Raw genomic sequence first — 115,343 nt, forward strand, 5'->3', positions numbered from 1 at the left:
TTTTATTAAGCATATTCAATTTCTCTATCAAAAAGGCTTCAATCGCATTATTCCTATTTATCCGACTCTTGATGGAAGATATGCGGTGATTCATGGGAAAAACTTGTACTATTTAATGCCTTGGCTTCCCAATGAAATAAAAGAGGATCGCAATGAGCTCCATCAGCAAATGTTTCGAGAGCTTGCGCGGCTTCATACATTATCAGTTCGCGAGGTCACGATTGATAAAGAAGAGAAAAACGTGCATTATGAGAATACGGTTCGTGAGTGGGATAAAGAGAATGAATTTCTTGACGGGTTTTTAGCGCAATGTGAGGGAAAGTGGTATATGTCGCCGTTTGAGCTCCTGTTTTGTCTCTATTATCATGATATCAGTCAAGCATTGCGCTTTTCCACAAATAAATTTAAGGAATGGTATGAAAAAACAAAAGATGACAATAAGGCAAGAGTTGTTTTAGCGCATGGCAAGCTTTCAACTGAGCATTTCCTTTATGACGACAAAGGCTATGGTTATTTTACAAACTTTGAAAACAGCAAGCAAAGTTCACCGATGCATGACCTTTTGCCATTTTTATCAAGAACGTTAAAAACGTACCCGAAGTCACATGAAGATTGTGTTGATTGGATTTACACTTATTTCAAATATTTTCCTTTAAGGGATGACGAATTAAATCTCTTTTTAAGTTATTTTTCCCATCCCCATGGATTTTTAGCTGTTGTGGAAGAATATTATAAATCGCGAAATAGGGATGAGCGAAAATATGTTCAAAAATTACAAAGACATTATTGGCATCTTAAAAACACAGAATATATCGTTATGCGTATTGATGAGATTGAAAGACAAAAACGGCTTGAAAAGGAAGCTCAAGCCGAAGCGCAATCTCAAGGTAATACTTAAAGACTATAGTATTTTCGCACTCTTATAAATCGCTCCGAGGAACAATCTTTATGAAAGGTTGTTCCGCTGTTATAATAACTCAATTTTAAGGGCTACTGTTATTAGGACAAGAGCAATTAAAAACAGTACATCGAAAGCAGTTGGAAATAAAATCGTACGTATCCCTTGAAATATGCAAAATGGAATGGCAAATTGATGCAGGACGTCTCGAGATTTTTTCAACCACGGTGGAAGCGCATATGGATTATATTTTCTCCTCACAATCTCTTCCCCCTTTTCCCCAATGGGTATTTTCCTTATTACTTAATCTATGTCCCTTGCTTTGGGATTGTGCGAAAAACGTTGTTGAGGCTCTGTTAGTCCGATAGGAGTCGAGTTCCGGAATTATTGGTGGAATTTCCGGAATTACGTCATGAATTTCCGGAATTACCCCAAAAAATTCCGGAAATTCATCTGACATAGTCGATTTTTCACGTACAATTCCTCTCAATGAAGTTTCATTTTCTGAAAAACTGTATATACTAAAAAAAAATCAGTTATCCTTATTGACGTCAGTCTTTGTTTTTATGTAGTATATTGATTATACAAATAGAGTTATATTGCTATGATAGGGAAGAGTACGGTGGTTCCTTGCTTTAAGAGAGGAAAACCATGAGCTGAAAGGTTTTCTAAGCAACACCAGTGGAAGTCGCCCTTGAGCATCTTTTGCGAACGAACGACTTTCAAGTAGTAAAAGACGGGGAATCCGTTATCTAGTTAAGTGCCAATCGATATGGGAAATATGGATTGGAAAAAAGGTGGTACCGCGAAGCAAACTCCATTCGTCCTTTTGATGACGAATGGAGTTTTTTCATTAGGAAATTAAAGTTTTCGCAATGGTAGATAACTTTTATATTAAGTGTATCTACGACTAGCTCCAGCGCTTATCGCTTAGCAAACTTCAGTCGATAAGTCAATTGAAGGTGCTTGCGCCGCAAATTTGTTATGCACGGCGAAGAGCAAGGCGCCCCGCGCTTTTGATTTTGGAATGAAAGAGGAAGAAGAAAGGAAGAGTGAAATGGAAACAAATGAGCTATCGATGCCAACGAAATATGATCCGAATACAATTGAAAAGGGTCGTTATGATTGGTGGGTGAAAGGAAAGTTTTTTGAAGCACAAAATGATGAGAAAAAAGAACCGTATACAATCGTTATTCCTCCACCAAATGTTACAGGAAAGCTTCATTTAGGACATGCATGGGATACGACATTGCAAGATATATTAACGCGTATGAAAAGAATGCAAGGCTATGACGTATTGTGGCTGCCAGGAATGGACCATGCGGGAATAGCGACACAAGCAAAGGTTGAGGAGAAGCTCCGTCAAGAAGGAGTAAGCCGGTATGATTTAGGCAGAGATAAATTTGTTGAAGAAACATGGAAGTGGAAGGAAGAGTATGCAGCTCATATTCGAGCACAATGGGCGAAGCTAGGGCTCGGTTTAGACTATAGCCGAGAGCGTTTTACTCTTGATGAAGGGCTGTCGAAAGCGGTCCGCGAAGTGTTTGTCTCCTTATATAAAAAGGGACTTATTTATCGCGGTGAATACATTATTAACTGGGACCCGTCCACCAAAACAGCATTATCTGATATCGAGGTTATTTATAAGGATGTTCAAGGTGCTTTTTATCATATGAACTATCCTCTTGCAGATGGCTCAGGTTCGATTGAAGTAGCGACTACTCGTCCCGAAACAATGCTTGGTGATACGGCGGTTGCTGTTCATCCAGAAGATGAGCGCTACAAGCATTTAATCGGCAAAAAAGTGATTCTTCCAATTGTTGGCCGTGAAATTCCAATTGTAGCTGATGACTATGTAGATATGGAGTTTGGTTCAGGCGCAGTAAAAATAACACCAGCCCATGATCCGAATGACTTTGAATTAGGAAATCGCCATAATCTTGAACGGGTTCTTGTGATGAATGAAGACGGTACAATGAATGAAAAAGCAGGGAAGTATAAAGGGATGGATCGCTTTGAGTGCCGCAAGCAAATTGTGAAAGATTTGCAAGAACAAGGAGTTCTTTTCAAAATTGAGGAGCATATGCACTCTGTTGGCCATTCAGAACGTAGTGGCGCTGTTGTCGAGCCATATTTATCAACGCAATGGTTTGTCAAAATGCAGCCGCTCGCTGATGAGGCGATTGCCCTTCAACAGAAGGAAGAAAAAGTGCATTTTGTTCCAGACCGTTTTGAAAAGACATATTTGCACTGGATGGAAAATATTCGCGATTGGTGTATTTCTCGCCAGCTTTGGTGGGGGCATCGCATTCCTGCCTGGTATCACAAGGAAACGGGTGAGGTTTATGTCGAGCATGAACCACCTGCTGATATTGAAAACTGGGAGCAGGATAACGACGTTTTAGACACGTGGTTCAGTTCCGCATTATGGCCGTTTTCGACGATGGGCTGGCCGGATACAGAATCTGCTGATTATAAGCGTTACTATTCAACGGCAGCACTTGTAACAGGTTATGATATCATTTTCTTCTGGGTATCAAGAATGATTTTCCAAGGACTCGAATTTACAGGAGAACGTCCATTCAAAGATGTTCTTATACATGGTTTGGTTCGGGATGCACAAGGTCGAAAAATGAGCAAATCATTAGGCAATGGTGTCGATCCAATGGATGTTATTGCACAATATGGCGCTGACTCTTTACGCTACTTCCTTTCAACTGGAAGTTCACCTGGTCAAGATTTACGTTTTAGCATGGAAAAGGTCGAAGCGACTTGGAATTTTGCTAATAAAATTTGGAACGCATCACGCTTCGCTTTAATGAATATGAATGGATTGAAGTATGATGAAATTGATCTAAGCGGTGAGAAGTCGGTAGCAGACAAATGGATTCTCACCCGTTTAAATGAGACCATTGATACAGTAACAAGACTATCTGAACGTTATGAATTTGGTGAGGTTGGCCGAATTCTTTATAATTTCATTTGGGATGATTTTTGTGATTGGTATATTGAAATGGCAAAGTTGCCGTTATACGGGGATGATGAAGCTGCGAAAAAGACGACGCGCTCAATTTTAGCATATGTGCTGGATAATACAATGCGTCTGCTTCATCCGTTCATGCCGTTCATTACTGAAGAAATTTGGCAAAATCTCCCGCATGAAGGTGAGTCGATTACAACTGCGAAATGGCCTGAAGTGAACGAAGAACTTTCTGACAGTGAAGCATCTGCGGAAATGAAATTGTTGGTGGAAATCATTCGTTCAGTCCGAAATATTCGTGCTGAAGTAAACACACCGATGAGCAAGAAAATCAACATCCTTGTCAAAGTAAAGGATGACCATATTCTGCAAGTATTGGATAAAAATCGTTCCTATTTAGAACGGTTCTGTAATCCAGAGGAGCTTGAAATTGGCAAGAATATTCTGATTCCTGATAAAGCGATGACGGCAGTGGTTACTGGGGCAGAAATTATTTTACCACTTGAAGGTTTAATTAACATAGCTGAAGAAATTGCTCGTCTTGAAAAAGAGCTTGATAAATGGAATAAAGAAGTGGAAAGAGTTCAAAAGAAACTAAGGAATGAAGGCTTTGTGAAGAAAGCTCCAGAAAAAGTGATTGCCGAGGAAAGAGTGAAGGAAGCGGATTACCTAGAGAAAAGAGCAGCTGTGGAGCTCCGTATTAAAGAGTTAAAGGGTCAATGAGCAGTTGTGAAGACGAATCCGTTTGGCGGATTCGTCTTCACTGTCTGAAAGGATATTGGTTAATATCATATGTTCTAGCATAATGGAAAAAGGTGAAAATGATATGTTTCAGTCTTATGAAGAAGCGTTGAATTGGATTCATTCACGCTTGAGATTAGGGGTTAAGCCAGGATTAAAAAGAATGGAATGGATGATGGACAAGCTAGATCATCCTGAGAAAAAAATTCCGACCATACATATTGGAGGAACGAATGGAAAAGGCTCAACGGTGACGTATTTAGGCTCGATTTTGCAAGCGTCAGGTTTAAAGGTTGGAACGTTCACCTCTCCTTATTTCGAACATTTTAATGAGCGAATTTCCATTAATGGCCATTCGATTAGTGAGGAAGATTTGGTCAAGATTACAAATGTGATTAAACCACTAAGTGATGAACTAGAGCAGACGGAGCTTGGCTCCCCTACTGAATTTGAAGTGATTACCGCCATGAGTTTTTACTATTTTGCTGAGGTCGCTCCTGTCGATCTTGCCATTTATGAGGTTGGACTTGGTGGCAGGTTTGACTCCACCAATATCATCACGCCGCAAATATCAATTATAACAAGCATCGGCCTTGATCACATCAATATTTTAGGGAATAGCTATGAGCAAATCGCCTTTGAAAAAGCGGGAATTATAAAGCCAGGCATCCCAATTTTAACAGCCGTTAAGCAGCCTGAAGCATTTAATGTCATTAGAGAAAAAGCAGCGCAAATGGATGCGGCTATACATCGTCTTGGCGAGCATTTTTTTATTGATCATCATGTTTCACTCGAGAATGGTGAACGTTTCTCCCTGCAAACGTCAAAAAGTTATTTAGAGAATTTAGAAATTAGAATGCTCGGACAGCATCAAACGGAAAATGCCGCTTTGGCAGTTGAAGCAGCCATCCTTTTAGCAGCTTCTTACAAAATTGCAGAAGAGGATATTCGCCAAGGGTTGAAAAAAGCATACTGGCCTGGAAGATTTGAAATCGTTTCTTCTTCCCCATTAATCGTCCTGGATGGGGCCCATAATGAAGAGGGGATTGAAACGCTAGTTGTGGAATTAAAACGCCGTTTTCCTGGGCGAAAAAAAAGGTTGATTTTTGCTGCGCTCGGCGATAAAAAAGTAGATAACATGATCAAAAAGCTAGACTCGGTCTCCCAGATGATTACATTCGTGAGCTTTGACTTTCCTCGAGCGGCAAATGCAGAGGAGCTCTATCAGTTTAGTAGCCTGGCCCATAAACGAGCGGAAAGCGATTGGCAAAAAGCAATTTCAGAAGAGTTGCGAGCGCTGGAAAGCAATGAAATGCTAATTATTACGGGTTCTCTCTATTTTTTATCTGAAGTAAAACCATATATAAATACATTCATTTAGTACGTTATAATACGTAAAATGTATGACAAAAGTTAGAAAATTTGTTAAACTAATGAGTGCAATTGTGAAAAAATTCCTAAAAATTGTTAATGAAATATTTTTAATAGTGTAAAAAGAATCAAGTGAAATAAATTTGCGTCAAAAATGGGAAGAGAGGGGGATAATGTTGCTCAGGCCACATGTAAAGAGGATTATATGGATTTTATGGCTTCTTATTGTACCCGCTGGTAGCTGGCTCGTATATTATTTTTTCCCTCCTCTCGTATCTTCAATAAGTTTCGAACTTTTAGGGTTTTTGTTATTAACATGCTTTGTTGCTGGTACACCAATGATTATCAACAACACGCCAATTTTTTATATTCAATGGGTCTCGCTTACAGTCTTTCTCATATTCGGCCTCTTCGTTGAAGTTATCTTTATGCAGATCGCCATTGTTGTCCTCCTCTTAAGAATACGGGCTCCGAGGGAACAGCTGCACCGCTATCCATTAAATTGGTTAATGTTTTTTATGACTTCTGTCGGCAGTGGGGTTGTGTATTATGCTCTCGGTGGAACCCATGGGATAGATATTTTGAGCAGCCCGCACAATCTCTTATTAGCCTTTGCATACGCCTGCACCTATTTTCTTTTAAATCATTTTCTTCTAATGTTTATCGCTTATATTGTTCAGGGGAAAAAAAGAGCTCTATTTGATAAAGATTTCATTTGGGAGGCGTTATCGACCGCTATTACATTGCCAATCGGAATGATTTTATATATTTTATATCAAGAAGTAGGAGCAATCGCTGTTATTTTTGTCGGTATTCCATTTGCAAGTCTATCGATCATATTAAATTTGTACTATTCTAGTGACAAGGTGAACCAAAATTTACAGAAAGCCACTGAAATTGGACATGAGTTAGCTGAGAGATTACATGTAGAAGAAGTACTTGATTTGTTTATCCAAAGATTAACTGAAATGTTTCCGGTTGATTATGCTTATATTTTGGATATCGTTGACGATGAATTAAAATTGCTGAAAAGCGTTGAAAAAAATGTGAAGCAATCATTGAAAATTCCTTCACAATTTAAAAGTCAAGGAATAAGTGGGCATGTTTGGTCGACTGGAAAGGCTGTTTTATACAATTCAAAAAGAGAGTGGAAAGACATTGTGCATGGATATATGCCTGCGTCTGCAGAAAGCATTATATGTGTGCCAATTGTCCGCAGCAATGAGGTAGTCGGCATCCTTCTTCTAGCATCGGAACAAAAAAGAGCCTATGAAAAAGCACAGCTTATGATCGTTGATATTCTTAGTTCGTATTTCGCTGTTGCGATTGAAAATGCCAAGCACTATGAAAGAACAAAAGAAGATAGTGAGCGTTGTGCACTCACAAAGCTTTATAATTATCGATATATGGAGCGTGCTTTAGAAGCGGAGTATCTTCTATTAACAAAGGGCAAAAGAGACCATCTTTCTGTTATTTTATTGGATATCGATCATTTTAAAAATGTCAACGATCGCTATGGTCATCAGAGTGGTAATGAAATTCTCTACCAGCTTGCGCAACGGCTTTCTGCGCTGATTGATATGAAAACAGGAATTGTAGCCAGGTTTGGCGGCGAGGAATTTGTTATTATTCTTCCTGATGTTGATAAGAAAGCAGCGTTGAATATTGCTGAATTTGTGAGGCAGACGATTGCCAATCGTCCATTTATCCTCTCTCAACATATTGAAGATATAAAAACTGAGATTTCTGTTCACCTGACAGCGTCCATTGGAGTGGCTTCAGCTCCGGATGATGCGGATGATGCCATGTCCATAATTCGCCATGCAGATAGAGCCCTTTATGTAGGAGCGAAGCGGAATGGACGGAATAAGGTAGCAGAATATGTAAAATAAGAGTAAAAAACCAGAAAAAGGGGATTGACTCTTATTTTTTTTGCCGCTCTTCGAGAGCTTAAAGGGTTCCTTTAAGTAAGTTTCATTTATATGAAATTAGAAGAATTTAGAGAGCTCTCTACAAATATTTAACAATTCCCCTATTGATTATAACTAATAATTGGTATAATAGTAGTAATAAAGACTCAGAACGTATGACGTAATCAAGGGAGGGGAATTTATGAGAAATAGGTTCAAGAGCGTTTCGATTGGTATTATTATTCTATTTTTACTTTCATCTGTGTTTTTACAGCCTCTACCCATAGAAGCAGCAAGTCAACCAGATGTTCATTTTTCTGTATCGCCGTCATCAGCAAAGCTTACTTTAAATGCCGATAGCATGGCTGAGGGGGCGCTTAATATTGATTTAGTTCCTACTGGGACTGTTGATCAGAAGCAGAGAGAGCCAATTGACGTCGCATTTGTATATGATACATCAGGATCGATGGATGACTTTTTTGAGAATAAGAGGAAATCTACGAGTGCAAAGAATGCTCTAGCGAGTGCCCTTACATATTTTGGCGCTAAAGATAATCAAGTATCTGGAGATCGCTTTTTCTTTATTCCGTTCAACGATAATGTCCGTACGAGTGGACAGGTAAAAGTAGTAGAAGGCTTAAAAAATATCGAAGGCTTGCTCGGCAAGCTTGAATCGAATAACATAGGCGGTACCAATTATACACAAACTCTTGAGTACGCAAGGAACAAGTTAATGCAAAGCAGTAATAAAAATAAATATATTGTCTTTCTTACAGATGGGGAACCGACCGTTTTAAATTACGGAAATTACAAGTACATATTATATACAAACGGAACAGCTTTATACAATGGAGTAACTTCAAGAGGAAACTATTCAAAAACAAGAGAATTGATTCATCGCATTGCTAAGGAAACGAGCAGACAGTTAGCAGCAGATAATATTACGATGTATAGCATCGGTTTTGCTAGAGAGGATGAGATCGATTTTCAATTATTGGAAAGCATGTCATCGATTACCGGTGCTGCAGCGGTCCGAGCAACCCCTACCAATTTGACCAATATATTTCAAGAGATTTCCAAGAAAATCGATAATTATACAATTAGTGGTGAAGTGTCGGTCGATTTACGGAAATTTAACGGAGACGTTACTGTTGCTCCTGATGCGGACGCGATAGTAGATAATAATCAAGTGGCGCATATCCCGTTTAGGTTTACGTTTCCAGTTGGCGCTGAGCCAGATCCTAGTAATATAGCAACATCGTTGCCACTAATCTTTCATAAAGCAGGCACCTATTCTTTCGAGCATATCGAACTACATTATGATGGACTGACGACGGCAAAGAGGCATGCTCCTGTTATCATAAAAGTAAATCAGGATATGAATTCAATTCCAGGGGCAAGCTTTACCGTAAAACCATCTTCGGAGGAATTTGTCAAACCGCCTCATGACAATGCAAAAGGAAACATCGATATTACGATTACCGGGAAGGGAATGGCACCTAAGGACGAAAGATTGCCGATTGATGTCGTTTTTGTACATGACACATCGGGCTCGATGGCTGAACCATTTGATGGTGCACGACGGGATACAACGGCCAAACATGCTTTGCAATCAGCCATTCATTATTTCGAAATGAATTCAAAAGCCGAAGATAAGTTTTACTTTGTTCCCTTTGACAGCGAAGTCAGTAGAAAAACAAAAGCAGCCACCAATTGTTTTCTCGGACACTGTTGGGGTGAGAAAAGAATCAATATCGTCTCGCTTGAAGGTTTACATAATATTAAAAATGCGATTGGTGATTTAGATTCAGGTGGTGTTTCAACCGGGGGCACAAACTACAATGCTGCATTGACTGAAGCAATGAGGAAATTTATCCAAGGAAGCAATAGAAGCAAATATATTATCTTTTTAACAGATGGGGAGCCAACTGTCCTTACGCACCATAATGATCGTTATGAAATATTTACGAATCAAACAGCGAGGAAAAATGGTGTCAACGCTCCATTGGCAGAAGTAAAAAAAATTATAAGAGAACAGGCGCTAAATATTTCTGATACTCTTGGAAGTAATGGAATCACAATGTACAGCATTGGCTTCGCCCAGGAAGGTGAAGTGGATTTCGAACTATTAAGAAATATGTCCGTTAAGACGGGAGGATATGCTGTACAAGGAAAGTCTAATAATTTAACAGCGATATTTGATGATATTTCAAGAAAAGTAAATTCTTCTAATATTTCAGGAAGTGTCATGATCGATTTAAGCCCTTTTAATGGAGACGTTATCGTTGATTCAAGTTCTAATTTCAAGGCAAACGATGAACAGATTGTGCAAATCCCTTTTAACATCACATTTCCGGCAGGAGAAAAGCCAGATCCACATGTGATTCAACAATCTTTGCCGTTGCAATTTCAGAAGGCAGGGAGCTATGAATTCCGCAATAATGTGACGCTGACTTACACGGATATTAACGGTACACGGCAGACTTTTGAACACGAACCGTTTACAGTTATCGTCAATGAAGAGAGGGCCCCATATTTTTTAAATGAAGTGAATATTTTAGGAAATCAATTTTATTCTCCTGATAACTTAATAAAGATTGGCAATCATGATTCAGAAAGAAATGAATTTTTCGTTGAGTACAAGCTTAGACCTGAAACAGTATTCACTGAAATTACGAGAGGAATAATCAATGATATAAAAATTACGCAACCGCTATTTGAGGGAATCTCTTTAGCGACGCACGAGCAAATTTCACTATTAAAAGATGGTAAACCTGTGGAAGGGATCACGGTTCAACCAATAGATAATGGACGAGCGCTCGAAATTCATCTGCAAAATAATGATATCATTTATGAATCTGGAGATTTTTCTGTTGCAGAATATGTGATTAAAGTAAGGTTAAAGGCAGACTGGGCATTACCATATAGACAAATGCCGCAAGCACAGTTATATTTTCATGATTCCCGTTTCAAGGAGCAAACTCAGTCTTTAAATATTGATGAACAGCGAATTTCCATGAGGGTTCAATTAAATGAAACGAACTATAATTACTCTGGGGATTACAAAGGATTAATTGAAAAAATCAGTCGTCAAGATGGGGCGACGATAGCAGATACCATCCTGACTCAAGACAATATATTGATCGAAAAAGCTGTAAAAGGAATGGGGTTAATCAATCAGGGAACGGCTATTGAAATCACGTATTATGACGATACGAAAGCGATTCTCTACTTAAAAACAAATTTTCAGCTTAAGAACGTATCCTTAAGCAAAAATCTTCAATCTGGAGATACAACAAAGGGACGCGTTGCTTTCAAAATCACGGACTTTGTCGCAGGTGACGGGGCAATCTATGAATATCAATTAAATGTAGACGGTGCTGATACGGAGTGGCATGAGTTTGATCCAATGGCAATGATTGAATTGCCTAAAGACTTAGAGGGGTACATTGAGATTCGCGTGAGAACAAAAGGCGGTTTTAGTGTTAATGATAATCCAATTGTTAAAACGTTAACGATTGTAAAGGAAGGTTTGTCTGTTGAACCGAATCCAATTGAGATTGATGTCGGCGAATCACTCGCTGTTGAGATTAAAATAACACCGGATGATGAAACGGATAGAGACTTTGACGTTACCATTTTGGAACCAACGATTGCTATGTTTGAAAATGGAAAAGTAACAGGCTTAGAACCAGGTGAGACCCATCTCCAAGTCATCACGACTGATATTGCTGGAAATGAAATTAAAGAGTTAATCCCGTTGAAGGTTAATTCAATCTTAATTGAGAAAATTACTGTTACACCAAATCCGCTCCATATTGGAAAGCTGCTTGAATATCATGATTTTCATGTTGAGATAGAGCCGAAAAATGCTTCTAATCAAAAGCTAGCTTGGAAATCCTTACATCCTTCTATTGTTGAAATTATAGAGTCAGGTCGGATCTATGGGAAGATGACGGGAACTGCTGAAATCGAAATTAAGGCTGAGGATGGCAGCAATGTTGCCACTACGATTATTGTTCATGTCGGTTCTCCATTAACAGGCATAGAGGTCGATAATGAGCTTGTAATTGAAAAAGGGGCAACAGATAAAAATGTTCATCAACATTTTAGATATTTACCTTCGGATGCCACTAATATTAAAGGGAAGCCTTCCTTTGCTTCAACCAATGAAAAGATATTGGAGGTTGAGCCGAATGGGGAGCTTATTCCGAAGAGGATTGGTGATGCAGGTGTGAAAATCACCGTCCGAGATGAGGATGACAATACATTTACAGCAGAGTTAAAAGTGAAAGTGGTTGAAAAAGGTTCAAATGGTAGGGATAACGGGGATAAATATTAACTTAAGGAAGAAATGCCGATTGAGCATATGCTCAATCGGCATTTCTTATTCTTTTCTCATTAAATCGGTCATTACTTCTAATCGATCAATTTTAGGCAATCCCTGTGCTTGATTTAAAAAAAGTCTTTTATCATTTTTGATAACAAGTCTTGATTCGGCAGGTTTATTTTCTAATCCCTTCCCGAATTCAATTGCATGGCCATTTTCTTTTGCCTTGCCGCGGTACGCGTTAATTTCGAGGTTTCCGTGTGCAAAGATTCCTCCTTCAACACGCAGATAGGAACCTACCGCATACAATTCTGCATCCTCGTGCGTATATAAATAAGCATGAATGGTGTTGACTTGATCGAGAAATTTATTGATCCGCGCGATTTCCAGTTGCCCCTTTGTCATCAAGATCAGTTCACTTTTATTGAAGCCTCTAATGTCCACATTGTTGATTGTCGTATTACCGAGAACATAAATGGTAGAATCGAAGGCGATATCTCCTCTTATCGTTAGATCACCTGTGATGAGAATATTTGCTGAAATTTCCATCACATCATTGCCAACACTTTCGATTATTCCGCTGCCGTCAATGACAATCCATTTCGATTTATCATCGATAACGAGACGATTTGTGTCGATATAGACCTCTTTCTCATCCTCGCCAAGGTGTAAATAGCTTTTGATCGTTGGTGATTGATTGAGATTTTCAAAAGACGAAACGACTTCAACGGCTGGAGAATTTAGACCTTCCGCAATAATCTCATTAATTTCCAATGGGAATGGATCAATATGATTGCTCAAAAATCCTGCTGTTTTGAGCTTTTCTTTAAACGTTTTTTCAATATCGACACCTACATATTCACTCTCTTCTTTGGAAACAGTGGGAGCAGTAGGATAAAATGCTCTTTCTATTTGTTCCCCAGGAAGAGGATGGAAGGAACTTGTAATGGTTTCTTCAGCACTGTAGCAGTTATTTGGGCAGTATTCAATGTCATTCCCTTCAATAAACAATTGATGCTCATTTTCTTCATTAACTGATGGAAACGTTGTCGGTTCAATGCCATGAACCCCCTTATAAATGTATTTAGCTTGATTGCTTATCACGAGTTTTTCCTTTGCGTATATATTCCCTTTTTCAACATAAGTAGAGCCATTTAAAGTTAGGATTTCTCTTGAACCGATTGCGTATTTTAAGAAGCTTGGCATTCCTGTTATGTAAACGATTTGCTCATATTTTCCGCTCGAGACCTTCAAAACTCTTGTGTAGTCTTCATCTTCTTTAATGTTGTACTCACGATCGTCACTAATATTTTCTATTCGATAACCGTATGGGTTATGAATGAGTTTGGCCTCAATAATATTGTGATGATAAGTACTGACCGACATATCAGGGTTGCCGAAAGGGAGGTTAAACTCTGTATCAATTGTTTTCTTTATGTAGGCAACAGCCTCGCCTAGGGCACGAATTGAATCCAAATCGTCCGTTACTTGATCCTCTCTTATTTCGGTTCTTTTCGCACCACCGATACTCGTAGAAAGAATGGATAAGCCTAACACTGTAAATACTAAAATCATGAGCATCACGACAACAAGGGTAGAGCCACGTTCATTCTTGACCAATATGTTCACCTCATTAAAAACCAAAAGTACTTTCCAAAATTAACGGCTCAATTTTGAATAAATTTGAAAACCGCTCTTTATCTTCGCCAATGATAAGATTCAAATGAATAATGCCATGTGGACAACGCTCACTTAATTCTGGATTGCTGCAAGAAAACGTGATCTCAGAGCTTTGCTCATCGATGGAGGTGAACCTTGAGCTGTCGGTGGAAATTTGCGCAATCGTCGCACTGTTTTCATTGGCATCGTCCGTTACCGTCTCAATGAAGAATCGCTCATCTTTGAAATAAATGAATAAACGGCGCTCAATTTCAATATCTCCTTCTTCGTTATATCGATGATCGACGATATAACGTTCTACTTCTTTTGCGGCATACCTTACAAGTTCTATCCCCTGTGCCCCGTCCTGTTCATATTTCTTAATGTAGTCTGGCGGCGCCTCATACATTTTATTAAGAATCATGGTTGCAACATAGTCGGCGTCATCCCGTAATTGGGCTTCAATCCCGATTTTTTGATACAGCTTCAAACCTGTTGTGAAAACACTATAAATGATTCCAGATACAATTGCCATAATGACGAGTGTCACCAAAACTTCAACTAATGTAAACCCGTTTTCTGTTCTGATTAGCTTCTTCATTTTTGGATCAAACCCCTTACGGAAGCGGTTTGGCTATTCCACATAACCGTCACTTCCACACCTATTAATTGCTCTTGCAAATCGGGCTTATCCTCTTCTGGAATTTCATCATTCTCGATTCCCCTTGTAAATATTACTTTCGATTCGTAATCAACATTATTAATTTTCGTTGAAAAAAAACTTTTACAAACACTTGGATCATCAAAAACGATTTCGGTCTTCTCACCAATTAAGACGTCATTGCAATTTACAGGATTAATTTCTTTTTCTGTGATTTCATCATTTTCTTTAAAATAAGCCTGATAAATTTTCTCGAAATCCTGCTGTTCGAAATAATAAAGGATGTTACGCGCAACATTGATCCCTACGGTTTTATTTTCGTTTTTTTTCGTGTACGAGTAGGCATGATTAAAGAAGGACAGAAAAGTAGTCATAATAATGCCCAATATTGTTATAGAAACAAGGATTTCAACTAATGTAAGTCCCTTTGCATTATGTACTAATTTCAAACGCTTCACCTTCCTTTGTCCTATTTTTTGTGAACTAGTTGTGAGAAAAGGATTTTCTCTATCATATTTACTACTCGGCTTCTTTTAAAATAGTTAACTTTATTATACAATATTTAAGAGTCTATAATTGTAGAAAATATGCGAAAAACGTTGAGATTTCAATTGTTTTTGCAAGCAAGTGCTTTTCATTAATACGGGTATGTTATAAAAAATAATGTTGATCGAAATATTAAAATAGAACTAAAACTTTTATACTAAAAAGAGGTGAACAAATGGGAGAGCTGGTCGTCTCTGTCATATCCTTAATTATTCTCGTACCCATTATTTATTTTCTGCCATTGGGATTAACCAATAAGGGAAAAGGGCTGCTGATCATGATTGCTTTTATCTTTGCCAATGTAGGAATACTGGCAAAAGGTAATTTTCCAATTTGGCAAACGGCTCTTATCCTGTTATTATTAACGGTTCTTACGGTTTACATATTGGATAAAAGATTCCATCACCTATTATTTTTAAAGAAAAATGAAAAGCATTCTGAGCCTTTACTATATAATGAAGAGTTCATTACATATGAAGAAGAAAATAAAGAATCTGAGCAACCTTTTCTCGAACAATTTGAACAGCATAGTCTTTCATTCGTGCAGGAAGAGGAGCAAGCTAGTGAGGAACGTTTGTTGGAAATCGAGCAAATAGAAGATTTGGGGGAGGAAACGAACGAAGCAGATATGATAGAAAAAGATGTTGAAGAGATAGTTGAACCCCCATTTCTTACTGAAAAAAATGATGAAATCAGCAGGATCGAGAAATCGACATATATGACAGAAATCGAGATGCTGCTAGAAAGTGAGGAACTGGAAAACTTCCCAAATGACGCCGAGACTATCGACATAGTAGACAAGAATACCTTTTCCCCTCAAAGCGAGGTGGTGAATTTAGAAGAAAGTGATATAAAGGAGGAAGATGCGATTAGTGAATCGGGAAGAGAAGGGGCGAAAGAAACCTCTGTTTTAGAGTCAATCTTTCTAGAAGAAGAAGAAGCATCCTACCAGCTTGAACTTGCTCAAAAGGAAATTGCTGCAGGAAATGAAGGGGCTCTGAGTCTTTTACAAATTGAAAATTTTGATCACAATTCTCTGCACAAGATAGCAGAAGCAACTTCGCTCGCTGCGTTAGAAGAAAGTCCATACATAGGTAGTGATAGAGATGATGAGGATGAGAATTTACAGTTTGATATAAAAAATCAATCAACAATCGCTAAAGGTGAGCAAAGAACTAACCTTCAACAGCAAATGGTGCAAACGATGGTATCACAAATTGAGCATGCTAGAAAACAAATGACTCCTCCTGAGTTTGAGAAGTACGTGAAGGAGCATTTACATCCCAAAATATCGGCACAAGACTATTATATTTTTGCCAGTATATTGATAGAGCATTATATCAGGCAGAAAGAATTGAGTAAATTGCAGGGATTGTTGGCTGATTTAAGGGAAAAATTTACAGATTACCCTGTTTTGGATATGGAGATTCAATATTTGTTTAAACAATATTGTGAAAAAATAAGCTGATTTACCTAAATACATGTTAAAATAATGTAATATATGGATGAATTTTATACATACATGTCGAATGGCGTATGGATGAGATTGATTCGAAATAGTTTCGTGAACTTATAGATTAGGTGTGGTGAAAATTTTATGAAAACAAGTACTCAAATTAACAGTTTACCCATTATTAGCATCTTAGATGGCAATCAAGTAGGAAAGGTAAAATCTTTAGTGATCAATCCAGATAAAGGTTCAGTTGACTTTTTAATGATTGATCATGAAGAATTTCAAGTAAGTGTCAAGGCAATCCCGTTTAAAAAAGTAGTCGGAATAGGAGAGTATGCAGTAACGATTGATAGTGAGAATGCTGTCATTGATTTAAATGAGATTCCTATTGCCAATCAGCTTGTAAATAAGAAAATAAAAATTACAGGCACAAAGGTAATGACAAGAAAAGGTGAGTTAATAGGTGAAGCAATTGAGTACTTTATCGATCAAGAAACGGGTCATATTCTTGGCATGCAATTGAAGCTAACGGATAAAGAAGTGGCACTCCCGTCTGAATCCGTTGTTACATTTGGAAAGGATATCATTATTGTTAAAGAAGATGCGGCTTCTTATTTCCTAAATTCTGTTGAGGAACTAGAAGGAAAAAATGTGACAGATGAACTGGCGGAAGCATATTCGGACTCTAGTGCTGTGACAGTAGCAGAAGATGAGGAAATAACTTCTTTAAAGGAAAAGCAAATTGAACTTTTAATTGGTAAAAAACTTACGAAAGATATTTATGATAAAGAAGGAGTTCTTTTATTTAGTGAAGGGACTTATTTAACAGCAGAACAAATTCAAAAGGCACAAGCAGAAGGACCAAGTATTGTTGTTGAGCTGTCCATGAATGTGGAAGCGTAACGGAGGAGGCCGATTTTTGTGAGGAACCAGCACGGGATAAAGCTGTTTCTAGTCTTAATGATTTCTGTTGCCTATATTTTTAGTTTCTCACATTTCGGTACATTAGCTTACGGGGCCATTGTCAAAAACCATGATTTTTTTGCAGAAGGTACGAAAATTGGCTCCCTATCTGTAGCTGGCAAAACCGCGAATGAAGCACTTCAACTAACAGATGAAGAGCTAACAAAATGGCTGAATGAAACAACGATCACTTTAAAATACAAGGAAAATAATGAACAGCTAGATTTGCGTTATTTTACCTTTGATCTGACAGAGACGGTTCAAAAAGCGAAGAATGGCCAGAGTAATCCTGTTTCTGTTCAATTCAATTCGTTGGATGAAACGCTCTATTCTTTGTCTTCACGGCTTAATAAAGAGGATATTGCTCTTGAAGAACTAGAAGCCGAGATTATGCGCGCTGCCCAACTGCTAGAGATTGGCTCATATCAGATCCGCATCGAAGATTACTTATTGGATGGACAAAGCAACGAACCCCAGGTGATTTCTGAGTTTCAACTTGATTCAGCATTTGTCGAAAACGAGCTTGATCTATTTATAGGCAAGACAATTGAATTGAAGGCAACATCACAATTTTCATTGCTGGACTATGTTAAAGATGAAATTGGTACAGTTTCCGCTCTGACTTTAAGTAAAATTTCTACTTCCATTTATGAGGTGATCCTGCCAACCAATTTCGAAATGATTGAAAGGCATATTAGCTCCGAACTACCAGAGTATGCCGCTTTAGGATTTGAGGCAAAAGTTGATCCAGAGCTGAACTATGATTTAATCTTCGCTAATGGAAATGAATGGAGCTATTTCATAGAGTTTGAGAAAGTGGATGATGTTTTTATCACCTATTTAAAAGGGCCGACATTATTAAATCGATATATTCTTTTACAAGAGGATGAGGAAAGCTTTAAGCCAAAAACGATTCTTCAATTCAATTCAGAGCTTTCTCCAACTGAATCTCGAGTAAAGGTTGCAGGCAAAGATGGGCAGTTTATAAAAATTTATCGGGAGCATCGAGATGAAAATGGGGCAGTGCTGAAAAAGGAATTGATTTCTGAAGATTTCTATCCACCTATTCATCAAATCGAAATTACCGGTTTGATTGTCTCAACAGGTGATTCGACCGTAACTCCCGGGACAGAAAATGCTGAAGCAGATGGAGATCCTGAATCGCAAACTGGCGAATCTACTTCGATAGATGAGAATGGTGAGCAGGCACCGCCATCTGATCGCGATCATTTGGATAGTCCAAAGAACGATGAAAATTCCCTCTGGGGAAAAGAAAATGAAATACCAAAATAATCACCAAAAAGCGGGGAACTTAATATGAAACAGCAAACCCGAAAACGACTTGGAGATTTACTTGTTGAAGCTGGTCTTATTTCTGAGGATCAGCTTCAATCTACATTAAAGGAGAAAAGTTCCGGTCAAAAACTGGGCGATGCTCTTTTGCAAAGGGGTTATATTACAGAACAGCAGCTTATTGAAGTGTTGGAGTTCCAGCTGGGCATTCCACATATAAGCTTATATCGCTATCCGTTCGATACCACCCTTTTCAGCCTGATTTCGAAGGAGACAGCAAAAAGAAATCGCCTCATTCCATTGAAAAAGGATGGAGATAAGCTTTTTGTTGCAATGGCTGATCCTATGGATTACTTTGCTATTGACGATTTGCGACTTTCGACTGGTTTTCAAATTGAAACGGCTATTGCTACGAAGGACGACATTTTAAGAGCGATCAATAAATATTATGAAATTGATGAAGGCTTTGATGAATTAATAGGCGATCTGTCTGAGCATGAAGCGGGGCAAGAGGAGGAAATCAGCTCAGACGATTCCCCTGTCGTGCGCCTTGTCAATCAGCTAATGTCGAATGCCGTTGCGATGAAGGCAAGCGATATTCATATTGATCCTCAAGAAACAAAGGTACTTATCCGCTACCGAATTGACGGGATTTTAAGAACGGAAAGAGTATTGCCGAAGCATATGCAAAGCTTGCTGACAGCGAGAATTAAGATTATGGCGAACCTAGATATTACAGAACATCGAGTACCGCAAGATGGAAGAATTAAGGTGAATTTAGATTTTCATCCCATTGATCTTCGTGTATCAACATTGCCGACTGTGTTTGGAGAAAAAATTGTTTTGCGCATCCTTGACCTTAGTAGTTCTTTAAATGATGTTACTAAATTAGGCTTTAATAAGTTAAATTTGAAGCGGTTTATCGACATGATTGAAAAGCCAACGGGGATTGTGTTAATTACCGGACCAACGGGATCAGGAAAATCCTCGACTTTATATGCTGCCCTCAATCGACTCAATAGTGAGGAAGTGAATATTATTACGGTCGAGGATCCCGTCGAATATCAATTAGAAGGAGTTAATCAGATTCAAGTGAATGGGAATGTTGGGATGACCTTCGCCAAAGGGCTGCGCTCTATTTTACGTCAAGACCCAAATATCATTATGGTTGGGGAAATTCGCGATAAAGAGACTGTTGAAGTTGCTATTAGAGCTTCGTTAACAGGTCATCTTGTACTGAGTACGATCCATACGAATGACTCGCTTGGCACTGTTACTCGCCTTCTTGATATGGGAGTTGAGCCGTTTTTAGTGGCCTCCTCACTAAGCGGAATTGTTGCCCAGCGTCTAGTTCGTCGTGTATGCCGTGACTGCGCAGAAGAACAAGCTCCTTCAAAAAGAGAGTTGGAGATTTTTGCTAAACGCGGTATCAAAATTGAACGAATTGTACGCGGCAGAGGATGTTCATCATGTAATATGACTGGGTACAAGGGGCGCCTTGCGATCCATGAGGTCCTTGTTATAAATGATGAGATGAGAAGGGTTATTATGGATGGTGATTCTTTTACAAGATTAAGAGAATTGGCGATTAAAAGTAAAACTATTTTTCTCATTGACGATGGTTTACTCAAGGTTAAGCAAGGTGTGACGACAACGGAAGAAATTTTAAGAGTAGCAATTCCTGAATAGGGGTGCAAAATGTGAAAGAAATGATTGAGCATATTTTAAGAGCCGGTTTTGAATTAAAAGCATCTGATCTCCATTTAACAGTTGGAGTCCCCCCTATTATGAGACTGAACGGGGAATTAAAAAGATATGGAAAAGAGGCGTTAAAGCCGATTGATACAGAAGGAATGGCGAAGGCGATCATTCCTCCCCACATGTGGGAGCAGTTCAAGGAAAAGGGAGAACTTGATTTTTCTTACGGGATACCAGGTGTCTCCCGTTTTCGTGTTAACACTTATTTTCAGCGTTCCTGTGTAGCGATGGCCATACGAATTGTGCCGACGAAAGTTCCAACGATTGAGGATTTGCAATTGCCTTCCGTTTTGACGAAAATTGCCGGGCGCCCACAAGGTCTGATCCTCGTAACAGGTCCTACCGGAAGTGGAAAATCGACAACATTAGCTGCGCTTATACAATATATGAATCAACATATGCGCAAGCACATCATCACACTGGAAGATCCGATTGAGTATTTGCATAAGCATGGCAATTCGATTATTGACCAACGGGAAGTCGGCTTCGATACAAATAATTTTGCAAATGGATTACGTGCAGCATTAAGACAGGACCCAGATGTCATCCTCGTTGGGGAAATGCGTGATTTAGAAACGATTCAAACGGCGATAACGGCTGCAGAAACAGGACATCTTGTGCTAGGAACGTTACATACGTCAAGTGCGCCGGCAACCATTAACCGTATTATTGATGTTTTTCCACCATCCCAGCAGCCGCAAGTAAGAATTCAACTTGCCTCAGTTCTCGTGGCTGTTATTTCCCAGCGCTTGTTTCCAACAGCGGATCAAAAAAGACGAAGAGCTGCTACGGAAATTCTTATTAATAATGCAGCCGTGGCTAATTTGATTCGCAATGAGAAAATATACCAAATTGTCAATATTATTCAAACGTCACGTGCCTATGGCATGCATACGCTGGAATCAAGCATTAAAGAGCTTGTCCAATCCGGAATCGTTTCAAGGGACGCTGCTGAACCATTTTTACAGGAGAATCTAAAATAAGATGGCTAGATTTAAGTATGTTGGTAGAGATCGTAAAGGAAATAAACAGGGGTTTGTCAATGCTACTTCAAGAAGAGAAGCAATGCAAAAGCTAAAAATGGATGGGATACGCGTTTTGGAAATGACGGAAATATCAGAGTCAATATTGACGAAGGATATTTCAATCGGTTCACCGGTAAAGCTAGAGCATCTCGTTATTTATTTGCGACAGTTTTCAACACTTTTGAAGGCTGGGGTATCAGTTGTAGAATCAACCAATATTTTAGCTCACCAAACTGAAAGTAAGGCTTTAAAAAAAGCGCTCTTCGATATTGAGCAAGAACTGCGCGAAGGAAAACCGCTCTCAGATGCCACCGCCAAGCATAAAAAGATTTTTACTCCGATGTTTGTTAATATGATTCGTGCTGGTGAAGCAAGTGGAAGCATGGATGAAACTTTGGAGCGTTTAGCTGTTCATTTTGAAAAGCAGCACAATACAAGAGCAAAAATAAAATCAGCGCTTGCCTATCCGATGGTCGTCGGAATTTTAGCGATTGCAGTAGTTATATTTTTACTCGTTTCCGTTGTCCCGACGTTTGTGGACATGTTTGCTGATTTTGGCGGGGAGCTTCCAGCAATTACGCAATTTGTCTTAAACGCTAGTAAATTCATGCAGGCATTTTGGTGGCTGGTCGTATTGCTTATTCTTTTATTCGTTGGAGTGATTGCCCTTATTAGGCGCAATAAAAATACGAAGTATTATTTGGATTATTTTTTATTAAGATTACCGATTTTTGGCAAGATGTTTCAAAAAGCAGTGCTTGCACGGATGACGAGGACATTGAGTTCTTTGTTTACAAGTTCTGTTCCGATTCTGCAAGCTCTTTCGATTGTTGAAAATGTGGTTGAAAATGAAGTAATTGCTAAAGTTGTTCGTCAGTCAAGGGATGCTCTTGAACGCGGCCAATCATTGACAGGTCCGATGAAAAAACATTGGGCATTTCCACCGCTTGTCACGCAGATGATAGCCATCGGGGAAGAGACTGGATCATTAGATGCGATGCTGGGAAAAGTGGCAGACTTCTATGAAAAAGAAGTAGAAAACAGCACGGATAGAATTAAAGCATTAATTGAACCTCTTATGATTGTCATATTGGCGGGACTCGTCGGCACGATCGTTACGTCGATCATGGTTCCGATGTTTGAAATCTTCAATCAGGTCAGCTAATAAATAGATTAACAAATTTTTGCAAAATAATTACTCGATTAGCGTTTACAAGTTTACTATGTTGAAACTATAATAGTATTTAGTACTTATATACTAGAAAAAAGGGAGAGATTTACATGATAAAAAATGTAAAAAAACAAGTAAACAATCAACGCGGTTTAACGTTAGTCGAGTTATTGGCGGTTATCGTTATTTTAGGGATTATTGCGGCGATCGCGATTCCAAGTATTGGAAAAATCATCGAAAATACGAAAATTGATTCAGTTAAAGCAGATGCGATCCAAATTATTAATTCGGCAAAGATTTATTATTCGGAAACTGGAGATGATGCGATAACCTTGAAGGAATTAGAGAATCATATTGAGTTAAATTCTAAATTTTCAGATGATACAAATGTAAGTGTTAAAGAAGGTGAATTTAGAATTACAGGTAAAGGTGAAAAAGATAATATAGAAGTCGAATTTTCTAATGTAAGTATTAGTGATATAAACAATGCAAAAAAAGGTGATAAAGAAATAAAGAAAAGTCAGTAGGCTAAATATGAAGTGAAGGAAATAAGTACTTATGATAATTCTCGTGATATTCATTTATGGACTCATCTTAGGTTCTTTCTTTAATGTAGTGGGACTCCGAGTTCCAGTAAAAAAATCAATTATAGCACCGCGTTCAGCATGCCCGAACTGCAGCCATCAACTGCGGGCCTTTGAGTTAATTCCCGTGTTGTCTTACATAATACAAGGGGGAAAATGTCGTCAATGTCAGACGAGGATTTCCCCGCTTTACCCAATAGTGGAGCTTATGACAGGGCTGTTATTTGTCTCTGCTCCGCTTCTGTTAGGCTGGACGTTAGAACTTATCGTGGCTTGGACATTGATTTCTCTTTTCATGATTATTTTTGTTTCCGATATTACGTATATGCTAATCCCTGATAAGGTTTTACTCGTGTTTGCGGGGATTTTTTTGTTGGAGCGGCTCATACTTCCTCTCAGTCCGTGGTGGGACTCTCTTCTCGGCGGAGTGATTGCCTTCTTCCTTTTATTTCTCATCGCAATTGTGAGCAGAGGCGGCATGGGTGGTGGAGATATTAAACTGTTTGCTTTAGTTGGTTTCGTTGTAGGAACAAAGGTATTTTTACTCTCCTTCTTTTTAGCAACTTTATTTGGGGCATTCGTTGGTGGAATCGGGATTTTGTTTAAATTGACAGAACGGAAGAAGCCGATCCCGTTTGGACCTTTCATTGCAGTTGGTACATTAACGGCTTATTATTTTTACGAGCCGATTCTCTCATTTTATCTCTCATTTTTAGCAGGTGTTTAAGGGGTCGTTTCATATGCAATTCACATTATTTTCAAGAAAAAAGCGCGTTGTTAATCTCGTTATTAATGATCACTCCATTCGCTATGTAGAGCTGAAGCAGATCAATCCGCCAATTCCACTGCACTGGGAAGAACGCTTGCTGCCAACAGGAATCATTGCCAATGGAAAAATTGTTGACTATGAAACACTCAGTAATATATTGGAAGAATGTATAACCGATTGGAAGTTGAAAAATCGCCAAGTTCGCTTTCTTATTCCTGAATCTTTCGTCATTATTCGGAAAGTGTCTATTCCTGCCGAAGTAAAGGATGATGAAATGAAAGGATATCTTTACTTAGAATTGGGTTCCACTATCCATCTCCCCTTTGAAGAGCCGGTATTTGATGCAGTCGTTCTTTCAAGGGGTGAAGAGAAACAAGAAATTTTGCTTTTTGCTGCACCGGAAGAAAACGTTCAGGAATATATGGAGCTTTTAATGGAAGCAAAGCTTGATCCGGTTGCCGCTGAAGTTTCTCCATTGGCCATATACCGTCTCTATGCCCATCTGCAAAAGGAGCAAAAACAAGAAGCGTTGCTTGTCGTGCAATTCGGTTTAAGCGATGTAAATATATGTATTTTTGAAAATACGATTCCGTTTTTTATGCATCATCTTCCGCTTGAATTTAATGGTGAGGATTGGGATAAGAAACTTAATCGCTTTGGAGAATACGAATTAGCTTTTGTGGGAGAAAAAGAGCAGTTTTCTTTTCAAATGGAGGATTCTTATAAAGAGCTTAACCGCTTGATGGACTTTTATCGCTACTCATTGCATCAAGGGAAAAAGCAGGTATCTAAAATCTTGCTTAGTGGGGATCACCCGTTGCTTGAGCAAATAAAAGCTGAACTTGACAATCGCTTTGATGTTCCTGTGCAAATGATTGTTTTTGAACAAGGAGAAACAAAGCTGCCCCAAGCATTTCATTTAGCATTAGGGCTTGCTTTAAAAGGGGTGTAATCAATGCTAGTCGATATCAATCTATTACCTCAAAAAGAGGCGAAAAATAAATCCCTTTTAACGCTCATAGTCATTTCCTGTCTTCTTCTTTTAATTGGTGGAGCATTCGCTTTTTGGATGAATGCCACCTATACGAATAAATTAGAAAACATAGAGCAACAAATAGCCACAGCGGAACAGTTGGTTGCAAGTGAGCAACAAAAAATAATAGCCTATGAATCTTCGAACTCGATTACTGATTTGGAAAATGCGGTTAAATGGGTAAAAAGCTACCCAATCAAAACGGTCCCTATTTTAAAGAATTTAACGGCTCTGCTCCCTGAAAGAGGATTTATTCAGTCGATTAACTATGAAGAAACTGGATTTTTACAATTAACGATACAGTTTGAAATGAGCCGCGAAGCTGCTTATTACTTAAATTCTCTTTTAGAGTCGGACTGGGTTACCGATGCAAGACTTGTGACATTAGACGCCGTGACTGGATTTTATGATAAAAAATTCGGCGAGTCGGATGATGGGCTTGATGATCGTGCCATTAAAAATGAAAAATATATTCCCCGCTATTTAGGACTTTTTGAAATTGAGTTGAACCGTGAAGTATTAAAAGCAAATGGTGATAGCTCCCACGAGGAAGGGGGAGATGGTCTATGAAAATAAAGTTGTCCCGCAACGAAAAAATATTAATAATTGGGGTTAGCGCCGTCCTCATCCTCATATTTGCGAGTATTTATTTTTTTGTTTTGTATCCAAAAATAGAGCAAATTCCATTAAAGAAAATAGAATTGGCCTCTCAAGAACAATTATTGTCTACTTTACAAAGTAAAACGATTGATGCAAATGCCAATACCTTCCAAAATGCGGTTTCCTTGCAAAAAATGGTTCCTGTCAAGGAATTATCACAGCAATTAATCCTCGATATGGAAAAAGCAGAAGTGGTCTCTGGAAGTTTTGTTACAAATATGAATTTTGAAAATAGTGAAGTTTCGTTTGCCGCGGAAGAAACTGAACAATCAGAGCTAAATGAGGATGAAGAGCTTGAGGAAGAACGAGCAGCAGAAGAAGAAAATACACTTCCATTGCCGACTGGAGTAAAAAAAATTTCCGTAACGTTAAGCGTGGAGTCGCCAAGCTATTTTGAATTTGAAAAATTTATTAGCAATCTTGAAAATTCGGAGAGAATTACGGTTGTTGAAGCTATTGATTTTACTGCAGGTGAAGAAATCATTGAGCAGGAGCAGTCCGATAGACCATTAAGCTATCAAGTTAAAATCGCTGCCTTCTATATGCCGACGTTAGCAGATTTAATGGAACAGCTACCCAAATTGGAAACGCCCGAACCGGCAGACAAGAAGAATCCTTTACCAAAGTTCGGTGATCTATAGTTAGTCTAATGTATCGGCAAATCTCTTTACAGGGATCTCTGTTGATTGTTGCTATAACCATTTTAAAAAATTTGACGAAAATCTCTATAACAAGACGACAAAAGTCTTGTTATTTTTTTTTGCCTTTATGATATGTTTGATGCAAACCTGCATTCGACATGGAAGGAGGGCAATCATTGGACAAGTCAGGAAATTCAAAAACGATTACGATAAAAATTAACGGGAAAGATCGCTCCACTGAAAAAGAGAAACAAATAGGCGAACGGGAAGATAATCACGACCGAAAAAATAGCGCCTCCGCTCCATATAAAGAGCTGGAGAAGATTGCATCGCAAGAGCTGTCGGCTGCAGAACAGGTGAAAGAAGATGATGAATTTGACTGGATCTTGCCTGATGTAGAGGAGCAGGAACAACTACAGGAATACAAAATAATGAGCCAATCAAAGGGAAAGAGCGGTGGAAAAAAAAGCCATCATATTCGCGGTAAAGGGGTTGTGCCATCGATATTATTAATCGTTTTTTTAGCCGTTTTATCAGGGACAACCCTTGGCATTTTAATGTTAAATATGGTTATTTCTGATTCCATGACAGAAGCGGTATCTGGACCGGTGGAGGAAGCCTCCCCTGAAGAAGAAGCAAGCCCCACTGGAAAGGCTGTTGTAGAGCTCCCGGCACTGACAAGCTATTTAGTTCAAGGTGGTGTTTTTTCGACAGCTGACGCTGCTGATGTGGAAGCTGCAGCTATGACGGAAAAAGGACTACCCGCTAAAGTAATGGAGATAGATAAGCAATTTTTCTTATTTGTAGGTGTGGCAGATAATTTAGAAAATGCAAAGTCGCTCGGAAGCCATTTGCAAGAAAGCGGGATAGATACTTTTTCAAAGGAGATGGCCATTGGCGGGAGCTCAATTTCGCAATTGCAGGAATCAGAACGCAGTCTGTTAGAAGCCACTCCAAATTTATATAAGCTTCTTTTAGAAATTTGTACAACTGCACATCTATCCAATTCAATGGCGACAGAACAAATAAACGCGTTAGCTGCGCAAATAACGGAATGGAAGGAGTTTGAGAATATACAAAATGAGCAACTGCAGCAGCTCAAGGGGGAATTAGAGGAAGCAGCCAGCTTATTAAGCAATTATAGTGAAAATCATGAGCAAAAGACATTGGGGAAAGTACAGCAGCACCTCTTGAATTTCCTGGCTGCTTATCAAGCTTTATAGCCAATTGGTCCTGTGGACAACCCTAGCGCAAATCCCCTGCTTTTAAAAAAGTGTTGTAAATGATGGACAAACATTATCGGAGAAAATTAATTTTCTGGGAAATAATTTATAGGGAAAGGTTTTGATATAAAGGAGTCTGCGTAAAAAATTATTGCGCTGGCTCTTTTTTAAAACATAAAATTATGGAAATTGAAACTTCGGATAGGTGAAAAACGTCTTAATAAGAGGATTTAAAATAGAAGGGACTAGTTCGGAAGAAGTTTTTTCACTTGGAAATTGTTTCTAAGAAGAGAATTTGGTACGATAAGCTTGTATCATCCTTTTTTGAAACAATCTTAAGGTTAGGTGATTTAATGCAGACCCTCATTTTAGCCTCTTCTTCCCCACGGCGAAAAGAACTTCTAGAAAATTTACATTTAACATTTGAAGTATGCAGCAGTGATGTTGACGAGACCTACAATCCAGATCATACCCCTGAAGATATTGTGATGGAGCTAGCTAAACGAAAAGCGGAATTTGTTGCCCGAAGATATCCGACAGCTTTTGTGATCGGCAGTGATACAATTGTGGTAGCAAATGAGCAAGTGTTGGGAAAACCAAATGATGAGAACGAAGCTACAAAAATGCTTCAGCAATTGTCGGGAAGCCATCATTTTGTTTATACAGGTGTATCGATTTTTAGTCCAACGAAGCACGTCGAGTTTTTTGAAAAAACCGAGGTGGTATTTTGGGAGTTAACAGACGAGGAAATCTATAGCTATGTTAACACCGGAGAACCGATGGATAAGGCAGGAGCCTATGGAATACAAGGCTTTGGAAGGCTCCTCGTTAAAAAGATTAATGGAGATTATTTCTCAGTAGTAGGCCTGCCGCTATCAAAAACGATCAGAGAATTGCGCATGCTCGGATATGATTTGCCTTTCTAACTTCCATTTGCCATCAAGGTAAATAGGAGGAATCATGTTGCAAGATGAAACATTAATGATCCGAGATTTTCCTGAGGGGGAAAGACCGAGGGAAAGATTTGAACAAAGTGGCCCAGCAAGCCTTTCAAATCATGAATTGCTTGCGATTTTGTTAAGAACGGGAACAAAAGAGGAATCGGTTCTACAATTATCCAATCGCTTATTGACAAATTTTGAAGGCTTACGGCTTTTAAAAGATGCTACGTTAGATGAAATAACTGCTATAAAAGGTATAGGAAAAGCAAAAGCTATACAGGTACTTGCAGCAGTAGAAATAGGACGGCGAATTTCTAATTTATCCTATGACGACCGATATATCATTCGTTCCCCAGAAGATGGGGCGAATTATGTCATGAATGATATGCGCTTTCTGGCACAAGAGCATTTCGTTTGTTTGTATCTAAATACAAAGAACCAAGTATTGCATAAGAAAACTATTTTTATTGGGAGTTTGAATGCTTCTATCGTTCATCCAAGAGAGGTCTTCAAGGAAGCTCTCCGCCGCTCATCTGCCTCTGTCATTTGCCTTCATAATCATCCTTCCGGTGATCCTACGCCAAGCCGTGAAGATATTGAAGTGACGAAGCGTTTGGTCGAAGCAGGGAAAATTATTGGGATTGAAATATTAGATCATTTAATTATAGGGGAGAATAAATTTGTAAGCCTGAAGGAAAAAGGATACTTATAAGAAAGAGCATTTCCTTATTACTATGAATTTGTGCCCTATTTCATATATAATGAAATATGCCCTTATGGCACTATGATTTTGACATTTGTTGAGCTATAATAATGCTTGTGACTTTTGCACGATCACTCGTGCTTCAAAGTCAATTTTAGTTAATAAAAAAATGGATAAACACTTAATCAGGACACGAATAATGGTGTTAAACGATTTGTTTCAGAAAGGGAGATACAACAATGTTAGGTATTGGAACTAAAGACCTTGGGATAGATTTGGGTACAGCAAATACCCTTGTATATGTGAAAGGAAAAGGTGTTGTCGTACGCGAGCCTTCTGTTGTCGCTTTACAAACAGATACAAAGCAAATTGTCGCTGTTGGAAACGATGCGAAAAATATGATCGGAAGAACACCAGGTAATGTTGTTGCGCTACGACCAATGAAGGATGGCGTAATCGCTGACTATGAAACGACTGCAACAATGATGAAATATTATATTAAGCAAGCGACAAAAGCAAAGGGCTTATTTTCTGGGAAGCCATATATAATGGTGTGTGTTCCGTCAGGGATTACAGCAGTGGAGGAACGAGCCGTTATTGATGCGACTCGTCAAGCGGGTGCGAAGGATGCCTATACAATTGAAGAGCCTTTTGCTGCAGCAATTGGAGCCAATCTTCCTGTATGGGAACCAACAGGAAGCATGGTTGTTGATATCGGCGGAGGAACGACGGAAGTGGCGATTATTTCCCTTGGCGGAATCGTTACAAGTCAGTCCGTGCGTGTTGCTGGTGATGAAATGGACGATGCAATCGTGAGCTACATAAGAAAAACGTATAATTTAATGATTGGTGATCGGACTTCAGAGACGATTAAAGTGGAAATTGGTAGTGCTGGAGAGCCAGAAGGCATCGATAACATGGAAATTCGTGGTCGTGATTTATTAACGGGTTTGCCGAAAACAATCGAAATTACTCCTTTGGAAATTTCACACGCTCTTCGAGATACTGTGGAGGCTATTGTGGATGCTGTGAAAGTAACGCTTGAAAAAACGCCTCCAGAATTGGCGGCAGATATTATGGATCGCGGCATTGTATTAACTGGAGGCGGCGCTTTACTGCGCAATCTTGATCGGGTTATTAGTGAAGAAACGAATATGCCTGTATTAATTGCCGAAAATCCACTTGATTGTGTAGCGATTGGAACAGGAAAGGCGTTAGATAATATCAACTTATTTAAAAATCGGGCAAAGGAATCACGCTAGTCTATACCCATTTCTTTAGAGATCAATCGCAAGTGAATTCATTTGCGATTGATCATCATGTACTCGATTTATTATAAATAGCTCTATGAATATTGTAAAAAATGAGGTGTAGTATATGCCACAATTCTTTTTGAATAAACGCCTGATTTTTTTGCTTGTCAGCATTATTATTCTCGTGGCATTAATTGGATTTTCCTTAAGAGAACGAGAAGAATTAACTGTGCCAGAGCAATTTTTGAAGGATGCAACCGGATGGATACAAAATGTTTTTGCAAAGCCACAGGGCTACGTAACCGATTTCTTTGAAAATGTGAAAGATCTCCAAAATACATATTCAGAAAATAAGGAATTGAAATCTCGGTTAGATAAGCTTGCGAAGCTTGAGGCAGATGTACAACAACTAGAAAAGGAAAATGAAGAACTTCGGGAGATTTTAGGTGAAAAAGAAAGCCTTCGAGATTATGAGCCTATACAAGCAACGGTTATTGGGCGCAACCCAGATCGTTGGCATGAAATTATCATTATTAATAAGGGCGAAGTCAATGGAATCGAACAAAATATGGCAGTTGTTTCGTCCAATGGATACTTAATCGGGAAAGTGAAAAGTACACAACAATTTACGGCCACGATCCAATTATTAAGTGCAATGGATCCAACGAATCGAATCTCCGCTGAGATTAAAGGGAATGAAGAATATTTTGGGACGATCGAGGGCTATGACGTTGATCGGGAGCTGTTAAAGCTTAAGCGGATTCCTTATGATGCCAAAGTTGAAAAACAACAAAAGGTTGTTACATCTGGATTAGGTGGAATATTCCCTCAGAACTTGTCAATTGGAGAAGTAGTGGATGTTGAACCTGATGAATTTGGTCTTAATCAAACTGCATATGTGAAACCAGGAGCAAACTTTTATAATATTAGAAATGTTATGGTTGTAAAGAGAGTGATGGATCAGCCAAATTTAAGTGATATGGTCGATGATGAGGAGGAGGAGCTGTGAGAAAATTTCTTCTTCCTCTCTTATTCATTTTTTTCTTTATGTTGGAAAGTATCTTTGTTCAATCTCTTCCAGCTGAGATGTTTAATAGCGATCGCATTCTAGTTCCCCGTTTTTTGATGATTGCTATTATCTTTTTGACTCTTTATGGTAATCGAAATCACGGACTGATTTACGCTCTCGTTTTTGGACTATTGTTTGATGTCGTTTATACGGAAATAATTGGAGTTTACTTATTTTTATTCCCTTTCATTGCTTATTTGACTTCAAAAGTGATGCGACTACTGCAAGCGAACATTGTCGTTATTGCAGTTGTTTCGTTACTGGGGGTTGCCCTATTGGAGCTCTGTGTCTATGAATTAACGTTTTTAATCAACAAAACAGATATGGTTTTTTCCATGTTTGTCGATTTAAGATGGGTGCCAACATTAATTTTAAATTTGGCGTTTATTATTATTTTTGCTTATCCGCTTAAACGACACTTTGAGAAATATGCTCAATCATTAAAAGCAGAGTAACATAATTAGCCATACTTCCTTTTACAAAAATAGGTTAGTGTTACTAACGGGAGTTTTCGAAGAAACTATAATCTCTTTGAAAACAACGTATTTATTAAAGGAATATTTGTTGTATTTGTCGAATATCTGATACAGACCTTGTTTCTTTAAAGATAATATGGCTGCTTTTTGCTCAGTTGTCTGTATATCTTTCTGCAGGCTGACAGCGCGTTCTCCCTCCTTTTACCCGGGGCAGAACAATTATCAGATCAAAACAGTCACGCTAATAAAGCCTAAAGATTTATGAACATCATCGATAAAAAAAGTATGTGATTAAACGATATGAATGTTATGCTTGATATATGCCAAGCTCAAGCACCTATATTTTGGCTCAAAGGGATAAAAAGAAGGTGTTGAAGCATGACTTGGAGAATTGTTCAGCGCAAGCTGTGTAGCCCCCTGCAAACTTTAAGCCCTTTCTATAAAAAGGTGAGTTCTTTGACAGCAAAGGACTTCTAAAGGTTCTGCCAGTTTGTATGGCAATGTACAGGAGCTTACGCTTTTCTATGAGGTGAACATCTTGATATGAAGAAAACTCAGAATGTGCTAATAAAGGGAACGAAAGATGGACTAACATTACATTTAGACGACATGTGCTCCTATGAGGAATTAAAACGGGAGTTAAACGAGAAGCTGACAGAAAATCAAAGAGTGAATAACGAGCATCCTCTAATTTCTGTTAGTGTTAAAGCTGGAAATAGATACTTAACTGATGAGCAAAAGGAAGAAATTAAGACGTTGATTCGGCAAAAAAAGAATTTGGTTGTCGAGTCGATAGAGTCTAATGTCTTAACAAAGCTTGAAGCAAAACAAATTATGGAGGAGCATGAAATTGTTTCTGTTGCAAGAATCGTCCGCTCCGGTCAAGTTCTCGAAGTACCAGGAGATTTGTTGTTGATTGGAGATGTAAATCCTGGTGGCAAAGTCGTGGCGGGAGGTAATGTATTTGTAATGGGTGCATTAAAAGGAATTGCTCATGCTGGTGCAAATGGAAACTCGAACGCGATTATTTCTGCTTCGATCATGATGCCGACTCAGTTAAGAATTAATGAAGCGATCAGTCGCTCTCCTGATGTCCATGGAAACGAAGAAAGACGGGAAATGGAGTGCGCGTATATTGATGAAAATGAACAAATTATTATTGATAGATTACAAGTTTTGATGCATCTTAGACCAAATTTAACAAGATTGGAAGGAGGATTCTAAAGTGGGGGAAGCAATCGTTATAACATCGGGTAAAGGCGGGGTTGGTAAAACAACCACTTCGGCTAATATAGGTACAGCTTTGGCTCTTCAAGGAAAAAGAGTTTGTTTGGTAGATACAGATATTGGTTTGCGAAATTTGGACGTCGTTATGGGGCTGGAAAATCGAATTATCTATGACTTAGTAGATGTTATTCAAGGCCGTTGCAAAATTCATCAAGCCCTCGTCAAGGACAAGCGTTTTGAGGATCTTCTTTATTTGCTGCCAGCAGCACAAACAAGCGATAAAACAGCGGTTGAGCCAGAACAAATGAAAGTTCTGGTAGAATCTCTGAAACAGGATTATGATTATATTATCATTGACTGCCCAGCCGGAATTGAACAGGGCTACAAAAATGCAGTAGCAGGAGCAGATAAGGCGATCGTTGTTACAACTCCAGAAGTTTCGGCAGTTCGTGATGCAGATCGAATTATCGGACTTCTTGAAAAAGAAGAAAATGTAGAATCTCCTAAACTAGTGATTAATCGCATTCGCAACCATTTAATAAAAAATGGCGATATGCTGGATGTTGATGAAATTACAACCCATTTATCGATTGAATTAATTGGCATTGTTGCAGACGATGATGAGGTCATTAAGGCATCAAATCATGGTGAACCGATCGCTTTAAACCCCAATAGCAAGGCGTCAATTGCCTACCGGAATATTGCCCGGCGCATTTTAGGAGAATCCGTTCCTTTACAGCCATTAGGTGAAGAGGACAAGGGTGTTTTTTCTAAATTGAAGAAATTTTTTGGTGTGAAGTAAATATACATATGTAAGAACTGAGGTTAAGCTCGGTTCTTTTTTGATGCTCTGTTTTTAGCTTCATTAATGATTGGGAGGAGTGAGCTCTTTTTACTTCTGATTTTTCTTGTCATATATGACGTGGACAACTCATACACTTGTACAAACTAGATAAGGGATTGGTGGGGACATGTCTAGAGCGGATGATATTAGAAAAAGGATAGCGAAACGAAAACGTGAAAGGGAAAGAATGACGAAGCATGTAAATGAGCAATTTTTCGTTGTCGAAGAGGAAGAAAAATATGGATTTGAAAAATTCCCCTCTTATGAAAGTGATCCAGGAGAAAGTGGTCATCCACTATTTAATAAAGAATTTTTTTTGTTTAAAATATTGGCTTCGGCTTGTCTTGTGCTCATTGTCGCCATTATTTTCCGCAGTGGCGGAGAATCATTGCAGCCAGTAAAGAGCTTTGTCATAAAATCATTGGAGCATGATTTTCAATTTGCGGCGGTGGCAGATTGGTATGAAAATAAATTTGGCAAGCCGTTGGCTCTTTTGCCATTTGAGCGCAATGAAGAACCAGAATCCGACGGAATTCAGGAGTATGCTTTACCTGCGGCAGCACGAATATTAGAGGAATTTGCAGAGGACGGTCAAAAGGTTTCCATCGAAACGGAAAAAGGCGCTGCAGTTACAGCGATGAGTGAAGGAAGAGTCAGTTATGTAGGCCATGAGGAAGGCTTCGGTAAAACGGTCATTATTCAGCATGCCGATAAAAGCGAAACATGGTATGGCAACCTTGAATCGATTGATGTTACATTGTATGAATTTATAAAAAAAGGAACAAGTGTTGGCACGGCAGCAGATGCTGGAGATGGAGCGAAGGGCGTTTTTTATTTTGCCATTAAAAAAGGGGATGACTTTATTGACCCCATCCAGGTGATCCAATTTGACTAACTTTCTTTCCCTTTTTCGAAAAATATATATCCATCCATTATTATGGGGTGTTGTTGCGATAGCGGTTATGACAGCGCATTTTATTGAACTTTCTCTTTTACTCTTGATCATTTTCATCCATGAGCTGGGACATGCGGCTGCCGCTTCTTTTTTTTCGTGGCGCGTGAAAAAAATTTCAATTCTACCCTTCGGGGGAGTAGCGGAAATGGATGAGCACGGGAATCGCCCGCTTAAGGAAGAGGTCATTGTTACTTTAGCCGGCCCGATTCAGCATCTTTGGTTAATAGCAGCCGCTTTGCTTTTGAATAAGGCTGGAGTGATGTCTGAATTTATTTTTACCCACTTTATTCAATTTAATCTAATGATCTTAATGTTTAATTTGCTTCCTATTTGGCCGCTTGATGGGGGGAAATTTATTTTTTTATGGCTGTCATTAAGAGAATCCTTTCCAAAGGCCTTTAAGCTGACATTAATCATTTCGATTATCGTTGTATTTGTTTTTACCTGTTTTATGCTAATGATTGAACCAATCAATTTAAATTTATGGATCGTTGTTTCCTATATTATTTTTACTTTACGTTATGAGTGGAAGCAAAGTCGTTATATCTTTATTCGCTTTTTAATGGAAAGGTATTATGGGAAGAAAAATGAGTTACGTAAGCTTAAGCCGCTTATTGTTGAGGCTGATGAGCTTGTCATTCATGTGCTAGAACGTTTTCAACGGGGCTGTAAGCATCCGATTATCGTTGAGAAGGATGGCAATGAAACGGGTTCTCTAGATGAAAATGAACTTCTTCATGCTTATTTTGCAGAAAAGCAAATTACTGCTAAAATTGGTGATTTGCTGTACCCTTATTAAATTTGAGAAAATCGCTGGGCTATTGGATAATAAGGTGAATGAAGCAGGTAAGGAGTTTTTTTCGTGAATACTGTAGTCGTAAATGGAATGGGTAGAGAAAAAAGGTATGCATTCATTAAAGATCATAAATTGGAAAAACTTGTTGTTGAACAGCCACAGCACCGTTCAATTGTAGGTTCGATCTATTTAGGAATTGTTGAGAAGGTTTTGCCGGGCCTGAACGCTGCTTTTATTGATATCGGTCTTGAAAAGAAAGGCTTTTTACACCGGGATAAACTCCCGGCTTTTTTCGTGTCGAAAGAAGATAAAAATAAAAGCATCGCTGCTTATCTTCATCAAGGTGAAAAAATCCTTGTTCAGGTAGAAAAGGGTATGGCCAGAAGCAAGGGACCAAGGGTGACTGGAATCATTGAGCTTGGTGGGGATAGAATCGTTTATGCACCGCAAGGGAAATTTGTGGCCGTATCGAAGAAAATGGCTGATCAAACCATACGGGAAGAATGGCGTCAGCTTGGTAATGAGCTCAAGCAGAGGGATGAAGGACTTTTTTTTCGTACAGCTTGTTCAGAGTGTTTCAAGGAGGATGTAATTGTTGAATTGGAGCAACTGCGAACGATGTATGAAAAAATGGTGCAAACTTCGAAGCTGATGAAGAAACCAGGCTTAGTTATGAAGCGTGATTTCTTTTTAGAAGAGGTAAAAGCAGTCATTTCAACCTTAAATTCAGGCAGAGTTGTCGTTGACACGTTTGAGCTGAAACAGGAACTTGAAGCGGTTTGCCTTCATGTGGAGCTTATTTATCAACATCATCAGAGAGAAGATATTTTTTCAATTTATCGATTGGACCATGAGATTGAGAACGCTTTAAGAAAAGTAGTGTGGTTGGAAAACGGAGCTTATTTAGTGTTTGATGAGACTGAGGCGTTAACAGTAATTGATGTAAATACCGGTCAGTTTTCCGGAAAGCATAATCCTCAAGACACAGTTACCATGACGAATCTTGTGGCAGCGGATGAGATTGCCCGACAAATTCGCCTTCGAAATTTAGCAGGGATGATTCTTGTTGACTTTATTGATATGAAAACAGAAGAGGCACGAACACAAGTAAGAAAAAGGTTGGAGACTGCTCTCGGTCGGGATGAGAGAAGAACGAGAGTCGTCGGCTTCACACCATTAGGGATTTTGCAGATCACGAGAATGAAAACGCGGATTCCCCTTAAGGAAACACTGCTTAGCCCCTGTCAAGTGTGCGAAGGAAACGGGCAGGTACTCAGTGCAGAAACAGTCGCCTTTCGTTTGGAACGGGAGCTATTACAGTTCAGAGGAAAGGATATAGAGGCGGTGTTAATCGAAGCTACTGAGGATGTTAGAAGCATTTTTGCCGGAGAAAATGGAAGTGAGCAGAAACTTTTAGAGAACGCTTGCGGGATTGAGCTTTATTTTACAATTGAAGAAGGACCGAAGCCATATTATCGTATTAAACAGATGGGCGAGAAAAAGAATATTGCGATTACCGGCTAAGCAACGGTGCATTTTTCGTGTTGACACTTACAGTCGGACTATGATAATATTTTCATGTTATGTTTGTAGCGCACCCGTGCTACAACCGCACAGATCAGGTTATAAAGATTACTCATTTATATCAAGCTGTGATTGCCATAAGTCAATCCATCGACAGTCGGGGATCGTCTTATAAAATGGCCTTTATCGCTTTTCGAGTCACCTGTGATGGCGAGTCTGAGTCTAAGAGGAGGTGCAGTTCATGTACGCAATTATCGAAACTGGTGGTAAGCAAATCAAAGTAGAAGAAGGTCAAGCCATCTACATTGAAAAGCTAAACGCTGAAGCAGGCGAAACAGTTACATTTGATAAAGTTTTATTCGTTGGTGGCGAAAACGTTAAAGTTGGTAGCCCAGTTGTTGAAGGTGCAACAGTTACAGCTAAAGTTGAAAAGCAAGGTCGCGCTAAGAAGATCATTGTTTTCAAATACAAAGCGAAGAAAAACTATCACAAAAAGCAAGGTCATCGTCAGCCATACACAAAAGTTGTAATTGAAAAAATCAACGCGTAAGGCGGTTTATGATGATTCAAACAACGATTTATCGTACTGAATCTGGACGAGTACAATCGTTTACGATTAGTGGTCATGCCCTCTTTGCCAACAAAGGAAATGACATTGTTTGTGCAGGAGCTTCTGCTGTTTCTATCGGAGCGATTAATTCCATTATCGCATTAACTGGAGTAGAACCAGAAATCGAGCAAGGTGAGTCAGGCTTTCTCCGCTGCGTCATTCCAGATAATCTCACGAAAGACGTACAAGAGAAGGTACAGCTATTGCTTGAAGGGATGATTGTGAGTTTACAGACGATTGAAAGAGATTATGGAAAGCATATAAAAATAACCTTCAAAAAGTAGGAGGTGGAACAAAATGTTAAGATTAGATCTTCAGTTTTTCGCTTCTAAAAAGGGAGTAGGTTCTACAAAGAACGGTCGTGACTCAATCGCAAAGCGCCTTGGTGCTAAGCGTGCAGATGGTCAGTTCGTAACTGGTGGTTCAATCCTTTATCGTCAACGTGGAACAAAGATTTATCCAGGTGTTAACGTTGGTAAAGGTGGAGACGACACTCTATTCGCGAAAGTGGATGGCGTTGTTAAGTTTGAACGCGTAGGACGTGACCGCAAGCAAGTGAGCGTGTACCCAGTAGCTCAAGAAGCTTAATTCTTTTAAAAAAACTCTAACCGTTTTTGGTTGGAGTTTTTTTGAGTTTTAACGAGAAGTGGAAGCAAAGATCATTTTGACCGATAAATTCGATTTTTGACCGATAAAAAAATTTTAAGACCGATAAATATGCACGAAGACTGATATATTTAATTTAAGACCAATATTTTTACATAACGACCGATAAATCAAATTTTCATCCATATTTGTCCCCACATACTGGTTATTTTGATATACTAGCAAGAAGAAGGTTTCAGTTCGTTTGTTTAGGAGTGCTTTTATGAAAAAAGAGTGGGATACGATTGAGCTTTTGCGACATGCAAGGCATGATTGGCTTAATAAAATTCAATTAATTAAAGGGAATTTGTCTTTAAACAAAATGGATCGTGTGAAAGAAATTATTGATGAAATTGTCGTCGAAACAAGACAAGAATCAATTCTATCCAACCTGAACATTCCTCAATTTGCCACACTGCTCCTTACATATAATTGGGAAAGTCATTCAATTCACTTAGAGTATGAAATTGTCGGGGAACCAAATTTATCATCAGGTCATCTCGTTAAGGATGATGTATTGACCAATTGGACAAACACTTTTTTAGAGGAATTGGATCAAGTCATTAAGGCATTCCATGAAAATCATTTATCAGTAACAATTGAAAGACAAGAAACAGGGATCGGTTTCTTTTTTGATTTTCGAGGAATAATAACAAATATTGAACATATAGAGCGTTTTCTTCAACAGCAATCAATCGTTGCAAAAACAGTGCACGAGCTTTCAGAGCACGAACTCTCTATTGAAGTATTTATGCCATATCAATAATATAAAAATTTGCTAAAGTGATGACGGCTGCATCTCGCCGAATCACTTTACATAAGGACACATCTACTGCAGATGGGAGGACAAAAATGTTTGTAGATCAAGTTAAGATATATGTAAAAGGCGGAGACGGAGGCAACGGAATGGTTGCCTTTCGCCGTGAGAAATATGTGCCGAAGGGCGGCCCAGCGGGGGGAGACGGAGGTAAAGGCGCGGACGTTATTTTTGAAGTGGAAGAAGGACTTAGAACGCTCATGGACTTCCGTTATAAGCGTCATTTTAAGGCACCTCGTGGCGAACATGGGATGTCAAAAAATCAGCATGGCCGCAATGCAAAAGATATGATTGTCAAAGTTCCACCAGGTACAGTTGTGACCGATGCGGAGACGATGGAAGTGATCGCTGACTTGACGGAGCATGGCCAAAGAGCGGTGATTGCTCGCGGTGGTCGAGGCGGGCGTGGCAATACTAGGTTTGCAACACCGGCTAACCCGGCACCAGAGCTGTCTGAACATGGGGAACCAGGCATTGAAAAAGAAGTCGTTCTTGAATTGAAGCTTCTTGCCGACGTAGGGTTAGTTGGATTTCCAAGTGTTGGAAAGTCAACTTTGCTTTCTGTCGTATCGGCTGCGAAGCCAAAGATTGCCGATTATCATTTTACAACGATTGCTCCGAATCTTGGTATGGTGGAGACAGAGGATGGAAGAAGCTTTGTTATGGCCGATCTTCCAGGTTTGATTGAAGGAGCACACTCCGGAGTAGGGTTAGGGCATCAATTTTTACGTCATATAGAAAGAACTAGAGTGATTGTTCATGTCATTGATATGGCGGCAACAGAAGGAAGAGATCCGTACGAGGACTATAAAACGATTAATAATGAATTAAAAGAATATAATTTACGGTTGACGGAGCGGCCACAAATAATTGTAGCGAATAAAATGGACATGCCGGATGCGGAGGAAAATCTGGCAACGTTTAAAGAACAGCTGGAAGAGGATTATCCGGTATTTCCAATCTCTGCTCTGACACGGCAAGGATTAAGAGATCTTTTATTTGCAGTTGCTGATAAAATCGAAGAAACACCAGAGTTTCCTCTTGTACATGAAGAAGAAACAGATATTAATCGTGTACTTTATAAGCATGAAGCAGACCAAAAAGAGTTTGTGATTACCCGTGATCCTGACGGCAGCTTTGTGGTTTCTGGAGATGCGGTTGAGCGATTATTTAAAATGACCGATTTTTCGCGCGATGAATCGGTGCGCCGTTTCGCTAGACAGCTTAGAGGAATGGGCGTTGATGATGCGTTGAGAGAAAGAGGCATTCAGAGCGGAGATACGGTTAAGCTGTTAGATTATGAATTTGAATTTCTTGATTAAATTTTCTCGAAAAGGAGACGTTCAAGAACTTTGACGTTTACCCTTTTCTAATGGGGTGGGGAAATGAGCAAAGACAAATTTGATAAGAAATTTTATTTGGTTCGTGAGGATGTTTTGCCTGAGGCGATGAAGAAGACGCTAGAGGCGAAGGAAATGATCGAACGGAAAAAAGTCGAATCCGTTTGGGATGCTGTTCAACAAGTTGATTTAAGTCGAAGTGCATTTTACAAATATCGAGACACTGTTTTTCCATTTCATACAATAGTGAAGGAAAAATTAATCACTTTGTTTTTCCATTTAGAAGACCGTTCAGGAACCCTATCACAGCTACTTGGGGTTGTAGCATCATCAGGCTGCAATGTTTTAACGATCCATCAGACCATTCCACTTCAGGGGCGTGCACAAGTGACCATGTCCCTCAACATTACAGGAATGGGAATAGAAATCAATGAGTTATTGGCAAATTTAAAAAAGCTAGAATTTGTGGAAAATGTAGAAGTACTTGGGTCTGGAGCGTAGCTCCAAACCCTAGATTGATTGGAATTATTTGAAATTTTAGATAGAATGAATCGATTTCAAACGAACAATATCAAGTTTGACATCATTTATATCTGAATATTTATGAATAAAACAATGTTAAGAGATGTCCGTTTTTAACTTGAAGTGAGCAATATGAATTTGACTAGACATTAACATAAGATCAAGGCGTCCTTTTCATATAGACAACAGGATGACTTCTGGGGAGGAAAAAATCATAATGAAAATTGCATTTTTAGGACCGAAAGCAACGTTTACAGACATCGCAGTACGTGAAATGTTTCCGTCCGATGAGGGGATTCCATATATGACGATTCCTGATTGCTTGGATGCCGTCATGAAAAATGAAGTGGATGCTTGTGTCGTACCATTGGAAAATGCATTAGAAGGGTCGGTAAATATCACTCTTGACTATTTAATCCATGAGATAACGCTTCCTATTTTAGCAGAGGTAACAGCGCCAATTAGGCAGCATTTAATGGTTCATCCGCAAAATAAAGATAATTGGAAAAATATTGAGACGATCTATAGTCATTCGCATGCAATTGCGCAATGTCATAAATTTCTTCACCAAAATTGCCGTGGAGTTCAAAGAGTAAGTGTTACTTCGACGGCAGCAGCTGCGAAACACGTATTTGATCATCCGGCAGAACAAGCTGCTGCGATTGCAAATGAATTAGCAGCTGAAGAATATGGGTTAGCAGTTGTCGCCCCTGATATTCATGACTTTGATTTCAACCATACACGCTTTATTGTTCTAGCGAAGGAGGCGAGTAAATTCAGCCACAGTCCTTTGCAAATGGTTGGGAACAAAACGTCGTTAATGATTACTCTTCCAGCGGATGATCGTTCTGGTGCTCTCCATCAAGTATTGTCAGCATTTGCTTGGAGAAAGCTTAATCTTTCAAAGATCGAATCAAGACCAACTAAAACAGGACTCGGAAACTATTTTTTTATTATCGATGTCGAAATGGCGATGGATCAAGTTTTAATCCCTGGTGCAATTGCTGAATTAGAAGCACTTGGTTGCTCTGTTAATGTTTTAGGGAGTTATCCATACTATCAAGTAAAACAGCAAAAAGGGGTCAAATAGGCTCCTTTTGCTGTTTACTGTTATTTTTACGTTCATTTCATGCTTCGATAAGGAAGCCATTGGTACGTAATGCTTCTTCAGCTTTATTTAGGTCGTCTTCAGTTGCGGCAGCTAGAGTATGGAGGTGGATCCCGTCTGTTAATTCCGATAAATAGGAAGAATTAGTTGCGCTGATTTTCTCAATGAATTGCTGAACTTCTTTCACTGTTGAAACCATGATTGAGGCGGTTAAATCACCATATACGGAGTGTTCAATTTTTACATCAAGGACTGTTACTCCGTGTTGGACTATTAATAACAGCTCCTCTTCCGTTTTTTCTGGTGGATGGAAACAGGCGATTGTTCTTTCCACCCTATTTAACATTTCCGGTCGTCTCATATACAGATATCCTTGGCTGGTTGCAATAATTGGTTCACCCTGAGCTTTAAGCAATGTAATATCTCCAACTATTACTTGTCTAGAGACATTGGTTTTCATTGCTAATTCACTTCCAGTTATCGGTTCTTGGCTTGTTTGGAGCCAGGTTACAATCAGCCTTCTTCTTTCGTCTCCTAGAATTTTCTGACCTTTCATTTGTTCTCCACCCTTTATTTCTATATTTTCTATATTAACTTTGTTAAACAGTAACGATTTTTGGCACATTTCGTGTGAGTCCCTGGTTTCGCACACCTTTTTAGTTGTGTTAAAGCGATGTGAAAAATTCACTTCAAGGAGTCAGACAGAAACAAGTCAAAAGTCAACACCAACCTAGTGCAAACCCCTATCTTAATTGAAAAAGTAACCATCTCGAGAATAGTTTATCGTAGTTTTTCCTTACAGTCGATATTCATGGACAGAACTAAACCCCCTTTTTTGACAAATTTCAAGCTTGTACGAGAATGTTTTCACTCTCTGCTAACATAATTTATTTAGATTAAGCATAAGTTTTTTTGAAGATTATTAGCAAATTACCCACACAATCATACAATATATGGACATTTGCATAGGAGGGAGAAGTCAGAGTGAAGATCCATATCGTACAGAAAGGGGATACTCTTTGGAAAATCGCCAAAAAGTACGGCGTGAATTTTGAAGAGCTGAAGAAACTGAATTCACAGCTCAGCAATCCTGATATGATTATGCCCGGAATGAAAATAAAGGTTCCAACTGCTGGGGGAAGCGTTAAAAAAGAAGCTCCTATTGGTCAGAAAGAAACACAGCTCAATATGGGTGTTAAAAAAGAAAAACAAGTAAAGGAGCAGCCGTTTGTAAAGGAGAAGAAAAAAGAGGCGCCGGTTGAAAAAGCGGAAAAACCAGTGCCTGAAATGCCGAAAGTGGAAACGCCGAAAAAACCATTTGTACCGAAAGTGCCTAAACCGATCATTCCAGAAATTGATATTAACAACTATTATATGATGAATATGGCAAATGTTAATATGGAACAAAAGCCTCATGCACCGCAATTGCCACCAAAACCAGCAAATATTTTACCTGAAGCAAAACCGGTGAAACCAGTAAAACAGGTGAAACCAGTAAAACCAGTAAAACCAGAACCGGTGAAGCCTTTTAAGCCTGTAGAAACGGAATCTTTTGAGGAATCATCCTCAATCGAAATACCGATTAAAGGAGGATTTCAACAGCCAATGAATCCATTCAAACCTTACCCTGCTCCAGGAGGATATCCATATCAGCAATCACCAGTAAATCCTGAAGTACAAGGAGCAGTGCAACAGCCACCATACTATGGAGGAATGCCGGGAGTAGAAAATCATTATTTTGATGATGAGTCGTCTCCGTTTATGCCTAATCAACCTGCAGGTGTAATGGGAGCATACGATAATGCCCAATTCCCTCCAATGGCAAACATGCCGAATATGCCAAACATGCCAAACATGCCAAACATGCCGCAAGTGTCACCGGAAATGGCGAATATGCCGCCGATGCCGCAAGTGTCACCGGAAATGGCGAATATGCCGCCGATGCCGCAAGTGTCACCGGAGATGGCGAATATGCCGCCGATGCCGCAAGTGTTGCCGGAAATGGCGAATATGCCACTAATGCCGCATATGGCTCCAATGATGCATGCGCCATATCCATGCCCGCCATATCCATGTCCACCATATGCTTCTCCTTATCCAATGCCATATGGACCAGGACCGGGATTTGCACAACCATATCCTGCATTCCCACCGGCATATGGACCGGGGCCAGAGGTTGCTGGGGCATACGCTCCTCAAGGGATGCCATTCGGGCCGAACCAGCCGTTTCCAGCCGTACAAGGAGCGATGGACGATAAAGATTGCGGATGCGGTGGACCACAATTAGTGGGAAGCTATGGTCCTCAACCACAAATACCTGCAGGTTATGGAATGCCAGGAGGATTTGCACCAAACTATGGTGCCGTACCAACAGGATATCGGATGGAAACGTCAATGGGATATGAGGCTGAAGGGGAATATCCGGAAGCGGGAGGTTATGGATCAGGTGTTGCACCAGTTTATGCTCCACCGTATGGCCAACCGTTTGCTAGCCCGCCGTTTATGAACCCTTATGGACCAATGGGTGCTGGCTTCGGGATGGCAAGGAAACCAAATGAAAGTGATGGAAGTGACGATTAACGATCAGGGAGACGGTTTATATATGGATCGTCTCCTTTTTTATTTACAAGACCAGCTTCCCTTTCAAATTACATCGTTACAGCCTCTTCGCAATCATGTTTTCCTTCTTGAAAGTAAAGACTTTACCAAGTATATCGTCAAAGGTTATCCATCATATCGTCGCCTCAGGACGCAAGTAAACATAACAATGGATTTAAAGAAGCACGGATTTCCTCATACTTATTCTTTTTATAATTTAACAAATGGTTCCCCTTTATTATTTGAACAAACATTTTATGGCATTATCGAATACCTTCCCCCTTCCGCTCATTCATTTACCTATGAAGGGCATGATAATAGGGTTGAAGCTTTAGCTTTGTTACATCAATTCCATGAAGTCGGCAGAGTGCTTGTTGAAAAATATAATGGAAGGCTAAAAAAACAGCACTTACTAAATAAGTGGAGGGAAAGAACAATTGCTTTTCTGAACCAAATTTCATTTATAAAATTTTTTGTTCAAAAAGAAATTATTGAAGAGATATTACAATGGGCAGATTGGTCTTTTCGTGGTTTGGAGCAAGAAGATGGAGCGATCGATTGCCCCACTGTCTTACATGGGGACTTGGCGCATCATAATTTTCTACGAATAGAAGGGGAAGAGTTATATCTCATTGATTTCGATTTAATTACGATAGGAGATAGAAGTCTTGATTATCTTCAATTTGCTAATCGAATTCTTCCTCATATTGATTGGTCGCTTGAGCGGTTGGTAAAATTGGAATTAATACGTCCTTTCTTACATTCGAAATTCTTTTTGTATGGATTAGCTTTTCCATCTGACATTTTTAGGGAATGGAATAGATTGATCAGGGAGAAGCACTATAATAATCCGATTATTGTGCGTCAAGTTCTTGATTTAACAGTAGGCCAGTTTTTTGAAAGAGAGCGTTTTATTAAGGAGCTAAAGCTTGCTTTAAGTGAGCTTTCCCAAAAATAAAGCAGACTGGTCGGAACTGACAGGATGAAAAAGGAATGCACCTCACACTCTAATAGTGAGCAAGTGTTTTGCTCTTATTTGAGAGTAGAAGGGGCGTATTATCTTGAACTATAAAAAATTAACATGGCTTGCTGCTGTAGCTATAGTGTTAAGTCTCGGGGCATGTGGCAATAATGATGAGGCAGTAGACGGCCGGGATCGACAACCTCTTGCTATCGGTTATTATTCAAATGAACACCATGAGGAAGACGGAGGGAATACGAATTGGTTGAATGAGGATAACGATGGGCCCGTAACAGAATTAATGGATCATACCATTGCAGGAGAAGGAAGAAATAACGGCATTCGCGGAATTAATAATGAGGCGGCTCCCGGAGGAGAATATAACCATACTTTATTTAGTCGCGATGATCAAAATTATCATGCCCATTTAAATGACAATAACAGTGGAGCAAGAAGCTCTTATTATACAGCCTATAATGGGAGGCTTGCTCAAAGAGTTGGAAATATCGCTACAACAGTTGTCAATGTTGCAGATGCGAGAGCGGTGGTGCATCGGGAGCGGATTATTGTCGGCGCTGTTTTGGAAGATCCTTTGAGAGCTGAAGAAACGAAAGCGGCAATTGTGGATGCTATAGAACCATATGCTGACGGCAGAATAGTTTCAGTTACGACAAATGACAGCACCTATAGCAGAATCCGTACGATTGATAATCAGCTTCGTGATGGTGGACCGCGCGACATGGTCGATGAAGAGATTGATCATATGTTTAAAACAATTAGTAATGAAAGAAATAGAAGTGTTGAGTATAATCAATGACTTAAAGGAGCAAGCTGAAAAAGGCTTTGCTCCTTTGTGTTTTTTCTTTTTTGGAAAAAATTTCTTTTTCTCTTATGAAAAAGGATAATATTTCTTTATTTGGTCAAAATAATAGTGGAGATATAGTAATTGTTTAAACGTTAATTGATATAGGTTTGATTAAAAGAGGTGACCACTGTGAAAGTCATTAGGTCTTTAATATTTTTACTGATTGCAATCTTCCTTTCCGGAATCAATGGCATCATGAGTGCTGAAGCAAAAAATGATCAGACTAAAGAAACGTTACAGTTTGAACCTCTTGAAGTTCAAGTGGTACTGGAACGGATGTATCTGGACGGGGAGTTCAGTCAAGAAACGATCAAAGAAACAATTTGGTCGATGGAGGATTTTTGGGCAAAATATGATGGCTGGCAGCTTATTGACATGACTGAAGATAGAGTAGTTTTTAGAGAATTCGTGGATGATATTTCGCCGCTCCTTAAAGCTAATGGTTATTTTGGGATTAATAACGATGGAGCATTGACCATTTTTAATGGCAAGCCGCAAACCTCAAAAATTATTCATACTTTTTTTCAATTAGATATCGGTAAGCTTGAAAGTAAAAAACATGAAGAGTTGAAGAAGGGAATCCCAATAAAGGATAAGCACCATTATGTCGAAGTGCTAGAAACTTTCAAAGACTTTACCCTAGAAGAGAAGGTAGCCAATTAATGAAGGATTGATGGAACCGAATTAAAATCGGTTCTTTTTTTATCGGTGTTAAGAAGTTGTTCATGCATCTGTCACTCTTATAAACTGTCTCACCACGACAAACGATTGCCATGTTTCGCATTCTGTATTGCAGATAGTGTCCTAGTCTGTTCAGCGTAAAACATTTTTTAAAATTTCCGCAGCATCAATCGTTGCTCCAAAAGAGAAAAATAGTGTTTTAACAGAAATGATTCATAAACGCCGCTCCTGTTTGAAATGAGGCTTTTCTTTATGGCAGGTGGATTGTATGATACAATGAAGTACAGCAAAATAGAGGGGCGAGTGCAGTTGTTTGAGTTTATTCAAGGGAAGGTCGATTTTATCGGCCCTGAATATATTGTGTTGGAAACGAGCGGAGTGGGCTTTCAAATTACAACGCCTAATCCGTTTGTTTATGCGAAGGATCAAGGAAAAGAAATTAAAATTTATACATATCACTATGTTCGTGAAGATATGATGGCATTGTATGGTTTTCAAACAAGGGAAGAAAAAACCTTGTTTACGAAATTGTTAAATGTCTCTGGTATTGGTCCCAAAGGGGCGTTAGCTATTTTAGCTGCGGGAGATCCAGAGCAGGTTGTTGATGCAATCGAAAATGAAGATGAAGGCTTTTTAGTGAAGTTCCCAGGGGTGGGAAAGAAAACAGCGAGACAAATGATTCTTGATTTAAAAGGAAAGCTTCATAATGTCGTGCCAGACTTTTTCCCTGATCTTTTTGCTCCTGACAAAGGGGTTCGAAAAGAGAGCGCAAATCAAGAACTTGAAGAAGCGTTTTTAGCTTTAAAAGCGCTCGGTTATTCTGAAAAAGAGGTTAAGAAGATTGTGCCTGAATTACAGAAAGAAACATTAACGACAGATCAATACATAAAAAAAGGTTTGCAGAAATTATTAAAATAGAAAGGGGTGAAGATCGTGGAGGAACGGATTGTGTCTGGTGAAGCTGATATGCAGGAGCTTTCCCTCGAACAAAGCTTGCGCCCGCAGAATCTAAAGCAGTACATAGGCCAGGATAAGGTGAAAGAGAATTTAGAAATTTTTATTGAAGCAGCAAAACTTCGTCAAGAAACATTGGACCATGTTCTCCTTTACGGTCCACCCGGTCTTGGGAAAACCACTTTAGCAACCATTATCGCAAATGAAATGGGTGTCAATATCCGAACGACGGCCGGACCTGCAATTGAGCGTCCAGGTGATTTGGCAGCCATTTTAACGGCGTTGGAGCCAGGCGATGTCCTTTTTATTGACGAAATCCATCGCTTACCACGATCAATTGAAGAGGTACTTTACCCGGCTATGGAGGATTTTTGCTTGGATATTGTGATTGGTACAGGACCTAGTGCACGCTCGGTTCGTTTAGATTTACCGCCGTTTACCTTGGTCGGTGCAACGACAAGAGCGGGCTCACTGTCGGCTCCTTTACGCGATCGCTTTGGGGTTTTAAGCAGGCTAGAATATTATTGTGAAAAGCAGTTAAGGGAAATTGTGATTCGAACGGCTGACGTATTTGAAGTTGATATCGATTCATTGGCAGCTGTCGAAATAGCAAGAAGATCAAGAGGGACGCCGAGAATAGCTAATCGGTTGCTAAGAAGGGTGCGAGACTTTGCACAAGTTCGTGGCAATGGAGCCATTGATCATTCGTTGGCACAGAAGGCTTTAGAGCTTCTGCAAGTGGACAGGCTAGGCTTAGATCATATTGACCATAAGTTACTAAAAGGAATCATTGAGAAATTTCGCGGCGGTCCAGTTGGTTTAGAGACGATTGCTGCTACAATTGGTGAAGAATCGACAACAATTGAAGATGTGTACGAGCCTTATTTATTACAAATTGGCTTCCTGCAAAGAACTCCTCGAGGTCGGGTTGTAACAGACCTAGTTTATCGCCATTTCGGGATGGAGGTGCCTTCAGTTGAGCGGAATTCCTAAACTTTTAATGATTGTGGGCGTAATCATTTTTGTCGTAGGATTTCTTATGCAATTTATTCAAATTGGAAAGCTACCTGGGGATATTGTTGTAAAAAAGGGCAACACAACCTTTTATTTTCCGATTGTTACATCGATTTTAATTAGTATCGTTCTTTCTCTCATCTTTTATTTTATTGGAAAATTTCGTTGATGCTGTTGTATATTTCAGCAGTTGTCAGCAAACTAAGAGCGAGTTATTTGGCTGTAGCTCATTTTTTCGTGAAATCTAATTTCACCAGAAGTGAGGAAGCATTAGAATATATTAAAGTGAATGAAGTTATGAACTAGAAACAGGGTGACATCATTGAAAGTAGATTTATTTGATTTTCATTTGCCTGAAGAACTGATTGCGCAAACCCCTTTACAGGAACGAGCGAGCAGCAGGCTGATGGTCTTAAACAAGGAAAATGGTGAAATTGAACATGATATTTTTAAAAATTTAAAGAGTTATGTTAAACCAGGTGATTGTCTCGTTTTAAATGATACGAGAGTTTTACCAGCACGGCTTTTTGGGGAAAAAGAAGATACAGGTGCAAAAATCGAAGTCCTTTTGTTAAAACAACTAGAAGGTGATACATGGGAGACTTTGGTAAAGCCGGCTAAACGGATTAAGAAAGGCTCTGTCATTTTTTTTGGGAATGGTTTGCTTTCTGCTGTTTGTGTTGGTGAAAAAGATCATGGCGGCAGACTTCTGCAATTTCGCTATGAGGGTATTTTTTATGAGGTACTAGAGGCTCTCGGGGAAATGCCGTTGCCCCCTTATATTAAGGAACAGCTTGAAGATAAAGAGAGGTATCAAACTGTTTATGCAAAGGAACGGGGCTCTGCAGCAGCACCAACTGCAGGTCTTCATTTTACCGAAGAACTTCTTGCAGAGCTGAAGGTGATGGGGGTTCATATTGCTTTTATTACCTTACATGTCGGTCTCGGTACCTTCCGTCCTGTAAGTGTGGATGATATTAAGGAGCATGAGATGCATGCAGAATTTTTCCAAATGACTGAAGAAGCAGCACAACTGTTAAATGGGGTGCGCGACGCTGGAGGTCGAATTATTTCAGTTGGGACGACGTCAACAAGGACGTTGGAAACCATCGCATCAAAGAATGATGGGAAATTTATAGCTGACAGTGGCTGGACCGATATTTTTATTTATCCAGGCTATTCATTTAAAGCAATTGATGGCATGATTACAAATTTTCATTTGCCGAAGTCAACATTAATTATGCTTGTCAGTGCTTTAGCGGGGCGAGAGCATGTACTCCATGCTTACCGAACTGCAGTAGAAGAAAAATACCGTTTCTTTAGTTTTGGAGATGCGATGTTGATATTATAGTTGACGCTTTGTTTTATGCAATGCAGACTACAGGAGGTTCAGGAATTTGACTGCAATACGCTATGAATTAATAAAAACCTGTAAACAGACAGGGGCAAGACTAGGAAGAGTCCATACTCCCCATGGATCATTTGAAACTCCCGTATTCATGCCTGTTGGGACGTTGGCTACGGTTAAGACGATGTCGCCAGAAGAGCTCGTGCAAATGGGAGCAGGGATTATTTTAAGCAATACGTACCACCTATGGCTCCGTCCAGGTCATGAAATTGTGAAAGAGGCTGGTGGTCTTCATAAATTTATGAATTGGGATCGAGCTATTTTAACAGACTCTGGCGGTTTTCAAGTATTTAGTTTAAGTGAGTTTCGAAAGATAGAAGAGGAAGGTGTTCATTTCCGCAATCATTTAAATGGTGACAAACTTTTTTTATCACCAGAAAAAGCGATGGAGATCCAAAATGCACTAGGCTCAGATATTATGATGGCTTTTGATGAATGTCCACCATATCCGGCGACATATGAATATATGCAAAAATCGGTAGAGCGTACATCACGATGGGCGGAAAGATGCTTAAATGCTCATCAGCGCCCTGGCGATCAAGGGCTTTTTGGCATTGTGCAAGGTGGAGAATATGAAGAGCTACGGAAGCAAAGTGCTAAAGATTTAGTTTCGTTAGACTTCCCTGGCTATGCAGTTGGCGGCTTGTCTGTTGGGGAGCCAAAGGATATCATGAATCGTGTTCTGGAATTTACGACACCGTTGCTTCCTTCCCATAAGCCCAGATATTTAATGGGGGTAGGCTCTCCAGATTCATTAATAGATGGAGCGATTCGTGGGATTGATATGTTTGATTGCGTTCTTCCTTCCCGAATTGCCCGCAATGGTACATTGATGACAAGTGAAGGGCGCCTTGTTGTTAAGAATGCGAAATATGCCCGCGATTTCGGACCAATTGATGAGCATTGCGACTGTTATACATGCCGCAATTACAGCCGAGCTTATATTCGTCATCTCATAAAATGCGATGAAACATTCGGAATACGACTTACAACTTACCATAATCTTTATTTTCTGTTAAAATTAATGGAGCAAGTCCGAGAAGCGATTCGCGAGGATCGCTTGGGGGACTTCAGAGAAGAATTTTTTGAAAGATATGGCTTTAATAAGCCCGACGCAAAAAACTTCTAAAAGAGTAAATATAAATGGCTTGAAAGGAGGTTGGACGAATGGAAATGCTAGGTACAATTGCACCACTGATATTAATGTTTGCGATTTTCTACTTTTTATTAATTCGCCCGCAACAAAAGCGACAAAAAGCAGTTCAGCAAATGCAAAATGATCTTAAAAAAGGTGACAAGATTGTGACGATTGGCGGTCTTCATGGAATCGTTGATGCGATCGACGAAGGACAAATTGTCATCAAATGTGGCGATGGAAGCCGTCTTACATACGATCGTGCTGCGGTACGTGAAGTAATCGAATCATCAAGTGATTTACTTGCTAAAAGCTAGTGCTTTTCAGCCAAAAACACCCATCAAAAAAGATGGGCGCAAACTGTAGACAAACTCGAAATTTTTCGGGTTTGTCTACAGTTTTTTCTTTAAATATAGGTTTATTATATGTCTGTTTGAAAGCTTTAAATAAAGATATATATGCTAGTATAAGCTTTCAAAGAATCGGGTGCCGTGTTTTATGGCTGCTTGATTGTAGCGGTAGGTGCAAGAGAAGCACTCTACAGAACCCACAAAAAGTGAGTTGATCTGAAGGTTTTTGTCACACTTTGAATCATCAGTTAAAAAAGACGGGCGTTTAAATGCTTCTTGTTTTTGGACTGCTCATATTAACGCCCAGTATTCCTCCCATCATCGCTGTAAGAATATAGCAAACATGGTAGACAATTTGCTCTAAAGAAAATAAGCTGTCATAACCCAAGTATTGAAATAGGAAAATGATCAATGTGTAAATAGCCCCTGTTAATGCACCAATGAGCCAGCCTTTCTCTTTCCCCTTTCTTCCAGTAATAAAACCGCCTGCAAATAACGTTATAAAGGAAATTATCGTCGTTAAAATTCCTAATGATGATTCTTGTGTATTCGTAAATCGCAGTATAACAGAGAATACAAAGCTGGCAATAATTAATAGTAAAAATATGCCGATTACTCCATATAAAATAGCAATTCCATGGTTTTTTGACTCTTCTATTTTGACCCTCTCCCTTCGATCAAGACTTCATGTATTTTTGTGCTTAGCAGCGAGTTCAACTTTTCATGGCAGGTGATGAACAAGCTACTTTGCTTGTCTTAGTACATGCATATTCAGGAGCAGAGAAAAATAGAAGCTGAACTTTTCCATTTCGAACAAATTGGACTGCTGGCGAAAAAACTCACTTTTCATATTTAGGCAAGGAATGTGGATAATAATAAAAGAAAAGATAGATAAGAAATTCACGGAAGGGGAAAAGAATGTGGCTGAGCTTATTCCAATTGCGTTACGAACACTATTTTTTTATGCTCTTATTATCCTTATTTTTCGCATGATGGGAAAGCGTGAAATTGGCGAACTTAGTATTTTAGATTTAGTCGTTTATATAATGATTGCAGAATTGGCAGTTGCAGCGATCGATGATCCGAATAATAAGCTCTTTCATGTCATTATACCGATGCTGTTACTGATGACCATCCAAATCGTATTTGCCTATATCTCGTTAAAGAGCAAACACTTCCGGGATGTGGTGGAAGGAAAGCCCATATTGATTATTAATAAGGGAAAAATTGATGAAAAAGAAATGAAAAGGCAGCGCTATAATTTTGATGATTTGTTGTTACAATTGAGAGAACAAAATGTTCGCAATATCGCCGATGTGGAATTTGCCATTTTGGAGACATCTGGAAAGTTAACTGTGTTCGAAAAAGAAAAGAATCAAAGCAGCTACACCATTCCGCTCATCATTGATGGGGAGATCCAAACGAAAAATTTGGAACGCATCGAGAAAAATTCATTATGGCTCAGACAGGAATTGCGAAAGCGCGGTTACCGGGATGTAAAAAAAATATCCTTCTGCAGCTTTCAAAATGGCGACTTTTTTATTGATATTCAGGATTTTAGATGAAAGATGGAGAAGATTTTCAAAATGGTTGATTTGGCCCATTTTTTACGAGGGGAATCTCTCAAATGGGCCAAATATAAAAATTCTCGTTAAACAAACTTATTTAAAAGCAAAGATTGCTAAAAATCCGCCGATTTTTGGAATTCTTTGCAGATCATGTTTTCGAACTAAGCCAAACAGGAGCAAAAGAACAGCATAACTTAAGCTCATAACAATAGCAGCAAGGATGATGTGGCTTGCAAGTGAAAGACTTGAAATTTGTGCATAAGTATAAAAACCAAGCGCTCCTGAGAGAAGCATGACGATAAATCCTTTTGCATAATCTCGTATATAAAAAGTAAAGGAAATTCGTTTCAAAACAGTGGCAAAATGGAGAAAGGTAACCAAGACGATGCCGATAATAATTCCAAGTGCTGCCCCATTAATACCAAAGTTTGGTTGACTGGCGAGAGCAAAAATGACCCCGAGTTTCACGGCTGACCCGATGATGCTGTTAATCATCGCTGCTCGTGCTAAATCCAAGGCCTGCAACGTTGCTTGAAGCGGTCCTTGATAATAATAGAACAGGAAGAACGGAGCCATAATCTTGATAAAAGTGGCCCCAGATGTAGAGCCATACATAAATTCCATTAGTGGATCTGCTAGAACGTATAAGATAATAATCGCCAGTCCACCCGTTAAAAAGACAAAGCGCAGTGCCTGTTGTAAGCGATATTCAATGAGTCCCTTATCGTTTTTAGAATTGGCTTCACTGATTGCTGGTACTAGCGAAGTCGATAAAGAATACGTTATAAACGAGGGGAGAAGCAATAACGGCATGGCAAACCCGGTGAGAGAGCCATATTGTTTTGTTGCTAGTGTTGTACCAACTCCGGCTAAAGCAAGGCTATAGGAGACGACAATCGGTTCAAGGAACCAAGAAAAATTGCCGATCAGTCTACTTCCCAAAGTTGGCAGTCCAACACCCATTAATTCCTTAAAGGTCGATTTACCTGCCTGTATTTGCTTAAAGAAATTTCTTCTGATTGGAAATTTCTTTTTCATTTTGAATGTGGTAATTAAATAAAGTAACGATATAAGCTCGCCAATAACAGAGGCAAGCATTGCTCCTGCGGCTGCGAATTCAATTCCATATGGGAGAAACATTTTTGTCAAGACAGCAATAAGAGCAATTCGAATAACTTGTTCAATTACCTGTGAGTAGGCTGCGGGCTTCATGTTTTGTCGTCCTTGAAAATATCCTCTTATAACGGCTGAAATTGCTACAATCGGAATAATCGGTGTAATTGCCAGCAATGGCAGTTTTGTACGATTATCGGTAAATAATAAATCAGATAAATAAGGTGCGAAAAAAAGCAGGGCAGGTGTAAACAATAATGATAAAGAGATCGTCGTTGTTAATGAAACAACTAATATTTTCTTGATTTTTTTGAAGTCTCCTTTTGCTTCAGCTTCAGCAACACTTTTAGAAATCGCAACAGGTAGTCCTAACTGTGTAATGGTGATAACTAGCATAAGGGTAGGAAATGCCATCATATAGAGCCCGACACCTTCTTCGCCAATAAATCGGGCAATGACAATGCGATTGATGAAGCCGAGTACTCTGGTGACTAAACCAGCAATCAATAATATTATCGTTCCTTTTAGAAACTTAGACATTTTGCTCCCTGCCTTCTGATATAAGTTCTACAAGACAAAGCTTGGAAATAAAAAAAGTATTTTCTTGGAAAGCGCCTTTCAGAAATGAGTTAAATCATATACAATTATCTATATGCTTGAATGTGGACAAAGCATGACAAGTTGTTTCGTTTTCTATTTGAAGAATTTTCTAGGAGGAGTCTAAATGAGCACTGTCCATGAATACGACCGTTTCCGTAGTGAAGTAAAGCCCGCTCTTGTCAGTAAAGTGGAAGAATTAAATCTATTAGGATATGGGACGATCCACGAGCAACAGCTATGGGATTTTTTAACGAGTAAAAAGTGGAAGCGAGTAAGGGAGGACATAAGGTTATATGAGATAGTAGCCGATATTCTCTCATTAAAACCTGGTGAATATATGAGCTTTGCATCTGTTGAAGCATTGCGACTCCTCGATTTTTCTCTTGAGGATGAGGCAGAGCTGAAAGAATTATTAAAATGAACCATCTGATACATATAAAATTGACACCTATTCTAAACTGTTTCATAATAATCATATTGACTTCTTTGAAATGAAATAACAGGTTAACAGCACTAAGGAATTAGCTTTTGCGTTCTTTTAAGGAGGATTTCTACATAATGGTTAATCGGAAGAGAATCGTTGCTTTTTTTCTTATCGTCCTTGTTTTGGGTGGATTAATTGGAGCAACGACGACAAACATCTTAGGAAATATTAAACTCGGCTTAGATCTTCAAGGCGGATTTGAAGTGCTTTATGAGGTAAAGGCAAAGGACGGGGAAAAGATTACTGAAACTACTTTGTCAAGTACCGCTGAGGCATTAAATAAACGAATTAATGCTCTTGGTGTTAATGAACCAAGTCTGCAAATTGAAGGAAATAATCGTATCCGTGTCCAGCTGGCAGGTGTTCATGATCAAAATCAGGCCAGGGAAATGCTTTCTACAGAAGCCAACTTATCTTTCCGAGATGTGGAAGATAATTTAATGATGGATGGCAGGGATTTAGTCGAAGGCGGAGCACAGCAAACCTTTGATGATAATGGCCAGCCTAGCGTTTCATTGAAATTAAAAAGCGCTGATAAGTTTAAAGAAGTTACAGAACAAATTGTCAATATGGGAGCTCCCAACAATTTATTAGTTATCTGGTTGGATTTTAAAGAAGGTGAACATAGCTTCCAGGAAGAAGTAAAGAAAGAGGAGCCGGCCTTTCTTTCTGCGCCGAGAGTTTCTCAGGTTTTCAGCCAAGATTCGGTTTCTATCACAGGAAATTTTACACTTGAAGAAGCGAGTACATTAGCAAATCTGTTAAATGCAGGGGCTTTACCAGTTGAACTTGAAGAAGTTTATTCCACTTCTGTAGGAGCACAATTTGGGTTGGATGCATTGGATAAAACCGTAATGGCAGGGATTATTGGAATTTTGGCAATTTATATTTTCATGATTTTCTATTATCGATTCCCTGGGTTCATTGCCACTGTTACATTATCGGTTTATATATACTTAATCCTTCTTGTATTTGATTGGATGAATGCCGTTTTAACACTACCAGGAGTTGCAGCGCTCATTCTTGGAGTAGCGATGGCTGTTGATGCCAATATCATCACCTTTGAGCGAATTAAAGAGGAATTAAAAGTCGGTAGAAACTTAAAGGCAGCTTATAAAGCGGGAACGAACGGTTCTTTATCAACCATCATTGATGCGAATATTACAACTCTGTTGGCAGCGGGTGTTCTCTTTTATTTTGGGACAAGCTCTGTAAAGGGTTTTGCAACCACATTGATTGTAAGCATATTAGTAAGTTTTATCACTGCTGTATATGGTTCTAGGTTGTTCCTAGGCTTATGGGTAAACAGTAATCTATTTAATAAAAAACCTGGTTGGTTCGGTGTAAAGCAATCAGACATAAAGGACATTTCCGAAAATTACGAGGCAATAGATCTACCTACGAGATTTGATAAATGGGATTTTATTAAACCACGTAAAAAGTTTTTTGCTTTTTCAGGTATCCTTATAACAATAGGTCTTGTATGTATGATCATATTCCGTCTGAATTTAGGAATAGATTTCTCAAGTGGTAATAGAATAGAGGTTCTTTCAGATCATTCTTTAACGAAGGCTGAATTCCAGGAACAACTGGAGACCGTTGGTATTAAGACAGATGATATCGTCATTTCAGGTGATACTCAAAATATCGGAGTAGCCCGTCTTAAGGGTGAGGATATATTAAATCAAGCTGAAGTTGCGGAATTAAAAGTGAAGTTCAAAGAGAAATATGGTGCTGAGCCGAATGTAAGCACCGTATCACCGACAGTTGGTAAAGAACTTGCCAAAAATGCTGGACTGGCTGTACTAATCGCGTCAATCGGGATTATCATCTATGTCACAGTTCGATTTGAGATGAGGATGGCTATTCCTGCCGTGCTAGCATTGCTATATGATGCATTTTTTATCATTTCGGTTTTTAGTATCACCCGTTTAGAGGTAGATTTAACCTTTATTGCAGCAATCTTAACGATTGTCGGCTACTCGATTAATGACTCGATTGTCACCTTTGATCGCATACGTGAAAATTTAAAGAAGAAAAAACGGATTAAAAAAGTGGAGGAGCTCGCCGATATAGCTAATCGAAGTTTGCGACAAACCTTTGGAAGATCGATAAATACCGTTCTTTCAACCGTGTTTGCTGTAGTTGCTTTACTTATATTTGGCAGTGAATCCATAACGAATTTTTCTTTCGCATTGCTTATTGGTTTAATTACAGGAACATATTCATCTCTGTTTTTAGCTACACAATTATGGTATGTGTGGAAGGCGAAGGAATTGAAGACGAAGGGCACATTGATTACTTACAAAGAAAAACGTAAAAAGACAGATGAGCCGCAAGTATAATGATGAAGAAACTGAGTCAAAAGGTCGTTAAAATAGACTTTTGATCTCAGCTTTTTTCTGTTTTAAGGAATGGTATTTGGATCAACGTGTGAAATTCTTTCTTTTCAAAAATTCTAAAAATATTTACCTTGCAATACAAGATAAAACTTGTTATTCTTAAACTATACCATGTAATACAAGATAGTGTAATGAAAATATTCGAATTGCAGATTGGCAAGAAAGGAGGAAGAATTTGTCGACAACACAAATGCTGAAAGGGATAATTGACGGCTGTCTGCTGGCAATTATTAAGGAAAAAGAAGTATACGGCTACGAAATGGCAGAAAAACTTGAAAGTTATGGTTTTCATTCCTTTAGTGAGGGGACCATTTATCCATTGTTAATGCGAATGCAAAAAGAGGAATTGATTACCTCTACCTTAAAAAAGTCAACAGCGGGACCAAAAAGAAAATATTACTCGCTAACAGCAAAAGGAGAATTGGAATTAAAAAATTTTATCGAACGTTGGCAAAATTTACAGAGTAGCGTCAACGAAGTAATCAGACAATATACCATTACAAAAGGAGGTCATCAAGATGAAACGTGAATTGCCGCTTTCTAAAAAAAGTCAAAACTTTATAGAGGATTTACGCATTTATTTATTTTCAAGTGGAAAACAATGGGATGAGATTGAGGACGTGATAAATGAATTGGAAATTCATTTATCCGAAGCTGAAAAAAATGGGAAATCCATTGAAAAAATCATTGGCAAATCTCCGAAAGATTACATGGAGATGGTTTCTAATGAAATGCCTATTGATTATCGGACATTGTTTAAATCCATTTGTTTAATTATTTTTGGAGCGTTTTCTTTTAAAGTTTTCTCTGATTTGTTGGCAGGTACCCTTTCATACTCACTTTTGGAAGTCACTGGGTATTTAGCAATTGCTGTTATCTTTATTGCAGTTGTATTTAAAGGGTTTAAATATATTTCAACTATAAGTCAATCGAATATTATACGGGGCGTATTGATTTTTGTTATTAGTTTGCTTCCATTGCTTTTATTTTTAGGAGTTTCTTATCTTGATAAAATGATCTCGACACCAACAATTCATTTTGACAATATCGGAAGTTTCATCATAGGTGGAATTACCTTGCTATTTGTAATTGGTATTTCAATTTGGGCTAAGACAGGGGTGCTAATTATTATGATTGCATTGTTAACATTGCCTGATTATTTCCTTAACTTAACAGCACTACAATATGAGACACAACTGATCCTAAGTATGTTGATAAGTTTTGGTGGAATAGCAATATATCTATTAATCCTTTCTAAATTGGAAAAAAGTAAATAAGTGTTTACCATTATGAACAATCTAAAGGTATTGAATGCAACGAAATTTAGTTTGAGGATCTTTCACAGGTAATTTGTTAATGATGGTTTTACCAAGTTGTTTTTGCTAGTATTGCAGACAGTTATCGAAGTTTGGATAGACTTTTGACTTCAGTAATGAGCATAAAGCACGATCATATCTAAAAATATTTACCTTGCAATACAAGATAAAGCAAGAGAATTTTTAATTGGGGGGGGTGTCGATAAATCTCTTTTACGTATTGACCTCTTATTATTGTAAAATAGGACGGTTATTGCATTTTACGAAATAAGTGATAGAAGAGGGACATTCTACCCCTCTTTTTTTACTTACCTCCATATAGAAGCAAGATCGTTCCTTTTGATGAAGCTATGATTTTATTTTTTAGTCGCCATTCCTCTTATTAATACCTCTAAAATTCAGTGAAGCTAGTTGTCCTCATTTTATAGAGTGGAAGAATATGGATGAGGTTTTTAGTAGTAAAAACATGCCAAGATGCGCCATGAAATTGAAATAACAATACGTCGTTGGAAAGTGCGCAAAAGTGAACTTCATCAATATTCATAGACAATACATAACTCAATAATGAAAGCATTTAAGTGCTAAATTACTTTTATGTTTACATTTTCTGATGGAAAAACTGAAACCAACCTTATGAGACTGAAGCGTTTAGGATAGACTGGTAGAAGGATTGTCTAAAGGGATAGTGGATTTTCGTTTAAGGGGGGGGGGAGTACGTTGGAAAAAAGTGAACGCTTTAAAAAAGCGGAGTTTGCTGCCATTATTGGCGTAGTTGGAAATATTGTTTTGGCAGCGTTAAAATGGAGCGTTGGTATATACGCAAATAGTAAGGCTTTAATAGCAGATGCAGTCCATTCTGCTTCAGATGTGGTAGGATCGTTAGCGGTTTTTATTGGTTTAAGAGCTGCGAAGCAACCTCCTGATGAGGAGCATCCATATGGTCATGGGAAAGCTGAATCGATTGCAGCCATAATCGTAGCCGTTTTGCTGTTTATCATCGGATTGGAAATTGGCCGCTCTTCATTTGACGCGTTTTTCCATCCGATAGAAGCTCCTAATCCGATTGCAATCGTAGCTGTGTTAATTTCAATTATTACGAAGGAATGTATGTTTCGTTATAAATTTCGATTAGGACAGCAATTAAAAAGCGATGCACTTATTGTAAATGCTTATGAACATCGTTCAGATGTTTATTCGTCTTTAGCCGCTTTAATGGGAATTGGCGCAGCAGTAGTTGGTAATCTTTTGCAAATAAGTTGGCTTGAATATGCTGATCCAGTAGCAGGACTTGTAGTAGCTCTTATGATCTTGAGAATTGCGTGGACGCTTGGAAAAGAATCGATTGGGAACGCACTTGACCGGGTCATGAATGATGAAGACACGGTTGAGCTTAGAAAAATTGTAGAAACTGTTCCTGAAGTTAAAAAAATAGATGAGTTTCATGCTCGCGAACATGGTCATTACGTTATTATTAACCTTAAAATATCCGTGGATCCACATATGACGGTAGAGCAAGGTCATAAAGTTGGAAAAGCCGTAAAGAAAAAGCTGCTGCGGGAAAAGAATGTAGAAAATGTATTTGTTCATATTAATCCGTACAAACCGAAATAAGAGAAGCATGGAAATCGTAATGTGCGCCAAAAGTGAAATAAGCTTTCAGCGCACATTTTTTTGTTTTTTCCATATTTACGAATACACTCTTAGCTTGAACCGACTATGGCGCTCTAGTATAATAGAAAAGTTGAGAGGTGAACGTATGTTAAAGCCGAAAACCAGATGGATTTGCCAACAAGTCGATGAAGAAAAAAAGAGAAGACTTGTAGAGGAGCTTAGCATTACACCGCTGGTAGCATCTTTACTTGTTAATCGGGGATTTGATACCCCGGAGCTAGCTTCGTCTTTTCTTTTTGATGAAGACCATGCGTTCCATGATCCATTCACTTTAATAGGGATGGATATTGCTGTTTCACGAATAAAAGATGCGATAGCAAATAATGAACAAATTCTTATATTTGGAGATTATGATGCAGACGGAGTTACGAGCACTTCCGTCATGATGCTCACGCTTCAGGAATTAGGGGCGAATGTACAGTATTATATTCCCAATCGTTTTACAGAAGGATATGGACCGAATGAAAACGCATTTCGCCATGCTGCTGAAAGTGGTATTCATCTTATCATCACCGTCGATACAGGAATTGCTGCGCTCCATGAGGCGCGAATAGCGAAAGAATTGGGGCTCGATTTAATTATTACCGATCATCATGAACCAGGACCGAAATTGCCTGAAGCACTGGCGATTATTCACCCAAAACTGGAGAACAGTCCTTATCCATTTCATGATTTAGCTGGTGTTGGGGTTGCGTTTAAATTGTCACACGCTCTTTTGGGAAAGGTACCAGAGCATCTGCTGCAATTTGCTGCGATTGGTACGGTTGCGGACTTGGTCCCTTTAGTTGGAGAAAATCGATTAATAGCCAAAAGAGGAATCCAAGCGCTAAAAAGTACAGACAATCACGGTCTGAAAGCGTTGTTGAAATTGGCTGGTGCCGATTTGCCTGCCATTAATGAGGAGACGATTGGATTTGTAATGGCTCCTAGAATAAATGCTGCAGGCAGACTGGAAAGTGCAGATATTGCCGTCGATCTCTTATTGACCGAAGATCCATATGAAGCGGAGACCATTGCAGAAGAAATTGATGCATTAAATAAAGAAAGACAAGCTCTCGTCAATGAAATGGTAGAGGAAGCGATACGAGAGGTTGAAGAAAACTATCCAATTGACGAAAATTCCGTTATTGTCGTTGGTAAATCTGGCTGGAACGCAGGTGTGATTGGGATCGTTGCTTCCAAACTTGTTGAGCGATTTTATCGTCCGGCGATAGTATTAAGCATTGATGACGAAAAAGGTTTGGCGAAGGGGTCTGCTCGGAGTATTATGGGATTTGATTTATTCCAAAATTTATCGACATGTCGTGATATATTGCCTCATTTCGGCGGGCATCCGATGGCGGCAGGAATGACATTGAAATTAGAGGATGTCGGAGAACTGCGCAACCGTTTAAATCATTTGGCTTCAAAAATACTTACTGAAGAAGATTTCATTCCTGTCACAAAGCTGGACAGTGAAATAGAATTAAAAAATGTTGATTTAAAGGCACTTGAGGAAATGCAGAAGCTTGCTCCATTTGGGATAAATAATCCAAAGCCGAAGGTACTTATTAAAGCAGCTAGTATTTCCCAAATGAAAAAAATCGGTGCCGATCAAACCCATTTAAAGCTTGTATTAGAGGACCAAGGAAGTTCATTAGATGGAATTGGTTTCGGATTAGGAAGTTTATTAGATGAAGTTTCTCCTTATGCGAGCTTAGCGGTGATTGGAGAATTAGCTATTAATGAATGGAACAACATACGGAAGCCGCAAATTTTTCTTCAAGATTTAGCGGTGCACGAGTGGCAGTTGTTTGATTATCGTGGCTTAAAGAGAATAGAAAAACTGTCCGATAGTGTTTCCGATGCACTTTGGATTGTGTTTAATGAAAAGTTCGTGAGCAAATTTGCCCATCAAAATAATGAATTAGTTGTGGTGGATAAGTTGGATAAAGCTCGGCATTTGGATATGACAGGACGGAACATTGTTCTCTCCGATTTACCCCCTTCTAAGGAGTTTCTTGTTTCACTTTTACAAGGGAAGCAACCAGCGAGAATTTATGCCCATTTTTATGGTGAAGAGAGTGATTATTTTTCCACGATGCCGACGAGAGAGCATTTTAAATGGTATTACGCTTTCTTGATGAAGAAGGCACCTTTTGATCTGAAAAGATATGGCGATGATCTTGCTAAATATCGTGGTTGGACGAGAGCGACGATTGATTTCATGTCGCAAGTGTTTTTAGAACTAGAATTGATAAAGCAGCATAATGGATTTATTACCTTAAATGAGGTTAAAAATAAAAAAGATTTATCAGAATCGATCACATACCAGCAAAAGCAGGCACATTATGCTCTTGAAGGGGAGTTGCTCTATTCATCCGTTGACGAACTAAAAAAGTGGTTTGACGAAATGATAGTTGGGTCGGTTACCAATGAGGAGGCAGTTGAAGAATGGATTTAAAAAAACATATTGCAATTGTGGAAGATTGGCCAAAGCCAGGAATTAAATTTAAAGATATTACACCATTGATGAACGATGGGGAGGCATACCATTACGCAACAGATCAAATTGTGGAATATGCTCGGAAGAAAGATATAGATATTATTGTTGGTCCTGAAGCACGTGGCTTCATTATTGGCTGTCCAGTAGCTTATTCTTTAGGAGTTGGTTTTGCCCCCGTACGTAAAAAAGGGAAATTGCCAAGAGCGACAATTGATGTTGATTATGGCCTTGAATATGGGAAAGATATATTAACGATCCATAAAGATGCGATTAAGCCGGGGCAACGCGTGCTTATTACAGATGACCTTCTCGCAACTGGCGGAACGATTGAAGCAACGATTAAATTAGTTGAAGAGCTTGGCGGGGTTGTGGCTGGAATCGCCTTTTTAATTGAACTTACTTACCTAGAAGGAAGAAGTAAATTAGATGGTTATGATATTTTAACATTAATGGAATTTTAACTGATTGTGAGCGCTGTTTGCGCTCTTTTTCTATATTCATTATGTGAAGGGCAAGTAAAGCAATTCGACAAAATTCTTACTTTTCTCGAAAAAAGAATGCTCAATCTCTTTACATATCGTTGTTTTTTTTCGATAATAGTAACAATTATATTATTTTTTATTTACAAAGAAGTGATCTGTACAGGAATGACAGAATCGATCAAATGTGTTAAACAAATACCTCAGGATAGATAAGGTGATTACATGGCCAATGAACAAGTTTTGACAGCTGAACAGGTCATCGAAATAACAAGGAAATATTTAAATGGTGAACATGTCAAGACTGTTCAAAAAGCATATGAATTTGCTAGACATGCTCATCGTGACCAATATAGAAAATCCGGAGAACCGTATGTTATCCATCCAATCCAAGTGGCTGGAATTCTCGCGGATTTACAAATGGACCCTGATACGGTCGCAGCCGGCTTTCTTCACGATGTTGTGGAAGATACTGAAGTTACGCTCGACGATATTCGTGAGGTCTTTAATGATGAAGTGGCAATGCTTGTTGACGGGGTGACAAAACTAGGAAAAATTAAATATAAATCGCATGAGGAACAACAAGCGGAAAACCATCGAAAAATGTTTGTTGCGATGGCTCAGGATATTCGCGTGATCTTAATCAAGTTAGCAGATAGACTGCACAATATGCGGACATTGAAGCATTTAACCGCTGAAAAACAGCGGCGTATTTCCAATGAAACATTGGAAATATTTGCTCCTTTAGCTCATCGCTTAGGGATTTCAAAAATTAAATGGGAGCTGGAGGATACAGCTCTTCGCTATTTAAATCCACAGCAATATTACCGCATTGTAAACTTAATGAAGAAAAAGCGGGCAGAACGAGAGCAGTACTTAGACGATGTTGTTGTTGAGATGCGTACAGCATTGGATGAGGTTGCGATCAAAGCGGATATTTCCGGACGACCGAAGCATATTTACAGCATTTATCGAAAAATGGCACTGCAAAATAAGCAGTTCAATGAAATTTACGACTTGCTTGCCGTTCGCATTGTAGTTAACAGTATAAAGGATTGTTACGCGGTGCTTGGCATTATTCACACCTGCTGGAAACCAATGCCTGGGAGATTTAAAGATTATATCGCCATGCCTAAACCGAATATGTATCAGTCTCTTCACACAACAGTAATCGGACCAAAGGGTGATCCACTCGAGGTGCAAATTCGAACCTTCGATATGCATCGAATTGCTGAGTTTGGGATCGCAGCCCACTGGGCATATAAAGAAGGGAAAACAGTTGATGAGAATTCTTCTTTAGATGATAAACTCACATGGTTTAGAGAAATTCTCGAATTTCAGGATGATTCTTCAAATGCAGAAGAATTTATGGAATCGTTGAAGATTGATCTTTTTTCCGACATGGTCTTTATCTTCACCCCTAAAGGAGATGTAATTGAATTACCGGCTGGCTCCGTTCCCATCGACTTTGCTTATCGTATTCATTCAGAGATCGGCAATAAAACGATTGGTGCAAAGGTGAATGGAAAAATGGTCACCCTTGATTACGAGCTGAAAACAGGAGATATCGTCGAGATTTTGACATCCAAACACTCTTATGGACCAAGTCAGGATTGGATTAAGCTTGCGCAAACTTCACAGGCAAAAAATAAAATTAGACAATTTTTCAAAAAACAGCGTAAAGAAGAGAATGTAGAGAAAGGCCGCGAGCTTGTTGAAAAAGAAATTCGCAATATGGAGTTTGAATTAAAGGAAATTTTGACGCCAGAAAATATTAAACGTGTGGCTGAGAAATTTAACTTTTTCAGTGAGGAAGATATGTATGCTGCTGTTGGATACAACGGGATTACAGCTCTCCAGGTGGCGAATCGTTTAACAGAGAAATGGCGCAAGCAGCGAGATTTAGAACAGGAAACGACGATTGCCAGTGCGGTCAATGAGTTAAGATCATTCCCGACAAAGAAAAAGCGAGAGTCAGGTGTTAGAGTAACAGGGATTGATAATTTACTGATACGTTTATCAAGATGCTGTAGTCCTGTACCAGGAGATGATATCGTTGGATTCATTACGAAAGGCCGCGGCGTCTCTGTTCACCGTTCAGATTGTACCAATATTGATACGGCAGATGCGAAAGCACGGCTCATTCCAGTGGAATGGGAAACAGCCTTAAATGATCGTAAAGAATATAATGTTGATATTGAAATCACTGGATATGATCGAAGAGGATTGCTGAATGAAGTATTGCAGGCTGTCAGTGAAACGAAAACCAATATCTCTGCTGTAACTGGTAAGTCGGATCGCAATAAAATGGCGATAATTAGCATGACGATTATGATCGTCAATGTTGCTCATTTGCAAAAAGTAGTCGACCGGATTAAACAGATCCCAGATATTTATGCTGTGCGAAGAATAATGAATTAGATTTTTTCATCCGGTTGAGCTAAAAGAACGATTGTGAAAAATCCATTAATTATAAATCCGTGCTAAAATCCCTGCTGTCGAGAATGTGACAGCTTTTCTTTTTTTAGAGGAGGTAAATATATTATGAGAATCGTCGTACAAAGAAGTAAGGAAGCGCAAGTAACGGTTGCAGGAGAAGTTGTTGGAAAAATCAATAAGGGTTATGTTCTTTTAGTGGGTGTCACCCATGAAGACAGTGAAGACGACGCAAAGTATTTAGCTGAAAAAATTGCCCATTTACGTGTTTTTGAAGATGAGCATATGAAAATGAACTTGTCTTTACTTGATGCAGGAGGCGAAATACTTTCCGTTTCCCAATTTACTCTTTACGGAGATTGCCGCAAAGGACGAAGACCAAACTTTATGGATGCAGCGAAACCTGACCATGCAGAGAAGATATACGAGCATTTTAATCGTTTATTAGAAGAGCAGGGGATTCATGTTGAAACAGGTCAATTCGGGGCAATGATGGATGTACAGTTGACAAATGATGGACCGGTGACACTTATTTTGGAAAGTAAATAGATAAGGTGAAGACCTTAAAATCGTTTTGAGGAGATTCAACTCTTCTTCCAATCTTCAAAAATTGAAGGGAGGATTCAAATGGACAATCAAAATGACAAAAAGAAGAAAGATAATGAAACAAGGAAGCTTTGGGATGCTATATTTACTTCAGGTCTATTGTCTTTTTTCAAAGACAGTCAAGAAGCTGGAAATGATCAAAAAAATTCAATCAGCTGCTCTTACAAATTGTATTCGGTCTTATTTTTGCCGTCATTCTGTTTGCGATTGGTTTTTGGATATTTTTGGACTAAAGCCATTTTCGTTAATTAGAAAAGGGTCTGTCCAGAAGGCCAATGATCAACTGATTTTATGATCTTCTTTTTTGGAAAAAGTACAAAAAATCCCCTTAATTGGTTAAATGAAGTTTGAAAATCGAGTAAACAGAAAGGAAGAGGAGAAAAACGATTCGTTTTTCTCCTCTTCCTTTCTACAGCGACATTTCAGAAATCCTCATCTTTATTATTTAAAATACCTCACGACGCCTTGGACAATGGCATTGGTGACCTGTTCTTGATACTGGGAAGTATTTACCATCAGTTCTTCTGTCGGGTTGCTTATATACCCCAGTTCCAGTAAAACAGCTAATTGTTTATTTTCCCGAATGACATGGTAATCCCCTTGGCGAACACCGCGATCATTCAGTTTGGTTTGCTTGATGACGGCATTATGTATGCTTGAGGCTAGTCCCTTCTGATGTGAATGATAATAATAGCTTGTCATTCCTTTGACAGTATAATTATCAATGCTGTCATAGTGAAGGCTTATAAAGGCATCAACATTTTGATAGTGAGCCATACTCACTCTGGAACTGAGAGCAAGGTATTGATCGTTGCTCCTTGTCATGAATACTTTTGCCCCTTGTGCTTTCAATTTATTCGCTAAAAGCTGGGCGGTTTTTAACGTTAAGTTTTTTTCGAGGCTTCCCTTGGCTCCTGTTGCTCCGTTGTCTCTTCCCCCATGACCAGGGTCAATCATGATCTTCTGATTTTTTATATCGCTACTTGTTCCGATTTTTTTGATTTGAGGGACACCGTTACTAACCGTAACAATCCAGCCAGCGACATATCCACTTTTTCCATTTGCTAATTTAACTTCATACCAATCCTTATGGATGTTGACAATTGAAAATTTGTCTCCAGCATTTGCTCTTGCTACTACCTTTGCGCTTAAATCGGGAGCAGACCGAATATTCGTTCCATTATGGTCAATCGTTAAGCTGCTGTTTTTTGGAGAACTATTGGAAGAAGGGGCTTGTGATGGTATTGATTTCTCTATATACCATCCAGCAATCCAGCCGTTTTTGCCAGAATTAAGTTCAATTTTCACCCAACCGTTCACTTCTTCAAGAATTTTAACTCTCTCTCCTTTAGAAACGCTGCCGATAACTTTTCCATTTAAAGAACCAGAATCTCTAACATTTAGAGAAGCTGCCGTGACACTCCCCGTTATCCCAGAAAGGTTTGAATTTGATTTAGCTGGTGGAACAGAAGTACCGGTGTCCGATTCAAGCTTTACATATTCACTGCTAATCCATGCTTGTTGGTTTTTAAATGTAATTTCAATCCATCCGTTATGATGTGAGAGAACGGTTATTTGTTCCCCTTTTTTCAGACTTCCTAAAGATTGCCCTTGCGTAGATGGAGTTGAACGGACATTAAGGGAGGTTGCGGTAATTGTCCCGATATTTCCTCCTGTTGTTGTTTCCTTCTTTGTTTGTAAATAGTCTTTTGAAATCCAGCCTTTTCCGAAGCTGCTATTAACCTGATACCAATTAGCTTCAGATTTAAGAATTTCCACCGTATCGCCCTTATTTAAAGCTCCAAGTACAGAGTGGCTTGTCCCAGGACCGGTTCTGACTCTAACGCTATTGGCTGTAACATTTCCCTTTATGCTTCCATCTGCAGGTGCCACCGTCTCTTTTTTTGTAACAAGCCAGCTTGCAATCCATGCTTTCTTTCCTGAGCCGATATCGATTTGGTACCAATCGCCTTCTTGTTTTATAAAGGAGAAGGTATCCCCTTTATTTACCTTTTTAAGGACATTATAGCTAAGCCCCGGACCTTCCCTGACATTGACGTTCGCTTCGCCAACTTGTACCGTGCCTGCAGCAGCAGGTTGAAGCGGCAGAAAAATACATGATAAAAAAAGTATAAGACAAAGCATTAGTGGCAAATATTTATTTCTCTGCATTCTCTGTCTCCCTTCGCTAAATACTAGGTATCCTTCTTTGTTACAAGCTATTGCTTTTCTCTCAAAGGCTCGGCAATTTTCATGAACTTTGCCGTTATTTCGAATTTTGGTTACTATAATTTGGTTTCTCTGCATTCTTCTATTCTAAGGGATCGGACTAAACTTGTTAAGTCCATGCTTCACGATCTTTTTGTTTTTTTAAGGTTTGTTCTATGTCGGTGATCGTTTTATCCATTAAGTAAAGGATAATTATCTATCCTTCATGGAAACAATAGAGAGAGAAAAAAATAAGAAGGGTGATTTCGATGAGGTTTAGTGATAAAGGAACGACGATTCAACAAGGTGAAAATCAACTATTTGGCATTGATCTCCATGATTTTCTGCAAAAGGAACAGAATTCAAGCATGATCGAGCTAGCATCTGAATTCGGCTTAACGATGAACGATGTGCGAAAATTAAAGAAACAGTTAGAACGTTCATGAATAGTCTTGACAATTGCAGTCTTGCTCCGTATTATTATATAAATAAAGTATGAGAAGATGATAACCGTTGATGGAGAAGAGTAGTTAAGATACATATGATTAGAGAGGGAGTGCCACAGGCTGAAAGCATTCCTACATAATGGCTTAATGAAAGAACACTCCGTAGGCTTCGCTCTGAAAGAGAAGATTCTTTAGTAGGAGAGGAACGTGAACAGGCGTTAACTGTCAAAGTGGAATGGCGTAATAGCACGTCTTCAATTAGGGTGGCACCACGGGATTATATCTCTCGTCCCTTGTATATTTATATACAAGGGACGGGAGTTTTTTATTTTTATTCGGAAGATTTCAGAGGAGGATTCTCATGTCTATTAATATTCCAAGAGGAACTCAGGATATTTTACCTGGACAAGTAGAAAAATGGCAGCTCATTGAAGAAAAGGCTCGAGAGCTTTGTGGGAAATTTCAATATAAGGAAATTCGCACGCCGATATTTGAACATACAGAATTATTCACAAGAAGCGTGGGAGATACAACTGATATTGTTCAAAAAGAAATGTATGAATTTGAGGATAGAGGAGGCAGAAGCCTGACGCTTCGTCCTGAAGGAACGGCTGGAGTCGTCCGCTCATTCGTTGAACAAAAAATGTTCGGCTATGCTAACCAGCCAGTAAAGCTCTATTATATGGGGCCAATGTTTCGTTATGAAAGACCGCAAGCCGGTCGCTTTCGTCAGTTTGTCCAATTTGGAGTGGAAGCTTTAGGAAGCGCAGATCCAGCAATTGATGCAGAGGTCATCTCATTAGCGTATAGCTTATATCAAGAAATGGGCTTGAAAAAACTGAAGATCGTCATCAATAGTCTTGGTGACAAAGAAAGTCGAAATGCCCATAGAGAGGCGCTGATTCAACATTTTCAGCCACGAATTGGAGAATTTTGCAGCGACTGTCAAAATCGCCTCACGACCAATCCATTAAGAATTTTAGATTGTAAAAAGGATAGGGAGCATGAGCTGATGAAAACAGCACCTTCCATTCTTGAATTTTTAAATGCCCAGTCTCAAGCATATTTCGAGAAGGTGCAACAATATTTAACAGCACTTCAAATCCCCTTTGAGGTCGATTCTAATTTAGTAAGAGGATTGGATTATTATAACCATACAGCATTTGAAATTATGAGCGATGCAGACGGGTTTGGTGCAATCACTACTTTATGTGGCGGAGGTCGCTACAACGGCTTAGTCGAAGAGGTTGGTGGACCAGAAACACCAGGGATTGGTTTTGGTTTAAGCATAGAACGCCTTATTGCCGCTCTTGAAGCAGAAAAAGTAGAGCTTCCATTAGCAGAAGGTATTGATATCTATTTAGCAGGTTTAGGTGAAGCTGCTCAAGAATATACTGTAAAGCTTTTATATCAGCTTAGAAACGCTGGTTTTTCAGCAGAACGTGATTACTTAAATCGAAAAATTAAAGCGCAGTTTAAAGCAGCCGATCGCTTAAAAGCCAAATATGTAGCAATTTTAGGAGAAAATGAGCTAAATGAAAATAAAATTAATGTGAAGTCATTAGCATCCGGTGAGCAAACGGAGTATTCGCTTGACCAATTTATTGAACAATTTAAGGCTTCAGTTGAATAGGAGGAGTTTTTGTGTACGGGAGAACGTATTTTTGTGGAGAAGTACCAGAGCAAGCGATTGGAGAGCAAATCGTTTTAAAGGGATGGGTACAAAAGCGCCGCGACTTGGGCGGCCTCATTTTTATTGATTTACGTGATCGGACCGGAATCATTCAGGTCGTCTTTAATCCTGAAGAATCACCGGAAGCACTCGCGATTGCAGAGAAGATTAGAAACGAATACGTTCTTGATATAAATGGGATCGTAGTGGCGCGCGAAGAGGGAACGATTAACGAAAATGTGAAGACAGGAAAAATTGAAGTAAAGGCACAGAAGGTAACGATCATAAATGAGGCCAAAACTCCTCCTTTTACGATCGATAATAAGTCTGAAGTATCCGAAGATATCCGTCTAAAATATCGTTATCTAGATTTACGGCGTCCAGTGATGTTTGAGACGTTCAAAATGCGTCATCAAGTCACTAAAGTAGTGCGTGATTTTCTAGATAGTGAAGGCTTCTTAGATATTGAGACGCCCATTTTGACGAAGAGCACACCTGAAGGGGCACGGGATTATTTAGTACCGAGCCGTGTTCATCCAGGAGAATTCTATGCCCTACCGCAATCGCCACAGCTTTTTAAACAGATGCTTATGGTCGGTGGAATTGAACGGTATTATCAAATTGCTCGTTGCTTCCGTGATGAAGATTTACGTGCAGACAGGCAGCCTGAATTTACACAAATCGATATTGAGACAAGCTTCTTAAGCCAAGATGATATCATTGCTATGATGGAAGCGATGATGAAGACAATGATGAAGGAAGTAAAAGGGCAGGATATTTCGATCCCATTCACTCGCATGCCTTATGATGAAGCGATGGCACGCTTTGGTTCTGATAAGCCTGATACTCGCTTCGGACTTGAGCTAGTCGATTTATCAGAGATTGTGAAAGAATCTGGCTTCAAAGTATTCGCAGGTGCTGTTTCCTCTGGAGGACAAGTGAAGGCGATCAACGTCAAGGGTGCTGCTTCTGCTTATTCTAGAAAAGATATTGATGCTTTGACAGAGTTTGTTGCAGTCTATGGTGCAAAAGGTCTCGCTTGGCTGAAAGCTGAAGCAGAAGGATTAAAGGGACCCATTTCAAAATTCATTTCTGAAGATGAAGCAGCGGGCATTCGCTCAGCATTAGAAGTAGAGACAGGCGACCTCTTACTATTCGTAGCCGATAAGAAAACGGTCGTCGCAGACGCTTTAGGGGCTCTTCGCCTCAAGCTTGGAAAAGATCTTGAATTAATTGATCAAAGCAAGTTTGAATTTCTTTGGGTCACTGATTGGCCGCTATTGGAATATGATGAAGAGGCTGGGCGCTACTTTGCTGCTCATCATCCATTTACAATGCCTGTACGAGAAGACTTACAACTATTGGATACTGACCCGGGTGCAGTAAGAGCACAAGCATATGACTTAGTTTTGAATGGCTATGAGCTAGGCGGGGGATCTCTTCGTATTTTTGAAAAAGAAGTACAAGAAAAAATGTTCAAAATTCTTGGTTTTTCAGAAGAAGAAGCAAGAGAGCAGTTCGGTTTCTTACTTGAAGCATTCGAATATGGGACACCACCGCATGGCGGAATCGCTCTCGGATTGGATCGCCTTGTTATGCTACTTGCTGGTCGAACGAATCTTCGCGATACGATTGCGTTTCCGAAGACGGCGAGCGCAAGCTGCTTGTTAACAGAAGCACCTGGTGAAGTCAGTGAAGCGCAGCTTTCCGACCTCCATTTATCGTTGAAAAAGAAGTAATTGGTAATAAATGCATAGGGAGCCTTCTTGAAAGGGCTGCCTGAATATGCTATGATTAAAACAAATAAAGAGTCCTGATGTGTTTGTGGTAAACCCTATGTTTTGACCTAACATACTACCTTCGGGAGTTTGCGTTTCCTCGTGAAGTAAATGCCTATTTAGTAGGACTTACAACCACTCGGAACAGAACACCCACCTGCTGAGTGCGGGTTCAAAACGAAGGATAAACGAGCGACGGCACAATTGGGACTCTTTACATATGAAAAAACCTTCATGCGCAAAGCATGATTTTTTTTTAGGTTTATTAGTGTTGATTTCTCGCTTATTTCGTTTAAACCTTAATCCAATACGAAATGAGCCAAAAATCGTTATATCAGTAATATTGTTTAACAAAGCCTTTTAAAACTAAATACGTTTCTTGTCAAACTAAGAAAGAGGCTGTCCGAAAAGCTAAGCTTTAGGACAGCCCAGTGCGATACTATTTATATTTAAAAGGAATCAAACTTCTTCCACCTTTTCTATCCAATCCTTACCTTCTACCCTTCTTGAAACCAACATCGCAGAAGCATTATCTCCTGTCACGTTTAAGGCAGTTGCCGGTGCATCGATGATGGTGCTAATGGCTGCAATAATCGGTAGTGCCTCCATTGGAAAACCATATAAACTGATGATTAACATTTCAGCAATCATCCCACCACTTGGAATAGCTCCCATTACCGTTCCTCCAAGAACCGCTATTAACATTGCAAGTCCAATTGTTCCGAAACCAGAGAAATCCATATCGAAGACGCTGAATAGGACGGCGATTTTTAAAATGACACCTAAGACAGAACCATCTTTATGCATGGAAGCTCCTAGTGGAATAACGGTTTCCCGGATATCTTTTGGAATCCTCATCTTCTCTGTTGCTTCAAGATTTACAGGAAGAGATGCCATACTGCTACAAGTTGCTAATGAAGTAACGGTTGGTGAGAGCATGTGACTCCAAAACAATTTAATTCCTTTTTTACCTCCTGATAGAAATGCATAACTTGTATAAGCAACCACAAAAAATACTGCTGCTACGATAAAATACAAAATAGCTGTTTTCATGTATGTTTCGAGTAAATTTGTCCCAAATGTTCCCACCAAATAAGCGAAATATGCTCCTAATCCAATGGGAGCGTAGTACATGACTAGGTTCACCATTTTCGTTAAGACAATTGTTCCGGCATTCATAAAAATCGCAAGGGGTTTCGCTTTTTCTCCAACCTTTGTTATGGCAAAACCGAGCAGTAATGAGAAAAATATAAGAGCTAGCATGTGTTCTCTACTAAATAATTCGATGAAGTTGTCGGTAGTAAAGATTCCTACAAGTTGTTCTCCAGCTGATATAGTTTCGATAGATTCTGGTTTAGTTAATTCAACATTCATATCTGTTGCACCTGGGAACATTTTTACTGCACCTACCATCACCAAGGCTGCAATTAGTCCTGTCCCTAAAAAAACAATAAATGTAGATGACATGACCTTTTTGAATCTTTGCCCACTTCCCATATTAGCAATAGCCGATGTAGTTGCAAAAAAGACTAAAGGTACTACAAGTGTGAACATCAAATTTAGAAAGATATCACCTAAAGGTTTGATAACTTCTGCCTGTGCACCCATGTTGATTCCTAATATGCTTCCGATAATGACTGAACTCAGTAGTATGATAGGGAAGCGATAGTTTTTCAATATTGCTTTCATGAATTCCTTCCTCCCTGACTTTCATGGCTCTCTAATGGTACCATATTTCAATGGTATTTTTGCTTATTTTCGCAATATTGTTCTTTGCGCATTCATGCTATGGATTGAACCGCAATTTTCACCTCTAGATGCTAAATAGGATAAAGTATGGTATATTCTTTACGGGTAAAAATAGAACCAAAATGTTTTTAAACTGAATATGGAGTGGTTAATAGATGTTACATCAGTTTTCAAGAAATGAACTTGCCATTGGAACAGAAGGATTAAAAATTATGAAAAATAGTACAGTGGCAGTATTGGGAATCGGCGGAGTAGGTTCCTTTGCCGCTGAAGCACTGGCTCGGTCAGGAGTCGGACGTCTTATTTTAATTGATAAAGATGATGTTGATATTACGAATGTCAATCGACAAATTATCGCCCTTCTTTCCACAGTCGGGAAACCGAAAGCGGATTTAATGAAAGAGAGAATTAAAGACATTAATCCTGAGTGCGAGGTTATTGCTTTAAAAATGTTCTATACGGAAGAAACGTATGAGCAAATTTTTGAGTATGGGCTTGATTTTGTTGTTGATGCTTCGGACACGATTGTTTATAAAATTCACTTAATGAAAGAATGCTTAAAGAGAAATATTCCGATTATTTCAAGTATGGGTGCGGCAAATAAGATGGATCCGACTCGTTTTCAAATTGCGGATATTTCGAAAACACATACGGACCCAATTGCTAAAGTTATTCGTACAAAATTACGAAAAGAAGGGATTAGAAAAGGAATTCCAGTTGTGTTCTCAGATGAGAGCCCTGTCGTTATTCGTGAGGATGTGAGGAAGGTTGTCGGTAAAGAGGATGCTCCAATTAGAAAGGCGAAAATGCCACCAGCCTCCAATGCCTTTGTACCGTCTGTATCGGGATTAATTATGGCGAGCTATGTCGTCAGAGAATTATTAAAGGATATTAAAATTCAGCGGGTAAAGGATGAAAATTAGGTTAGCGTAGAGTAGACAAAAATGCACAGTTCAGCCGTATATTATCAGCAGCATGGCATGGGGCTGCAAACCTTTTTAGCTAAAGCAAGTGGAGACAATGTCCTCATTTTCCCCCACTTGCTTTTCTTTGTTGTATTAAAGTAATTGTTTAATGAAGGCAGTCCCTCGGAGAAAGTTTGTATGAAAGAATAGGGTGATTCGTACTGTCCACTGAAGAAGCGGAAGACAGATACTAGTGAAATTTGCCCTCACAGCCTCGTTTGGACCATAAAAAAACGTCATCCCCTCGTTAATGAGCAATATGCTCTCCTAAAAGAGATTCAGTTTCGCTTAAAATTCTAGCAATTGTTTCGTATTGCCGCGTCAGCTTCTGATTTTGCACTTTTTTCTCGTTATATAATTTTTTTAAAGCCGCCGCCTTGTTTTTTAGAGCAACATGCTCTGCTTTTAGTTTTTTATGTTCTTCAGCGAGCGCTGCATGTGATTCTTCCTGTGCTAAAGATTGTAAAAATTGAACAACGGTATCCAATGTTAAAGGGTCTGACGCTGGAGGGGCACTTTTTTCAGGTGCGGGAAGTTGGAGTTGCGCTGTTGGAGTGGAGGAAGTTTTTTCCTCCTTACATAAAACATGATTCCAGCGGTGACTGCAGGCCGCAGGTGTTCTTCCTAAGAGGGCTGCAGCTTTTTTAAAAGCCGCCGTTTTGGTAGCTCCTAATTGCACATGTTCAAGTACAATTTTTTTTAATAGATGATGGTCTTCGTCTGTCCATTTTTCCCTTCTGTTTTTCATATTTTCACTCCTTAACTGATGTCCGTATTGTCAAAACTTTTATAAGAAATAGGTTATAGAATACCTAGATAGAGGGCTTTATAAGCAAAAAAATGGCCACCCCCTGAATTTTAGGCAAGAGTGAGGTTACCACACGACACTAAAATCCTAAATTGGCGTTCTTTGTCCCCATGAACCCTCTATGAGGACACGCTTTGCTTTTTTTCAGCTTTCTTTGTCCTCATGGACTCTTTATGAGGACACATTTTGCTTTTTTTTGGCGTTCTCTGTCCCCATGAACCCTCTATGAGGACACACTTTGCTTTTTTTCAGCTTTCTTTGTCCCCATGAACCCTCTATGAGGACACACTTTGCTTTTTTCAGTTTTCTACGTCCTCATGAACCCCTAAAAGGAAAGTACCTGTTATTCATCCGGAGTTATCAAGCTTGCCAACGATGCCAGCTCGATGGACAAAACTCATTGGGTTCGCTCAACAATGGATTCCCCAACAGAGGTCTGCCTCACTTTTTGTTTAGCAGAGCCCTTGAGTTTTTGAGCGATTGCGTGACCTCCCACTTAATAACTGGAAGAGAACCTAAACATCTAGGTAGTTTTCATAGAACTTTTGACACTACCCTGATGTTGTTATTCTTATCGTCACCGAAAGAAATTGAATCTATGTAAAGTGTCGTAATTTCCTAACATCGGAAAATAAAAATAAATTTATGTTGCATTATAAAAAGTACCAGTGTATTATTTAACTAGAACACTAAGTCGCGAGGAGAGAGTTATCATGTTAGCATTTAAAGGTTTATATTTAAAGGATTTAAAAATATCGAAAGGCAATTTTCTAATTGGAATGGGTCTTTTGTTTTTAATAGTGGTGTTTGCTTATGGGTTAAGGGGATATTTTGGGGAACCACTTGTACCGCTCATATTCTTTTTTGCCATATTGGTTCTGCATGTCTTATATCTTCCCGTAATATTATTTACTTCATTGCAATTAGAGGGGCAAAGTCAATTATGGCTTCACAACCCAAACGGTGGAATAAAGCTTTTCTTATCTAAATTGGGAGCGGCCTTGACTTATTACTCTGCTTCACTGCTAGCGACCTTTCTATTGTTGCAATTTGCTATTTCAACGACGGAGATTTCCGAAGACCTGTACGGTATGACTGAGGTGTTAAATAATCATCTCTTGCTTGTTATTGGTGGCGTTACATTAACTGGAATTTATATTAGCGTTTGGTTGCTATTTTACTGGACACTCTATCATTCTTTGAAGGGGATCCCATTTCTAAGTAGAATTCGCTGGCTTGTTTTACTAGTCGTATGGATTGTAATTAGTACGGTTAGCAATTATCTGGCAGAAACGAAAGTGTTCGAGGTCATTCAAGAAAAAGGTACAGTGCAACTTAATATTTTTAGTTCACAATTCGTTGATATGACAGGGACGGTTGGTCAGATTAATTTAGTTTCCATTGCTCTACATGTTGTTACGGCGATCGCAGTATTTCTAATATCTGTTTTGTTATTAGAAAGGAAAGTGGAGGTGTAGCAGAATGGAAGATTTTCAAGCATCAAAACCTATTTATATGCAAATTGTTGATAAAATTAGTCATCAAATTGTTCGGGGAGATATCAAGCCGGGTGAAAAGCTTCCATCAGTCAGAGAAATGGCAATTAAAACTGGGGTGAATCCAAATACCATTCAGAGAACGTATAGTGAAATGGAGAGGATGGAAATCGTGGAATCGAGAAGAGGACAAGGAACATTCGTCACGGAAGTTAATGAAGTTATTGTCGATTTAAAAGAAAAGTTGCAAACCGATATGATCGCTGCTTTTGTTCACAACATGAAAGAATTAGGGTTTACACAGGAAGAAATGCTGAAGGGCTTGCAAAATTATATTGATAGGGAGGGTGGCAAATGATTAAGGTTGAGGAAGTGTCAAAAAAGTACGGTGGTGAAGCGGCTGTAGAAGGTATCTCTTTTTCACTGGAAAAAGGAAAAATTTATGGGTTTATAGGTCCGAACGGTAGCGGCAAATCAACTACATTAAAAATGATAGCAGGTCTTGTTTTTCCTGCAAGTGGCTCCATTACGGTGAATGGAAAAAAGGTAGAACGAAAAATTGCGAAAGAAGTCGCTTATTTATCAGAGCTTGATTTTTTCTATCCAACTTTTACTGTAAAAGATATGATCGCATTCTCAGCTACCCAATTCCCTGATTTTAATATGGATCGAGCCAATGAGCTATTGGCTTTTATGAAGCTGGACCCAAAGAAAAAGCTAAAGCAGCTTTCAAAGGGAAATCGTGGGAGATTGAAGCTTGTTCTCACTTTAGCTCGCACCGCCCCTGTTCTTTTATTGGATGAACCATTTTCAGGTCTTGATCCAATGGTCAGAGAATCGATTGTTAAAGGGTTATTGTCCTATATCGATTTTAACGAGCAAACGGTCGTTATTGCGACACATGAAATCGATGAAATTGAGATGCTTCTTGATGAAGTGATTGCCATTCAAAACGGTCAAATCGTTGCTGTAGAAAATGTGGAAGAGCTGCGAGAATCAAAAGGGCAATCTGTGTTAGAGTGGATGAAAAAAATTTTTGCTTAAAAGGAGCTAACAATGGAAGCGGTAATTGAAATTCAAAATGTGACAAAACAAATTAAAGGTAGGAAAATCATCGACCAAATCAGCTTTAATGTCAATCGCGGAGAGGTTTTTGGCTTTCTTGGTCCAAATGGTGCGGGTAAGACGACAACGATTCGGATGATCGTTGGGTTGATTGGAATTACTGAAGGTGATATCAAAATTGCAGGTCACAGTATTCGGACCGATTTTGAAAAAGCAGTAAGTCATGTAGGAGCAATTGTAGAAAACCCGGAAATGTATAAATTCATGAGTGGCTATGATAATCTTCTCCATTTTGCCAGAATGTCTGCAAATGTATCTAAGGAAAAAATTGATGAGGTTGTAGAATTGGTTGGCTTAACGGATAGAATTAAAGACAAGGTTAAAACTTATTCTCTCGGTATGAGGCAGCGTCTTGGTTTAGCACAATGTTTGCTCCATGACCCAGACGTGTTAATCCTGGACGAACCGACAAACGGACTCGACCCTGCCGGTATTAGAGAAATAAGAGATCATATTAGGATGCTTGCACGGGAAAGGAATATGGCTGTCATTGTGTCCAGTCATTTATTATCGGAAATGGAAATGATGTGTGATCGAATTGGAATCATTCAGCAAGGTATGCTAGTTGATGTTCAACTTGTTCATGATTTCATCAATGGGGCAGAAAAAGTGTATCAATTCGAACTCATTGAAAAGGAGAAAGCAAAAGAGCTTCTTAAACATTCACATCCTCAGCTTTCTGTTGAGATAACGTCTGAGGGAGTGGCCGTGGCGATGACAAGAGAGGAAATTCCGGCAATTGTGAAAATTTTTGTCAGTGAAGACATCTCTTTATACGGAATAGAAGAAGTGACAAAATCTTTAGAGGAGCGATTCTTAGAGATTACAAAAGAAAAAGAAGGTGTCGCCCATGTATAAATTAGTTCAAAATGAATTATTGAAAATTTTCAAGCGATCTGGAACATATGTAATGATTGGGTTACTTATTTTAATTGTCACGGTTGTAGGAGCCTTTGTAAAATATCAGGAAAGTGGTGGAACAGTTCCAGATAATTCTGAATGGAAACAAGGCTTGCAATTGGAAAACACAAACTTAGAAAAGCAGGTTGCCGAATTAGAAGGTCAGGTTCCGGATTCACAAATTACTTATTATAAGCGGCAAATAGCGATTAATGAATATCGTATTGAACATGGGCTTTCTCCAAACAGCGCGTATTCCGTTTGGGAATTTGTCAGCGACAATGTATCGATTATCGAGTTAGCAGGAATGTTTACGATTATCATTGCGGCGGGAATCGTCGCCAGTGAATTCAACTGGGGTACGATAAAGCTTCTGCTTATCCGACCTGTAAGCAGGTCAAGAATTTTAGTGGCTAAGTATTTAACTGTTCTTATTTTTGCTCTAATTGTTGTTGCTTTATGTTTTAGTTACTCAACTGTACTTGGTTTTATTTTATTTGGGGGACCTGAGAATGCTAGTCCGTATTTAAACTATCATCAAGGAACGGTAACAGAACAAAGTATGTTTATGCATCTGTTAAGTTCCTACGGTTTAAACTCTGTAAATATGCTCATGCTTGCGACGATGGCATTTATGATTTCAGCCGTTTTTAGAAGCAGTTCATTGGCGATTGGAATTTCTCTTTTCCTTATGTTTACCGGAGCACAGCTTACAAGCCTAGTTGCAATGAAATACGATTGGGCGAAATATATTTTATTTGCTAATACTGACTTAACGCAATATTTTGAAGGCTCTCCATTAGTGGAAGGAATGACATTGCCGTTTTCGATTATAGTTCTTGTCGTTTATTTTATCCTATTTCAATTACTTGCCCATCTAGTTTTCAAAAAACGCGATGTCGCAGCATAGTTCAAACAAAAAACCGCATTTGTGCGGTTTTTTTTAACTCAATAAGCGAATCTAGTCTAAGAAGCACGAACATTGGATTTATTATTGCAACCTACGATAAGTAAACTGGAGACGGTAGCAGTGCAGGTTTCCAAGGGTTCCAGCTTGAGCACCAAGGAAAGCTTGTTAGAATAAACATTACAGGAACAATTTGCTTCCGGTTGTTCCGTAGACACTCCCCGCGTTTTTGCTCTTGACTCATCCTTTTTTTGATAGGTTTTCATAGACAGTTGCTAAAGCTTGTTCAAACTTTCCTGTCCGTTTCGGTTCATAATAGATCTTATTTTTAATACGGTCGGGCAAATATTGTTGCTTGACCCAGCCATTTTCATAATCATGAGGATACAAATATTCTAGGCCCCGACCTAGTTCTGCTGCTCCCTTGTAATGGGCGTCCTTTAAATGATCTGGAACCTCCCCGCTGATTCCCTTGCGTAAATCGGATATCGCCTGATCAATGGCAATGATCGCTGAATTTGATTTAGGTGATAAGCAGAGCTCTATTACTGCGTTGGCTAAGGGAATTCTTGCTTCAGGGAATCCAATTCGCTCAGCAGTTTCAATCGCAGCAAGAGTTCTCGCCCCTGCTTGGGGACTGGCAAGGCCAATATCCTCATACGCAATAACAAGCAGCCTCCTGCTGATGCTTTGTAAATCACCAGCTTCAATGAGGCGTGCTAAGTAATGGAGGGCAGCATTGACATCACTGCCGCGAATAGACTTTTGAAAGGCGGAGAGCACGTCGTAGTGTCCATCGCCGTCTTTATCATGGGTGAAGCTTTTCTTTTGCATACATTCCTCTGCGACAGCAAGGTCAATATGGATCGTTCCCTTCTCATCCTTCTCTGTTGAAACAACGGCAAGCTCAAGTGCATTTAATGAACTGCGAACATCGCCGTTCGAAGCTGTTGCGAGATGGATCAGTGCTTCCTCAGAAATATCGATCAGATAATGACCAAGTCCTCTTTCCTGATCAGCTATTGCCCGCTTTAATGCTTCAACAATTTCTCCGCTTTCTAACGGTCTCAGTTCAAAAATTTGACAGCGGCTGCGAATCGCCGGATTAATGGCATGATATGGATTGCTTGTCGTTGCTCCAATTAAAACAATCGAACCATTTTCAAGTTGGGGGAGAAGGAAATCCTGTTTTCCTTTATCAAGTCGATGAACCTCATCTAAAAGCAAAATAACCTTACCAGACATTTTCGCCTCGGCTGCAACAATTTCTAAGTCTTTTTTATTATTGGTCACCGCATTTAGCATGCGAAAAGCAAATTGAGTACTCCCCGCGATCGCACTGGCGATGGAAGTTTTTCCAATTCCCGGTGGCCCATAGAGGATCATTGAGGAAAGTTGTTTTGCTTTAACCATGCGGTGAATGATTTTTCCTTCTCCAACGAGATGTTTTTGGCCGATGATTTCATCAATTGTTCTCGGTCTCATACGAAAGGCAAGGGGCTTCACATTCATTCCAATCTCTCCATTTTCTTAAAGTGATTTATTTCTTTAACCATAACATGTGGAACATACATTTGCATACTGATGAGAGAGGATGGGAAAAAAACGATTTTTGGCTCATTTCGTGCAAAGCCTTGATTTCACACCCCTTTCAGCCATAGTGAAAGGTTGGCTCTGGCAACATGAAAAGTGAGCTTTCTCCCACTTTTCATGTTGTAGAGCTTAAATGAGTCAAAAATCTAGCTTGTCTTATCCGCATGACTTATTAAGTTGTGCTATAATGGCTATTGCCTATCAAATTAATCAGGTTTTTGGTAATATTTATATGAAAGATAGCATGGGTCCTTCGGTAAACGAATCATCTGTGTTGAAGAATGGGGATTACAGCGATGAGAAATCGAAGAAAAGGGCAAGTGGGTCCAAGATTTGCTATATATATTTTAGGATTATTAATTATGTCTTTAGGTCTTGTATTATTGATTAAAGCAGACTTAGGAGCCACACCTTGGGATGTATTGCACGTAGGGTTATACTATCAATTAGGCTTAACAATTGGTAGCTGGTCAGTGATTGTCGGCATGTTTATTTTACTAGCGGCTGCTATTATATCAAAGGAATTTCCACAAGTTGGAGCTTTCTTAAATATGGTTCTTGTTGGTCTCTTTATTGATATGTATTTTCTCCTTCCTTTTTTACATACACCAGAGGGACTGATGGGCAAACTTCTCATGTTTACGATTGGTTTACTTCTTAATGGATATGGAATGGGACTTTACATTTCAGCGCAATTTGGTGCAGGCCCACGAGATAGCCTCATGATCGCTTTGACATCAAAAACGGGCTGGAAAGTACGCAATGTAAGAGGTGTGATGGAAATTTTAGTACTCCTTGTCGGTTGGTGGCTCGGCGGACCAATCTTTTGGGGTACGATCGTCATCGGCTTATTGATTGGGCCGTTGGCAGGCATTTGTCTGCCTCAATGCCACAAATTCACAGAATACTGGCTGTCCTCTTTAAAAGAAAAAAAGATGGTTGTAGAACATTCAAAAACTGAATCAAAACGAGGTGCGAGTTTATGAAAATTTCAACAAAAGGACGCTACGGGTTGACGATTATGATCGAATTAGCTAAAAAGCACGGAGATGGACCAATCTCCTTAAAGGCGATTGCCCAAGCCAATGATTTGTCAGAACATTATTTAGAGCAATTAATTGCCCCTTTAAGAAATGCGGGCTTAGTTAAAAGCATTCGAGGTGCGTACGGTGGCTACGTATTAGCAGATGAACCGGCGAAAATTACTTCAGGGGATATTATTCGTGTATTAGAAGGGCCGATTACTCCGGTTGAAGGCATTGAAGATGAAGAACCGGCGAAAAGGGAATTATGGATACGAATTCGCGATGCAGTGAAGGATGTTTTAGAAAATACAACGTTAGAGGATTTAGCGAACCATACGGATGATGGAGAGTCTGACGCATATATGTTTTATATTTAAGTCTTGTTAAATAATATTGGTGAGCAAATAATTTTTTCTTCATTTCGAAGTTAGTAGGTGAATAAGATTGGAACGGATTTATGTAGATCATGCTGCCACTGCTCCGATGCATCCGCAGGTGATTGAAGTGATGACAAAAGTGATGAGTCAGCTATTCGGAAACCCATCAAGCATCCATGCTTATGGCCGTGAAGCTAGACATATTGTTGATGAGGCAAGAGATCAGCTGGCCAAAAGTATAAACGCCCATCCGAATGAAATCATCATGACGAGTGGTGGAACGGAAGCAGATAATTATGCTTTGATCGGCGTTGCTGAAGCGAATAAAGAAAAAGGAAACCATATTATTACGACGCAAATTGAACATCATGCTGTTTTGCATACTTGTCAGCAGTTGGAGAAAAAAGGCTTTGAAGTAACATATTTACCTGTTGATTCTACAGGGGCAATTTCAATTGCTGATTTAAAAAAAGCTTTGCGCGAAGATACGATTCTTGTTTCGATTATGTATGGAAATAATGAGGTCGGAACTTTACAGCCGATAAAAGAAATTGGCGCGCTGCTAACTAGCCACAGGGCCCTGCTTCATACCGATGCCGTACAGGCTTACGGATTGGTTAACATCGATGTCAGAGAATTACATGTTGATTTATTAAGCGTGTCGGCCCATAAAATTAACGGACCAAAAGGAATTGGGTTTTTATTTATTCGTAATGATGTGAAAGTGTCTCCACTTATTTTTGGCGGTGAGCAAGAAAGAAAAAGACGTGCTGGCACAGAAAATGTCGCTTCGATTGCCGGTTTTCAAGAAGCGGTAAAAGTAGCCCAACTTAAAAGAGATGAGAGAGTAAAAGAGTATCAGCACTATAAAGAAATATTAATCAATGAACTAAAAACACAGGAGATCGATTTTTCCGTAAACGGATCACTTGAAAATTCTCTCCCTCATGTTTTAAACTTAAGCTTCCCAGGTATTAATGTCGAAGCAATGCTTGTTCATTTAGATTTAGCAGGAGTGGCTGTTTCAAGCGGTTCAGCTTGTACGGCCGGCAGCATTGATCCATCACATGTCCTGGTTGCGATGTTCGGTAGTCAATCCGAAAAGTTGCGAAATTCTATCCGCTTCAGCTTTGGTCTATATAATACTGCTGACCAGATTCAAAAGGTTGCGGAGACGACAGCAGAAATTGTGAAGCGGCTAACAAATAAATAATGGCAATGGGCAAGTGAGGTGAAAGAAATTGATGAAGGATCCGAAGGACACACGTGTTGTTGTAGGGATGTCCGGTGGAGTCGATTCATCTGTAGCGGCATTATTGTTGAAACAGCAAGGATATGATGTCATCGGAATTTTTATGAAAAATTGGGACGATACAGATGAGTTTGGAGTATGTACAGCGACGGAAGATTATAATGATGTGATTCGTGTATGCAATCAAATCGGAATTCCTTACTATGCTGTTAACTTCGAAAAACAGTATTGGGACAAAGTATTCACGTATTTCTTAGATGAATATAAAGCAGGGCGGACACCGAATCCGGATGTCATGTGCAATAAAGAGATTAAATTTAAGGCTTTTCTAGAGCATGCCCTTAATCTCGGTGCAGATTATTTAGCTACCGGTCATTATGCCCGTGTTGACCGCAGAGATGGAGAAGTTAAAATGCTCCGTGGTATTGATGAAAATAAGGATCAAACTTATTTTTTAAATCAACTTTCACAGGAGCAATTAGAAAAGGTAATGTTCCCAATTGGCGATATTGAAAAATCAAAGGTGCGGGAAATTGCGATAGAGGCAGGTTTAGCTACAGCTACGAAAAAAGATAGCACTGGAATTTGTTTTATTGGAGAACGTAATTTCAAAGAGTTTTTAAGCAACTATTTACCTGCACAACCAGGCAATATGGAAACTCTTGATGGAGAAGTGGTTGGCAAGCATGATGGATTAATGTATTACACAATCGGTCAGCGTCATGGACTTGGAATTGGTGGCTCTGGTGAACCGTGGTTTGTGATTGGGAAAGATTTAAAGCGCAATGTCTTATTTGTTGGACAAAGCTTTCACAATGAAAAACTATATTCAGATTCCATTATTGCTTCTAGTGTAAGCTGGATCTCAAATGAACCTAAGCCAGATTCGTTTCAATGTACAGCGAAATTCAGATACCGTCAACCTGATAATCATGTGACTGTACAAGCTTTGGGGGATGGCAAAGTAAAAGTAGTCTTCCATGAACCAATTCGTGCCGTAACACCTGGGCAAGCCGTTGTTTTTTACAATGGGGATGAATGTCTCGGTGGAGGAACGATAGACGAGATCTACAAAAATGGAGAACGACTTACTTACGTTGGCTAACATAATTTAAGGAATAAGGGTGTCCAAAAAAAGCATTGCTTTTGGGGCACCCTTTCATACGTCTAGCATCCATATTACTAAAGTGAATCATAAGGGGGTGCTGACGAACATGAGTATGAGGGTTCAACAAAAAAGGAGCTCGCGATTCCTGCGCTTGATTTCGTTTTTGCCGTACATTAGATATGCTATACTTTTGATAATGGGAGTGAAAAGAATGGATAAAAACCAGCAAGGTATACAATATATGCAAGAAGGAAAATGGGAAGAAGCAGCGAAAATTTTTATGGAAGCCATTGAGGAGAATCCAAAGGATGCGGTCTCCTATATTAATTTTGGCAATGTCCTTGCGGCAGTTGGCGAAAATGACAAAGCACTATCTTTTTTTGAAAAAGCGATTGAACTTGACGATCGTGCAGCAGCAGCCTATTACAGTGCTGGCAATCTTTATTTCGAAAACGACAATCTCGATGCAGCAAAAAAAATGTTTGAAAAAGCAATGCAGCAAGGTTTGGAATCCAGTGACAATTATTTTATGCTCGGCTTAACCCTTGCTCAGCTTGAACAGCCTCGTCTAGCTTTGCCATATCTGCAACGTGCTGTTGAATTAAATGGTGATGACGCAGAGGCCCGTTTCCAATATGGTCTATGCTTGGCAGGCTTAGAATTAATTGATGAAGCAATTGCCCAATTTACAAGCTGTGTGCAATTGGATCAAGAGCATGCCGACGCCTATTATAATTTAGGTGTTGCCTATGGATACAAAGAGAATGGCGTTAAAGCGATGGAGATGTTTGAAAAGGCATTGGACATACAGCCAGACCATATGTTAGCAGGCTACGGTAAAAAGCTATTGGAAAAAGAGCAATAAAAAAATCTTTGCTAAAAGCTTAACAGCAAGGAGGGAGAGTCTTTGGCAGAACAGGAAAAGCTGGATTTGTTTAACGAGGAAAGCAAATATATAAAAGGGAAGCATCTCGTGACCATATTCCATAATGAGCAAAACCTTTATACGGTGTTAAGAATTCGTGTTGAGGATACGAATGAAAATTATAAAGATAAAGAAGCGGTTATTACTGGTTATTTTCCAAAGGTTCATGAGGAGGAAACATACATTTTTTATGGTCAAATGAAGGAGCATCCAAAGTTTGGACCGCAGTTTCAAGCTGAGCATTTCCGTAAGGAACTTCCGCAAACGAAACAAGGAGTGATCGCTTACTTATCTGGTGATTTGTTTAAAGGGATTGGAAAAAAGACAGCAGAAAACATTGTGGAAACATTGGGTGAAGATGCGATTTCCCGTATTCTTTCCCAGCCTTCCATTTTGGATACTGTTCCGAAGCTTCCTTCTGAAAAAGCTAAGGAATTATATGAGACATTAATGGAAAATCAAGGCTTAGAGCAGGCGATGATTGCTTTAAACCAATATGGATTTGGTCCGCAAATTTCGATGAAAATTTATCAAATCTACAAAGAATTGACGGTTGAGGTTATTCAATCGAATCCGTACAAGCTTGTTGAGGATGTAGAGGGGGTTGGTTTTAGCCGTGCTGATGAGCTTGGCTATCAAATCGGAATTTCCGGCAGCCATCCGGACAGAATCAAGGCTGGCTGCTTATATGTATTAGAACATGAGTGTATGCAAGCAGGGCACGTCTATCTTCCAGCTAAACATCTTCTCGTTAGTGTGAAAAAGCTTTTAGAGGAAAATAAGCGAGATACGATTGAGTATACGGATATTTCCAATGAATTGCTTAAACTTGAAGAAGAAGGGAAAATTATCATTGAAGATAAGAAAATTTATCTTCCATCCCTTTATTTTTCCGAAAAAGGGCTTGTTTCGAACATAAAGCGTATTCTAGAGCAAAAAGATTATGATGAACAATTTCCAGAGTCTGAATTTCTTTTGGCATTAGGAGAACTTGAAGAGAGATTGAAGGTTCAATATGCTCCTACGCAAAAAGAGGCGATACAAACCGCATTAATGTCACCGATGTTAATTTTAACGGGAGGACCTGGTACTGGAAAAACAACAGTCATTAAAGGAATCGTTGAGTTGTATGGAGAATTGCACGGATGTTCATTGGATCCAAAGGATTATAAGGATGATGAGCCATTTCCTTTTTTATTGGCTGCCCCTACCGGACGAGCCGCCAAAAGGATGAGCGAATCGACAGGACTACCTGCGGTTACGATTCATCGGCTACTAGGCTGGAATGGAGTAGAAGGTTTTAGCCGTGATGAGGACGAGCCCCTTGAAGGAAAGATATTGATTGTCGATGAAACATCAATGCTCGATATATGGCTCGCCAATCAATTATTTAAGGCACTTCCAGATCATATTCAAGTCATACTTGTCGGTGACGAGGATCAACTACCATCCGTTGGACCCGGACAAGTACTAAAGGATTTACTTGAATCAAAAAGGATTCCGACGGTAAGGTTAACGGATATTTATCGGCAAGAGGAAGGTTCTTCCATCATTGAGTTGGCTCACAGCATTAAGCATGGGCGACTTCCAGATGATATTTTGAAGCCGCAAAAGGATCGCTCTTTTATTCGTTGTCATGCAGGTCAAATTGGTGAAGTTGTCGAAAAGGTGGCCGAGAACGCTAAGAAAAAAGGCTATACGCAACGGGATGTTCAGGTTTTGGCACCGATGTATAAAGGGCCAGCTGGAATAGACAAATTGAACGAAATTGTCCAACAGATTTTTAATGATAATGATGACGGATCGAGAAAAGAATTAAGATTCGGCGATGTTAAATACCGTATTGGCGACAAAGTGCTACAGCTCGTTAATCAACCTGAAAATCATGTTTTCAATGGTGACATTGGCGAAATTGTTTCGATTTTTACAGCCAAGGAAAATACGGAAAAAGAAGATATGGTTATTGTTTCGTTTGATGGAATTGAGGCGACATATACACGCCAAGACTTAACGCAAATTACCCATGCCTATTGCTGTTCTGTTCACAAGTCTCAGGGGAGTGAATTTCCAATCGTCATTCTTCCAATTGTGAAAAGCTATTATCGCATGCTGAGAAGGAATCTTATTTACACCGCGATTACAAGAAGCAAAAGTTCTCTTATTTTATGTGGAGAAGAAGAAGCGTTGCGAATGGCGATCGGTCGAGTTGATGAACAGACAAGATTAACTTCGCTGCAGGAGAAATTGAAAGTGGCCATTTGGAAAACGGATCATTCTGAAGATATGACAGCTTCCATTGATGTTAACCTAGAGACAAAGATGGAGCCTGGGTTATATGATGACTCAATAATGGATATCGATCCGCTCATTGGGATGGAGAATGTAACTCCGTATGATTTTATGGAGCTGGAAGAAATTTAGAGTGCCGGGTTGGTGCTCTATTTTTGTTTCAACGCTTTGATTTATCGATTACAAATCCGATTATTTTCTGCGAATATTTGTCAAATCCGACATGTACTGAAGAAAATACCACATCTACGCTCAGCTCCCGCCATGAAGTACATCATGCTTGGTAAACCTTTCTTTTAATGATTCTTCATAACCTGCAGAAACTAATACTGTTCGGAAAGGTGGGATAGCTCCTGCGAACAGTATCATTATTAAAGGGTCTGCCGATCTATGTAAAAAGTTCTGGAGAAAAAATAGGTGAAGTGTGTGATATTTGTTTAGCGGAAAATGGCGAAATTGAGGGCATCTTAGTGAAAAAGGGTGCACTCATAAAAAAGCCATGGCTCATTCCTTTACATGCTATAGCCTCTTTTGGAACTGATGGGATTATGCTGGAAGATGATGTGAATTTCCAGTCGGTAAAAGGATCTTATCATATTCTTGATGGAAGAGAAAAACTAGTTGGAAAACCGTTATTGTCAGCTGAAGGTGAAAAGCTGGGAATTCTTCAAGATGTATATTTTCATGAGGAGCTGGGAACAATTTTAGGGTATGAATGTTCGGATGGCTTCTTTGCTGATATAACGGAAGGGAAGCGGGTTTTTAAAAGCGATGCTCCACCTAAAATTGGGAAAGACGCCATTATCGTAAATATACAATCATAATTTGAGATAAGAGGGGTCTTTTTCAATGTTTAGTTGTCCTAATTGTCAAAGTAAAGATATTGGTAAGATCGGAATCAATCAATACTATTGCTGGAACTGCTTTATCGAATTAACTGTGTCCCAAGGCATAATCAGTACGCACCAGGTTGAAGAGGATGGCTCCTTAAGTTCGCTTGACGATCTTTTCGACGAGGATGTACGTCGCTACATTCTTTAATTCATACTGTCTTGTTCCTCCCTTATGTAAAGGGGGGGATTTTTTTATCTCTTTCGTATATTTTCCATTGAGGCTTCCACACTAACGATAAGGAGGTAGGGGGAAATGGACAACCGATTGAGGTGGATTTATCGATTTGCTTTTTTATTATTACTGTTTGTTCTTATCTACATATTTTTTAAACTAAAGCCTGTTTGGCTTCCTTTTATTGATATGGTTGCGGTGATTTTTACACCGTTCATCATTTCAGCGTTTATTACTTATTTACTGCATCCAATTGTAGAAAAACTTCATGAAAATTACTTTCCGCGCTGGCTTTCGATTTTAATTATCTATTTGCTTTTTTTTGGCGGGATTGCTTTTGCGATTTATAAAGGTTTGCCAGCCTTCATCCTTCAACTCCGAGATCTAGTCGAAAGCGCGCCTGAATTTGCAAACCAGTATCGGAACTGGGTCATCTTAATACAGGAGCAAACTTCCGCCTGGCCTGAAGGGTTCCAAGAGCGTGTTGATGAAGGCATTATCGCAGCTGAGCAGGCCGTGGACAGAATGCTAACGAAAGTATTAGATTATCTTGTGGGAATTTTAAATTCAATGATTATGATTGCGCTCATTCCGTTTATTACTTTTTATATGTTAAAGGATGTCGACTTAATCAAAAAAGCGACCTGGTATTTAACGCCGAGAAAATGGAGGAAAAGGGGCGTCCAGTTTTTAAGAGATGTTGATGAATCATTGGGAGGATATATTCGTGGACAAATTCTAGTAGGTGCTTCGATTGGAACGATAGCAGCATTTTTATTTTGGTTTGTCGACATGAAATATCCACTGTTGCTTGGTGTAATCGTAGGGATTACGAACATTATTCCCTATTTTGGACCGATTATTGCCCTTGTGCCGATCACGATTATTGCGGCAACGATGTCCATGAAAATGGTCATTACTTCGGTGATCATCGTTGTCATATTACAGTTTTTAGAAGGGAATATATTATCACCCCTTATTGTTGGGAAAAGCCTTCATATGCACCCATTGCTGATTATGCTTGCTCTTTTTGCCGGCGGTGAAATTGCTGGTATAATCGGGCTCATTCTCGGTGTGCCGATTCTCGCAATATTAAAAGTTATCCTTTTGCATTCCAGAAACCATTTTATCCAAGCAAGACTAAAGGGATAGAACATTGTTGTACTCCACAATGTTTTTTCTATAAACTGATATAGGGTACGAAACGATTTGCTTTAAAATCCATCGGAAGAGGAAATGTCAATTTTGCCTATTTAAACGAAAAAATGGCTATTCGCGAAAAAGTGACAATCAAGATGAAGCAGACAAAGGATAAAGCATTGACAAATGTAAATTTTACTCGCTATAATGCGATATAGGAATCAATAGGAAAACATGATGAAGGAACGAAGTATGTTACAGTCCATCTATATAGAGAGGAATTTCCTTGGCTGAAAGAAATTCTAGATGAAGGGTGACAGAAAGCTAATCCAGAATGCAGACTAATCTCTGCCGTAACCTTGCGTTAAAAGGTGTTGAGAGATGAATGAGGCTTTTCATTCGTAATCAGGGTGGTACCGCGGGCATAGTCCCCGTCCCTGTTTAGGAATGAGGGCTTTTTTTATTCTAAGCTTTGTTAAACAATACAGTTGATCAAACGATTTTTGGCTCATTTCATGTGAAACTTTGGTTTCACATGAAATGAGTCAAAAATCAACACCGACATATAACAGAGCGATTTGTAAAAATATAAAATAGGAGGAATTATAAATGAAAAACCTTACTGGTGCTGAAATCCGCCGCATGTTCTTAGATTTTTTTAAGGAAAAAGGTCATACAGTTGAACCGAGTGCACCTCTTGTACCTCATGATGATCCATCACTACTTTGGATTAACTCGGGGGTTGCGACATTAAAGAAATATTTCGATGGCCGTGTGATTCCGGATAATCCGCGTATTACGAATGCACAGAAATCAATTCGTACGAACGATATTGAAAATGTTGGGAAAACAGCTCGACACCATACTTTCTTTGAAATGCTCGGAAATTTCTCCATTGGTGAATATTTCAAAGAGGAAGCAATCGAATGGGCGTGGGAATTTCTAACGGACGAGAAATGGATTGGTTTTGAGCCGGAGCGCTTGTCGGTTACAATTCATCCAGAGGATGACGAGGCCTATGAATTATGGCATAAAAAGATTGGGGTGCCTGAAGAACGAATTATTCGTTTAGAGGGGAACTTTTGGGATATTGGGGAAGGACCAAGTGGTCCAAATACAGAGATTTTTTACGATCGTGGTGAAAAATACGGAAATGATCCAAAGGACCCTGAATTATATCCTGGTGGCGAGAATGATCGTTATTTAGAGGTTTGGAATCTTGTGTTCTCTGAGTTTAACCATAATCCAGATGGAACCTATACACCGCTGCCAAAGAAAAACATTGATACAGGAATGGGACTAGAGCGGATGGCCTCCGTCGTTCAGGATGTGCCAACTAATTTTGATACTGATTTATTCATCCCGATTATTCGGGCAACGGAAGAGATCTCGGGTGCAAAATATCGTCAGCAGGAAGAAACAGATGTTGCCTTTAAAGTTATTGCTGATCATATCCGTACAGTGGCGTTTGCAGTTGGAGACGGAGCACTTCCATCCAATGAAGGCCGGGGGTATGTCTTACGTCGTCTTCTTCGCCGTGCTGTTCGTTATGCGAAGCAAATTAATATTAACCGTCCATTTATGTATGAATTAGTACCGGTTGTTGGCGAAATCATGGCAGACTTCTATCCTGAGGTTAAGGACAAAACAGAATTTATCCAAAAGGTGATTAAAAACGAAGAGGAACGCTTCCATGAAACGCTCCATGAAGGTTTAAATATATTAGCTTCTATCATTAAAAAGGAAAAAGAGAATAGAAGTGAAACCATTTCAGGAAAAGATGTTTTCCGCTTATATGATACGTATGGCTTTCCAGTTGAACTAACGGAAGAGTATGCAGAAGAAGAAGGCATGAAAGTGGACCATGACGGTTTTGAGCTTGAAATGGAAGCACAAAGGGAACGTGCACGTGCTGCTAGACAAGATGTTGATTCGATGCAGATTCAAGGCGGCGTGTTAGGTGATATTAAAGTAGACAGCAAGTTTATTGGCTACGATAAACTACAAACGAATGCATCCGTTTTGGCAATTGTCAAAGATGGACAGCTCGTACAAGCAGCACAAGCAGGGGAAGAGGTACAGATTATTCTTGATGAAACCCCATTTTATGCGGAAAGCGGCGGACAAATTGCTGATGAAGGGTCACTTGAAGGGAACGGGCTTAAGGTTTTAATCAAGGATGTTCAAAAAGCGCCGAATGGTCAAAACCTCCATCGGGCAGTCGTTGTAGAAGGAACATTAACGGAAAAGACGGAAGTCATCGCAACGGTTAATGAATTAAATCGCAATAAAATTATTAAAAATCATACAGCTACCCATTTACTCCATCAAGCGTTAAAGGATGTATTAGGGCCGCATGTTAATCAAGCTGGTTCCCTTGTAGAAGCGGATCGTCTCCGTTTCGATTTCTCCCATTTTGGGCAAGTAAAAGCGGAAGAGCTTGAGCAAATTGAAGCGATCGTGAATGAGAAAATTTGGCGAGGCCTTGCTGTAAATATAGACTATAAAGGTATTGAAGAAGCAAAAGCAATGGGAGCAATGGCTCTATTCGGGGAGAAATACGGTGATATCGTCCGCGTTGTTCAGGTTGGTGATTACAGCTTAGAATTATGTGGTGGATGCCATGTTCCGAATTCTTCCGTGATCGGCTTGTTTAAAATTGTTTCCGAAAGTGGAATTGGCGCTGGGACGAGACGAATTGAAGCAGTGACAGGGGAAGGCGCATATCAACAAATGAATGAGCAGATCACCGTATTAAAATCTGCCGCTGCTAAATTGAAAGCAAATCCAAAAGAGGTAGCTAATCGTATTGATGGATTGCTGCAGGAAATGAAACAATTACAAAGAGAAAATGAATCTCTTGCTGCGAAATTGGGTAATATTGAAGCTGGGAGTCTTGTTGAGCAGGTGAAAGAAGTAAATGGTGTCAAAGTTCTATCTGCAAAGGTACAAGGTGTCGACATGAATCATCTTCGCAACATGGCAGATGACCTAAAGCAAAAGCTTGGTTCAGCGATCTTAGTTTTAGGGAGCGTAAATGATGATAAAGTGAATATCATTGCTGCTGTTACGAAAGATTTAATCGATCAAGGCTATCATGCAGGAAAGATTGTCAAGGAAGTGGCAACACGCTGTGGCGGTGGCGGTGGTGGCCGACCGGATATGGCGCAGGCTGGCGGTAAGGATCCGAATAAGCTTGATCAGGCACTTGCATCTGTCGAGGAATTTGTGAAATCTTTTTGATCTTGTCGTAAAGTAGTGTAAAATGTAGGTAACAGAGGTCCATATCACAATGTACGAGGGTGAATGAAAACGAACATCGTCTTGAAATTAAAGATTCTAGTGTTAAATTGTTCGTTTTTTAACTTGAAATGTGTCATTATGTGGTTGATGCAGTATAATAGAGAAGCTCTATTTTATGCATGGTGGCTATATTGGACGAACGAGCCTGGACAAGCAGATTGTGCACCATTTATAAGCTAATGATTTTCGGAAAAAAATCACTCTTATGTGCAAACCAACTTTACCAATGATTCGTGAAAGAAGAAAAGCGAGGTGCATACCATGAGCTCATTTGATAAAACAATGAGATTTAGTTTTCCGGAGGAGCCCTTTGAACACGACGTAAAAGAAGTCCTTTTTGAAGTGTATGAAGCTCTTCAAGAAAAGGGATATAATCCCATAAATCAAATTGTTGGTTACCTACTGTCAGGAGATCCGGCCTATATACCGCGTCATCGAGATGCAAGAAATATCATTCGCAAGCTTGAAAGAGACGAGATTATTGAAGAACTCGTGAAATCTTATTTGAAACGTCAACGTGAGGGATCGTAATATATGCGAATGATGGGACTTGACGTCGGCTCTAAAACAGTCGGCGTCGCACTTAGTGATGAATTAGGATGGACTGCCCAGGGCTTGGAAACCATTCGTATAAATGAAGAAGAAAACGTGTTTGGTTTTGAGCAAATTGGAAAAATTATTAAAGACTATGATGTAACAAAAATCATTGTAGGCATGCCGAAAAATATGAACGGCACGATCGGTCCAAGGGGTGAAGCTAGTCAATTCTACGGAACCGAGTTGGAGAAGCTTTTTAGCATCCCCGTCGTATACTGGGATGAACGGTTAACAACGATGGCAGCTGAAAGAGTGCTTCTTGAGGCAGATATGAGTCGTAAAAAGCGTAAAAAAGTGATCGACAAAATGGCGGCTGTCATGATTTTACAAGGTTATTTAGACAGTCAAAAAAATGGATGAGGTGAAAAAATGAACCACGGTGATAATAATATTACAGTAATTGATGAAGAAGGAAACGAGCAGCTATGCGAAATCTTATTTACCTTTGATTCAGATGAATTTGGAAAGTCCTACGTTCTGTATTATCCAATTGGAGAAGATGATTCAGACGATGAGGAAATTGAAATCCACGCTTCCGCATTTGTCCCATCTGAAGACACAAATGACGGTGATCTTCAGCCGATTGAAACAGAAGAAGAGTGGGATTTAATTGAAGAAATGTTAAACACCTTCCTTGAAGAGCAGGATGAAGAATAATCATTAACAAAAAAATGACCTATGTCAGTTAAGGCATTGAGAGTATATTTATCTCAGTGCCTTTTTTGTTTTTGAAGAGAATGGCTTGATAAAGCTCAGACAGCAATAGTTGGATAAGAAACATTGTTTCCTTATCTAACTATGTTGGTAAAACTAAAAATCAAATAAATTACTAACAGAATGGAGACAATAACAAAAAAACAAAATTCTGTAGTTCGACCTTTTGTTTTAGAAATTTCTACAGATCTTTTAATACATACAACAATAACTAATAATTGACAAAATATCATACCGACTTCAGTGCTGAGATTAAACAATAATATGATTATTACTAGTGCAATAACAAAGAGTAAGCCGGATAAAGAATTATTTGATATTTTTTTATTCAAAAATCCTCCATTTTGTAAAAAAGTTAATAAAAGAAATTTTAAAAAAAGCAGAGAAAGAATCTATATAAATAGATCCTTTCTCTATCTATCAGAATAGTAAGGTCTCGTCATATAAAACCAACTACCGATTTTACCATAAAGATTTGAGAAAGATTTACCAAGTATAGAAAATTGAAGTAAAGAATCTTGGTACCTATAAGCATAATTAGGACTAGTTGCTCCACTTCCACTAATAATTACTTTACCTGAAGTTCTATACTGTCTTATAGACCAAGAGCCGCTAAAAGCTTTTAAAGCAAAAGTTGTGCCTAGTCCAACAATATTTAACCAAGCTCCAATTTTACTTGTAATTTCACTTTTGGCTATACTGAAACCTTGTCAAGTAAGCTACTACTGTAACTAAGTAATTTAAGGTTTCTCCCGCATCAGAAAAACTATATTTAGAGGAACCTTGATAAATAGGTGTCCAATTATTAGCCATTATATAGTAAAACTGTTATTATTTATGTTAGTAATTTCCTCCTCATAAAATTCTTCTACCGTCAATGACATAGAAAGAATCATCCTGTGTATAGGTGAATATATGTTGTTCTCCAGAACTACTATCAGAAGATACTACAATACTGTCCTTTCCTTTTTTGGATATAACTAGATCTATCGATTCATCTTGGTGTTTAACATTTTGACATTAAAATTGATACAAAAGATGTTCATTCATTAGTCCAAAAAATAATAAATAAAAATAATATTAATAACTTTTTTGAATGGTATAGTGTTTTAAAAGCAGCAAGTCTACTAGGAATCTTAGATAGTGATGATATAAATCGCTTGCTAAACAGATTTTTAAGTCCTGAAGGAGGTGTAATAGGGGATTTAACTAATAATACTTCTGATTCATTATTTTCAACTTTTCTTATGTTAACATTAATTAAAGAAGTGAATTAGTAAGTTATTCAAGGAGGAGTTTAAGTGGACTTAGTCAGCGCTATAGTTAACATTATATATTTTTTATTAGTTCTGTATTTAATCTCCTGGTTCGCTAGGAAAATAAATAAAATTGAAGAACGATTAATCAGATTAGAAAAAAACTTAAATTTATTTCCAACCAAGACAAAAATGGAAAAAAGTAACGGAGTCTTTTTTTCTCCAAAAGAATAAGCTCAGACAATTGAAATGTTTTTGCCTTGAACAGTTATAATTATTTAGAAATTCCGTAAACTCCAATTAAACAACGTATATAAACAAGAAGCATCTCCTAGTGCGGTAAATGTATAAATTTGTGGAGGTGCTTTTTTTACATGCCAAAGCAGAAACTAATAATCCATTTCGATCATAAATTTTCATATGATCCACTTCATCAACAGCTCCTTCTAGTAAACCGTGGACAATCAAAACGGCAAGCGTAGAAATCTTCTTCAACAACGGTTTGGTTCAGCACATCATTCAAACGTATAGGAGGGGGCTGAAACATCCTTAAAACTCCACTATACAAGTGTTTAAAATATTTATATCATTTGTGGAAAAACAGACATGCGTAAAGGAATTGACGGATTAGCGACACGATTTGTATTTGGTCATTTTCAAATTCATTGATAATATTGGCGTTTACAATTGCTTGTTTCCGCATTATCTGTTTAAAAAAACTCTCGCTTTCTTTTGTGAGAGGGAAATTATATGAATATGAATAATGATGCCAATCATTTCAAAACTCTACAATATGCTCCGCTGTAATGCTAATGGAGCTGTATTCTTCGCGGTAGTTGCTGCAAAAGTGCTCGATTTTCTTGATCTTCCATGATGCAAATATGCTGTTTTTATGTCTTTTATTGCGAATTTAATAAAAAAAATATAGTATAATAATGCGAGATGATTGGCTAGTAGAGGAAATGATATCCATTTTCTTTTATTTGGGGGGAAACCGATGGCATCAGAGGAAAAAAAGTCAAAGAAAGAATATATGCGTGAAAAAATGATAGAGCGGCAGCAAGAAGCGAAAGTCGTACGAAAAATCGTATTTATCATATCGAGCGTATTATGTTTACTTATTGTAGGAACATTAACAGGCGGTTATTTTTACATAAAAAATGCATTGCAGCCTGTTGATCCGGATAATAAAACAGAGAAAAAAGTCGAAATTCCTATTGGATCTTCTGTTACAGGAATTTCGCAAATATTAGAGGAAAATGGCATTATAAAAGATGCGAAAGTATTTAAATATTATGTGAAATTTAAGAATGAATCAGAATTTATGGCAGGAGAATATTCAATGACACCGGCCATGACATTTCCTGAAATCATTGAAAGCTTAAAGACAGGAAAAATAGAGGAAGAGGTTGTCTTTAAAATTACCATTCCTGAAGGAAAACAATTGAGTGAGATTGCAACAATTATTGGTGAGAAGACAGATCACGATGTGGATGAGGTGTTTGCTCAATTAAATGATGAGGCATTTATAAATAAGATGATGCAATTATATCCTAACCTCTTAACGAATGAGATTTTTAATGAAAATATCAAATATCCTTTAGAAGGATATTTATTCCCAGCTACCTACCCTTATTATAAGGAAGAGCCTTCAATAGAGGAAATTGTCACGGTGATGTTGGCGAAGTCTGAAGAAGTAATTGAACAATATACTGGTCCAATGGCAGAAATGGAATATACACCGCACCAATTATTAACAATGGCATCATTGATTGAGGAAGAGGCAACTGAGCAAGTGGAAAGAGATCAAATTGCGAGTGTTTTTTACAATCGTATGGATATTGACATGCCTTTACAAACAGATCCGACGGTTTTATATGCGCTTGGAGAGCATAAAGACAGGGTTTTGTATGAGGATCTGGAAGTAAATGATCCTTATAACACATATAAGAATAAAGGCTTAACTCCCGGACCAATTGCTAACGCTGGAGTTTCTTCAATTGAGGCTGCATTATATCCAGCGGAAACAGACTTCCTGTACTTCTTAGCGACAGGAGCTGGAGATGTACTGTTCTCCAAGACATTGGATGAACATAATCGCAAAAAAGCGGAACATATCACGAATTAAAAGGTATACAATGCTGTTCATATTTTAGAAAAATAGGTTCTTTTGCGAGCGACAAAAAACATATATTGCTTATCTTCATAAAGGCTGGAATGTGCATGTACATTCCAGTCTTTTTTTGAAATATTAATCATTTTTCTAGACTATTATCGAATATTGTGATATTAAAACATATATGCTAAAATAGAAAAAGTGTTTTATAGGACAGCCGATAGCGTGTATCACAGAAAAGCTCGATTCTCTTTGATGGCTTAGCCAGTATCCTGCGAATCTACTCTGTGGACGCTATTTTTTCATGTCTATAGATATGTACTTTCCGTTTTATTGCATGGAAGCGGGAGAACCGAGGTGAAACGAGCGATGCATGGAGAAATAGAGCAATACATTGAACAAATGATCCCAAAAAGAACAGAGCTTTTTCAACAAATGGAAAAATTAGCTCAGCAACAGCAAGTGCCCATTATGGAGCCGACTGGAATTGAAGCGCTTCTACAAATATTGCGAATTCAAAAGCCAACCTCTATTTTGGAAGTTGGAGCAGCTATTGGTTATTCCGCTTTAAGGATGGCGGATGCTCTTCCCAATGCAACAATCGTTACTATTGAACGAGACGAAGAGCGTTATTCGCAAGCGGAGAGTTTTTTTGAGCAGGCGGGTAAACAAGATCAAATTTACTTAATTAAAGGAGATGCGCTGGAGGTCGAAGCTGAGGTTAAGCGCTTTGCGCCGTTTGATGCGATCTTTATTGATGCGGCAAAAGGGCAGTATAAACGATTCTTTGAAATGTATTCTTCCTATTTATCGAAGGATGGAATCATGATTACAGATAATGTCTTATTTAAAGGGCTTGTGTGTGATCCTCATATTGAAAATCGACGTATTCGAAGCTTAGTGAGAAAAATTCACGAGTTTAATGAATGGCTGATGGGACATTCTCAATATGATACGGTTATTTTACCTGTTGGAGATGGCGTTGCGATAAGTAAAAAGAGGTGAAAAAGTTGAAAAAACCTGAATTATTAGTGACACCAAAGAGTGTTGACGATATATTGTCATTGTCTGATGCAGGTGCAGATGCATTTGTCATTGGAGAAGAGCGTTACGGCTTAAGACTTGCCGGTGAATTCTCAAAAGATGACATTATGAAAGTGACGGAATCCGCCCATGCAAAAGGGAAAAAGGTATATGTTGCTGTTAATGCGATCTTTCATAATGAAAAGATCGATGAACTTTATGATTATCTGAGATTTCTCAATGATGCTAAAGTAGATGCAGTGATTTTTGGCGATCCCGCTGTTTTAATGATTGCCAGAGAAGTTGCTCCTGAGCTCAAGCTGCATTGGAGCACGGAAACAACAGGAACGAACTGGTACCATTGTAATTATTGGGGGAAAAAAGGGGCTAAGCGTGCAGTATTAGCGAAAGAAATTAATTTAGAATCGGTTATTGAAATCAAAGAGCATGCAGAGGTTGAAATTGAAGTTCAGATTCATGGCATGACTGCAATGTTTCAATCAAAGCGTTCCTTGCTGGGAAATTATTTTGAGTACCAAGGAAAAGCACTTGAAATTGAAAACCGCAAAGAAAATAAAAATATGTTTTTGCACGATAAAGAGCGTGAAAGCAAATATCCAATTTTTGAGGATTCCAATGGGACGCATATTATGAGTCCAAATGATATTTGTATGATTGATGAATTGCAAGAGCTAATAGAAGCAGAAATTGATTCTTTTAAAATTGACGGGATTTTAAAAAGCTCTGAATATATTGAGGCAGTAACAGCCCTTTATCGAAAAGCAATTGACCTTTGTGCAAACGATCCCGATCAATATGAAGACGAAAAAGATGAATTATTAGCTGAGATAGAAAAAATCCAACCACCAAACCGCAAACTCGATACCGGCTTCTTCTTTAAAGAAACAGTTTATTAAAAGAAAAGCGGAGAGCGCTTGCCCATCGGCGACAAGCATAAGACAGGCTGGCAGGGAGGTTGTTTTTAACCTCCTTGACAGAATGGCTTATGACCTCGAGCCGATAGCGCTCGGAGCTGGACAAAAAGAAAAGCGGAAGCGGATTGAATTCTACAAGAGATAAGAAAAGTTAGTTTTAAAATAAAAGGGAGGTTCACGAATGACCACGACAATGCGAGATCGTATTTCAGAAATTGTGGACGGAAAGCGTGTTATTGTGAAAAAGCCGGAATTGCTCGCACCTGCGGGGAATCTTGAAAAATTAAAAATTGCTGTTCACTATGGTGCGGATGCAGTTTTTATTGGTGGTCAAGAGTATGGATTGCGCTCAAATGCAGGGAATTTCACATTTGAAGAAATGAAGGAAGGCGTGGAGTTTGCCAAAAAATATGGGGCAAAAATCTACGTAACCACCAATATATTTGCTCATAATGAAAACATTGATGGTTTAGAAGAGTATATTCTCGGTTTAAAAGAAGCTGGGGTTGCTGGAATCATCGTTGCAGATCCGCTTATAATTGAGACCTGTCGCAGATTAGCACCTGAAATAGAAGTGCATTTAAGTACACAGCAATCGCTTTCAAACTGGAAAGCAGTCCAGTTTTGGAAGGAAGAAGGCTTGGAGCGAGTAGTACTTGCCCGTGAAACAAGTGCAGAAGAAATTGAATTAATGAAAGAGAAAGTCGATATCGAAATTGAGACGTTTATTCACGGGGCAATGTGCATCGCGTATTCAGGCCGTTGTACATTAAGTAATCATATGACAGCACGCGATTCTAATCGAGGCGGCTGCTGTCAATCTTGTCGTTGGGACTATGATTTATATGATTTGCAAGGAGATAAAGAGGTTTCCTTATTTTCTGAAGGAGATGCACCGTTTGCAATGAGTCCCAAGGATTTAAAGTTGATTGAATCAATTCCGCGGATGATTGAAATAGGTATTGATAGCTTGAAAATTGAAGGAAGAATGAAATCGATTCACTACGTTGCAACTGTTGTCAGTGTATATCGAAAAGTGATTGATGCTTATTGTGCTGATCCAGACAATTTTAAGATCAAGCGTGAATGGATCGAAGAACTTGATAAATGTGCTAATCGTGATACAGCGCCAGCATTTTTTGAAGGAATTCCAGGGTATAAAGAGCAAATGTTTGGAAACCATAGCAAGAAGACGAAATTTGACTTTGTTGGACTCGTGCTTGATTATGATCCGGAAACGAAAATGGTCACATTGCAGCAGCGTAACCATTTCAAACCGGGTCAAGAAGTGGAGTTCTTCGGACCGGAAATAAATAATTTTACGCACGTCATTGAGAAGATTTGGGACGAGGATGGAAATGAGTTAGATGCGGCCCGTCATCCACTACAAATTGTGAAATTTAAAGTGAACCAACCCGTTTACCCGAACAACATGATGCGAAAGGAGCTTTAAGAGGATGCGCAAGCCTGTTGTCATTGGTGTAACCGGAGGGTCCGGTTCAGGAAAAACAAGTGTTACTCGCTCGATTTATAATCGTTTTAAAGGACATTCCATTTTAATGATTGAGCAAGATTCTTATTACAAGGATCAGTCTCATCTTCCTTTTGAGGAGCGCTTAAAAACGAATTATGATCATCCGCTTGCGTTTGATAATGATTTGCTATTTGAACACATTCAATCTCTGCAAAATTATCAATCGATTGAAAAACCTGTATACGATTATGCACTCCATACCCGATCTGAAGAAGTGGTAGTGGTTGAGCCCAGGGATGTTATTATCTTAGAAGGAATACTTGTATTAGAGGATGAACGATTAAGAAGTATTATGGATATTAAGCTTTATGTTGATACCGATGCTGATATTCGCATTATTCGTCGTTTATCCCGTGATATTAAAGAGCGTGGTCGGACATTAGATTCTGTCATTGACCAATATGTAAATGTTGTTCGGCCAATGCATAATCAGTTTATTGAGCCGACGAAGCGCTATGCTGATATTATTGTTCCTGAAGGTGGACATAATCATGTGGCGATTGACTTGATGGTCACAAAGATTCAAACAATTCTTGAACAAAAATCAATTTTATGACACAATAGGCAGTAAATAAGAAAAACGGTTTCAAAAAATAGCACGTAGAGATTAGCTCGTTTTGTCTCTTGCAGGCTAACTTGGAAAAGATTATTTTTTCTTATTCTAAACAAGGAGAATGGTTTCTTACACCTTAACTGCGCGCCCTGAAAAAATAAGGGCGCGCTCCTATGCATTTTACGAATAGGGTGTACGCTTGTTACATATAGTATTTTTTAACTGAGAAGGGAGATATTCACTCATTAAAGAATACGAATAGAATCAAGGGCATTACACCCATCAATTAGTATGGGAGTGGTTTTTGTCCCTTTTTGATAAGTGGAACAATACCATTGCTCGAGATAAAAATATAAACATCCACAATCTATATGGGGGTTGTGAAACTAGAAGGAGTGAAGGATTTTGGCTACAGAGAAAGTATTCCCGATGACATTAGCGGGAAAGGAAAAATTACAACAGGAATTAGAACATCTTAAATCAGTAAAGAGAAAAGAAGTGGTTGAAAGAATAAAAATTGCCCGTAGCTTCGGTGATTTATCTGAGAACTCTGAGTATGACTCCGCAAAAGAAGAGCAAGCATTTGTTGAGGGTAGAATTACAACAATAGAAAATATGATCCGCAATGCAAAAATTATTGAAGAAGACGAGTTAAGTGGCGATGTTGTGACACTAGGTAATTCAGTTACATTTGTAGAATTGCCGGATGGGGAAGAGGAAACATATACAATTGTTGGAAGTGCAGAAGCAGATCCATTTGAAGGGAAAATCTCTAATGATTCTCCGATTGCCAAAAGCTTATTAGGCAAAAAAGTAGATGATGAAGTTACAGTGCAAACCCCAGGTGGAGAAATGAACGTACGTATTACAAAAATTAAATAACAGGTTTTGTTAAAAAATTCAGTTGAGAAAACAGGCTTTTGCTCATTGCGTGTGAAATCTTCGTTTCACACGCTTCTCAGTTGATTTCACGAACAGAGATAAAATGAGCCAAAAGCCAACACTGACATATAACAAAGTGCAAATAATCAATATTTATGGGGATATTGTCCCTAATTTACGCAAATTACCTCTTTCGGTGGTTTGAAACGAAAACACCTCGTCAAAACTCTTGATGAGGTGTTTTTTATGTGGAGAAAAAGAATAATCGTTATGATTGTGATTATATTCTGCTCACTAACCGTGTTAATGGGCAGACTTGTTCAGTTGCAGCTCGCAGCAACTGAACATTTTTCCAAGCGTCAAGTGAATTTGATTGAGGCGAGCGTGAAGCAACGTTCACAAGAAATGATTATTGATAATGGAAGAGGAAGCTTTCTTGACCGGAATGGGGAATATTTAGTCCATAAAAAGATGCCCGTTCTCATTCTCTTTCCGTTTTTAAAGAATATGACATGGGATGTAGAAAAGGTAGCGGAAATTATGGAAGTTTCACCAATTGCACTTAAACAGGCAGTAGAAGAAGCGAAGGAACCGATTGCATTTGGTAACCCTGAAATTGTTACGTTAACTGATAAGCAGATGAGCGAAGTTAACCGTCTTGAAATACCAGGTGTTTTTGCTGTGGAAAAAAAATATTCTTTAACAGATTATTCGGCTGAACAATTAATTGGAATAACAGGGCAAAATCCCGATACAATTAAAAAGAGATATCCAGATAAGGAGCTTCCATTAAATACGCTCATTGGCTTGACAGGTTTGGAAAAAAGCTTTGACGAATTTCTTCTACCAGACGGCGAGTCGAAACTTGTCTATCATGTTGACGGTATTGGCGGACCGTTATTCGGGATTAATGTGAAATATGTTGAACCTGCGAATCCGTTTTATCCTGTCAATGTGAAGACGACATTGGACAAGAAAATGCAGGAGCTTGCCGAGAAGCTTGTCGACCAACACCAGATCAAAAAAGGAGGGCTCGTACTTCTTGATATTGAAACCAATTCGATTCTCGCTCTTGTATCGAGACCGACTATTAACAAAAAGGCTCCATTTGAAGAAGGTATTCATAATATGATGGTCAGTCAGCATATTCCAGGCTCTGTTTTTAAAACAGTTGTTGCGGCGGCAGCTATTGAGCATGAACTTGATGATCCTACAAGGGAATTTGATTGCAATAAAACGATCATGGGAAAAGAGGATCCGAATTATCAGCATGGCATGCTTAATTTTACAGAAAGCTTTGCTTTAAGCTGCAATAACACGTTTGGAACATTAGCGAAGGAATTGAAGGAGATGGACGAGGGACTAATAGAAGATTATGCTAAAAAGCTTTCTCTCCTTGGCCCTGTTAGCTGGGAAGGGGATATTTATCATTTTGAGCATTTTCGACAAATTGCAGATGAGGATAAAGGCCGAATTTTTTTAGATGAGTCTGCGAAAAAGGATGATAATTTTGTTGCGATGACTGGAATTGGACAACATGAAGTAAGAGTCACACCGCTTGCAGTAGCTAATATGATGGCCACAATCGCTAGAGGAGGAAAGGGAGAAATGGTAAGGGTCGCTACAGAGATTGAATACCGGAATGGAACTTCCCTGCTTCCATTTGAGAAAAAAACACTAGAGAATGAAGCTATTTCGCCGTATACGGCAATGAAGCTACAAAAGCTCCTACGTGAAGTCGTAGTGAATGAGGAGGGAACGGGAAGAGGGTTGCAAGGTCTTCCTTATGATGTTGCTGGCAAATCAGGTACTGCGGAAACGGGAATTATGGATGGAGATAGGCAATTGTTAAACAAGTGGTTTGCCGGCTATTTTCCATTCGAACAACCGAAATACGCACTGGTTGCTGTTAATTTAGGTGTAGATGATTCAGAAGGCTCTGTTACTCCACTTTTCGCAGAGATGGTAAAGGGTTTATACGAACTAGATCATCATCTGAATGAGAAGTCTGTTGAGTAGCAATAAAAGGATGCATTTTGGGGCTATTTTCTCAATGAATAAAGGATTGGTGCTGATTTGAACGATAGTATCATTTTATCTAGGTGGTATATCCCTTCAAGTTTTTACGGAGACATGATAGAATGTTGTCATCCTTAAAAGTGAAAGTAGATTGATTGTGGCTTGGGGAGGGCAATAACGAATGAATAATGAATATGATGGCTCGCGTTATCAGCGACGTACAAAAGAAAGAAAAAAGAATGTCATACTGAATAGTTTAATAGGTATAGTGTTAATATTAATCATCCTTGTTTCTTACTACATTTTTTCTGGGAATGGGGATGAGGAAAATACGCAACAACAGGAAATTGAAACAGAAGAGCGGGGAGAGACTGAGGAATCACCAGAAGAAGCCGAAAAGGAATCAACTGTCGATGAGACTGAACCGATTGTAGATGCTGAAGAAGAGACGATGACAGAAGAGGTGGAACAATCCCCTTCTAATGATGAAGAAGAGATCGTCACAGAGGGTGGAAGCGATTCAAATGTAATTCGTACGATTGTAAATCCGGGATGGGAACCGGTTGGAACTGTACAAACGGGTGTACATGTTAATCAATATGATGGAATTGACTGGGATGAGATGGTGAAAGCCATTCATTATGCGACAGGGTTAGCAGAAAATAATATGACCATCCATTTTTTAGGGAATAATGGGCCAAATAAATCTGTCGGAACGGTTTATTCAAAAAACAAAGCAGAAATCTACCGCGTTTACATAGAATGGGTTGATGGCAGAGGCTGGAAACCGACGAAGGTAGAAGAATTGGCAGAAATTAGATAAATAAATATGAACGAAAGTAACAATGGAGCAGTTGGAGATTGAATTTCTCAATCCTCAGCTGCTCCATTTTTTGTTTCTTTTATTCGCCTGGCAAACTATTAAGTCAAGTAAGAATAGCATCAAAAAGAAATCCAAAGTACTGGTTCTTTCCAGTTGCACTGAGTACTAAAAAATTTTATTGCTTCAACCCCGCGAATATTTTGCGCCTTCATTAATCCAAAGATCATTCATTTGTGAAAATACTGTCAAGAAGCAACAAACTTTTTTATTTTGAAAACGAATCAATTTATTGCCTAGGTCTGCTTCATGTGGTACATTAAGAACGTATTTTTCACAAAATCATAGTATACTCATAGGAATTATTATATTTTAAAATATATCAAATTTGGAGAGTGTCGGTATGGGAAAAGAATTTATTGAGCTATTTGAACAATGGGCCGACCACTATGATGAAACAGTAACAGGCCATGATCTGGAATATAAAGAAGTATTTCGACATTATGAAGCCATTTTAGCTGAGGTAGCCAAACGCACTTTCGGGCATGTTATTGAATTTGGTCCTGGTACAGGAAATTTGACAGAAGAGCTGCTTAAAAGAGGGAGAACGGTTACAGCCTTCGAGCCTTCTCCTGCCATGAGGAATCTTGCGCAAGAAAAGATCGGAAATCGGGCAGAAATTAAAGAGGGCGATTTTTTAAGCTTTGAATTCAAAAAGAGTGTGCAATCCATTGTCAGTTCATATGCATTTCACCATTTAACAGACAAAGAAAAAGCGGAAGCTATTGCTGCTTATGGAAACATCCTCGAATCAGGTGGTAAAATAGTGTTTGCGGATACGATGTATGAATCGGTTGAAGCATATAAGCAAGCGATTAAAGACGCTAGCGAAAAAGGCTTTCACAATTTAGCGGAGGATCTGGAACGGGAATATTATACAACCATTCCCATTTTAAAAGAGATGCTAGAGGCGAATCATTTTACAGTATCCTTTGAAAAAATGAATGATTTTGTCTGGATTATGGAAGCATTAAAAAAATAAGAAAGAGGTATGAACATGACAATTGCCATTATTGGAGCCATGGAAGAAGAGGTTACTTTATTAAGAGAGAAGATGGAAAATAGGACTGTAGAAACAATTGCTGGATGTGAATATACTCTAGGCACAATAGCTGGAAAAAAGGTTATTTTGCTTCGTTCAGGGATTGGTAAAGTAAATGCGGCAATGTCAACATCGATTTTATTAGTAAAATATAAGCCTGATTACGTTATCAATACAGGATCCGCCGGAGGCTTTCATCCTCAATTAAATGTTGGTGATATTGTCATTTCTGATGAGGTTCGTCATCATGATGTAGACGTTACTGCCTTTGGGTATGAATATGGGCAAGTTCCTCAGCTTCCGCCTGCTTTTGAAGCAAATGGAGAATTAGTTCAAATCGCGCAAAAAGCAGCGGCTGAAATTGATGAAATTCAAGTCGTAACAGGTTTGATTGCAACAGGGGATTCCTTTATGAGTGATCCGAAACGTGTAGAGGCAATTAAAGATAAATTCGTCAACCTGCAAGCTGTTGAGATGGAAGCAGCTGCGATTGCACAAGTAGCCTATCAGTTTGGAATACCGTTTGTTATTATTCGGGCGCTTTCTGATATTGCAGGAAAGGAATCTGATCTGTCATTTGAACAATTTTTAGAAAAAGCTGCTATCAATTCTGCTACACTGGTGCTTAAAATCGTGGCTGCGATTGCGAAAAGCTAAAAACGAAATTTATACATTTGCGAAAACCAGAAGGAGCAATATTTTAATGCGGCACTTTTCGCTATCCAATGGGAGCTATGTTCGCGAAAAGAGTCTTTCATAAAGGGTGAGAAGGTTGAACGTGTATAAAAATATTCATGAACTCATCGGGCGTACTCCAATGCTGGAAATTAGCCAATTTCCGCTTCCCGAAGGGGTTCGAATCTTCGCTAAGCTTGAGTTTTTTAATCCTGGAGGAAGCGTAAAGGACCGTTTAGGAGTGGAGCTTCTCCATGAAGCATTAGCGGCAGGTAAAATAAAGGAAGGCAGTACAATTATAGAGCCCACTGCTGGAAATACGGGAATTGGACTAGCGCTGGCAGCGATTCATTCTGGAATTCGCGTGATGGTTTGTGTTCCTGAAAAATTTAGTTTGGAAAAGCAAGAGCTAATGAAGGCTTTAGGAGCAGAAATCGTTCATACTCCGACAGAAGAGGGGATGCGAGGGGCGATTAAGAAGGCAGATGAATTGCTTCAACAAATTCCTAATTCATTTTCGCCACAGCAATTTGCCAACCCAGCAAACCCCAATACGTATTATAAGACGTTGGGACCAGAAATTTGGGAGCAATTAGATGGACAGATTGATATATTTATTGCTGGAGCAGGTACGGGTGGTACCTTTATGGGAACGGCACGGTATTTAAAAGAGCAGAATGAAGATATTAAAACAGTGATCGTAGAGCCTGAAGGATCGATTTTAAATGGAGGCGAATCTGGGCCGCATAAAACGGAAGGGATCGGAATGGAATTTCTCCCAGAATATATGGAGACAAGTTACTTTAACGCTATTCATACAGTCTTAGATAAAGATGCTTTTACGCTAGTCACAGAGCTTGCCAGGAGAGAAGGTTTACTAGTGGGGAGTTCATCTGGAGCGGCTTTCTTCGCTGCCTTAGAAGAAGCAAAGAACGCCCAAAAAGGGACTAATATTGTCGTGATATTTCCAGATGGTAGTGAAAGATATTTAAGTAAGAAGATTTATGAAGGAGGAATTTAGGATGAAACGCAAAACAATGTTAATTCATGGCGGAATCTCAGGAGATCCTGCGACTGGTGCTGTTTCAGTACCGATTTATCAGGTAAGCACATATAAGCAGGATGGTGTTGGTGGTCATAAAGGGTTCGAATATTCCCGTACAGGTAACCCGACCCGTCATGCCCTGGAGGAGCTTATAAAAGAGGTGGAAGGGGGCCATGCTGGTTTTGCATTCGGTTCAGGAATGGCAGCGATTACTGCGGTTGTCATGTTATTTAATAGCGGCGACCACATTGTTCTGACCGATGATGTATATGGTGGGACCTATCGGGTCATTGCTAAAGTTTTGAACCGCTTTGGCATTGAAGCTACTTTTGTCGATACAAGTAATTTAGAGGAGATCGAAAAAGCAATCAAAGAAAATACAAAGGCCGTTTATATCGAGACACCGACGAATCCATTGCTGAAAATTACGGACATTCGCGAAGCCGCAAAGATAGCAAAAAGGCATCGGTTATTAACGATTGTGGATAATACATTTTCAACCCCATATTGGCAAAATCCAATTGAGCTTGGAGCGGACATCGTCCTCCATAGTGCTACGAAATACATTGGCGGTCATTCTGATGTTGTAGCTGGACTGGTGGTTGTTAACAGTGAGAAGCTTGCTGAGGAGTTGCATTTCGTACAAAACTCTACAGGTGGAGTGTTAGGGCCGCAGGATTCTTGGTTATTAATGCGAGGAATGAAAACGCTGGGAATTAGAATGGAAGAGACAGAGGTCAACACGAAAGAAATTGTTGCATTTCTTGAGCAGCATCCTCGTGTTCATAAAGTCTATTATCCTGGGTTATCAATACATCCAAATCATGAAATTGCCAAAAAACAAGCAAGAGGATTCGGGGGTATGGTTTCCTTCGATGTCGGAAGTGAAGAGAATGCGGATAAGCTTTTGCGAAAGGTGAAATATTTTACACTTGCAGAAAGTTTAGGCGCTGTGGAAAGCCTCATATCTGTGCCTGCTCGGATGACACATGCCTCTATTCCAAAAGAGCGTCGTGCTGCGTTAGGGATCACTGACGGCCTAGTGCGAATCTCAGTGGGCCTGGAAGATGTGGAGGACTTGATTGATGATTTAAAACAAGGATTAGAAGAGGAATAAAAGCTTGTTTAATAAAATAGGCAAAAAAAAGGTTTACAATTATTAAAATTGTGGATATAATTACCACTAGAAGCGAAATATTCTAAAAGGAGGTCGAAGAAAATGATGAAGTTTAAAGGAAGTTTATTAATTGAATTTGCAATTTCATATGCATTATTTTCACATTCGACCGACAAGGAATGGATCGCCTAATTTATGACCTTTTATAAATAAGCATTCATGCCGCAGGGAGAATTGTGTCCTGCGGCTTTTTATGCACTTTTTTAGCCGCAGTTCGAAAGCTCTGCGGCATTTTTGTGTCCAAAAAGGTTAGGTAAAGTGGAAGGAGGGTATTGATAAAGGTGATGAATCAAAATAACATGGAGCTTTCATCGTATCAATGCATGTTCGATGATTTCAGTCCTTCGCTACTGAATGGATTTAAAGGAGGTGATAGGTATGACACTTAATATTTTATTCTTTACTATGACAATCAAAAAACGAAATATTACCCTTGAAGAAGCAATTCGTGATCAGCAGGCAATGGATGCATATGAACAGGCAAAAACACGGGTATTGGACGCTCAGCGCTTATTTTAAAATTTATTCTAAAAAAATGATAGAAAGGTGGGCATAATGATGATGTTTTTAATGCAAAGGAGAAATGGAGTATTTTGGGTGGAGAAGGATACTACCTAACGAAACGGCTAATATGTTAGGAGTGAGCTTATGTATTTAAAGGTGTTGTTGTTGACCCTTGAATTTAAGCTGATGAAAAAGAAAAAATAAATAGTTTACTTTAACAGAATGTTCACATTCCACCAACGTTATTACGTTATGAATATGTTAAATTCGAATTAACAACATATTTAAATCATATGGGGTGTGGCAAAATGTTTTTAATTGTGATGGGTTTTGTCGTTTGTGGAACAATCGGTTTAATTATTGCATCGGAAGTTACAACTGTAGAGGAATAAAAAAGAAGAAACTGTCTGAAAAGACCAAAAAAGTAGTGATGAAAATGAATAGTTTTCACCGCTACTTTTTTTGAGTGTTTGATTTTCTCTGAAAGAAACTGAAAACCACCCGTTAATTGAAGTCTTCTTTCTTTTGATTGCTTGGCAGGCCATTATCCAACTGACTAGAGGCGATTTTAATTATTCTAAAAACCTCCAATTAATGCTTTCTCCTTTTTATAGCATCCAGAATTGCTTGATTTTGTTCAGTTATTGGGCGAAATCACAAATTAATCTTCCTCTTTCTTTGATGCGTTTATTTCATTTTATTGTTTTAATATAAGAGGAATGATAAAATGCCTATTAACCAAACATCCTATGTTTGATAATTCTAATACCGGAGGATGGGTTCATGCTTCAGAAACCAAATCGACAAACGCTTGTTGAGCAAGTTGCATTACAAATGGAAAGTTTAATCGAATCTGGTAATTGGGGAGTAGGGATGCGCATTCCAGCCGAGCCAGAGTTGATGAAAGAGTTGAATATTAGCCGAAATACGTTAAGGGAAGCAATTCGGGCATTAATACATTCCGGACTTTTGAAGACGAAACAAGGTGACGGAACTTATGTCTGTTCTTCAAGTGCTTTAGGTGCAGCGATGAAAAGACGCATTTTGCGTTCGGATACATTACAAACGTTAGAAGTTAGACATGCTCTCGAACGTGAGGGAGCTCATCTAGCTGCACAACGCAGAACAAGCGGTGAGGTGCGTGAACTTCTTGTCCAGTTGGAACGTTGTGAGGAAGCGGCAAAATCAAGTGATATTGACCGTTTTGTAACGGAGGATATACATTTACACCAAATAATCATCAAGGCGTCTCATAATGAAATATTGATTGAAATATACAGCCATATTGCTGAAGCATTGCAAGATTCAATTACAAGCTTGACTCGTTATGAAGCTGGCGCGAATTTCTTGGAAATACATCGGCAATTGGTCGAAGCGATTGTCGACCAGGATGCTGATCGTGCCGTAGAAGCAGTTCATTGCTATATCCAGGAATCAAAAGAAGTTATCATCAAAGAACAGGAGGAGCAACCATGACTGTGCACAGCGATGCAAAATTAACTGCTTCAAAACAGTCGTATTCATTGGGGTGGCCGATTATTTTAGGCATCGTCCTTATTTCATTGACGATGCGGTCACCGTTAACGTCGGTAGGCCCATTGATCGGATCCATTCGCGAATCCCTTGAGTTGTCAAATACTGCTGCCGGCCTGCTCACAACATTGCCGTTGCTTGCTTTCGCGATTCTTTCACCGTTCGCGCCTATTTTAGCGCGTCGTTTCGGGATGGAACGAATCATGCTTTATGCATTGATTTTGTTAATGTTTGGTATTGCAATCCGTACGTTGCCTGCAATCGTTCCATTGTTTGTTGGCACCATTTTGCTTGGACTCGCGATTGCCGTGTGCAACGTGCTAATTCCAAGTTTGATTAAACGGGATTTTCCTCGTAAAGTTGGTCTTATGACAGGGATGTATTCAGTGTCCATGAATTTATGCGGTGCGATTGCATCAGGTGTGAGTATTCCGCTTGCCCATAATCTTGGTTTAGGTTGGAATGGCGCACTTGGAATTTGGGGATTGCTCGTTCTAATATCCATGCTATTTTGGCTACCTCAAGTTCGGGTGAGTCGAGCGTCAGCTGGGATGGCAAGTAACGGTGTGTCGGTTCGGCGAAGTCTGTGGCGCTCACCGCTGGCTTGGACGATTACACTTTTTATGGGATTGCAGTCACTGCTTTTTTATGTATTGATTGCTTGGTTACCTGAAATCATGACAAGCCGAGGCTTAAGTGAGGACAGTGCTGGTTGGATGCTCTTTTTATTTCAAATGGCATCGCTGCCTGTATCATTTGTTGTCCCGATCGTTGCAGGACGCATGAAGAACCAACGTTTGCTCGTTTTAATCATGGCTTTCCTGTTTTTTGTTTCATTGGGTGGTCTTTATTTCAGCGATAATATACTTATCTCGTTATGGACAATTTTATTAGGAATTGCTGGGGGATGTGCGTTCAGTTTAGCTATGATCTTTTTGAGTTTACGGACAAAAAATGCCTCTGATGCCGCTTCTTTGTCCGGTATGTCGCAATCGGTTGGGTATTTGCTGGCAGCGACAGGACCGACTTTGTTTGGGTTGTTCCATGACATTACGGCTAGCTGGCACCTTCCGATCCTATTGTTGCTTATGGTCAGTGTTCT

At 39.1% G+C, this 115,343-nt stretch carries 103 protein-coding genes, 1 other RNA gene, 1 pseudogene and 4 other annotated features (2 of these 109 cut by a window edge); of the genes and pseudogenes, 94 read left to right on the forward strand and 11 right to left on the reverse strand.

The features are described from left to right. On the forward strand, positions 1-898 hold the 3' portion of the coding sequence (ysxE, locus tag NST02_RS08710) for a spore coat protein YsxE (RefSeq protein WP_095307452.1). The gene continues 155 nt to the left of window position 1, outside the view; only the last 898 of its 1,053 coding nucleotides appear in the window; its start codon lies beyond the left edge, outside the window; the stop codon is at positions 896-898. 69 nt (positions 899-967) lie between these two features. Here the strand turns inward: ysxE and NST02_RS08715 are convergent, their stop codons facing one another. Beyond that, complete coding sequence (locus NST02_RS08715; protein WP_095307440.1) at positions 968-1,159, reverse strand: hypothetical protein; 192 nt, start codon at positions 1,157-1,159, stop codon at positions 968-970. A 334-nt stretch (positions 1,160-1,493) separates the two neighbouring features. Beyond that, positions 1,494-1,730: a binding site (T-box leader), on the forward strand. 225 nt (positions 1,731-1,955) lie between these two features. Here NST02_RS08715 and NST02_RS08720 point away from each other — a divergent pair. From NST02_RS08720 to NST02_RS08735, 4 genes are all read left to right on the forward strand, one after another. Continuing rightward, the gene (locus NST02_RS08720; RefSeq protein WP_095307757.1) at positions 1,956-4,601 is read left to right on the forward strand and encodes a valine--tRNA ligase; all 2,646 of its coding nucleotides are present in this window, start codon (positions 1,956-1,958) and stop codon (positions 4,599-4,601) included. Positions 4,602-4,704: 103 nt separating this feature from the next. Continuing rightward, positions 4,705-6,000, forward strand: a complete 1,296-nt coding sequence (locus NST02_RS08725) for a bifunctional folylpolyglutamate synthase/dihydrofolate synthase (protein ID WP_095307429.1) — start codon at positions 4,705-4,707, stop codon at positions 5,998-6,000. A gap of 328 nt (positions 6,001-6,328) precedes the next feature. Further along, positions 6,329-7,882 (forward strand): sensor domain-containing diguanylate cyclase, encoded by a 1,554-nt coding sequence (locus NST02_RS08730; RefSeq protein WP_244988868.1) that lies wholly within the window; start codon positions 6,329-6,331, stop codon positions 7,880-7,882. Between the two features lie 220 nt (positions 7,883-8,102). Beyond that, positions 8,103-12,242 (forward strand): VWA domain-containing protein, encoded by a 4,140-nt coding sequence (locus NST02_RS08735; RefSeq protein WP_212933124.1) that lies wholly within the window; start codon positions 8,103-8,105, stop codon positions 12,240-12,242. A 45-nt stretch (positions 12,243-12,287) separates the two neighbouring features. Here the strand turns inward: NST02_RS08735 and NST02_RS08740 are convergent, their stop codons facing one another. From NST02_RS08740 to NST02_RS08750, 3 genes are read right to left on the reverse strand one after another with little or no spacing between them, the layout of a single operon-like run. After that, the gene (locus NST02_RS08740; protein WP_137744275.1) at positions 12,288-13,850 is read right to left on the reverse strand and encodes a hypothetical protein; all 1,563 of its coding nucleotides are present in this window, start codon (positions 13,848-13,850) and stop codon (positions 12,288-12,290) included. A 13-nt stretch (positions 13,851-13,863) separates the two neighbouring features. Further along, a complete protein-coding gene (locus NST02_RS08745) occupies positions 13,864-14,490 on the reverse strand; it encodes a PulJ/GspJ family protein (RefSeq protein WP_137744274.1) in 627 nt (208 codons plus the stop codon). Next, positions 14,487-14,999 (reverse strand): type IV pilus modification PilV family protein, encoded by a 513-nt coding sequence (locus NST02_RS08750; protein WP_170211344.1) that lies wholly within the window; start codon positions 14,997-14,999, stop codon positions 14,487-14,489. The genes NST02_RS08745 and NST02_RS08750 overlap by 4 nt, the downstream gene beginning before the upstream one ends. Before the next feature lie 272 nt (positions 15,000-15,271). On the opposite strand from NST02_RS08750, the gene NST02_RS08755 reads away from it, so the two are divergent. The 29 genes from NST02_RS08755 to pheA all read left to right on the forward strand — a co-directional run bounded on the left by NST02_RS08755 (position 15,272) and on the right by pheA (position 42,481). Further along, positions 15,272-16,564: a hypothetical protein gene (locus NST02_RS08755; protein ID WP_340948735.1), complete on the forward strand. Its 1,293-nt coding sequence runs from the start codon at positions 15,272-15,274 to the stop codon at positions 16,562-16,564. A gap of 129 nt (positions 16,565-16,693) precedes the next feature. Then, positions 16,694-17,452 (forward strand): PRC-barrel domain-containing protein, encoded by a 759-nt coding sequence (locus NST02_RS08760; protein WP_095307377.1) that lies wholly within the window; start codon positions 16,694-16,696, stop codon positions 17,450-17,452. A gap of 18 nt (positions 17,453-17,470) precedes the next feature. Next, positions 17,471-18,805, forward strand: coding sequence for a G5 domain-containing protein (locus NST02_RS08765; RefSeq protein WP_212933126.1), 1,335 nt, complete (start codon positions 17,471-17,473; stop codon positions 18,803-18,805). Between the two features lie 24 nt (positions 18,806-18,829). Further along, positions 18,830-20,494, forward strand: coding sequence for a GspE/PulE family protein (locus NST02_RS08770; protein ID WP_137744270.1), 1,665 nt, complete (start codon positions 18,830-18,832; stop codon positions 20,492-20,494). Between the two features lie 11 nt (positions 20,495-20,505). Further along, on the forward strand, positions 20,506-21,546 hold the full coding sequence (locus NST02_RS08775; protein WP_137744269.1) for a type IV pilus twitching motility protein PilT: 1,041 nt from the start codon (positions 20,506-20,508) through the stop codon (positions 21,544-21,546). Position 21,547: 1 nt separating this feature from the next. Beyond that, positions 21,548-22,753 (forward strand): type II secretion system F family protein, encoded by a 1,206-nt coding sequence (locus NST02_RS08780; RefSeq protein ID WP_095307350.1) that lies wholly within the window; start codon positions 21,548-21,550, stop codon positions 22,751-22,753. A 116-nt stretch (positions 22,754-22,869) separates the two neighbouring features. Then, entirely contained in the window at positions 22,870-23,286 is a 417-nt protein-coding gene (locus tag NST02_RS08785) for a prepilin-type N-terminal cleavage/methylation domain-containing protein (protein WP_137744268.1), read from the forward strand. Between the two features lie 31 nt (positions 23,287-23,317). Beyond that, on the forward strand, positions 23,318-24,070 hold the full coding sequence (locus tag NST02_RS08790) for a prepilin peptidase (protein ID WP_211344133.1): 753 nt from the start codon (positions 23,318-23,320) through the stop codon (positions 24,068-24,070). 13 nt (positions 24,071-24,083) lie between these two features. Next, positions 24,084-25,064 (forward strand): type IV pilus biogenesis protein PilM, encoded by a 981-nt coding sequence (gene pilM / locus NST02_RS08795; RefSeq protein ID WP_137744267.1) that lies wholly within the window; start codon positions 24,084-24,086, stop codon positions 25,062-25,064. A 3-nt stretch (positions 25,065-25,067) separates the two neighbouring features. After that, positions 25,068-25,715 carry a PilN domain-containing protein gene (locus NST02_RS08800; RefSeq protein ID WP_095307331.1) on the forward strand — a complete coding sequence of 216 codons (648 nt, stop codon included), beginning with the start codon at positions 25,068-25,070 and terminating at the stop codon, positions 25,713-25,715. Next, a complete protein-coding gene (locus NST02_RS08805; protein WP_137744266.1) occupies positions 25,712-26,446 on the forward strand; it encodes a hypothetical protein in 735 nt (244 codons plus the stop codon). Before NST02_RS08800 ends, NST02_RS08805 begins: the two co-directional genes overlap by 4 nt. A gap of 176 nt (positions 26,447-26,622) precedes the next feature. Next, positions 26,623-27,669, forward strand: a complete 1,047-nt coding sequence (locus tag NST02_RS08810) for a hypothetical protein (RefSeq protein WP_095307320.1) — start codon at positions 26,623-26,625, stop codon at positions 27,667-27,669. A gap of 353 nt (positions 27,670-28,022) precedes the next feature. Further along, on the forward strand, positions 28,023-28,595 hold the full coding sequence (locus tag NST02_RS08815; RefSeq protein WP_095307754.1) for a Maf family protein: 573 nt from the start codon (positions 28,023-28,025) through the stop codon (positions 28,593-28,595). A gap of 34 nt (positions 28,596-28,629) precedes the next feature. After that, positions 28,630-29,322: a RadC family protein gene (gene radC / locus NST02_RS08820; protein ID WP_235879533.1), complete on the forward strand. Its 693-nt coding sequence runs from the start codon at positions 28,630-28,632 to the stop codon at positions 29,320-29,322. Positions 29,323-29,552: 230 nt separating this feature from the next. Next, the gene (locus tag NST02_RS08825) at positions 29,553-30,575 is read left to right on the forward strand and encodes a rod shape-determining protein (RefSeq protein WP_095307309.1); all 1,023 of its coding nucleotides are present in this window, start codon (positions 29,553-29,555) and stop codon (positions 30,573-30,575) included. Between the two features lie 115 nt (positions 30,576-30,690). After that, positions 30,691-31,575, forward strand: a complete 885-nt coding sequence (gene mreC, locus NST02_RS08830; RefSeq protein ID WP_095307304.1) for a rod shape-determining protein MreC — start codon at positions 30,691-30,693, stop codon at positions 31,573-31,575. Further along, positions 31,572-32,090, forward strand: coding sequence for a rod shape-determining protein MreD (gene mreD / locus NST02_RS08835; RefSeq protein ID WP_095307299.1), 519 nt, complete (start codon positions 31,572-31,574; stop codon positions 32,088-32,090). The genes mreC and mreD overlap by 4 nt, the downstream gene beginning before the upstream one ends. Positions 32,091-32,654: 564 nt before the next feature. Continuing rightward, entirely contained in the window at positions 32,655-33,335 is a 681-nt protein-coding gene (gene minC / locus NST02_RS08840) for a septum site-determining protein MinC (RefSeq protein ID WP_095307294.1), read from the forward strand. A gap of 1 nt (position 33,336) precedes the next feature. Beyond that, the gene (gene minD, locus NST02_RS08845; RefSeq protein ID WP_095307289.1) at positions 33,337-34,140 is read left to right on the forward strand and encodes a septum site-determining protein MinD; all 804 of its coding nucleotides are present in this window, start codon (positions 33,337-33,339) and stop codon (positions 34,138-34,140) included. Positions 34,141-34,309: 169 nt separating this feature from the next. Next, positions 34,310-35,077 carry a M23 family metallopeptidase gene (locus NST02_RS08850; RefSeq protein ID WP_340948740.1) on the forward strand — a complete coding sequence of 256 codons (768 nt, stop codon included), beginning with the start codon at positions 34,310-34,312 and terminating at the stop codon, positions 35,075-35,077. Further along, positions 35,070-35,936 carry a M50 family metallopeptidase gene (locus NST02_RS08855; RefSeq protein WP_340948742.1) on the forward strand — a complete coding sequence of 289 codons (867 nt, stop codon included), beginning with the start codon at positions 35,070-35,072 and terminating at the stop codon, positions 35,934-35,936. The genes NST02_RS08850 and NST02_RS08855 overlap by 8 nt, the downstream gene beginning before the upstream one ends. Before the next feature lie 63 nt (positions 35,937-35,999). Then, positions 36,000-37,457, forward strand: coding sequence for an Rne/Rng family ribonuclease (locus NST02_RS08860; protein WP_340948745.1), 1,458 nt, complete (start codon positions 36,000-36,002; stop codon positions 37,455-37,457). A gap of 73 nt (positions 37,458-37,530) precedes the next feature. Further along, positions 37,531-37,685, forward strand: a sequence feature (ribosomal protein L21 leader region). Between the two features lie 13 nt (positions 37,686-37,698). Continuing rightward, complete coding sequence (gene rplU, locus NST02_RS08865; protein ID WP_095307271.1) at positions 37,699-38,007, forward strand: 50S ribosomal protein L21; 309 nt, start codon at positions 37,699-37,701, stop codon at positions 38,005-38,007. Positions 38,008-38,018: 11 nt separating this feature from the next. Further along, positions 38,019-38,351: a ribosomal-processing cysteine protease Prp gene (locus NST02_RS08870; RefSeq protein ID WP_095307267.1), complete on the forward strand. Its 333-nt coding sequence runs from the start codon at positions 38,019-38,021 to the stop codon at positions 38,349-38,351. A 13-nt stretch (positions 38,352-38,364) separates the two neighbouring features. Continuing rightward, the gene (gene rpmA / locus NST02_RS08875) at positions 38,365-38,655 is read left to right on the forward strand and encodes a 50S ribosomal protein L27 (protein ID WP_095307263.1); all 291 of its coding nucleotides are present in this window, start codon (positions 38,365-38,367) and stop codon (positions 38,653-38,655) included. Between the two features lie 280 nt (positions 38,656-38,935). Next, on the forward strand, positions 38,936-39,478 hold the full coding sequence (locus NST02_RS08880; protein WP_095307259.1) for a sporulation initiation phosphotransferase B: 543 nt from the start codon (positions 38,936-38,938) through the stop codon (positions 39,476-39,478). Between the two features lie 86 nt (positions 39,479-39,564). After that, positions 39,565-40,851, forward strand: coding sequence for a GTPase ObgE (gene obgE / locus NST02_RS08885; protein ID WP_095307253.1), 1,287 nt, complete (start codon positions 39,565-39,567; stop codon positions 40,849-40,851). Positions 40,852-40,914: 63 nt separating this feature from the next. Then, on the forward strand, positions 40,915-41,370 hold the full coding sequence (locus NST02_RS08890; protein WP_095307251.1) for an ACT domain-containing protein: 456 nt from the start codon (positions 40,915-40,917) through the stop codon (positions 41,368-41,370). Between the two features lie 238 nt (positions 41,371-41,608). Continuing rightward, the gene (gene pheA / locus NST02_RS08895) at positions 41,609-42,481 is read left to right on the forward strand and encodes a prephenate dehydratase (RefSeq protein ID WP_340948749.1); all 873 of its coding nucleotides are present in this window, start codon (positions 41,609-41,611) and stop codon (positions 42,479-42,481) included. A 37-nt stretch (positions 42,482-42,518) separates the two neighbouring features. On the opposite strand, the gene NST02_RS08900 is transcribed toward pheA, so the two are convergent. Beyond that, a complete protein-coding gene (locus tag NST02_RS08900) occupies positions 42,519-43,055 on the reverse strand; it encodes a transcription repressor NadR (protein ID WP_095307248.1) in 537 nt (178 codons plus the stop codon). A gap of 428 nt (positions 43,056-43,483) precedes the next feature. Between NST02_RS08900 and safA the strand changes: the two genes are divergently transcribed. The 10 genes from safA to yajC all read left to right on the forward strand — a co-directional run bounded on the left by safA (position 43,484) and on the right by yajC (position 52,432). After that, a complete protein-coding gene (safA, locus tag NST02_RS08905; protein WP_340948750.1) occupies positions 43,484-45,079 on the forward strand; it encodes a SafA/ExsA family spore coat assembly protein in 1,596 nt (531 codons plus the stop codon). Beyond that, positions 45,054-46,055: a phosphotransferase gene (locus NST02_RS08910; protein ID WP_321177912.1), complete on the forward strand. Its 1,002-nt coding sequence runs from the start codon at positions 45,054-45,056 to the stop codon at positions 46,053-46,055. The genes safA and NST02_RS08910 overlap by 26 nt, the downstream gene beginning before the upstream one ends. 103 nt (positions 46,056-46,158) lie before the next feature. Beyond that, positions 46,159-46,875: a YhcN/YlaJ family sporulation lipoprotein gene (locus NST02_RS08915; RefSeq protein WP_170943535.1), complete on the forward strand. Its 717-nt coding sequence runs from the start codon at positions 46,159-46,161 to the stop codon at positions 46,873-46,875. A 243-nt stretch (positions 46,876-47,118) separates the two neighbouring features. Next, positions 47,119-47,586, forward strand: a complete 468-nt coding sequence (locus NST02_RS08920) for an intercompartmental signaling factor BofC (protein ID WP_095307752.1) — start codon at positions 47,119-47,121, stop codon at positions 47,584-47,586. Between the two features lie 327 nt (positions 47,587-47,913). Next, a complete protein-coding gene (gene ruvA, locus NST02_RS08925) occupies positions 47,914-48,522 on the forward strand; it encodes a Holliday junction branch migration protein RuvA (protein WP_095307750.1) in 609 nt (202 codons plus the stop codon). A gap of 15 nt (positions 48,523-48,537) precedes the next feature. Then, positions 48,538-49,551 carry a Holliday junction branch migration DNA helicase RuvB gene (gene ruvB / locus NST02_RS08930; protein ID WP_340948755.1) on the forward strand — a complete coding sequence of 338 codons (1,014 nt, stop codon included), beginning with the start codon at positions 48,538-48,540 and terminating at the stop codon, positions 49,549-49,551. Then, positions 49,535-49,741 (forward strand): DUF2905 domain-containing protein, encoded by a 207-nt coding sequence (locus NST02_RS08935; protein ID WP_095307231.1) that lies wholly within the window; start codon positions 49,535-49,537, stop codon positions 49,739-49,741. Before ruvB ends, NST02_RS08935 begins: the two co-directional genes overlap by 17 nt. Positions 49,742-49,894: 153 nt before the next feature. After that, positions 49,895-50,923, forward strand: a complete 1,029-nt coding sequence (gene queA / locus NST02_RS08940) for a tRNA preQ1(34) S-adenosylmethionine ribosyltransferase-isomerase QueA (RefSeq protein WP_340948757.1) — start codon at positions 49,895-49,897, stop codon at positions 50,921-50,923. 46 nt (positions 50,924-50,969) lie between these two features. Continuing rightward, positions 50,970-52,109, forward strand: coding sequence for a tRNA guanosine(34) transglycosylase Tgt (tgt, locus tag NST02_RS08945; protein ID WP_095307227.1), 1,140 nt, complete (start codon positions 50,970-50,972; stop codon positions 52,107-52,109). Between the two features lie 38 nt (positions 52,110-52,147). Continuing rightward, positions 52,148-52,432: a preprotein translocase subunit YajC gene (gene yajC / locus NST02_RS08950; RefSeq protein ID WP_095307226.1), complete on the forward strand. Its 285-nt coding sequence runs from the start codon at positions 52,148-52,150 to the stop codon at positions 52,430-52,432. Between the two features lie 298 nt (positions 52,433-52,730). On the opposite strand, the gene NST02_RS08955 is transcribed toward yajC, so the two are convergent. After that, on the reverse strand, positions 52,731-53,123 hold the full coding sequence (locus NST02_RS08955; protein WP_095307223.1) for a TIGR04086 family membrane protein: 393 nt from the start codon (positions 53,121-53,123) through the stop codon (positions 52,731-52,733). Positions 53,124-53,385: 262 nt separating this feature from the next. Between NST02_RS08955 and NST02_RS08960 the strand changes: the two genes are divergently transcribed. After that, positions 53,386-54,030: a DUF421 domain-containing protein gene (locus tag NST02_RS08960; protein ID WP_095307218.1), complete on the forward strand. Its 645-nt coding sequence runs from the start codon at positions 53,386-53,388 to the stop codon at positions 54,028-54,030. Positions 54,031-54,126: 96 nt separating this feature from the next. Here NST02_RS08960 and spoVB read toward each other — a convergent pair whose 3' ends face one another. Then, positions 54,127-55,686 carry a stage V sporulation protein B gene (gene spoVB, locus NST02_RS08965; RefSeq protein WP_095307217.1) on the reverse strand — a complete coding sequence of 520 codons (1,560 nt, stop codon included), beginning with the start codon at positions 55,684-55,686 and terminating at the stop codon, positions 54,127-54,129. Positions 55,687-55,870: 184 nt separating this feature from the next. Here spoVB and NST02_RS08970 point away from each other — a divergent pair, with 184 nt between their 5' ends. The 10 genes from NST02_RS08970 to NST02_RS09015 all read left to right on the forward strand — a co-directional run bounded on the left by NST02_RS08970 (position 55,871) and on the right by NST02_RS09015 (position 67,877). Further along, positions 55,871-56,167 (forward strand): post-transcriptional regulator, encoded by a 297-nt coding sequence (locus tag NST02_RS08970; protein WP_095307215.1) that lies wholly within the window; start codon positions 55,871-55,873, stop codon positions 56,165-56,167. A gap of 137 nt (positions 56,168-56,304) precedes the next feature. Continuing rightward, on the forward strand, positions 56,305-58,575 hold the full coding sequence (gene secDF / locus NST02_RS08975; protein ID WP_212933138.1) for a protein translocase subunit SecDF: 2,271 nt from the start codon (positions 56,305-56,307) through the stop codon (positions 58,573-58,575). Between the two features lie 247 nt (positions 58,576-58,822). After that, positions 58,823-59,161, forward strand: a complete 339-nt coding sequence (locus tag NST02_RS08980; protein ID WP_137744284.1) for a PadR family transcriptional regulator — start codon at positions 58,823-58,825, stop codon at positions 59,159-59,161. Beyond that, positions 59,151-59,909, forward strand: coding sequence for an HAAS domain-containing protein (locus NST02_RS08985; RefSeq protein ID WP_137744256.1), 759 nt, complete (start codon positions 59,151-59,153; stop codon positions 59,907-59,909). Before NST02_RS08980 ends, NST02_RS08985 begins: the two co-directional genes overlap by 11 nt. Positions 59,910-60,665: 756 nt before the next feature. Further along, entirely contained in the window at positions 60,666-61,559 is an 894-nt protein-coding gene (locus NST02_RS08990) for a cation diffusion facilitator family transporter (RefSeq protein WP_340948760.1), read from the forward strand. A gap of 145 nt (positions 61,560-61,704) precedes the next feature. Further along, a complete protein-coding gene (gene recJ / locus NST02_RS08995; protein WP_137744255.1) occupies positions 61,705-64,062 on the forward strand; it encodes a single-stranded-DNA-specific exonuclease RecJ in 2,358 nt (785 codons plus the stop codon). Then, positions 64,053-64,565: an adenine phosphoribosyltransferase gene (locus tag NST02_RS09000; RefSeq protein WP_095307195.1), complete on the forward strand. Its 513-nt coding sequence runs from the start codon at positions 64,053-64,055 to the stop codon at positions 64,563-64,565. The genes recJ and NST02_RS09000 overlap by 10 nt, the downstream gene beginning before the upstream one ends. Positions 64,566-64,808: 243 nt before the next feature. Then, positions 64,809-67,004: a RelA/SpoT family protein gene (locus NST02_RS09005; RefSeq protein ID WP_095307188.1), complete on the forward strand. Its 2,196-nt coding sequence runs from the start codon at positions 64,809-64,811 to the stop codon at positions 67,002-67,004. Positions 67,005-67,127: 123 nt separating this feature from the next. Continuing rightward, positions 67,128-67,568 carry a D-aminoacyl-tRNA deacylase gene (gene dtd / locus NST02_RS09010; RefSeq protein WP_095307182.1) on the forward strand — a complete coding sequence of 147 codons (441 nt, stop codon included), beginning with the start codon at positions 67,128-67,130 and terminating at the stop codon, positions 67,566-67,568. Between the two features lie 78 nt (positions 67,569-67,646). Continuing rightward, positions 67,647-67,877: a hypothetical protein gene (locus NST02_RS09015; RefSeq protein ID WP_340948765.1), complete on the forward strand. Its 231-nt coding sequence runs from the start codon at positions 67,647-67,649 to the stop codon at positions 67,875-67,877. A gap of 189 nt (positions 67,878-68,066) precedes the next feature. Here the strand turns inward: NST02_RS09015 and NST02_RS09020 are convergent, their stop codons facing one another. Beyond that, positions 68,067-69,797, reverse strand: coding sequence for an SH3 domain-containing protein (locus NST02_RS09020; protein ID WP_137744254.1), 1,731 nt, complete (start codon positions 69,795-69,797; stop codon positions 68,067-68,069). 305 nt (positions 69,798-70,102) lie between these two features. On the opposite strand from NST02_RS09020, the gene NST02_RS09025 reads away from it, so the two are divergent. The 4 genes from NST02_RS09025 (at position 70,103) to ssrS (ending at position 73,944) form a co-directional block, all read left to right on the forward strand. Continuing rightward, the gene (locus tag NST02_RS09025) at positions 70,103-70,279 is read left to right on the forward strand and encodes a hypothetical protein (protein ID WP_170211341.1); all 177 of its coding nucleotides are present in this window, start codon (positions 70,103-70,105) and stop codon (positions 70,277-70,279) included. 58 nt (positions 70,280-70,337) lie between these two features. Beyond that, positions 70,338-70,576, forward strand: a binding site (T-box leader). Positions 70,577-70,640: 64 nt separating this feature from the next. Beyond that, on the forward strand, positions 70,641-71,912 hold the full coding sequence (hisS, locus tag NST02_RS09030) for a histidine--tRNA ligase (RefSeq protein WP_095307171.1): 1,272 nt from the start codon (positions 70,641-70,643) through the stop codon (positions 71,910-71,912). 11 nt (positions 71,913-71,923) lie between these two features. After that, the gene (aspS, locus tag NST02_RS09035; RefSeq protein ID WP_095307164.1) at positions 71,924-73,690 is read left to right on the forward strand and encodes an aspartate--tRNA ligase; all 1,767 of its coding nucleotides are present in this window, start codon (positions 71,924-71,926) and stop codon (positions 73,688-73,690) included. A 68-nt stretch (positions 73,691-73,758) separates the two neighbouring features. Continuing rightward, positions 73,759-73,944, forward strand: a non-coding RNA gene (gene ssrS / locus NST02_RS09040) — 6S RNA. A gap of 244 nt (positions 73,945-74,188) precedes the next feature. On the opposite strand, the gene NST02_RS09045 is transcribed toward ssrS, so the two are convergent. Next, positions 74,189-75,406, reverse strand: coding sequence for a dicarboxylate/amino acid:cation symporter (locus NST02_RS09045; protein ID WP_137744283.1), 1,218 nt, complete (start codon positions 75,404-75,406; stop codon positions 74,189-74,191). Positions 75,407-75,633: 227 nt separating this feature from the next. Here NST02_RS09045 and NST02_RS09050 point away from each other — a divergent pair, with 227 nt between their 5' ends. Continuing rightward, positions 75,634-76,401: a tRNA threonylcarbamoyladenosine dehydratase gene (locus tag NST02_RS09050; protein WP_095307152.1), complete on the forward strand. Its 768-nt coding sequence runs from the start codon at positions 75,634-75,636 to the stop codon at positions 76,399-76,401. Positions 76,402-76,690: 289 nt separating this feature from the next. Here NST02_RS09050 and NST02_RS09055 read toward each other — a convergent pair whose 3' ends face one another. Continuing rightward, complete coding sequence (locus NST02_RS09055; RefSeq protein WP_340948766.1) at positions 76,691-77,191, reverse strand: hypothetical protein; 501 nt, start codon at positions 77,189-77,191, stop codon at positions 76,691-76,693. A 352-nt stretch (positions 77,192-77,543) separates the two neighbouring features. Here NST02_RS09055 and NST02_RS23770 point away from each other — a divergent pair. The 6 genes and pseudogenes from NST02_RS23770 to NST02_RS09080 all read left to right on the forward strand — a co-directional run. Then, positions 77,544-77,707, forward strand: a pseudogene (locus NST02_RS23770) (DDE-type integrase/transposase/recombinase); the annotation flags it as partial. A 257-nt stretch (positions 77,708-77,964) separates the two neighbouring features. Continuing rightward, on the forward strand, positions 77,965-78,729 hold the full coding sequence (locus NST02_RS09060; protein ID WP_095307071.1) for a hypothetical protein: 765 nt from the start codon (positions 77,965-77,967) through the stop codon (positions 78,727-78,729). Between the two features lie 4 nt (positions 78,730-78,733). Then, the gene (locus NST02_RS09065) at positions 78,734-79,105 is read left to right on the forward strand and encodes a GntR family transcriptional regulator (protein ID WP_095307069.1); all 372 of its coding nucleotides are present in this window, start codon (positions 78,734-78,736) and stop codon (positions 79,103-79,105) included. Continuing rightward, positions 79,102-79,791, forward strand: coding sequence for an ABC transporter ATP-binding protein (locus NST02_RS09070; RefSeq protein WP_212933141.1), 690 nt, complete (start codon positions 79,102-79,104; stop codon positions 79,789-79,791). The genes NST02_RS09065 and NST02_RS09070 overlap by 4 nt, the downstream gene beginning before the upstream one ends. Before the next feature lie 12 nt (positions 79,792-79,803). Next, the gene (locus tag NST02_RS09075) at positions 79,804-80,730 is read left to right on the forward strand and encodes an ABC transporter ATP-binding protein (protein ID WP_212933142.1); all 927 of its coding nucleotides are present in this window, start codon (positions 79,804-79,806) and stop codon (positions 80,728-80,730) included. Then, positions 80,723-81,682 carry an ABC transporter permease gene (locus tag NST02_RS09080; protein WP_095307063.1) on the forward strand — a complete coding sequence of 320 codons (960 nt, stop codon included), beginning with the start codon at positions 80,723-80,725 and terminating at the stop codon, positions 81,680-81,682. Before NST02_RS09075 ends, NST02_RS09080 begins: the two co-directional genes overlap by 8 nt. A 237-nt stretch (positions 81,683-81,919) precedes the next feature. Here the strand turns inward: NST02_RS09080 and NST02_RS09085 are convergent, their stop codons facing one another. Continuing rightward, the gene (locus tag NST02_RS09085; protein ID WP_340948770.1) at positions 81,920-83,191 is read right to left on the reverse strand and encodes a replication-associated recombination protein A; all 1,272 of its coding nucleotides are present in this window, start codon (positions 83,189-83,191) and stop codon (positions 81,920-81,922) included. Positions 83,192-83,568: 377 nt separating this feature from the next. Here NST02_RS09085 and NST02_RS09090 point away from each other — a divergent pair, with 377 nt between their 5' ends. The 28 genes from NST02_RS09090 to NST02_RS09225 form a co-directional block, all read left to right on the forward strand. Further along, positions 83,569-84,258 carry a YczE/YyaS/YitT family protein gene (locus tag NST02_RS09090; RefSeq protein WP_095307059.1) on the forward strand — a complete coding sequence of 230 codons (690 nt, stop codon included), beginning with the start codon at positions 83,569-83,571 and terminating at the stop codon, positions 84,256-84,258. Continuing rightward, entirely contained in the window at positions 84,255-84,674 is a 420-nt protein-coding gene (gene cymR / locus NST02_RS09095; protein WP_137744252.1) for a cysteine metabolism transcriptional regulator CymR, read from the forward strand. Before NST02_RS09090 ends, cymR begins: the two co-directional genes overlap by 4 nt. 67 nt (positions 84,675-84,741) lie before the next feature. After that, on the forward strand, positions 84,742-85,887 hold the full coding sequence (locus tag NST02_RS09100; protein ID WP_095307043.1) for a cysteine desulfurase family protein: 1,146 nt from the start codon (positions 84,742-84,744) through the stop codon (positions 85,885-85,887). A gap of 28 nt (positions 85,888-85,915) precedes the next feature. Continuing rightward, complete coding sequence (mnmA, locus tag NST02_RS09105; RefSeq protein WP_137744250.1) at positions 85,916-87,031, forward strand: tRNA 2-thiouridine(34) synthase MnmA; 1,116 nt, start codon at positions 85,916-85,918, stop codon at positions 87,029-87,031. A gap of 214 nt (positions 87,032-87,245) precedes the next feature. Continuing rightward, positions 87,246-87,899 carry a tetratricopeptide repeat protein gene (locus NST02_RS09110; protein WP_095307027.1) on the forward strand — a complete coding sequence of 218 codons (654 nt, stop codon included), beginning with the start codon at positions 87,246-87,248 and terminating at the stop codon, positions 87,897-87,899. Positions 87,900-87,941: 42 nt separating this feature from the next. Continuing rightward, complete coding sequence (gene recD2, locus NST02_RS09115) at positions 87,942-90,380, forward strand: SF1B family DNA helicase RecD2 (RefSeq protein WP_340948775.1); 2,439 nt, start codon at positions 87,942-87,944, stop codon at positions 90,378-90,380. 221 nt (positions 90,381-90,601) lie between these two features. Continuing rightward, on the forward strand, positions 90,602-91,072 hold the full coding sequence (locus NST02_RS09120; protein ID WP_095307012.1) for a PRC-barrel domain-containing protein: 471 nt from the start codon (positions 90,602-90,604) through the stop codon (positions 91,070-91,072). A gap of 25 nt (positions 91,073-91,097) precedes the next feature. After that, complete coding sequence (locus NST02_RS09125) at positions 91,098-91,289, forward strand: hypothetical protein (RefSeq protein ID WP_095307005.1); 192 nt, start codon at positions 91,098-91,100, stop codon at positions 91,287-91,289. 105 nt (positions 91,290-91,394) lie between these two features. After that, positions 91,395-92,465 (forward strand): AI-2E family transporter, encoded by a 1,071-nt coding sequence (locus NST02_RS09130; protein WP_095306997.1) that lies wholly within the window; start codon positions 91,395-91,397, stop codon positions 92,463-92,465. A gap of 216 nt (positions 92,466-92,681) precedes the next feature. Further along, positions 92,682-92,895 (forward strand) — a binding site (T-box leader). Between the two features lie 167 nt (positions 92,896-93,062). Then, positions 93,063-95,696, forward strand: coding sequence for an alanine--tRNA ligase (gene alaS / locus NST02_RS09135; protein ID WP_095306990.1), 2,634 nt, complete (start codon positions 93,063-93,065; stop codon positions 95,694-95,696). Between the two features lie 321 nt (positions 95,697-96,017). After that, the gene (locus NST02_RS09140; protein WP_095306982.1) at positions 96,018-96,287 is read left to right on the forward strand and encodes an IreB family regulatory phosphoprotein; all 270 of its coding nucleotides are present in this window, start codon (positions 96,018-96,020) and stop codon (positions 96,285-96,287) included. A 3-nt stretch (positions 96,288-96,290) separates the two neighbouring features. Next, positions 96,291-96,713, forward strand: coding sequence for a Holliday junction resolvase RuvX (gene ruvX, locus NST02_RS09145; protein ID WP_340948778.1), 423 nt, complete (start codon positions 96,291-96,293; stop codon positions 96,711-96,713). A gap of 9 nt (positions 96,714-96,722) precedes the next feature. After that, positions 96,723-97,010, forward strand: coding sequence for a DUF1292 domain-containing protein (locus NST02_RS09150; RefSeq protein WP_340948779.1), 288 nt, complete (start codon positions 96,723-96,725; stop codon positions 97,008-97,010). Between the two features lie 2,310 nt (positions 97,011-99,320). Further along, positions 99,321-100,451 carry an endolytic transglycosylase MltG gene (gene mltG / locus NST02_RS09155; protein ID WP_212933146.1) on the forward strand — a complete coding sequence of 377 codons (1,131 nt, stop codon included), beginning with the start codon at positions 99,321-99,323 and terminating at the stop codon, positions 100,449-100,451. Positions 100,452-100,808: 357 nt separating this feature from the next. After that, positions 100,809-101,444: an O-methyltransferase gene (locus tag NST02_RS09160; protein WP_095306929.1), complete on the forward strand. Its 636-nt coding sequence runs from the start codon at positions 100,809-100,811 to the stop codon at positions 101,442-101,444. A 5-nt stretch (positions 101,445-101,449) separates the two neighbouring features. Continuing rightward, positions 101,450-102,379 carry a peptidase U32 family protein gene (locus tag NST02_RS09165; RefSeq protein WP_212933147.1) on the forward strand — a complete coding sequence of 310 codons (930 nt, stop codon included), beginning with the start codon at positions 101,450-101,452 and terminating at the stop codon, positions 102,377-102,379. Between the two features lie 199 nt (positions 102,380-102,578). Further along, on the forward strand, positions 102,579-103,850 hold the full coding sequence (locus tag NST02_RS09170) for a peptidase U32 family protein (protein ID WP_095306921.1): 1,272 nt from the start codon (positions 102,579-102,581) through the stop codon (positions 103,848-103,850). A gap of 4 nt (positions 103,851-103,854) precedes the next feature. Further along, complete coding sequence (gene udk / locus NST02_RS09175) at positions 103,855-104,487, forward strand: uridine kinase (RefSeq protein WP_095306915.1); 633 nt, start codon at positions 103,855-103,857, stop codon at positions 104,485-104,487. 402 nt (positions 104,488-104,889) lie between these two features. Further along, complete coding sequence (greA, locus tag NST02_RS09180; RefSeq protein WP_095306909.1) at positions 104,890-105,366, forward strand: transcription elongation factor GreA; 477 nt, start codon at positions 104,890-104,892, stop codon at positions 105,364-105,366. Positions 105,367-105,612: 246 nt separating this feature from the next. Next, positions 105,613-107,385 carry a peptidoglycan D,D-transpeptidase FtsI family protein gene (locus NST02_RS09185; RefSeq protein WP_095306907.1) on the forward strand — a complete coding sequence of 591 codons (1,773 nt, stop codon included), beginning with the start codon at positions 105,613-105,615 and terminating at the stop codon, positions 107,383-107,385. Between the two features lie 181 nt (positions 107,386-107,566). Then, positions 107,567-108,208, forward strand: coding sequence for a YrrS family protein (locus tag NST02_RS09190; protein ID WP_095306906.1), 642 nt, complete (start codon positions 107,567-107,569; stop codon positions 108,206-108,208). A 400-nt stretch (positions 108,209-108,608) separates the two neighbouring features. Beyond that, positions 108,609-109,247, forward strand: a complete 639-nt coding sequence (locus NST02_RS09195) for a class I SAM-dependent methyltransferase (RefSeq protein ID WP_095306905.1) — start codon at positions 108,609-108,611, stop codon at positions 109,245-109,247. Between the two features lie 15 nt (positions 109,248-109,262). Next, positions 109,263-109,964: a 5'-methylthioadenosine/S-adenosylhomocysteine nucleosidase gene (gene mtnN / locus NST02_RS09200; protein ID WP_095306904.1), complete on the forward strand. Its 702-nt coding sequence runs from the start codon at positions 109,263-109,265 to the stop codon at positions 109,962-109,964. Between the two features lie 115 nt (positions 109,965-110,079). Continuing rightward, positions 110,080-111,003, forward strand: coding sequence for a PLP-dependent cysteine synthase family protein (locus NST02_RS09205; protein WP_095306903.1), 924 nt, complete (start codon positions 110,080-110,082; stop codon positions 111,001-111,003). 1 nt (position 111,004) lies between these two features. Beyond that, positions 111,005-112,144 carry a bifunctional cystathionine gamma-lyase/homocysteine desulfhydrase gene (locus NST02_RS09210; RefSeq protein WP_095306902.1) on the forward strand — a complete coding sequence of 380 codons (1,140 nt, stop codon included), beginning with the start codon at positions 111,005-111,007 and terminating at the stop codon, positions 112,142-112,144. A gap of 438 nt (positions 112,145-112,582) precedes the next feature. Further along, the gene (locus NST02_RS09215) at positions 112,583-112,723 is read left to right on the forward strand and encodes a YrzI family small protein (protein ID WP_340948787.1); all 141 of its coding nucleotides are present in this window, start codon (positions 112,583-112,585) and stop codon (positions 112,721-112,723) included. Positions 112,724-113,491: 768 nt separating this feature from the next. Next, the gene (locus tag NST02_RS09220; protein WP_095306900.1) at positions 113,492-114,184 is read left to right on the forward strand and encodes a FadR/GntR family transcriptional regulator; all 693 of its coding nucleotides are present in this window, start codon (positions 113,492-113,494) and stop codon (positions 114,182-114,184) included. Then, on the forward strand, positions 114,181-115,343 hold the 5' portion of the coding sequence (locus tag NST02_RS09225) for a CynX/NimT family MFS transporter (RefSeq protein WP_137743861.1). The gene runs 46 nt beyond the window's last position; only the first 1,163 of its 1,209 coding nucleotides appear in the window; the start codon lies at positions 114,181-114,183; its stop codon lies beyond the right edge, outside the window. Before NST02_RS09220 ends, NST02_RS09225 begins: the two co-directional genes overlap by 4 nt.

This window comes from Robertmurraya sp. FSL W8-0741 (genome assembly GCF_038004005.1).
In the GTDB taxonomy this organism is placed as follows: domain Bacteria; phylum Bacillota; class Bacilli; order Bacillales; family Cytobacillaceae; genus Robertmurraya; species Robertmurraya siralis.

Bases quoted from the DNA above. Each gene is read 5' to 3' on its own strand.
- NST02_RS08720 (WP_095307757.1), top strand. From the start codon at position 1,956: ATGGAAACAAATGAGCTATCGATGCCAACGAAATATGATCCGAATACA.
- NST02_RS08725 (WP_095307429.1), top strand. From the start codon at position 4,705: ATGTTTCAGTCTTATGAAGAAGCGTTGAATTGGATTCATTCACGCTTG.
- NST02_RS08730 (WP_244988868.1), top strand. From the start codon at position 6,329: ATGATTATCAACAACACGCCAATTTTTTATATTCAATGGGTCTCGCTT.
- NST02_RS08735 (WP_212933124.1), top strand. From the start codon at position 8,103: ATGAGAAATAGGTTCAAGAGCGTTTCGATTGGTATTATTATTCTATTT.
- NST02_RS08745 (WP_137744274.1), bottom strand. From the start codon at position 14,490: ATGAAGAAGCTAATCAGAACAGAAAACGGGTTTACATTAGTTGAAGTT.
- NST02_RS08755 (WP_340948735.1), top strand. From the start codon at position 15,272: ATGGGAGAGCTGGTCGTCTCTGTCATATCCTTAATTATTCTCGTACCC.
- NST02_RS08760 (WP_095307377.1), top strand. From the start codon at position 16,694: ATGAAAACAAGTACTCAAATTAACAGTTTACCCATTATTAGCATCTTA.
- NST02_RS08770 (WP_137744270.1), top strand. From the start codon at position 18,830: ATGAAACAGCAAACCCGAAAACGACTTGGAGATTTACTTGTTGAAGCT.
- NST02_RS08780 (WP_095307350.1), top strand. From the start codon at position 21,548: ATGGCTAGATTTAAGTATGTTGGTAGAGATCGTAAAGGAAATAAACAG.
- NST02_RS08785 (WP_137744268.1), top strand. From the start codon at position 22,870: ATGATAAAAAATGTAAAAAAACAAGTAAACAATCAACGCGGTTTAACG.
- NST02_RS08790 (WP_211344133.1), top strand. From the start codon at position 23,318: ATGATAATTCTCGTGATATTCATTTATGGACTCATCTTAGGTTCTTTC.
- pilM (WP_137744267.1), top strand. From the start codon at position 24,084: ATGCAATTCACATTATTTTCAAGAAAAAAGCGCGTTGTTAATCTCGTT.
- NST02_RS08800 (WP_095307331.1), top strand. From the start codon at position 25,068: ATGCTAGTCGATATCAATCTATTACCTCAAAAAGAGGCGAAAAATAAA.
- NST02_RS08805 (WP_137744266.1), top strand. From the start codon at position 25,712: ATGAAAATAAAGTTGTCCCGCAACGAAAAAATATTAATAATTGGGGTT.
- NST02_RS08815 (WP_095307754.1), top strand. From the start codon at position 28,023: ATGCAGACCCTCATTTTAGCCTCTTCTTCCCCACGGCGAAAAGAACTT.
- radC (WP_235879533.1), top strand. From the start codon at position 28,630: ATGTTGCAAGATGAAACATTAATGATCCGAGATTTTCCTGAGGGGGAA.
- NST02_RS08825 (WP_095307309.1), top strand. From the start codon at position 29,553: ATGTTAGGTATTGGAACTAAAGACCTTGGGATAGATTTGGGTACAGCA.
- mreC (WP_095307304.1), top strand. From the start codon at position 30,691: ATGCCACAATTCTTTTTGAATAAACGCCTGATTTTTTTGCTTGTCAGC.
- minC (WP_095307294.1), top strand. From the start codon at position 32,655: ATGAAGAAAACTCAGAATGTGCTAATAAAGGGAACGAAAGATGGACTA.
- NST02_RS08850 (WP_340948740.1), top strand. From the start codon at position 34,310: ATGTCTAGAGCGGATGATATTAGAAAAAGGATAGCGAAACGAAAACGT.
- rplU (WP_095307271.1), top strand. From the start codon at position 37,699: ATGTACGCAATTATCGAAACTGGTGGTAAGCAAATCAAAGTAGAAGAA.
- NST02_RS08870 (WP_095307267.1), top strand. From the start codon at position 38,019: ATGATTCAAACAACGATTTATCGTACTGAATCTGGACGAGTACAATCG.
- rpmA (WP_095307263.1), top strand. From the start codon at position 38,365: ATGTTAAGATTAGATCTTCAGTTTTTCGCTTCTAAAAAGGGAGTAGGT.
- NST02_RS08880 (WP_095307259.1), top strand. From the start codon at position 38,936: ATGAAAAAAGAGTGGGATACGATTGAGCTTTTGCGACATGCAAGGCAT.
- obgE (WP_095307253.1), top strand. From the start codon at position 39,565: ATGTTTGTAGATCAAGTTAAGATATATGTAAAAGGCGGAGACGGAGGC.
- NST02_RS08890 (WP_095307251.1), top strand. From the start codon at position 40,915: ATGAGCAAAGACAAATTTGATAAGAAATTTTATTTGGTTCGTGAGGAT.
- pheA (WP_340948749.1), top strand. From the start codon at position 41,609: ATGAAAATTGCATTTTTAGGACCGAAAGCAACGTTTACAGACATCGCA.
- NST02_RS08900 (WP_095307248.1), bottom strand. From the start codon at position 43,055: ATGAAAGGTCAGAAAATTCTAGGAGACGAAAGAAGAAGGCTGATTGTA.
- NST02_RS08910 (WP_321177912.1), top strand. From the start codon at position 45,054: ATGAAAGTGATGGAAGTGACGATTAACGATCAGGGAGACGGTTTATAT.
- NST02_RS08920 (WP_095307752.1), top strand. From the start codon at position 47,119: ATGAGTGCTGAAGCAAAAAATGATCAGACTAAAGAAACGTTACAGTTT.
- yajC (WP_095307226.1), top strand. From the start codon at position 52,148: ATGGAAATGCTAGGTACAATTGCACCACTGATATTAATGTTTGCGATT.
- spoVB (WP_095307217.1), bottom strand. From the start codon at position 55,686: ATGTCTAAGTTTCTAAAAGGAACGATAATATTATTGATTGCTGGTTTA.
- NST02_RS08970 (WP_095307215.1), top strand. From the start codon at position 55,871: ATGAGCACTGTCCATGAATACGACCGTTTCCGTAGTGAAGTAAAGCCC.
- secDF (WP_212933138.1), top strand. From the start codon at position 56,305: ATGGTTAATCGGAAGAGAATCGTTGCTTTTTTTCTTATCGTCCTTGTT.
- NST02_RS08980 (WP_137744284.1), top strand. From the start codon at position 58,823: ATGCTGAAAGGGATAATTGACGGCTGTCTGCTGGCAATTATTAAGGAA.
- NST02_RS08985 (WP_137744256.1), top strand. From the start codon at position 59,151: ATGAAACGTGAATTGCCGCTTTCTAAAAAAAGTCAAAACTTTATAGAG.
- recJ (WP_137744255.1), top strand. From the start codon at position 61,705: ATGTTAAAGCCGAAAACCAGATGGATTTGCCAACAAGTCGATGAAGAA.
- NST02_RS09000 (WP_095307195.1), top strand. From the start codon at position 64,053: ATGGATTTAAAAAAACATATTGCAATTGTGGAAGATTGGCCAAAGCCA.
- NST02_RS09005 (WP_095307188.1), top strand. From the start codon at position 64,809: ATGGCCAATGAACAAGTTTTGACAGCTGAACAGGTCATCGAAATAACA.
- dtd (WP_095307182.1), top strand. From the start codon at position 67,128: ATGAGAATCGTCGTACAAAGAAGTAAGGAAGCGCAAGTAACGGTTGCA.
- NST02_RS09015 (WP_340948765.1), top strand. From the start codon at position 67,647: ATGGACAATCAAAATGACAAAAAGAAGAAAGATAATGAAACAAGGAAG.
- NST02_RS09020 (WP_137744254.1), bottom strand. From the start codon at position 69,797: ATGCAGAGAAATAAATATTTGCCACTAATGCTTTGTCTTATACTTTTT.
- NST02_RS09025 (WP_170211341.1), top strand. From the start codon at position 70,103: ATGAGGTTTAGTGATAAAGGAACGACGATTCAACAAGGTGAAAATCAA.
- hisS (WP_095307171.1), top strand. From the start codon at position 70,641: ATGTCTATTAATATTCCAAGAGGAACTCAGGATATTTTACCTGGACAA.
- NST02_RS09050 (WP_095307152.1), top strand. From the start codon at position 75,634: ATGTTACATCAGTTTTCAAGAAATGAACTTGCCATTGGAACAGAAGGA.
- NST02_RS09055 (WP_340948766.1), bottom strand. From the start codon at position 77,191: ATGAAAAACAGAAGGGAAAAATGGACAGACGAAGACCATCATCTATTA.
- NST02_RS09060 (WP_095307071.1), top strand. From the start codon at position 77,965: ATGTTAGCATTTAAAGGTTTATATTTAAAGGATTTAAAAATATCGAAA.
- NST02_RS09065 (WP_095307069.1), top strand. From the start codon at position 78,734: ATGGAAGATTTTCAAGCATCAAAACCTATTTATATGCAAATTGTTGAT.
- NST02_RS09070 (WP_212933141.1), top strand. From the start codon at position 79,102: ATGATTAAGGTTGAGGAAGTGTCAAAAAAGTACGGTGGTGAAGCGGCT.
- NST02_RS09075 (WP_212933142.1), top strand. From the start codon at position 79,804: ATGGAAGCGGTAATTGAAATTCAAAATGTGACAAAACAAATTAAAGGT.
- NST02_RS09080 (WP_095307063.1), top strand. From the start codon at position 80,723: ATGTATAAATTAGTTCAAAATGAATTATTGAAAATTTTCAAGCGATCT.
- NST02_RS09085 (WP_340948770.1), bottom strand. From the start codon at position 83,191: ATGAATGTGAAGCCCCTTGCCTTTCGTATGAGACCGAGAACAATTGAT.
- NST02_RS09090 (WP_095307059.1), top strand. From the start codon at position 83,569: ATGAGAAATCGAAGAAAAGGGCAAGTGGGTCCAAGATTTGCTATATAT.
- cymR (WP_137744252.1), top strand. From the start codon at position 84,255: ATGAAAATTTCAACAAAAGGACGCTACGGGTTGACGATTATGATCGAA.
- NST02_RS09110 (WP_095307027.1), top strand. From the start codon at position 87,246: ATGGATAAAAACCAGCAAGGTATACAATATATGCAAGAAGGAAAATGG.
- NST02_RS09125 (WP_095307005.1), top strand. From the start codon at position 91,098: ATGTTTAGTTGTCCTAATTGTCAAAGTAAAGATATTGGTAAGATCGGA.
- NST02_RS09130 (WP_095306997.1), top strand. From the start codon at position 91,395: ATGGACAACCGATTGAGGTGGATTTATCGATTTGCTTTTTTATTATTA.
- alaS (WP_095306990.1), top strand. From the start codon at position 93,063: ATGAAAAACCTTACTGGTGCTGAAATCCGCCGCATGTTCTTAGATTTT.
- NST02_RS09140 (WP_095306982.1), top strand. From the start codon at position 96,018: ATGAGCTCATTTGATAAAACAATGAGATTTAGTTTTCCGGAGGAGCCC.
- ruvX (WP_340948778.1), top strand. From the start codon at position 96,291: ATGCGAATGATGGGACTTGACGTCGGCTCTAAAACAGTCGGCGTCGCA.
- NST02_RS09150 (WP_340948779.1), top strand. From the start codon at position 96,723: ATGAACCACGGTGATAATAATATTACAGTAATTGATGAAGAAGGAAAC.
- mltG (WP_212933146.1), top strand. From the start codon at position 99,321: ATGGCATCAGAGGAAAAAAAGTCAAAGAAAGAATATATGCGTGAAAAA.
- NST02_RS09160 (WP_095306929.1), top strand. From the start codon at position 100,809: ATGCATGGAGAAATAGAGCAATACATTGAACAAATGATCCCAAAAAGA.
- NST02_RS09170 (WP_095306921.1), top strand. From the start codon at position 102,579: ATGACCACGACAATGCGAGATCGTATTTCAGAAATTGTGGACGGAAAG.
- udk (WP_095306915.1), top strand. From the start codon at position 103,855: ATGCGCAAGCCTGTTGTCATTGGTGTAACCGGAGGGTCCGGTTCAGGA.
- NST02_RS09185 (WP_095306907.1), top strand. From the start codon at position 105,613: ATGTGGAGAAAAAGAATAATCGTTATGATTGTGATTATATTCTGCTCA.
- NST02_RS09190 (WP_095306906.1), top strand. From the start codon at position 107,567: ATGAATAATGAATATGATGGCTCGCGTTATCAGCGACGTACAAAAGAA.
- NST02_RS09195 (WP_095306905.1), top strand. From the start codon at position 108,609: ATGGGAAAAGAATTTATTGAGCTATTTGAACAATGGGCCGACCACTAT.
- mtnN (WP_095306904.1), top strand. From the start codon at position 109,263: ATGACAATTGCCATTATTGGAGCCATGGAAGAAGAGGTTACTTTATTA.
- NST02_RS09210 (WP_095306902.1), top strand. From the start codon at position 111,005: ATGAAACGCAAAACAATGTTAATTCATGGCGGAATCTCAGGAGATCCT.
- NST02_RS09215 (WP_340948787.1), top strand. From the start codon at position 112,583: ATGACACTTAATATTTTATTCTTTACTATGACAATCAAAAAACGAAAT.
- NST02_RS09220 (WP_095306900.1), top strand. From the start codon at position 113,492: ATGCTTCAGAAACCAAATCGACAAACGCTTGTTGAGCAAGTTGCATTA.